The organism is Campylobacter upsaliensis (assembly GCF_900637395.1).
Taxonomy (GTDB): Bacteria; Campylobacterota; Campylobacteria; order Campylobacterales; family Campylobacteraceae; genus Campylobacter_D; species Campylobacter_D upsaliensis.
The window spans coordinates 1382808-1498150 of record NZ_LR134372.1; the positions used below are offsets into that span (position 1 = coordinate 1382808).

A 115343-nucleotide genomic window follows, 5' to 3' on the forward strand; every position below is an offset into this window, starting at 1 on the left:
AATAAAACTTTAAATAAAATGCTGTTAATGTAACTCAATTTTTAAATTTTTCTAAATTAAAAGAGTATTTTACTCTTTTTTAATGATTTTTTGTTAAAATTTCCTATCAAACTTTAAAGGAGACACGATGTTTGAATTAAGAAAATTACCTTACGATACTAATGCTTTTGGCGATTTTTTAAGTGCTGAGACCTTTAGTTATCATCACGGCAAACACCACCAAACTTATGTTAATAATCTTAACAATCTTATCCAAAATACCGAATTTGCGGGAAAAGATTTAGTAAGCATTATTAAAAGCTCGAGTGGCGGAGTGTTTAACAACGCAGCTCAGGTGTATAATCACGATTTTTATTTTGACTGCATTACTCCAAGTCAAAGCACCTGTGAATGCCCAAATTTAAAAGCGGCTTTAGAAAAAAATTTTGGCTCATTAGAAAGCTTTAAAGACGAATTTATTAAAGGTGCGACAGGGGTTTTTGGCTCGGGTTGGTTTTGGCTTGTTTTAGATAATAAAACGCAAAAACTTGAATTTGTAGGCACTTCAAACGCTGCTACGCCGATTTGTGAGGATAAAATTCCTCTTTTAGTTGTCGATGTATGGGAGCATGCTTATTATGTCGATCATAGAAATGCTAGACCTGCATATTTGGAGAAATTTTACGCTCATATTAACTGGGCTTTTGTCGCAAAAGCTTATGAGTGGGCTTTGAAAGAGGGTATGAGCTCAGTTAGCTTTTACGCAAATGAACTTCACCCTGTGAAATAATTAGCCCTTATTTCTTTCCTTGAGCTTAGTGATAAGATCATTTAAGCTCAAGTTTTTATCGCTTAATAACACGCTAAGATGATAAAGTAAATCAGCCCCCTCGCAAATCAGCTCCTCTCTATCTCCAGCTACCGCCGCCAAAGCTGTTTCAACTCCCTCTTCGCCGACCTTTTGTGCGATTCTTTTCGTGCCACTTTGAAATAAGCTTGCCGTGTAAGAACTACTTTCATCAGCCATTTTTCTAGCATTTATCAAACGCTCAAGCCTTGAAAGAAAGACATAATCGCCCCCCTTAGAAACGCTCTCAAAACAAGATATAGTGCCATTATGACAGGTTACGCCTACGGGATTGACTAAGATTAAAAGGCTATCTTTATCGCAATCAAGCCCTAAATCTACGATATTTAAGAAATTTCCACTCTCCTCACCCTTAAGCCAAAGCCTTTTTTTAGTGCGTGAGTAAAATACGACCTTACCACACTCAAGGCTCTTTTTTAACGCCTCCTCGTTCATAAAGCCAAGCATTAAAACTTCACAGCTTTTAGCATCCTGTATGATGACAGGAACTAAGCCTCCTACTTTTTGCCAATCTAGCTCTTTAATCAAATTTTCAAATTGTTTCACCCTTTTTCCTTATAGCACTTTTTCAACCACTTCTTTTAATAAAGTCAAATTTTCAAAATCGACAACATACCAATCTTTAGCCTTTTCAAAAGGCTTATCCTTTTCATCTAAAATCCCTTTAAGTGTGTCATAACACTTAATGAAAAGCCTTTCATCGCACAACAAAAACAAAGGCTCTTTTTTCGCTCCCAAATGCACATAAATGCAGTAGTCTCCAAACATTTTCTTCGCACTAAAAACAAAATTTAAATTCGCATTTTCAAGGCATTCTAGCACGAAGTTTTTAAATTCCTCACTTGTCGCCATTATAGTCTTACACTCACGCCATTTTCCTTCAAAAAAAGTTTTAATTCTTTAATGTCAATAAGCCTTTGATGAAACACAGAAGCCGCCAAAGCTCCGTCAATACCAAGCCTAAAAGCCTCTAAAAAGTGCCTCATCTCCCCAGCACCCCCACTAGCGATCAAAGGCACGCAGCAAAGCTTCCTAACAGCACGAAGCTGCTCTAAGTCATAGCCCTTTTTAACGCCGTCTTGATTCATCATATTTAGCACCACCTCCCCAGCACCTAAATCTTGCACCTGTTTCACCCACTCAAGCGTATTTTTACCGCTATGCTTGCTCTTATTCTCATCGCCTGTGTATTGAAACACTTTCAAATTCCCACTCTCATCTTTAAAGCTATCCACACCCACGACAACGCACTGCGTCCCAAAGTCCTTTGCTAAACGCGTGATAAGAGTAGGGTCGTTTAAGGCGGGGGAATTGATAGAAATTTTATCCGCCCCATTAGCCAAAAGTTCCGTCGCATCCGCCTCGCTCTTAATGCCTCCTGCCACGCAAAAAGGGATATTAATGCACTTTGCCACCTCACGCACCCATTTACGGCTCACCCTTTCCCCTCTCGCACTCGCACTAATATCATAAAATACAAGCTCATCAATGCCATTTTGAGAATAAAATTTCGCAAGTTCTACGATGTCGCCCATATCTTTATGGTTTTTAAACTGCACCCCCTTTACAACCCTGCCGTCTTTAACATCTAAACAAGCAATAATGCGTTTTGTTAGCATCTATCCCTCCAAAATATGCTTTTCTTTAAGGTATTTTGCCATTTCCTCATCGCTTTTAATCTTATCAAAACTTGATTGAATTTTGATATTATTACCAACCTTAATTTGCTTATTAATATCCCCGATAAATTCTTTAAAGTCCTCATTTTTATCCACAAGCATATCGATAGTTTGCATATCTAAAGCTTTTTCTTTTGCACTTAAGACAATTTTAGAATTTGAAAATTCGCTGCCATCAAGCTGTATTACACCTATACCAAAGCTTTGATTAAGCCGCCTAAGCTCACTTAAAACCTCGCTATCAAGCTCTTTTAAAACCACTAAATAACCCTCATTTGCCCAGCTAGAATTACTCACCGCTTGAAAATAAGATTCTTTTAAATTCGAAAAATTAATGCTAATTTTAAGCTCAAAAGAAAAGATTTTATAGCTATTAAGTTTCAAACTTTCTAAAAGTCCTAAAGTTTCATTTTGATAATCATCATAAGGAAAATACACCCCCACAATATCAGGGTAATTCCACTTATCCTTGCCACTCTCGCTTTTTTTACTTTTCTCGTGGTAAATGGTCTTGGAATTTAAGCGAAAATCAAGATTTTCATAAAGAAATTTCACAAGCACAGGATGTAAATCCCTTTCATTAAATTTAGTTTTTTCAAGCCTCACTTCTTTTTCTTCGCTTAAGTTTAAATTTATAAGCTCATTTTGTCTTGCTCTTAGCCAAAAAGTCGTTGGTTTTTGAGTGGTTTTGATAAACAAAGAATTATTTTGTTGTGTTTTCATATCCATATACACATAAGCTCCCAAAGTAGCAACAGGCGTTTTTCCTATACTAGATAATCTTTTCTCTAACCCCATCTCACAAGCTTTTTCCCAAATTTCACTCGCACTTAAGGGTTTTTTGGCTTCTTTTAAAATTTCAATTGCTAATTCTTTATAAGTTAATTTTCCAGACATTGCAATCCCTCCTTTATATTAAAAATCCCCTCCAGCAAAGCCTTACCCACGATGACACCACCGCAAAGCCCCTTTAATTTTTTTAAATCCTCAAGTCCTGCCACGCCTCCACTAGCTTGCGTGTGAATGTGAGGAAAGTTTAAAGCAATTTGCTCGTAAAGCCCCACATTCACCCCGCTTAGCGTGCCGTCCTTTGAAATATCCGTGCATAAAATGTGCTTTAAGCCCTCTTTTGCGTAAAGCTCAAGCACTTCAAAAAGCTTTTTTTCACTAGTATCTTGCCAAGCGTTTAAAGCGAGGTAAAAATCCTCTCTCACAGGCTTTACATCAAGAGCTAGGCAGAGTTTATCCGCTCCAAACTCACGCAAAATTTCCACACAAAAAGGTGGATTTGTAAGCGCTAAAGAGCCAATAACCACGCGTTTAACTCCACTTTCTAGCAAATTTTTCACTTCAGCTTTAGTGCGTATGCCTCCGCCCACTTGTAAATTTGCATTAAGATTTAAAGCAAGGCTTTGAATTAGCTCAAACTGCCTTTTATTAGGCTCTTTCGCCCCACTCAAATCGACTAAATGAAGCCATTTTGCCCCCGCTCTCTCATACTCTTTTAACTTCTTTAAAGGCTTAAAATCGTAGCTTTGCTTACTTTCATACTCCCCCTTGACAAGCCTTACAACCTCCCCATCAATCAAATCAATCGCTGGTATCAGCTCACTTTTCATCAATTCTCCTACAATAAAATAAAATTTTTTAGCAAAAGCTCTCCTGCCTCACCACTTCGCTCAGGGTGAAACTGCACACCGTAAAAATTCCCCTTTTTCACAGCCGCACTAAAAGGCTTAGAATACTCACAAGTAGCGATAGTATAGTCATTTAACCCCACACAATAACTATGCACAAAGTAAAAATAAGCCCCATTTAAGCCCTTAAAAAGTGAGTCCTCACTCTTAATCTCATTCCACCCCATATGCGGCAAAGAAAAGCCCTCTTTTTCCTCAAATTTCAAGGTTTTAAAGGGCATAATACCAAGCGTTTTTTGCTCTAATTCTTCACTAAAATCCCCTAAAATTTGCATCCCTAAACAAATTCCAAAAAGAGGCTTTTGCGTGCTTTTAATAAAATCACAAAGCCCAAATTTTTCTAAATTTCTCATCGCTGCTGCTGCTGTGCCAACACCGGGTAAAAAGAGCTTATCCGCTTTTTCAAGCTCTTTTAAATCCCTTGAAATCTCTGCTTTAAAGCCTAGTCTCTCAAGGCTAAATTTCAAACTTGCCAAATTCGCACAAGCTGTATCAATGATGTAAAGTTTCATAATGTGCCTTTGTTGTTTTCATACTCATATCTTAACGCATCAATGCTAATTAACTTTTCATCTTTCAAAATGTAAAAATAACTCCAGCCATTGTGATTTGCTTTATTAAGATATTTAGCTGCCATTTTATGTATGCTTAAAATTTCTTTATTATCACTAACTTTATTATTATGCACTAAATAGCAAATGAAATTTTGATTTTTATCATAAAAACGCTCATTTTCCTTTAAAAACCCCGCGTTTAAGAGCCTTTCTAAACTTACTTTTGGAGGCTTAATTTCAAGTTCATTTCTGGTAAGTTCATTATCTTCTACGCAAACTTGCTCAATTCTCGCCTTAGCAATTTTGACATAATTTTCATCTTGTTCTATTCCTATAAAATGGCGACCTAGTCTTTTTGCAACTGCTCCTGTTGTGCCTGTGCCAAAAAAGGGGTCTAAGACTAAAGCGCCGTTTTTTGTGCTAGAGAGTATGACTTTTTCAAGCAAAGCTTCTGGCTTTTGTGTGGAATGAGCCTTTTTGCCATTTTTATCTTTTAATCTCTCATTTCCTATGCAAATTCCTATATTCCAAATAGATTTTTCTTGCTTATTATGATTTAAAAATTTCATTGTTTTATAATTAAAAGTGAATTTTGCATTTTTATTTTTAGAACACCAAATTAAAGTCTCGTGTGCATTACAAAACCTTGTACCTTTGAAATTTGGCACAGGGTTGGATTTTGCCCAAATCACATCATTTAAAATCCAAAAACCCAAATCCTGCATTATATAACCTAATCTAAAAATATTTTGAAAAGAGCCTATGACCCAAATGCTTCCCACATCTTTTAAAATTCTTTTACACTCGCTAAGCCAAGTTTTGCAAAATTCATCATATGCTTGCAAGGATTCAAATTTATCCCACGCATCATTAACGCCTTTAAAAATTTCGCCATTTGTCCTTAAAAGTTCGCCGTCTGTTTGCATAAAATAAGGGGGATCAGCAAAGATTAAATCAACGCTTTTATTGGGGATAGTTTTTAAAATTTTCAAACAATCCCCCTGCAAAATCACATCTTTTCGCACCATCATAAATCCTTTAAATTTTTACCTGTAGGAAAAAATTCTTTTCTAAGTTCTATAAATTCATCTTTATTTGAAAGTAAATTTTTTATTAATTTTGGATAAGTTTTTTTAATCTTTAAAAGAGCATTTTTAATTTCTTTGCTAGTATCAAAATCTGGAACGCTTAAAATATTCCCACTTCTTTCTTCTTTATTTTTTCTAAGGTGCGAAATAAACTCATCATAAATATCTACTCTTTTAAAAAAAATTTCAAATAATTCTTTTCCATAAAAGATAAAAATATCAACCTTATCGTCAGTATTATTACTAATTTGCTCTTGATAAAATTTTTTATTTTTTTTCAAACTATCATCACTAAACCACATACAAGCCCTAATTTGATAACTTGGGAATTTAAGCTTTAAGGTTTTTATTTTTTTGATCAAATTGCTATATTGTCCTCGTTTTTTCGTACTATCGTGGTCATCTCTAATCTTTTGCTCGATAAGATAAATTACCCCATTATTTTTAAAAATCTGATCGGCGTTTAATCTATTTCTCTCCTCGTCAAACCCTATGTTTTTATCTAGCAATTCATAGTTCATCTCGCTAATATATTCCGTTAAAATTTCCTCAATAAAATCTCCAAATTTAATTTCACAACTTTGAGTAATATTTTGTATCAATTTTGTCTTAGCATTTGTAATTCTAAATAAACCTATATAACGCTTAGGATTTTTAAGCACTGTAAGTAATATTTCATAATTTAAATCTTCGCCAAAAATTCTATCATCAAGCCTATCTTTAAATTCCTCATAAGTCATAACACCCCCTTAGAACTCGCCAAATTCTCGCTTTCTATCTTAATGGCTTGTTTAAGGGCTTTTGCAAAGGCTTTAAAAAGGGCTTCACATTTATGATGGTCATTTTTACCTTTCACTTTTAAATGCAAACTTACCCCCAAAGCATAACTTAAAGAATAGAAAAAATGTTCTATCATCTCCGTGCTAAGTGTGCCAAGCTTTTTCTTTTTAAATTTCGCTTTAAATTTAAGAAAAGGGCGATTGGAAAAATCTAGAGCACAACTTGCCAAACTCTCGTCCATAGGCAAAACAAAGCCGTATCTTGCTATACCAATTTTATCTCCCAAAGCCCTTTTTAACGCCTCTCCTAAAGCTAGAGCAATATCTTCTACACTATGATGCTCATCAACTTCTAAATCCCCCCTACAACTAAGCTCAAGCCCTATGCCACTATGTACGGCAATTTGTTCTATCATATGGTCTAAAAAAGCCACTCCACTTTTTACGCTAACCTCACCGCCATTTAAAGCCACCTTGACGCTAATATCCGTTTCCTTAGTCTTTCTTTTCACACTAGCGTGGCGAAAGGAATTTAAAATTTGCTCCGTTATCTCCTCCCAAGAAAGCTCTCCATATCTAAGCCCAGTAAGTCCCAAATTTAAAGCTAAGTCCATATCACTTTGCCTATCGCCTATGACAAAACTTTGCTCCTTATCATACAAATGATATTTAATGTAGTCTTCTAAAAGGGCAGTTTTAGGCTTTCTACACGCACAATTTTCCTTTTCAAAATGCGGACAGATGAAAATATCCTTAAATTCAATGCCACAACCTTGCAAAATTTCAAGCATCTTAAAATGTGCCTTTTCAAAGTCTTCTTTGGGAAAGCTTGTCGTGCCAAGTCCGTCTTGATTGCTTATCATTACAAAACTAAAGCCGAATTTTTGAAGTCTTAAAAGTGCTGGGATAGCTCCTTTTTCAAAAGCTAGTTTTTCGAGGCTATCGACTTGAAAATCTTCTTTTGGCTCTTTTATCAAAGTGCCGTCTCTATCGATAAAAAGAATTTTTTCACTCATTTTCTAGGGTCCTTAAACGCAAACTTACGGCATTTTTATGTGCCATTAAACACTCAGCTTCCGCCATAAGCTCCACGCTTTTAGCCAAATTTTTAAAGCCATCAACGCTTAATTCTTGCACACTCATCGTCTTCATAAAGTCCATTAAACTTAGGCTTGAGTGCGTTTTTGTCAGTCCATAAGTAGGCAAGACATGATTAGTCCCACTTGCATAATCACCCATAGACTCAGGCGAATACGCTCCTAAAAATACAGAACCTGCGTGCTTGACACCGCTTAAAAGCTCTCTTGGATTTTGCGTTTGTATGATTAAATGCTCTGGTGCGTAAGCATTTGAAATTTCAAGAGCCTCATTTAAATCTTTAGTGATGAAAATTTTAGAATTACTTAAGCTTTTAGAGGCAATTTCTTTTCTAGGCAAATTTTCAAGCTGAATTTCAAGCTCTTTTTGCACTTTTTTAGCAAAGTCCTCGCTTAAACACACTAAAATGACTTGAGAATCCGCTCCGTGTTCAGCTTGTGAGAGCAAATCACTCGCTACGAAATCAGCTCTAGCATTTTCATCAGCAATCACCAAAACTTCGCTAGGTCCTGCTTGCATATCTATACTAGCACCCATTATATCGCTACTAACCTGCCTTTTAGCTTCCGTTACAAAGGCATTTCCAGGACCAAAAATTTTATCCACTTTTACAACGCTTTTTGTCCCATAAGCAAGGGCGGCTATGGCTCCAGCTCCTCCCATTTGATAAATTTCATCGACCTTACAAAGTTTCGCACAAAATAGCACAACATCATTGATTTTAGCGGGACTTGCTAGGACTATTTTTTCGCATTTTGCTATTTTAGCAGGGATAGCAAGCATTAAGGCTGTGGAAAAAAGCGGAGCCGAACCCGCAGGGATATACAAACCCACCTTTTCAATAGGACGCGTCAAAAGCTCACAGCAAACGCCCTTGCTAGTTTCCACCCTTAACACTTCTTTAAGCTGGGCTTGATGAAATTGTGTGATATTTTCATAAGCTTTTTGAATCGCCTTTTTTAAATTTTCATCGACTCTTTCACACGCTTCATTGAGCTCTTTTTGTGAAATTTGAATACTTGAAATTTCAGCTTTATCAAATTTTAAGGCTTGCTCATACAGAGCTTCATCGCCTCTTTTTTTCACATCATCAATAATTCCTTTAACCACATCACCAAGCTCTTCTTTAACGCTCATCACAGGGCGTTTGAGGGCTTCAAATTTTTCTTTTTCATTTAAATTTTTATAGTTTAATACTTGCATTTTTCACCTCAGCATTTTTTCAATAGGCAAGACCAAAATCGAACTCGCCCCTTCATCTTTTAAAGCCTCCATAGTCTCCCAAAACAAATTTTCTTTACTTACCATATGTAAGGCGACATTTTTTTCATCGTGTGAAAGGGGGATTATGGTCGGTTTTTCCATACCAGGAAGTAAATTTTGTATAACGCTAAGTTTTTCTTTTGGGGCGTGAAGCATAATATACTTACTTTCTCTTGCCTGCATAACACCCTCTATACGCAATAAAATTTTATCCACTAAACTTTGACAATCTTTATTTAAGGAGGCGGATTTTTGTATCAAGCAGGCTTTTGACTCATAAATGATTTGAACCTCTTTTAAATCGTTAGCTTGCAAAGTCGCTCCACTTGAAACCAAATCGCAAATCGCATCAGCCAAATTTGCCCTTGGAGCAACTTCAACAGAGCCTGTTAGCATACAATTTTTGTAATTTACGCCCTGTTCTTGCATAAAGCGTTTTAAAAGCTGCGGATAAGAAGTAGCTATCCTAAGCCCTTCAAAGTCCTTGATATCTTTAAATTCCTTATTTTGAGGTAGGGCTAAAGAAAGGCGACAATAACCAAAATCAAGCTTTTTAAGTAACTTAAATTCAACGCTTTCTTTTTGTGCTTCACGCTCAAGGGCGTGTTCTTCCAAAACATTTTCACCTATAATGCCTAAATCTACAACCCCATCAAAAACAAGTCCCGGTATATCATCATCACGCACCCTTAAAACATCTAGGGCTAAATTTGTCGAACAGGCTATTAAACTTTGCTCGTGAATATGCATTTTAACGCCACATTTTGCAAGAAGCTCTAAAGACTCCTTAGATAATCTGCCTGATTTTTGTATCGCGATACGAAGACGCTCTTGCATAATTCTTCCTTAAAATAAAATATGATTAAATTTTAACAAAAATAATTGAATTTTAGCAAGATTAAAAAGGTATTAAATAAAATGGAGAGATAATTTAGTGGAAAATTCCACTAAATTTTTAGGCTACAAATTCGATAAAAGCCATTTCGGCGGCATCACCACGGCGAATTCTTGTTTTAATAATTCTAGTATAGCCACCTTTTCTTTCTTTAAATTGCGGGGCAATTTCATTAACAAGCTTATTTGTAGCGTATTTATTTTGCAAAGAAGCAAAAACAGCTCTATGTGCGTTAAAATCGCCCTCTCTAGCTCTAGTGATTAATCTCTCAACATAAGATCTTAATTCTTTAGCCTTAGGTAAAGTTGTTTCAATTTTCCCGCTATTTACAAGAGCTATAGTTAAATTCTTTAACAAAGCCCCACGATGCGATGAAGTTCTGCCAAGTTTTCTATATCCGTGTTTATGTCTCATTATTTATCCTTCGTTTTGTGCTTTAAGTTCTTCAATTTTTTTCTTAAGCAAATCTTTATTATCACTCAATTTAGAAGTGCCGACTGCAAAACCTATGCTTTCCATAACGCTTTTAATCTCATCTAAAGATTTCTTACCTAAATTTTTAAGTCCAGCTAATTCATTGACGCTCATAAGGGCTAACTCACCAATATAAACAACTCCAGCTTTTTCAAGGCAATTATAACTTCTAGCACTTAAATTTAAATCGGTAATGTTTTGAAGAAGCTTAGTATTTTCAAGCTCATTATGACTTGCTTGTGTTTTAATCATACTTCTAACATTTGTGATTTTATCAAAAACGCTTAATTGTTTATACATCGCCTCTAAAGCATTTTGAAAAGCCTCGTTTGGAGTGATTTGTCCGTCTGTTGTGATAGTTAAAACCACTTTTTCATAATCTGGATTATCCTCAAATAAAACCTTTTCTATGTCATAGGTCGCTTCTCTTATTGGAGTAAAAAAGGCATCAAGAGCTATGAATTTATTATCATCTAAAAGCTCTTTAATCTCCTCACTTGGCACATAGCCTATACCCTTTTCGATGATGAGTGTGAATTTAAGCTCGGCATCTTCATTAATGGTCGCCAAATAGGCATCTTCATTAACAACGCTAACTTGATCATTATCCAAATCTCTGCCGTGAATTTCTTTAGGTCCCTTAAAGTAAAACTCGACAATTTCTTTATTGCTATCGCTTTTAAGTTTGAAGCGAAGTTTTTTAAGATTGATGATAAAAAGCGCCACATCTTCAAGCATACCACGCATACTATCAAATTCGTGCGCAACACCCTCAATATAAATAGCCGTAGGTGCATAGCCCACAGTGCTAGTATAAAGCAAACGGCGAAGTGGGTGTGCTAAAGTAATGCCATAGCCTATTTCAAAAGGCCAAGCACTAATTTTAGCACTTGTTTCACTTAAACTTTCTATGGTAAATTCAGTCGGTGTATAAGCAGATGTTGTTATATGTCTCATATCTGCTCCTTCTTACTTAGAGTAAAGCTCGACAATAAATCTTTCCTCGACAGGAATGACCACTTCTTCTCTTTCTGGCTTTCTTGTAAAAATTCCATATCTTTTATCTTTTTCTACATCGACCCAAGCCACGATACCCGTTTGAGCTGTTAAGTCAATCGCTCTTGAAATTTGAGGATTATTTTTACTTTTTTCCGCCACTTCTATTTTAGCACCCGCTTCAACTCTAAAGCTCGGGATATCCACTCTTCTGCCATTAACCAAAATATGTCCGTGCGTTACAAGCTGTCTTGCAAAACGGCGTGTGGTTGCAAAGCCCATTCTATAAACGACATTATCAAGTCTTTGTTCTAAAAGCTGGATAAGTAAAACCCCTGTGTTTCCATCTTTTCTCGCTGCTTCAGCAAATAATCTTCTAAATTGCTTTTCGCTTACACCATACATAAATTTAGCTTTTTGTTTCTCTCTTAATTGAAGTCCGTATTCACTTATTTTACCTCTTCTTGCTCCGTGCTGACCTGGTGCATAAGGACGCTTATCAAGCGCACTCTTACCTGCCAATCTTCTTTCGCCCTTTAATGCAAGGCTTACTCCAAAGCGTCTTTCTAATTTTTCTACTGGTCCTCTATATCTTGCCATATTATTCTCCTTTATTTTTAGACGCGGCGGCGTTTAGGTGGTCTGCAGCCATTATGAGCTAATGGGGTTATGTCTTTTAAGAAAAGCACCTTAATACCCTCCATAGCACCGACACTTTTTACAGCAGTTTCTCTACCGCTTCCTGGTCCTTGCACCTTAATGCCAACTTCTTTAATGCCGTGTTCTTTTGCTTTAGTTAAGGCACTTTCTACGGCTTGCTGTGCGGCGTAAGGAGTGGATTTTTTAGAGCCTTTAAAGCCTAGTCCTCCCGCACTCGCCCAAGCGATAGCATTTCCCATTTCATCAGTAACTGTAACCATAGTGTTATTAAAAGTCGCACTGATATAGACAATACCTTTGGCGATATTTTTCTTAACAATTTTTTTCTTTACAATTTTTCTTTTTGCCATTTTCTATCCTTATGATTTCGCACCGACTGTTTTTCTTTTGCCTTTGCGTGTTCGAGCATTAGTTTTTGTCTTTTGCCCACGCACAGGAAGACCTTTTCTATGTCTTAAACCTCTAAAACTTCCCAAATCCATCAAAGCTTTAATGTCCATAGCTACTTGCTTTCTTAAATCACCCTCAACCATATAGTTTTCTTGGATTTCTTTACGAATCGCTGCCGCCTCATCTTCACTTAGCTCATGCACTCTTTTATCATAAGAAATTCCTGTTTTATCCAGAATTTTTCTTGAAGTAAAAAGCCCTATACCATAAATGTAGGTCAAGCCATACTCAACTCTCTTTTTCTTTGGTAAATCAACACCTGCAATACGAGCCATATTTATCCTTGTCTTTGTTTATGTTTTGGATTCTCGCAAATAATGCGAACAACGCCCTTGCGGCGCACCACTTTGCACTTATCGCACATTTTCTTAACGGAAGGTCTAACTTTCATCGTTAAGCTCCTTTAATAAATTCGCATTTTCATTTCTTGTAAGCGAGGCTTTAAGCCAACTATTTTCAAAACAAATGCCAAATTTTGAAAATACTTTTTTGCAAAGTAACTCACAAAAACGCATATTCTATTTAAATAGAACTTTAACTTTGCTTATTTTTCATAAAATTTTATAAAAAGTGAAGTTTAAGACTATTTTAACTGCTTTTTTGTAAAATCCCTTTTTTGCATTAGTTTAAGGATTATAGTGAATTTGATGGATTTGCCTTATTTTTTGGTGGGAATTATTTCAGGTATAGCTTCTGGGCTTTTTGGTATAGGAGGAGGTATGATTATCGTTCCAACTATGCTATTTTTAGGCATTAGCTCACATCAGGCTGTGGCAATTTCTGTGGTGCAGATGATTTTTGCCGCAATTTTTGGCTCTTATATCAATCACAAAAAGAAAAATTTAAATTTTAAAGACGGCATTTACATAGGACTAGGGGGACTTTTGGGGGCGAGTTTTAGTGGGGTTTTAGTAAGTCATCTTAGTGATATTGCCCTAACGGCTATATTTTTGTGTGTAAGTTTTGCCTTTTTTCTAAAATATGCTTTTGGAGTGAAAAACACGACAAATCACACGCAAAGAAGCAAATTTGCCAAAAATGCTATTTTATTTGGTGCTGGTGTTTTTACTGGGATTTTTGCTATCTCTTTAGGCATAGGTGGCGGACTTTTGATCGCTCCTATTTTGGCATATTTTTTAGGCTATGATAATAAAAAAGTCGTGCCTATTTCTTTATTTTTTGTTATATTTGCTTCTTTGGCAGGACTTTTTTCTTTTATAAATGCTGATATTATCACTTACGAGCTTGCACAAAAAGGCGTTATTGTAGGTGTAGCTTCTATGATAGGTGTTTTTGTGGGGATTAAGATTATGGAGAAAATGCGTCTTTCTTCACATTTTAAAATTTTGCTTGTTGTTTATGCTCTTTCTATCGCTATGACGACTTATTCTTTACTTAATAAATTAGGTTTAATTTCATCAATTTACTAAAGGATAGCAATGAAACGCGTTTTTAAACTTTTATTAGCCTTAAGAGATAAAGAAATTTTAAATTATTCAGCTTCCCTTAGCTTTTATTCTATCTTATCTTTAATCCCTATTTTATTCGTTTGTTTTTCTGTTTTTACACAAATTCCAAGTTTTGAAGCACATTACGAAAGGGCTAAGAATGTGATTTTTACCTTTCTTATCCCCGCACAACAAGACTTAGTCGCTAGCTATTTAGATACTTTTTTAAAAAATAGCGTCAATTTAGGCATAATGGGACTTATCGCTATGGCTTTCACTTCTCTTGCCTTTTTTTCGGGCTATGATTTTGTGATTAACCGTATCACGCAAAATGAGCCAAAAGGACTTTGGACCAGCATTAGCTCCTACTGGACCCTACTAACCCTCGTGCCGCTTGGCTTAGGACTTAGTTTTTATGTTTCTTCTTTTATTCAAAAAACTTTGGACAATTATCACATCGGCTTTAATTTTTTTGAAATTTTACCCTTTGTTATTATTTGGGCTTTATTTTTCATCTCCTATTCAAGCTCTTTACATCAAGTAAGCCTTAAAAATCTTGCTCTAACTTCTTTTTGTGCGGGGGCTATTTGGTATGCAGGTAAGAATTTATTTGTATATTATGTGGTGTATAATAAAACTTACGCAAGCGTTTATGGCTCTTTTTCAACTATACTTTTCTTTTTTATTTGGATTTATATTTCTTGGGTGATTTATCTTTATGGACTTAAAATTTGCTTTTTTTTAAATGAAAATGAAAGGGATAAGATTAAGCAAAATGCAAAAAAACGCCAAAATTCTAAAATAAATTCCAAACAAACTAAGTAAAAGATAAGAGCAAAAAGCCCAAAAAGGCAAAATAAAATTTATAGAGTGAAATTTAAAGGCAAAAAATTCCAGTAAAAAACCATCAAATAAAAACCCTGCCCCAATGAAGTGTAGAAACAAAACCAAAGGATAAAAAAGCACAAAAATAAGGCTTAAAAAAATAGCTAGAAATTGCTGATAAGAAATGAGAGGAAAAAAATAAAGCACAGGGATAATCATAGCCAAAAAGGTCCAAAGATTAATCAAAACAAGATTTGTCAAAACCCCAAAAAATTTCGCAAAATGATGTAAATATAAAAAGATATAAAACACACCTAAAATAGAAAAGAAAAATCCTACGCTAAAAAGTAAATTTGGATATAAACTAAGGCAAATTAACACGCATAAAAAAAGATTAAAAAAGCTTAGAATTTTAATATTTTTTGCGAGTAAATAAAAGCCAAAAAGTGCCATTACCAAAGAGCGTGTGAAGCTTGGCACAAAGCCTATTAAATACGCATAAAAAAAGAGCAAAATAAAAATCAAAATGCTTAAATCAAATCTTAAATTACGGTAAGGAAAATAACGCTTTTGAAAAAAACTATAAATAGGTGCAAAAAGAAAGAAAATCAAGCTAAACAAAAGCCCGATATGATACCCACTAATGGCGATTAAATGCGCTATGCCGTAGTGATTAACATCATTTCTTAATTCTTTTGAAACACTTTTAGCAAAAAACAAAGCCCCATAAAATTCCTTCATTTTTTCACTTTCGTGCTGCTTTAAAAAATAAGTGATGATAGCATTTTCTTCACTTTTTTCTAGGAATTTAATATCATAACTTGGAGCGTAAAAACTCTTCGCAAGATAGTCTTTAAAATCTACTTTTTCATTGATAATTCTTAAACTCAAAAGCTCATTTTTACTTAAATTTAAATCTTTGTAAGTTGTCGTATAAAAACTAAATTCTTTTGTTTTAAGTTTTAAGACAAAATATTTTTTACCATTTTTTCTTAATTTTTCTTGGATATTCTCAAGTCTTGCTTCTTTAATGAAAAAGTGTTTTTGCTCTTTAAAGTTTAAAAATTTTTGATATTCTAAGCCTAAGTTAAAAAGGAAAATCATTACACAAGCTAAGATTAAAAAAAGAAATTCTTTTACAGGCTTTAAAAAAGAATTTCTTAAAAGCATTATTTTTTAGAAAAGCGTGAAAGATAAAACCAAATAAGTGCCACTAAAAACACTAAAAATAGAGGCGCGGCATAAGAATACCGCCCAAATTCTTCAAAAACTTTCTCTACCAAATACCCAAAACTAAAAGCCACATAGCCCAAAATCAAAGCCCAAAGCAAACTTGCTAAAGTGTTAATGATGAGAAATTTCTTAAAATCATAGTTCGCAAGTCCTGCGGCTATGGGGATAAAGGTTTTTAAGCCGTAAATAAATTTTTGAATAATGAGTAAAGTTCCACCATACTGCCTCATCTTAAGCATAGCAAGGGCAAGTTTTCGGCGATGTTTTTTAAAATAAGGCATTAAATCTTTCTTACCATATTTTCCCAGCACATAAAGCAAACTCGAGCCTAAAGCATTTGCCACAAAAGCAATTACAATGCACCAGTGAAGCTCCATTTTCCCTAGTGAGCTTAACACTCCAGCCGCTAAAATTCCAACCATTCCTCCACCCAAAGAATATACAAATAAAATCACATAACCATAACGCAAAAGCGTGTCAATCATATCTTGCATAAGCGTCCTATTTAGCGTATTCTACCGCTCTTAATTCGCGTATAACATTGACTTTAATTTCACCTGGATATTGCATTTTTTCCTGAATTTCAGCAGCAATTTCTTTGGCTAAAAGTATTGCTTCATCGTCATTGACAAGCTTCGCATTGGCAATCACTCTAATTTCTCGCCCCGCATTAATCGCATAAGCGTTTTTAATCCCCTCTTTACTTTTAGCAATTTCTTCAAGCTCATTAACCCTCTTTAAAAAGGCTTCTAAAACCTCGCGTCTAGCACCCGGTCTCGCCGCACTTAGTGTATCAGCCGCACATACAGCCGCACATTCTATACTTAAAGCATCTTCGTGTCCGTGATGGGCGTAAATGGCGTTAATCACGGCAGGGTGTTCTTTATAACGCTTACAAAGCTCCGCCCCTAAATCCACATGAGAGCCTTCAAAATCGTGTGTTAAAGCCTTTCCTATGTCGTGTAAAATCCCCGCCCTTCTTGCCAAATTCTCATCACCTCCACACTCCGCAGCGATAATTCCTGCTAAATGTGCCACTTCTAAAGAGTGCGCAAGAGCATTTTGTCCGTAACTTGCGCGGTATTTAAGTTTGCCGATTAATTTTGCTATTTCAGGGTGCATTTTGCCAAGTCCCAAATCCATAATAATAGTTTGTCCCTCTTCTAAAATATTATTTTCAAATTCCTTACAGACCTTCTCATAAATCTCCTCAATACGCGCAGGCTGTATGCGTCCATCTTCAACCAAAAGCTCAATAACCTTAGTCGCAATGGCACGGCGATAAAGATTAAAACAGCTCACAATGATAGCTCCGGGCGTATCATCGATGATAATATCCACGCCTAAAACCATCTCAAGTGTTTTGACATTACGCCCCTCTTTACCTATAATCCTGCCTTTTAACTCATCATTTTTAATATTGATGACATTAATAAGCCTCTCTGCTGCAAATTCTCCTGCAAAACGCGAAGTTGCCTGTGCGATGATGTAATTTGCCTTTCTTTTCGCCTCACTCTTAGCTTCTTCTTCATATTTACGCACGATGTGAGCGATTTCAGCACGAGAATTCTCCTCGACCTTTTGTAAAAGCAAATTTTTCGCCTCATTTTGCGTTAAACCCGCCGAATGTTCAAGCACCCTTAAAGCCTCATCAAGCTTATCTTGATAAAGTTTTTTAAGCTTTAAGCTATCATCGTGTAAATCTTGAATTATCCTTTTGCTTTTAGAAATTTCTTCCTCTTCAAGACGCATTTGCTCCTCATAACGCGAAAGTTTTTGCTCTTTTTTGTGGAGTTCATCAAGCTTATGATTGAAATCTTTTTGATTTTTATGTGCCTTATCTTCGTAGCGTTTTTTTGCCTCAAGTTCAGCATTTAAGACGGAATTTTTAGCGTCTTTTAAAACAAGCTCGGCTTCGTATTCTATGGCTTTTGCCTTAGCTTTTGCTTGTTCGACAAAAATTTCGTGCTTGGCATCGTTGATTTTCTTAGCGACTAAATACCCAACTCCCACACCGATTAAAGCGGCGATAAATGCGATTAATGCTATCATTTTTCAAATCTCTCTTAAAATATTTTCTATTAGGGCTTAGATAAAATTTCGCGCTAATATCGTGTTTTTGCGTGAGTTTTTTTCCGCTTAAAGCGGTGATACTTTGCACGAAAACAACTAAGGGTTTATGCTTTAAATTTGCAAAAAATCTATCATAAAAACCCTCGCCGTGTCCTATTCTTTTCATATTTTTATCAACCCCTATCACAGGCACAAAAGCCAAATCAAGCGAAGTTTGACAAAAAGAATTATTAGGCTCTAAAACCCCAAACCTTTTTTTTGAAAAAGGTAGCCTCAATTTTACAATTTTTAAACTTTTATCTTGCATAAATGGAACAAAAAGTTTGCAATTTTGACTTAAAATTCTACGAAAACGCACTAAATTTGGCTCATATTGCAAGGGTAAAAAAATAAGCACATTTTTCGCCCTATAAAACTTGATGATGTTAAGACTTTCTTTAAAAATAGCATAATCTTTTTTGTAATGCGATCGCGTATTTTGCCTCAATCTTCTTTTTTGAACTTGCCTAAAAAGTTCTTTTTGCATCCCTCTCCTTTATTTACTCTTACTTAGTTATAATTCTAGCATTTTATGGCAAAAGGGAAAGCTAAATTTAATGCAAAAGATATTTTTAACATTTGTTTTATTATTGTTTTTTACAGCGTGTAGTAGCGAAGAAAAAGAAATGAAAGATTTCAACTCCACAACGGAAGCAAGTTTTACGCAAGGAGAAAGTTATAATTTTGATTTAAATTTAAACGATAACACCTCCTTATTTATCCAAGTCAAAGAAGGAAAAATAAAATTTGACGCACAAAATAAAGCCACTCTTTTCGTCTTTTTCACAACTTGGTGTAAGCCTTGTATTGCTCAAGCACCGCATTTAAATAAGCTTAAAGAAAAATACCAAGACCAACTTCAAATCATAGGCATTTTGCTTGAGGACAAAAATCCTGAAGATTTAGCTATTTTCAGCGCACAAAATCATTTAAACTATCAAATTGCTAGTGGCGAAGGAAATTACCTTTTTGCTAAGGCTTTAGGGGGGATTAATGGGATTCCTACGATGTTTTTATTTGCTAAAAATGGAGAATTATTAAAACATTATTTAGGCGTTGTGCCTGTGGAAATGCTTGAAATTGATATTTTAGAGGCAATATAATGCTAAATTTTTTCAAAAAAAGCCTAGCAAAAACTTTAGAAAATATCACTAAAACAAAGGCGAATCACAAAATTTCTAAAGATTTATTAGAAGAAATTTTACTTGAGGCTGATGTGGCTTATGAGATCGTTGAAGAAATTATTTATTATTTACCACCCACAGATGAAGTTAAAAAGGCGGATTTAAAACGCGTTATGGGAGCATATTTTCTTTATGAAAAACCCGAATTTGATATGCAAAAACCTTTTGTAGAGCTTATTTTGGGAGTTAATGGAGCGGGTAAAACCACAAGCATAGCTAAACTTGCAAATTTATATAAAAAACAAGGTCAAAAGGTCATTTTAGGGGCTTGCGATACCTTCCGTGCGGGAGCTATTGAACAACTTCGTTTATGGGCTGAGAAAATAGGCGTTCAAATCGTTCTTTCAAATCAAGGACACGACCCATCAGCCGTAGCTTTTGATACCATTTCAAAGGCTAAAGCAAGGGACTTTGATAGGGTGATTTTAGACACAGCAGGTAGATTACAAAATCAAAAAAATCTAGCCAACGAACTCGAAAAAATCGTAAGAATTTGTGAAAAAGCTATGATAAACGCTCCTCATAGAAAAATTCTCGTGCTTGATGGCACACAAGGTAATGCGGGGATTTTACAAGCTAAAGCCTTTAATGAGCTTATTAGGCTTGATGGAGTGATTATCACTAAGCTTGATGGCACAGCAAAGGGAGGGGCGCTTTTTAGCATAGCTAGAGAGCTTGAATTGCCTATTTTTTATGTGGGTGTGGGAGAAAAAATGGACGATTTATATGAATTTGACGCAAATGCTTATTTAGACACGCTTTTAGAGCCTATGTTTGAAGCTTAAAAATCCATAAAATAAAAATTTAAAATTATTTTTGTATAATGCAAAGTTTGATTGTGTGAATATTTTAAATAAGGAGCATTTATTTATGAAGAGTGTAAAATTAAAGGTTGCGTTGATCGCAAATTTAATTGCGGTAGCGTGTTTAGTTATTTTAGGTGTAATTACATTTATGTTTGTAAAAGAAGCCTTATTTGAAGAAGTTTTAAAGGCTGAAACAAACTATGTAAAAACAGCTAAAAATTCTATGGAAACTTTTAAAACTAGAAATTCTTCTGCTCTTGAAAATTTAGCTAAAAGCATTTTAAAACGCCCCATAGAGCAATTAGACAACCAAGAAGCTTTAATGCGTTACATTGGAAAAGATTTAAAAGACTTTAGAGATGCTGGGGGATTTTTAGCCGTTTATATCGCTCAACCAAACGGAGAGCTTGTTGTAAGTGATCCCGATTCTGATGCGAAAAAATTAGATTTTGGAATTTATGGAAAGGCTGATAATTACGATGCTAGAACGAGAGAATATTTTATAGAGGCAGTCAAAGCAAATAAAGCCTACACTACCGCATCTTACATTGATGTAACCACAAATTTGCCTTGCTTTACATATTCTATTCCGCTTTATAAAGACGATAAATTTTTAGGTGTTTTAGCCTTTGATGTGCTTGTAACCGATTTGCAAACCGAATTTGAAAATTTACCGGGTAGAACTTTCGTGCTTGATAATGAAGATAAAGTTTTTGTTTCCACCGATAAAACTCTTTTAGACCCAAATTATGACATTAAATTTTTTGCAGATATTGCGAAAAATAAAGCAGATTTTGAACCTTTTGAATATGTAACGAGGAATGGTCAGGAAAGATTTGGCATTTGTGTAAAAGTTTCCGATTTTTACACCGCTTGTGTTGGAGAATCCATAGATCAAATAAAAGCTCCAGTGTATAAAATAGCATTTATACAAATTGTAATTGTGATTTTTACAAGTATTGCCAGTGTGCTTTTCTTATATTTTATCGTATCAAAATATCTTTCTCCACTTATAACCATCCAATCCGGTCTCAACTCCTTCTTTGATTTCATCAATCATAAAACACAAGACATCTCTACCATTAGCATTAAAACAAGCGATGAATTCGGTCAAATGGCAGCTGCTATTAACGAAAACATCAAAGCCACCAAAGAAGGCTTAGACCAAGATAAACAAGCTGTAAAAGAAAGTGTTACCACAGTAGGCATAGTCGAAAACGGAGATTTAACAGCAAGAATCACAGCTAATCCTAGAAACCCACAACTCATAGAACTTAAAAGCGTTCTTAATAATCTCCTTGATGTCTTACAAACTAAAGTGGGTAAAGATATGAATAAAATTCATTCTATCTTTGAAGAATTTAAAAGCCTAGACTTTAGACACAAAATAGAAAATGCAAGCGGTAGTGTAGAAGTAACCACTAATGCCTTAGGCGAAGAAATCATCAAAATGCTTAAACAAAGCTCTGATTTTGCAAATTCTTTAGCCAATGAAAGCTCCAAACTTCAAAACGCTGTGCAAAACCTTACTACAAGTTCAAATTCTCAAGCTGCTTCTTTAGAAGAAACTGCTGCTGCTTTAGAAGAGATAACCTCCTCTATGCAAAATGTTTCTCAAAAAACAAGTGATGTTATCACTCAAAGTGAAGAGATTAAAAATGTTACAGGCATTATAGGTGATATAGCTGACCAAATCAATCTTCTAGCCCTTAATGCTGCCATAGAAGCAGCAAGAGCAGGAGAACACGGAAGAGGCTTTGCCGTCGTGGCTGATGAAGTAAGAAAACTAGCTGAAAGAACACAAAAGTCTTTAAGTGAGATAGAAGCAAATACTAACTTACTTGTCCAATCTATCAATGATATGGCAGAAAGCATTAAAGAACAAACTGCTGGTATCACACAGATTAATGAAAGTGTGGCTCAAATAGATCAAACCACTAAGGATAATGTAGAAATTGCTAATGAAAGTGCTATCATCTCTAACACTGTTAGTGATATAGCTAATAATATCCTTGAAGATGTGAAGAAGAAGAAGTTTTAGAAGCTTTAACTCTTATAGGGTAATCCCCATTTCAGGGATTACCCTTTCATTTTTTTGATACAATGGCGTTTTTAATTTAGACAAAAGGAACACTAATGATCACCAATCCAAACTCAGCCATACAAAGAATCAAAAATCATCTTTCTTATAAACTTGGTCAAGAATTAATCAAATATAACACGGGGGGGGGGGGGGGGTATAATATCCTTACTCTTTAAACTCTACCATATCAAAAAAACTCATCATAAACTCACTCAATTTAGAAAAACACTTGAGCTTGCAAGAGCAGATCTAGCCTATCCTCCCCTTAGACAATGTTTTGATTTTAATGAAGCTTTATGGGTAAAAACACATTTAAGCTATCGTTTAGGAAAAATTCTATTAAGCAAGGCATCCTATTTTAATCTTTATGGCAAAATCAAACAAGCTAAAAAAGAATTTAAAGCCTTAAAAGAAAGTAGGGTTTATAGGCTCAAAGATAAACTGAAATTTAAAAATGAAGAAGATTTTGATTTTTTTATTAAAAACTATGCTTTGATAGAAAATTTACTTACACATTATGAGGCTTTAAATGAAGTCATTGTGTTAAATAAGGCTTTTGTATTAGAGCATTTTGATGAAGTTTCTTTATGGTTAAATTCTAAAAAATTTAAAGAAAAATATGAAGATATTAATCACCCTTATCCTCCTTTATTAAACCCTGACAAGCTTAATGATGAAAATTATATTTTAAATTATGAGAAAATTCCTGCTGAAAAAGCTTGGGAGATGAACTTGCCTTTGCCTAGGAGGTATGAGTTTGTGTTGATGTTTAATTCTTGTAGTGGAAGTGAAGCTATGCATCATTTTTTTCGTTTGTGTGGATTAAAAGTTGGTGTTTGGGGAATAAGTGGTAAAAGCACCTTTATTGTAAATTACAATAATTCTTTATCTAAAGAGAAAAACTTAGTAACATTATGTCCAAATTCAGATAAATACTATGAGAAAAATTGTTATCTCATTGATGGAGAGTATAAAATTTTATTTGCTTTAAGAGATCCTATCTCCCGCATTAAAACTTGTTTAAATCATATTCACAATCGCCTTACAAATGAAAATATTAATATGAATATGAGGCAAATTACGGCTTTTGATACAAATTTTCAGTTCCCTCAAATAATTTATAATTTTCAAAAAACTTGTCAGGATTATAAACCTGATATAAATGCACTATATTCACTTATAGAGGGAGAATATATGAAAAAATTTATATTTAATTTAGATGCTAGGTTAAAAATATTAAAGCAGAATAAACAAATTGCATTAAATTTTGATACAGATTTATCATATCAAAACGCATTTGAAACTTATCATATACTTTCAAAAAGACTTAATTTTACACCTTGTAATGAAAAATATCGTTTTATTTTTGAGAAAAAAGTTAATTTTTATGCAGGTCTTAATCATTTGCCGGTAAAAATATTGTTTGACACATTTGATGTGTGGATTAGCATCCCATATTTTCATAGCGAACTGGAAAATTATATCAACATTACTCCATACATATTTAATTCAAATTTTATTTTAGATAATGTTTTTGTTTTAATGGAAAAAGATAAAGAACATTATTTTCTAAAAAATAAAAACTTAAAAAATATAAAATTATTTATTGCACGATACATCCAAGAGTTAAAAAAATATATTGATGGCGTTAAAAAAGATTTAATTTGCGAAAAAGATATTTTAAATTTTTTAAAACACAACAATGTTTTATCGTTAAAATTAAATAAAATCATTGAAAAAGATCTTCAAGAAATCAAAACTCATCGTCCCGACATCGTAGCTTCGTGGAAGTATTATAAGGAGTTCGAAAAAATTTGCGAAAATTTATAATAGCTTTTAAGCTTTATAAAATTTAATTTTTGTCAAAATGATGCTAAATTTTTCAAAAAAAAGGATTCATATGGCTATCGTTTCGACCCTCTTTGCCGTGGTGGTTGTGGCGTATTATATCCTCAAAAAGTATAATCCCATTTTCACCTTTTTATTTTCAGGTATGATTATTTTAATATTTGCATTTTATTATTTTGGCACACCTATACCAAAAGCTCCTTCTAGAGAAAGTGCAAGTTTTTTAGATGTTATTCTCGATAGCTTTGCCTTTATCACAGCGACTTTTAAGACTCAACTTGCTGGAGTGGGGCTTATTATTATGAGTGTGGCGGGTTTTGCAGCCTATATGAAGCACATTAATGCTTCTGCAAAACTTGCTTTTTTGGCTAATAAGCCGCTTGGCAAGATTAAAAACAAATATTTAATCCTAAGTGGCACTTTCATCGTAGGTATGGCTCTTAAAATCGTCATCTCAAGCTATGCTGGACTTTTACTTTTGCTTTTAGCTTGTATTTATCCTGTATTAATCGCACTTAAGATTCGTCCTATTACTGCCGTTTGTGTGCTATCCTTAATCGCTCTTGATTATGGTCCAAAAGATGGAAATTCCATTAATATGGCAGATATGGTCGGTCAAAAAGACAATGTCGTAGGACTTTTCTTAAATTATCAACTTTGGGTCGTTTTAGCTTATGTAGCTGTGATTGCTGTTTTAATTCCTTTTTATTTTGCTTGGGTGGATAAAAGAGATAGAGCTAAAGGTGTGCTTTGCGATGAGGTCGAAGCTCCTGAAATCATCGATCCAAAATGCCCTACCCTCTACATACTCTTTCCTTGGTTGCCTGTGGTATTTTTGTTTTCGGCATATTTTTTAGGGATCAAGCTTGATGTGGTAACGGCGAATTTTGTAAGCATTGCTTTGGTTTTCATTGTGGAATTTGCAAGACATAGGGACGCTAGAAAACTTGGTGAAGATATGGTTGTCATCTTAAAGGCTATGGCAGAAATTTTTGTCAGTGTGGTGAGCATTATCATTGCAGCAGGCGTTTTTGCGGAGGGTATTAAGGCACTTGGTGGAGTAGGAATTTTAGCTGATGCAATGAGCGCTCTAGGTCAAGAGGGTGAATTTGCTAGTCTTGCTGTGCTAGTGAGTATTGCGGTATTAAGTTTCTTGGTTTATGGCTTTGCTATGATTATGGGAAGTGGAATTGCTGCTTTTAATGCTTTTGGAAGATTGGCACCTGATATTGCTACAAGGCTTGGAGTGGCACCTATTACTTTAGTTTTACCGATTGAAATTGCCTCTTGTTTAGGGCGTGCTGCTTCGCCTATTGCTGGGGGGATTATCGCTTTAGCTGGTTTTGCTAAGGTTTCGCCTATGGATATTATTAAACGCACTGCACCACTTTTATTGATTGCTATGTTTGTTAATATCCTCGTATCATTTTACTTGGCTAAGGTTGAACCACAAATTCAGCCTCAAGAAATGACAAAAATAGAAAAGCAGCTTACTTCTATCAAATTATGATAGGTTGCTAATTCTACGGAAGCTTGATTCAAGCTTCCGTATTTTATAGCCATATTTATTATTTCAAGGAGTTTTAATGGAACAAAAACGATTTTCTTTTCTTAATTTTGTTGAAAAGCTGGGCAATGCTCTTCCGCATCCAGCTATGATTTTTATTTATTTAACCATTATATTGATGGTAAGTTCAGCTTTAGCGTCTTATTTTAATTTAAGCGTAAGTTTTGGGGATAGAAATATACAAATTGTGAATTTGCTAAGTATGGAATCCTTTGTAAAATTCACTAATACTTTCGTGGAAAATTACGCTAAATTTCCGCCCCTTGGTGTTGTCCTTGTAGCGATGATAGGCATTAGTATAGCTGAGCATTCTGGTTATCTTAAGAGTATTTTAAAGGCTTTAGTTCTAAGTGCGCCTAAGGCTTTAGTGAGCTTTTTTGTCGTTTTGGCTGGGATTTTATCAAATTTAGCTTCGGACATAGGCTATGTGGTGCTAACCCCGCTTGCAGCTATGCTTTTTTATTCCATAGGACGCCATCCTTTAGCTGGTTTAGCAGCAGCTTTTGCTGGGGTTTCTGGTGGGTATAGCGCTAATTTACTCATTTCGACTGCGGACCCTTTATTAGCAGGTATTACGCAAAGTGCCGCACAAATCATAAATCCAAATTATGTCGTGGGACCTGAAGTAAATTATTATTTTATGTTTGTTTCCACCTTTTTAATTGCTATTGTTGGAGCGTTGATTACTGACAAGATTATTGAGCCACGGCTTGGCACATATCAAGAAGATTCGCAAGTTGAGGCTGTTGAAGATATGAATGCGAGAGAAAAAAGAGCTATGATTCTCGCTTCTTTGGGCGCCTTACTTTATGTAGCGGTAGTTTTGGTAATGATTTTACCTCAAGATAGCCTTTTTAGAAATGCGGAAACAGGTTCTTTTATAAAATCACCTTTCATTGTTGGAATTATATTTTTTGTCTTTTTCCTTCTTGCTATACCGGGTGTAATTTATGGTTTTTTAAGTGGAAGTTTTAAGACAAGCACTGATGTGGTTAATGCTATGAGTGAGGGAATGAAAACTATGGCGATGTACTTAGTTATCATTTTTTTCGCCGCACAATTTATCTCTCTTTTCGCACAGAGCAATATTGGTCAATATACTGCCATTAAAGGGGCTATTTTTCTTAAAAATTTGGATTTAAATTCAGGTTTATTAATACTTTTATTCATAGCTATTTGTGCTTTTATTAATCTTTTTGTTGCTTCTGCTTCAGCACAATGGGCTTTAATCTCGCCTGTTTTCGTGCCTATGTTTATGTTACTTGGCTATGCTCCTGAGCTTGTTCAAGCGGCTTATCGTATTGGCGATTCTACGACAAATATTATTACGCCTTTACTTAGTTATATGCCTATTATTCTTAGCTTTGCTATGAAATATCAAAAAAATGTTGGTATGGGAACGATGATAAGCCTTATGTTACCTTATTCTGTGGCGTTTTTCGTGTCGTGGTCGGCTTTACTTTATGCGTGGGTTTTCATCTTTAATTTACCTTTAGGTCCTGGGGTGGAAAACTTTATCTCGCAATGAAAGATTTAAAATGAGAGCTTATGATGAAAATCATTATAAATCATACATTTTTGTGTATGATTTATATTTATAAGTTCTCATATTTGACAAGCTTTAATTAGTCTATTGTTTGTATTATTTTATTAACATCGGTTATGAAAATCTATCTTTGTCAAACAGACACAACGGCTGGTTTTTTAAGTAAAGATAAAGCTTTATTAAACAAGCTTAAAAATCGCTCATTAAACACACCTTGTCTTATTACTACGGCTGATTTTTCCACACTTTTAAGCTTTACAAGAGTGCCAAAACGCTTTAAAAATTTAGTAAGAAAAGCACAAAAAACGACCTTTATTTACCCCAATCAAAAAGCTTTAAGAATTGTAAAAAATGGCAAACACGCAAAATTTTTACAAAAACACGATTGGCTTTATTCAAGCTCGGCAAATAAACACAAAAAGCCTTTTAAGCTTAGTTACGCCCTTTTTTTAGCTAAAAAACACAAAATTAAAATAATAGATAAAAATTTACACGAAGCAAGTGCTTCTCAAATTTTTAAACTTTCTCGCTCTAAAATGCGTAAAATGCGTTAAAATTTATCAAAAAATGCGTAAAATGACAAAAAGTGTAAGAGCCAATCAGGCTCAAGACTTTAAAAAAATCAATCAAAAAGAGCAATTTGTCCTTAAAGTTTCTATGTATTGTGCTTTGATTTTAGCTATTTTTGGTATAGGTTTTGGAATTTTTGTCAAGTCTATGGCAGTGATTTTTGATGGCTTTGTAGCCCTTATAAGCGTGGCTCTTGGTGCTTTGAGTGTGCTAACTTCGCGTTATATTTATAAAGAAGATGATGAAATTTTTCAATACGGCTATGGGCGTTTTGAACCTATGGTTAATCTTTTTAAGTCCCTTATTTTAGTGCTTGTATGCACTTATGCTCTTTTTGATGCTCTACATAGTTTATTAAATGGAGGCTACAAAGTGGCTTTTGGTGGAGCAGCTGTTTATAGTGCTTGTGCTTTTATTTTTTGTGCTGTGCTTTTTATTTATACGCGTTTTTATACGCAGAAATTAGGCTCTGATTTGATTCAAGTAGATAATGCTGAGTGGAGAATTGACTGCGTTTTATATTTGGGTGCTTTGGTGGCTTTTGGGACGATTTGGTTTTGTTCTTTTTGGGAATTTGCGTGGCAAAAAGAATTTGCTTTTTATATAGACCCCGCACTTTTGACTTTACTTTCTTTAGTGCTTATTTTCACACCTCTTCGCATAGCGATAGCAAATTTTAAAGACTTGATAATGCTTGCACCTTTGGAGCTTGATGAGAAGATTACAAAAATTATGGAGAATTTAAGCGAGGAATTTGGCTTTAGCGATTATGATACGCATGTGACTAAATCGGGTAGATTTTATATGGTAGAAGTCAATATCTTAATGCAAAAAAATTTCCAAGTCAAAAGTCTTAATGAATTTGACCTTATAAGAGAACGCATAGAAAAAGCCCTTGAAATTCCAAGTTATAAAATCTGGCTTTCCGTAAGCTTTACCGCAGATAAAAAGTGGCTTTAGCTGTTAGGATTAGGCAGAGTAGCGACACTTACAGGCTGAGGGGCGACTTGAGCATTGATTTGACTTAAAAGTTCTAAGGTTTCGGCAAATTCCACACTTTGCTCTGGAGTTTGGCTAAGAAATTTTTGCATTAAGTCCTTTTTCATAATGGCTTCATCAAGCTCTTTATCGCTACCTTTTTGATAGGCTCCTATGCGAAGTAACACTTCATTTTCTTTCAAAAGTGAGCTAAGGCGTTTAAATTTCCTTGCATTATTTTTATGTGTATCACTGATAATATCGCTCATCACCCTTGAAGCTGAATTTTGGATATTAATAGGCGGATAAATCCCAAAGTCCGTTAGCTCTCTACTTAGCACGATATGCCCATCAAGAATTGACCTGCTTTGATCGGCTATAGGATCACTCATATCATCTCCATCGACTAGCACGGTAAAAAATGCCGTGATTGTGCCCTTACCCTCTTCTTTTCCCGTTCTTTCCATAAGTTGAGGCAAAAGACTTAACACACTTGGCGGATAGCCCTTAGTCGTAGGCGGCTCTCCTAAAGCCAAGCCTATCTCTCTTTGTGCCATAGCAAAACGCGTAACGCTATCCATAATAAAAAGCACATCTTTGCCCTGCTCTTTAAAATACTCCGCCACACTCATCGCACAAAAAGCACCATATTTACGCATTAAAGCACTATCATCACTTGTAGCCACGATGATGACGGTATTATCTAGCTTTCCACCAAGATTTTTTTGGATAAATTCAGGGATTTCACGCCCTCTTTCACCGATGAGTGCTATGACCTTGATGGGGGCTTTTGAATTTTTGACTATCATACCCATTAAGGTTGATTTACCCACGCCACTTCCAGCAAAAATTCCAAGCTTTTGCCCCACACCGCAAGTTAAAAGCCCATCAATAGTCTTAACCCCTGTGGGAAAAATTTCTTCAATCAAACCTCTTTTCATCGCATCAATGGGCGAACGCATTATAGGCATAAATTGCGTAATTTCAATCGCCCCTTTACCATCTTTTGGCTTCATAAAAGGATCAACCACACGCCCTAAAAGTGCATCGCTTACGCCTATTTGCATCCCTGCATCGCTTAAAAAAGCTCTATCGCCTATCTTAAAGCCCTCGATGAAAGAAAAGGGGCTAAGATAGCTAAATTGTGCTTTGACCTCCACGACCATAGCTAGAGTTTGCAAATTTTCATTTTCATTTGAAATGAGTCTTACTATATCACCAACACTCGTTTTAAGTCCTTGAATTTCTATATTTGTGGCGGAAATTTTTGTGATTTCTCCAAAAACGGAAGCTAAATTTTCATCTTTTAACTTTTTCCTAAGTTTTTCTAAGCTCACCTTTTATCCTTGACTTTAAATTTAGAAAAATTCCTCGATTTTTGTTCGCATTAAATTGGCATTATCAATGCGGTTTATCATATCCCTAAAAGCGGAAGCATCCTTGTATCCTTTAGAATATTCGTGTAGATGTTTGCGAAAAATGCTCACTCCCATAGCCTTATAATGCTTTATCATCTCATCAAAATGCGTTAAAATAATTCGCTTTTTAAGTGCTTTATCCACGCTTTTCCCCTCTTTAATTTCGTAAAAAATCCAAGGATTGCCCACACTCGCTCTACCTATCATCAAGCCTTCGCAAGCAGTGATTTTAAGCACTTCTTTAGCATTTTGAGCGTTAATGTCGCCATTAGCAATGACGGGGATTTTCACGCTTTTTTTTGCCTTAGCTATGGAATTATAGTCCGCACTTCCGCTATAAAGTTGCTTTCTCGTTCGTCCGTGTATGCTGATAAAATCGACCCCAAGCTCTTCGCAAATTTTTGCCATTTTTTCAGGGTATTTTTCATTAAAGCCTAATCTAAATTTCACGCTTGTAAATTGCTTTTTATTATGCGTTTTAATCACTCCAACAAGTCTTTTAAAAAGGTCTAAATTTTCAAGCAAAGCACTGCCTGCACATTGTTTAACGACCTTATTGACAGGGCAACCGCAGTTAAAATCAATGCCGTCTATAAAATCGAGTTCATTTAAGATTAAGACCGCTTTTTTGAGAATTTCTTCATCTCCTCCAGCAATTTGCACGATATAAGGCGTTTCGAAAGGCGTTTTTTCAAGCATTTTAAGGCTTTTTTGACTTTCATAAACTAAGGCATTTGAGCTTATCATTTCACTTATAGTAACATCAGCACCAAATTGCTTAACAACACTACGAAAAGGCGGATCTGTAAAACCTGCCATAGGTGCTAAAAATAAGGGATTTACTTTAAAATCAATCATATGATAAGACGATTTAAATCAAATTTAATATTTTTTTCTCTTAAGGCAAGAACGGCTTTAAAATCGCTCAATTCTTCCTTATTTCTAATTTGATTTTCCAATTCTTCAAACATAGAAAACTCGGCTAATAAATATAAATAAGCTCTTAAAGCTTCGCTTTTGGTATTTTTAATTTTTAAGAAAATATTAATAATAGCGTCCGGATTAAAGCATTTAACACACATTTTTGCAGCAGATAAATACTCAGCCTCATTTAAATTTGCCATTTCGATTAAGACTTCAAATTCAGCTAAAGAAAGTTCTAAATTGCCATCCTTAAAACGCTTGATAAGGCTTAAAATTTGCTCATTTGTTTTGCTTATTTTAAGATTTTTAATTTGCTCATAAGTGCCTTTTTGAAGCACCATTTCAAAAGCTAATTTTTCAAACTCTGTGCTAATTTCATTTAAATTTTTAAGTTTAGAATAGGCATAATCTAAGTCATTTTTAAGACGATTTTTTTCGTTTTGTAAAATGAGAGGGTTATTTTTGTCGAGTTTAAATTTGTTAAGATTTTGTGTTTCGCCTTTTTTGAGAGCTTCAAGCAAATCCAAAAGGTCGTTAATGGCGTGAAAATCGGCATTTTTTGTGCCATTTTTTAAGCTTTTACAAAGCTCACTTACTCGCTTAAATTCTTTGGTGTAAAAAGAAATTTTGCTTTCTTTTTCTAAAAGCAAATCTTTAGCAAAGTCCTCAAATTTCGCCGCATCTTTAAAGAAATGTTTGAATTTTAAATATCTTAAAAAAGCATAAAAGCTCATATGTGTTAAGGCTAAGACAAAATAAAAAACTAAGGGTAAAATAAGCCAAAGCATAATGGGTAAATTTAAAGCAAAAGTTCCCAAAACAAGCTCATAATAGCCCAAATTAAGATAAAACATAAAAGCTACAATTAAAGCGATATAAATCAAACTTGCTAAAATAAAGAGTCGAATTTTCATTGCATATTTCCTTTTTCTACGATTTCCCTACAAACAATACAATATCTCGCGTGAGGTTTTACTTTAAGCCGCTCTATATCGATAAGCTCATCGCAAGATTCACAAATACCATAATTTTTATGCTGAATTTTTTTAAGTGATTCCTCTATCTCTTTTAATTCTTGTTTTAAATTCGCACTAATGGCAAAGTCGATTTGGGAATTAATCTCTATGGTTGAAAAATCGACACTATCACTTGGCGCTGAATTATGCAAAGCCTCGATTTCTTTTGAATTGCTTTGGATATTTTCTAAGATGATTTTTTTACGCTCTTGTAAGAAATTTTCAAAAAATTTTAAATCGCTTGTTTTCATTAAAACTCCTATTTGTGATATGGGTGATTATGATTAATACAAAAAGCCCTATAAAGTTGCTCTAACAACAAAATTTTTACAAAATGATGTGCTAAGGTTAGACGACTAAGGGCGAGATTAAAGTCAAATTGATTAAGCATTTGCGCTCTAAAACCATAAGCGCCACCTATAAAAAAACTCATTTCACTTTTATTTTCTAGCAATTTTGCAAATTCAAGGCTATTAAGTTCTGTCCCCCTTTCATCTAAAAGCACACAAAAGCCTCTTTTTTTGGGTAAAAACGCCTCTTCATAGCTTTTTTGTGCGTTTTGCGTTCCTTGAATTTGGGCTTTGGCTATTTTTTTATCAAAAAGATTATGCTCTTTTAAGATGGCGTATTTGGAGATAAGTTTTGTATATTTTTCACTCAAAAATGCCAAATCCTCGCTTTTTTGCAAGTAGAAAATATTAAGTTGCAAATTATTTTCCGTTAAAAAATTTCAAAGCATCGCTAATGAATTGTTTTTGAGATGCTCTTTCGATAATATTGTCAATTAGTCCATGTTCTAATAAAAATTCCGCCCTTTGAAAGCCCTCAGGTAAGTCTGCTCCTATGGTCTGCTTAATCACTCTTGCACCTGCAAAGCCCACAAGTGCGCCGGGTTCAGCGATGATTAAATCTCCAAGCCAAGCAAAAGAAGCTGAAACTCCACCAAAGGTTGGGTCTGTTAAAATGCTAATGTAGGGCAATTTTTCTTTACTAAGAAGTTTTAAAGCGGCACTTGTTTTACTCATTTGCATTAAAGAGTAGGTGCTTTCTTGCATTCTAGCGCCCCCACTTGCACTAACGATAACTAAAGAGCTTTTTGTGCTAATAGCTCTTTGCACGGCACGGACGATTTTTTCGCCCTCCACAGAACCAAAACTTCCTCCCATAAAGGCAAAATCAAAAACAACAAGCTGAGTCTTTAAGCCATTGATTGTGCATTCTCCGCTTATAACGGAGCTTTTACGCCCTGTTTTACTCTCTCCCTCGCTTAAACGCTTTTTGTAAGATTTGCTATCGACAAATTTTAAAGGATCGATTGCTTCCAAATTTTTATCAAATTCCATAAAGCTTCCCGCGTCGCTTAAAAGCTCTATGCGTTTGCTCGCAGAAATTCTCATATGATAAGAGCATTTAGGGCAAACATCAAAACAGCTTTCTATCTCTTTATAATACATCAAAGCGTGGCAAGAAGGGCATTTTACCCAGTGATTGGGTGCTTCGTGGGGGCTTGATTGTTTTTTTCTAATTTTGGAAAATATATCGGTAAAATTCATTTTTAACCTTTAAAATCTTGTTCCGAGATTAAACTCAAAAGAGCTGGTTTCATCGCCGGGCTTATCATTAAGCGCCTTGGCGAAGACAACTTGTAAAGGACCTATAGGTGTAATCCACTCTATGCCAAAACCCGTGCTCATTCTTTGCATATCGTCAATTTGCGTTTTACCTATGGCACCATAATCGAAAAATACGCTTCCGCGTAATTTAATCCTATCAATGAGTGGAAAACTAAGCTCAAAAGAATTTGCAAAAGCTATCGTTCCACCTATCTCATCGCCCCACTGGTTTCTAGGGCTTACCGTGCGGTTTTCAAAACCACGCAAAGAACGTATACCGCCCAAATAAACACGCTGATTAATCGGCAAATAGCCTTGATCCCACACCTTATAAAAACTCGCCTTGTAGCGATAAATCAAATCATAGCCTATAAAATCTTCCAAACCTTGATAAAAATTAAAATTCGATTTAGAATATAAAAATTGCTGATCCCCACCAATGCCAGCAAATTCAAGGCTTGAAGAAGCTATAATCCCAGATCTTGGCAGATAATAATCATCTGTATTGTTAAAACTTATCGCGGGTGTAATGGAGCTTTTAATCGTCTCACCTAAATCATAACCCGTTCTTATAAGCGTTGGGCTTAGATGATAAATATCACTTTGCTCTAAATTATAAGTTAAGCTTGCATTAAAATAACGCCAAAATTGCCTACCAAGCGTGATATCAAAGCCGTAATTTTGCTCTGAGTATTCGTTCCACTCATAATCATTTGAATAAAGTGAACCGCCGAGACTATATTCGCTATCGGCTATTCTTGGATTAGTTATATTAATTCTGCCTGAAAGCGTTTCATCACTTTTATCTATGCTAACTGAACTTTTAATGCCTGAACCAAAAATATTACTATCCGAAAGAGAAGCGTTAAGGAGCATTCCATCGCTTGAGCTATATCCTATACCTCCTGAAATTGCTCCTGTGGCAGCCTCTTTCACTTCGACAACTAAATCTATATGTGTTTCATCAACTCTTTCTTCTTTTATATCCACACTTTCAAAATAAGAGGTTCTTCTTAATGCGTTGATTGATTCTTGAAGATCAGTTCTATGATAAAGATTGCCCTCTGTGAGAAAAAGCTCTCTACGCACGACTCTATCGACCGTGCGTGAATTTCCAGAAATGATGACATTTCTTATATAAACTTTTTCATTTGGCACGACTTGAAACACAATGCTTACCTCGTGCGTTTGATTATTTTTTTGGATATCGGGAAAAACTTGAGCAAAAGCATATCCTAAATCCGCACTTTTTGTTTCTATAGTTTTAAGGTCTTTTCTTACATCCTCTATATTAACTATATCTTTAACCTGTGATTCAAGCTCTTCTAAAATTTCTTGATTTTCTTCATCACTAAAAAGAGGATTTTTGATTTGTATATCGATGATTTTATAAGGCTCACCCTCTTTGATAAAATAAGTCAAATCCGCCTTATAAGTGTCGGTATATGTTTTAAGAAAAGGTGAAGAAACTTGCACATCTAAATAGCCTTCTTTCATATATTCATCGCTAATTCTAGCACTATCGTTAGCAAGTTCAAAAATTTTGAGTTTGCCATCGTTTCTACCCCACATCCAGCCCATAAATTCACGCTCTTTATTAGTAACCGCAGGTTCAATATCGCCATAAGATAGCTCTTTGCTTCCGCTAAGATGAACTTTATCTATGATGATATTTTCACCACGATTGACAATAAATTCTAGCTCTAGACTTTCTGTATTTTCAAGTTTTTTTTGCTTGACTTCAACCACAGTATCAAAATAACTTTTTGCTTCATAATAGCCCTTAATTCTCTCTTTTGCCTCTTTTAAAGAAGTCTCATCAAGCAAAGTTCCTCTTTTAAGCCCTAAAAGACTTTCTAAATGTTTTCTATCATTTGAAGCTATACCCGTGATGGTGATTTTAGCGACACTTGGTTTTTCCTTAAATTTGAAAGTTAAAATTCCATTATTTTCTTCAACGACAATGTTTTGAAAATAATTTTGTTTATAAAGATTTAAAATAGCTGTGTTAATTTTCGCTTCGTTAAACTCTTCGCCTTTTTTAAGTCCTGTAAGACTTAATGCCGTTTCATTAGAGAGATGATATAAGCCGCTAAATTGAATATCTTTTATATTTGCTGCGCTCAAAAAGGGTGCTAAGGCACAAATACTGATGAGTTTTTTCATATTACTTTACCTATTTTGTGATTAAAAATTGTGTATAATAGCAAAGAAAATTTAACAATCTTTAAAGTAGCTAGGGGAAGTAGATGAAAGTGGGAATTATAGGGCTTGGGCTAATGGGAGGTTCTTTAGGACTTTGCCTAAAAGAAAATAAGCTTATTAGTAGTGTTTATGGGTTAGATTTAGACGCTCAAAATGCTAAAGATGCTTTAAAGCTTGGGCTGATTCACGAATTAATTGGTTTTGATAAGCTTTCAAATTGCGATATTATCTTCATCGCTACGCCTGTTAATGCCATTATAGAAATTTTACAAAATTTAAAAGAATTGCCAAAAACAACGACCATTATAGAACTTGGTAGCACAAAAAGAAAGATAGTGGAGAGCTTACCCACTACTTTAATCAAGCAAACTATTTTCGCACATCCTATGGCAGGGACGGAAAATAGCGGACCAAAAGCCGCTTTTAAGGAGCTTTATAAGGACGCTGTTTGTGTGCTTTGCGATAGTGAAGTGGCTGATGATTTACACCAAAAAAGAGCGGTGGAAATTTTCTCTCATCTTGGTATGCGTATTGTATTTATGGATAGCATTTCACACGATCATCACACGGCGATTATTTCTCATTTACCTCACGCCATTAGTTTTTCTTTGGCAAATTATGTTATGCGTGAAGAAGATAGAAGAAATATCGCTTATCTTGGCGGTCCTTCTTTTAAGGGAATGTGTCGTATCGCTAAATCTTCGCCCTTAATGTGGGGGGGAATTTTTACGCAAAATAAAGAAAATATCCTAGCATCCATAGAACATTTTCAAGAAGAACTAGAAAATTGCAAAAAAATGCTGGAAAATTGTGATGAAAATAAGCTTAAAAAATGGATGGAAAAAGCAAATCATTTAAGAGAAATTTTATAATTTACTTTATATTAATTTAAAAATACTATAAATTCCCTATATTACTTTAGATATTTAGGAAAAATGATGGCGAGGAAAAAAACAAGGAATTTATTGTGGCTTTTGATTATTATTTTATTATTTTTGGGTAGTTTTTTTATTTTAAATTTAAGCATCTTTGAGAAAAATGCTCCGCAAATTCTTGTTGAAGATACACTTTATACCAATCTTAAATCCCCACTTTTAGTCAAAGTCAAAGATGAAGAAAATGCGGTAAAATCCATCAAAATCGTTCTTAAAAAAGATGATAATGACCCAGGAGTGATCTTAGCAGATGGTAAAATCAAGCAGGATAAAGAAGTCTCTTTACAAATCAATCTTCCCAAACAAGCCTATAAAGACAAAACAAATTCTTATTTTTTAGAAATTTGGGCGAAGGATACAAGTTTTTGGAATTTTAATGGAAATGAAGCTTATAAAAAAGTTGTAGTTATGATTGACAATGAGGCTCCTAAATTAAATATCATTAGCAATTCTTATAATATAGAGCAAGGAGGAGCAGCAAGTGTCGTTTTTAAGGCTGAGGATGCGAATTTAAAAGAACTTTTTATAGAAACAAATAAGGGTCGAATTTTTAAGGTTACACCTTATCTTAAGAAAGATTATTACGCCGCTTTAATCGCTTGGGACGCAAAAGATGAGGAATTTAGAGCCTATGTTATCGCAAAAGATGCGGCAGGAAATATTGCAAAAGAACGCATAAGATATTATCTTTTAAATCGAAAATACCGCGTTTCTAATATTAACTTAAGCGATAAATTCTTAGACGGAAAAATAGAAAGTTTAGTCTCCATATACGCTCCTAAAAACAATACCTTTACGCGTTTTGAAAAATTTAAATTTGTAAATGAAACCTTAAGACTCTCAAATGAAGAGCTTATTCATAAAATCACTTCTGCCGTTCCTGAAGAAAGCTTTGGAGAATTTAATATTAATTTATTTTTACCTTTAAAAAATGCCGCTAAGGTTGCCGATTTTGCTGACCATAGATATTATTCTTATAATGGGCAGTTTGTGAGCGATTCTTATCATATGGGGCTTGATTTAGCTAGCACGAGCGAAGCACCTATTATTAGCAATAATACTGGAAAGGTTGTGTTCGCTGAAGAAAATGGAATTTATGGGCTTAATCTCATACTTTATCACGGCTTTGGAATTTATAGCCTTTATGGACATTGCTCCTCATCTAATGTCGAGCTTAATGAAAATGTAGCGAAAGATAGCATTATTGCTAAAACAGGCGTAAGCGGCTTGGCTTTGGGAGATCATTTGCATTTTGGAATTTTAGTGCAAGGAGTTGAGACAAGACCTGAGCAATGGCAAGATAAAAAATGGCTAGAAAATAATATCTATAAGGTGTTTAATGACGCTAAAAAAGTGATAATGGGGACAAGATGAAACAATTAACCTTAGCAAAAGCCGTAAGTGGCACGGGCATAGGACTTCATAAGGGTGAGCCTATTGAGATTATTTTAGAGCCTTTGGAGGCAAATTCTGGCATAGTATTTTTTAGAAGCGACCTTAACATAAGTTACGAGGCAAAACCGCACAATGTTATTAATACAAAATTAGCAACAGTAATAGGCGATGAAAGAGCTTATATATCGACTATTGAGCATTTGATGAGTGCGATTAATGCTTATGGAATAGATAATGTCCGCATCGTTTTAAATTCTAACGAAGCACCCGTAATGGACGGCTCTAGCATTAGCTTTTGTATGATGCTTGATGAAGCGGGAGTAAGAGAGCTTGAAGCGTCTAAAAAAATTATGGTAATTAAAAAGGTTATTGAGGTGCGAGATGGAGATAAATTTGTGCGTCTTAGCCCTACAAAAGAGCCTAAAATAAACTATACCATTAAATTTGACAATGCCTTAATCGGCAAACAAAGCTATTGTTTTGAATTTAGCAAGAAAAATTATATAGAAAATATCGCCAGGGCTAGAACTTTTGGTTTTTTAAAAGATGTGCAAGCCTTAAGAGCTATGAATTTAGGACTTGGAGGCAGCCTTGAAAATACCATAGTTGTTGATGATAACCGCATTTTAAATCCTGAAGGTTTGCGTTTTAAAGATGAATTTGTAAGACATAAAATCTTAGATGCCATTGGAGATTTGACCTTACTTGGATACCGAATTTATGGGGATTATACCTCTTATGCTGGGAGTCATCATTTAAATCATTTACTTACAAAAGAGCTTTTAAAAGATAAGGAGAGTTATGAAGTCATTACCCTTGAAAACTCTTGCGAAAAAGCTTATGAAAAGGTTTTTGCATAAAAACGCTTTTATTAAATGCCATTTCTAAGCCTGTAATGCTTGGAATTTATGATGATGATAGACTTATAAGAGAATATCAAAGTGAGCTTAAAGCAAGTGAATTTATCCCAGAAATTTTGCAAAATTTGCTTAAAGAATTTGAATTTGAAAGGCTTGTTTATGCAAATGGTCCGGGCTCTTATATGGGGATAAAAATTTCTTATATAAGCCTTAAAACCTTAAGCATAGTGAAAGAAATTCCCCTTTTTGCTTTAAGTGCATTTGAGCTAAACCATTTCAAACCCATAAGGGCAAATAAGCATTTTTGTTTTGTTTATGAAAGAGGCGAAATTGTTTTAAAACAGGCGGTGGAGGGAGAATTTTTTTTACCCTCTAGCTTAAAAGAAGTAAATTTGAAAAAAGATAATCTTCCTTTTTATTTTTTAGATGTGATTTAGGATATTTTTTGAAGATTTTAGTTCCTGCTACGAGTGCAAATTTGGGTCCCGGTTTTGACTGCTTAGGCTTAAGTCTTAAATTTTTCAATGAAGTTGTAATTGAAAAAGCAAAAATTACTAGCATTAGCATTAATGGCGAGGGTAGTGAAAATGTCTTTTTGAAGAAAAACAATGCCTTTGTGCGAATCTTTAATGAAATTTATGGAAATCTAAGTGGTAAAAAAGAAAATTTTCGTTTCATTTTTCAAAATAATATCCCCCTTTCAAGAGGTCTTGGAAGCTCTTCAGCTGTGATTGTAGGAGCGATTGGGGCAGCTTATGCGATAAGTGGATTTAAGGTAGAAAAAGAACGCATTTTAAACGAGGCTTTAAAATATGAAAATCACCCCGATAACATCGCCCCCGCCACACTGGGAGGCTTTGTTTGCTCTATGGTTGAAAATAGTAAGGTTTTTAGCATTAAAAAAGAGCTTGATGAAGCCTTAAGAGCAGTCATAATCATACCAAATATAGCGATGAATACGGAGCAAAGTAGAGAAGCGTTAAGTCTTAATATAAGCTTAAAAGATTGCGTTTTTAATCTTTCTCACTCATCTTTTTTAACGGCTTGTTTTTTGGAGAAAAAATATGAATTATTACGCCTAGCAAGTCAGGATAAACTCCACGAATTTAAGCGTATGAAAACCCTGCCAGAACTTTTTGAAGTGCAAAAATTCGCTCTTGAAAATAAGGCTTTAATGAGCACACTTTCAGGCTCAGGCTCAAGCTTTTTCTCTCTTGCTTTTAAGGAGGAAGCAAAACATTTAGCCACCAAAATAGCACAAAAATTTCCTACCTTTCGTGTAGAGTGCGTAGAGTTTGATAACGAAGGCTTTAAAATTTGCTAAATAACACAAAAAAAAGTATAATTACGCCCAAACACACGCCAATTAGAATGTGTGTGTTATGCAAAAATCGTTTTAAACAAAATACCTTATACCGCTTTAGAGTTGAAAATAATGAACTTCGTGCTGATTTAAAATGCGGTCGTAGCGTATATTTGTGTGAGGCGTGTCTCTTAAAGGACAATCATAAATGGCAAAAAGCACTTTCTAGGGCTTGTAAAAATATAATAAAAACATCACAGCAGGATTTAAAGGAGAGAATTTTTAATGGCAAAGGTTAGAATACACGAAATCGCAAAAGAGCTAGGCTATGATAGCAAAGACATTATTCAAAAAGCTAACGAGCTAGGACTTGACATTAAAACCGCTTCAAATGCCGTAGAGCCAGAGATAGCGGCTGGAATTTATGAATATATTCAAACCAAAACTATCCCTGCTATTTTCAAAAAAGAAGAGAAAAAAACAGGTAAAAATTTAAAAAAAGAAGAGAAACCAAAGGCAGTCAAAGCCAAAAAAGAGACAAAAAAAGAAGAACCTAAAGAAGAAATTCAAGAGAAAGTTGAGCCTTTAAAAGAAGAACTTAAAAAAGAAAAAAATGAGCCTCAAAGTTTGGCTGGTGCAACTTTAGCTAAGAGGCGTGGTCTTGTCATCGTTAAAAAGAAAAAGGACGAGCAAGAATTTAAAAAAGAAGAACAAAAGCCTAGCACATCAGAGCGTCCTAGCTTGTCGATGATTTTTTCCAATGCTGATGAAAATTTAAAGAAAAAGAAAAAAGAAAAAAAAGCCCTTGTTGCTACAAAAAAAGAAAGTGTTGAAAAAATGGACTTTTTAGAAAGTCAAGATTTTGGTGATATTTCTTTAGATGATGAAGATGAGGTCGTTTTGCCCGATTTTAGCGTAAAAGAAAAAGAGGTCGTGCAAAATACTCCTAAAAAACCGCCAAATTTTTTGCGTCAAAATAATTCTATTAATTTTGGCGAAGTTGGCATACAAAGAAGAAGTCGCAAAAAGCCGCCAAAAAGAGTGGAGAAAAAGGAAAGTGAAGTTATTACTAACTTAGAAATTCCTAAGGAAATTCGTGTTTATGAATTTGCCGATAAGCTTGGTAAAAACACAAGCGAAATTATCTCTAAGCTTTTTATGCTTGGTATGATGACGACTAAAAATGACTTTTTAGACGAGACAGCGATCGAAATTCTAGCGGAAGAATTTGGGATTGAAATTAAGATTATCGATGAGGTGAGCGAGTTTGATTATGTGAAAGACTATGATATGGGAGATGAAGAGAGTTTGGAGCCTAGAGCACCTGTAATTACCATTATGGGACATGTCGATCACGGGAAAACTTCACTTTTAGATTATATAAGAAATTCGCGTGTGGTAAGTGGCGAGGCAGGGGGCATTACTCAGCATGTGGGTGCTTATATGGTGGAAAAAAATGGGCGTAAAATCACCTTTATCGATACTCCCGGACACGAAGCTTTTACCGCTATGCGTGCAAGAGGAGCGAGCATTACGGACATTGTCATCATAGTCGTAGCGGCTGATGATGGGGTCAAGCCACAAACCAAAGAAGCGATTAATCACGCTAAAGCGGCTAATGTGCCTATTATCATAGCAATTAATAAAATGGATAAAGAAAATGCAAATCCCGATATGGTCAAAACCCAACTTGCCGAAATGGAAATTATGCCCGTGGAGTGGGGTGGAAGCTATGAATTTGTGCCTGTATCAGCTAAGGCTGGCACGGGGATAGAAGATTTACTTGAGATTGTGCTTTTACAAGCAGATCTTTTGGAGCTTAAGGCAAATTCTAAAACCTTAGCTAAGGCTAGCGTGATAGAAAGCTCCGTGCAAAAGGGTCGTGGGGCTGTGGCGACTATTATCGTGCAAAATGGAACGCTAAAGGTTGGAAGCACTATAGTTGCTGGTGTAGCTTATGGTAAAATAAGGGCTATGAGTGATGATACTGGCAGGGCTTTAAAGGAAATTAAGCCCGGAGAATGCGGAGTCATTGTAGGACTTAGTGAGGTAGCTGATGCGGGTGAAATTTTAATCGCCGTTAAAAGTGATAAAGAGGCGAGAGAATACGCCGCAAAGCGTTATGAATACAATAGACAAAAAGAATTAAGTAAATCCACTAAAGTGAGTATTGACGAGCTAGGAGCTAAGATTAAAGAGGGGAATTTAAAGGCTTTAAGTGTGATTTTAAAAGCCGATGTGCAAGGCTCATTAGAGGCTTTAAGGGCGAGTTTGGAAAAGCTTAGAAATGATGAAATTAAGGTCAATATTATCCATAGCGGTGTGGGCGGTATCACGCAAAGTGATATAGAGTTAGCTAGTGCGAGTGAAGATTCTATCGTGCTTGGCTTTAATATACGCCCAACAGGTGAGATTAAAGAAAGAGCTAAAGATAAGGGCGTGGAGATTAAAACTTACAATGTTATTTATAATTTGCTTGATGATGTCAAAGCCTTGCTTGGTGGTATGATGAGTCCTATAATTTCTGAAGAGCAGTTGGGACAAGCTGAAGTTAGACAAGTTATTTCTGTGCCAAAAATAGGGCAAATCGCTGGCTGTATGGTGAGTGAAGGTGTTATCAATAGGGGTGCTAAAATTCGCTTGATTCGCGATGGGGTGGTCGTATATGAGGGTAATGTCAGCTCACTTAAACGCTTTAAAGATGATGTTAAAGAAGTCGCTAAGGGTTATGAATGTGGCGTTGGGATAGAAGGCTGTGATGATATGCGTGTGGGCGATTATATAGAAAGCTATAAAGAAGTTGAGCAAAGAGTGAGTTTATGAGTGAGATTAAAAAACTTCGCACCGAAAGTATCTTAAAAGAGCTTATTCCTGAAGCTTTAGCGCATTTAGATGATGAAAATTTGAAAAATCTTTGTGTGGTTGATGTGGAGTGTCGCAAGGGGCGTTATGATGCCTTTGTTTATTTAGATAAGATGTTTTTAAATACTCACGAGCAAGAAAGAATTTTAAATGCTCTTAAAAAAGCTTCAAGGGCTTTGCAAAATTATTGTATGAGTGAGCAAGGCTGGTATAGATGTCCTAATTTTCACTTTAAATTTGACGATAGATTAGAGTATCAAAATCATATGGACGCACTTTTTGAAAAGATAAAAAGGAAAAATGATGAATCTTAAGGCTTTATGTAAAGAAGCTGGAGTTGAGCTTTATGATAGTGAGCTAGTGAGTGAAAATGGCAAAAAAATTTACCGCATTTACATTATGAAAGAGGGTGGAGTGAGCTTGGAAGATTGTGCTAAACTAAGTGAAATTCTTTCCCCAATTTTTGATGTGGAGCCGCCTGTTAGTGGGGAGTATTTTTTAGAAGTGTCTTCTGCGGGACTTGAGAGAAAATTAAGCGCTTTGGAGCATTTTGAAAAAAGTGTGGGCGAAATGCTTAAAATCACTACAAGCGAAAAAGAGAAAATTCAAGGAAAACTTTTAAAAGTCGAGGGAGAAAATATCTTTTTGCAAGATGAAAAAGCTGAAATTTGCATTGAATTTAGTCAAGTTAAAAAAGCAAAAACCTTTATAGAGTGGTGATTATCTCTTCATCGCAAAATAAAGTCCATTTGCAAGCACAACACAAATAAGCATTACTAAAGCTAAAATGACAGGAGTGTTTGCACCCACCGCACTCACAATAAAAGAAATTACCCCCGCTAAAGCAAATTGACTAGTGCCAAGCACCGCAGAAGCTGTTCCGCTGTGGTCTTTAAAGCGTGCCATTGCTAAAGTTGTGGTATTAGGAGCGATAAAACCAAGCAAGGCTATACTTGTAAAAATGCTAAGTTCAAAAAGCCAAAAATTTGGCTTAATCAAAGAATTTACAAATAAAATGAGCGTAGAAATAAGCATAATGATAAGCGCGTAAAAGAGGATTTTTTCGCTATCGATCTTTCTAACCATTTTGGCATTAATATTTGCAAAAATAACAAAGCCCAAAGCATTAAGTCCAAAAAGCAAACCAAAATCCCTTTCACTCAAACCAAAAAAATTAATAAACACAAAGCTAGACCCCGTAATATAAGCAAACATAGCTGCTAAAACTAAAGAAGCACAAGAAACATAAAGGATAAAAGGCTTGTCTTTAAGAACAAAGCGATAACTTTTTAGTGTTTCTTTATGAGAAAATTTTTGCCTTTTAAGATGAGGGGCGGACTCTTTGAGTGCAAAAAAAATGAGTAAAAAAAGTAAAATTCCAAGCCCAAAAAGTGTCGCAAAAATGCTATGCCAAGAAAAATATTCTATCAAAAAGCCCCCAAATGAAGGAGAAAGCATAGGTGCAAGCGCACTAAAAACCATCATTAGAGCAAAAATACTCGCCGCCTCTTTGAGTTCAAATAAATCATTAACAATAGCCCTAGCAATGACGACCCCAGCACACCCACCCAAAGCCTCAAAAAAACGCAAAATGATAAAAACATAAATATTATCAATAATCACGCAAAAAAGGCTAGAAAGCATAAAAAGAAAAATGCCCACAAGTGCAGGAATTTTACGCCCAAAAACATCACTTAAAGGTCCATAAATAAGCTGTCCTAAAGCAAAAGCTACAAAAAAACTTGCTAAAGAAAGTTGAGTTAAAAACTCACTTGTTTCAAAGCTTTGTTTTACTTGTGAAAGAGCGGGGAGATACATATCGGTAGAAAGTGGAGCTATGCTCGACATTAAAGCTAAAATGAAAATAAGTCTAAATTTGGCAAAACCCTTAATTTTGGTGTGTTTTTGCATTAAAATATCCTACTGAAAAATTCGCCAAATTTAGCATAAATTTGCCTGTTTCTTTCCTCAATGTCCTTAAAATCCCAGTTCTTTTTAGAGCTTTTGGAAAGGGCTTTTACTTCGGCACAAAATGAAGTAGCGTAATACTCTTTTTTCTTAGCAAAAAATTCATTTGAAGCGCTAATGTTAAGCTTTTTTTCTATAAGAATTTTATTGCCTATTTGTTCAACCAAGCCTTTAACCTCATCTTCTTCAAGCTTGTAGTAATTATCCTGCCATTTTTTAGGGAGTATATGCTCTATCTCTAAAAGATTAAAACTGAAATTTTTATTTGCACTATTCCACCAAAAAATTTGCTTCTCATCATAAATTAAGGCATAAAAAGCAAGGATATAACGCATATTTTTAGGGATAGTTTTTTGGGAAAAATCGATGAAATTTTCCAAACTCGGCATTTTTAAAATGGGTAAATTTAAAGATTTTTCAAAAATTTTCTCTCTTTTTTTGTTTTTTAAATTGATATTAGCCTTCATAAAGCCCCAAAAAAGCCCAGATCCACCGCCCTTACCCCAAAATAAACCAAGCGCACAGTAAGATGCAATTTGTGGCAAAATGGTATCTAAAAGCTCTTTTAAGCTCTCTTTATTTTTATGTGCTTCGTAAAAACACATCGAAACGACCATACGCCATAATTTATTAGGAAATAGATTTAAAATCGCAAAATATTTTTTACCCTGCTCGTCTAAAAAATCATAAGGATTCGCCCAAAAATCGCCCAGTTTTTTGATAAATTCAAAGCTTTCTTTTTGCGTGAGTAAGTCCTCATTTGCTGCAAAATTGACATTTTTCTTTTTAGAATTTAATTTATCTTTTTTAGTCCAAAAATCAAGCACAGTAGGGATAACCGTGTCTAATTCCTCGTGTAAAGCTCTAATAATATGCTCATATTGCTCAAATAAAAAGCCTACATCTTCTTTTTTAAGATAATTTGAATCTTGAAGTAAGCTTTCTAAATTCTGCCACTCTTTCGCAAAAATGGGCTTTTCATCTTCTTTTTTATTTGCGTAAATAATGCCTTTTAAAATATCTGCCGTGCTAAGCGAAATGCCTCTATTATTAAGAGTATTAAAAATCCTTAAAGCCTTGTCCCTTTCGCTGCATTCTATGGGTAAAATTACGCAATCATCAAGCAAACATTCACAAAAGCCAAGCCACTCCACAGGCTCATTAAGTGCCAAATCATCAATTTTTCTTTTAAAATAAAGATATTTTTTTTCGTCTATTTTTATTTCGTCTTTAAAAAGATTTTCTAATTTTTCATTATCCTTATCTGTGGCAACCTCGCTTTTTAAATGCGTTTTTTCGTAAAAAATTTCTCCGGTTCTACGATGCGTATCCCATAAGCAATCCGCTAAACTATCCTTTAATTTATCGACATTTTCTTTCTTTTGTCCTTTTGCCTTTTCATAAATCGCACGGATAAGCAGTAAAAGCGTAGTAGTGCGTTGCTGTCCGTCTATGATATTTTGCACCTTATTTTCTGCGTAAATGACCATAGAGCCTAAAAAATACTCATCATCGTCTATTTTATTTTTATAAAAATGATAAATATCGTCCCAAAGCTGCCCACACTCATCTTCTCCCCAAACATAATTTCTTTGATACATAGGAATAAGAAAGTGATTTTTAGAAAGATAATCCGCGATAGTATTTGCCTCTGCTCTTAATTCTGCCATTTAGTCTCCTGTAATCCGCATTATAAATTTTAGCAAAATATGATAAATTTCGTTTGAAAAATTAAATTTACTTAATTTTAATACAAATTAGCTAAAGTTTAAAAAATGAAAGTTAAGGTTTAAAAATGATGCCTTTTAGCGATGAAGAATTAATAAATCCTGTAAAAAAAAGCTTAGAAAAATCTTTGCCCATTTTGGAGCGTGATGGAGGGGGACTTGAATTTTTAGGTGTAAAAAATGGCGTAGTTTATGTGCATTTAATCGGTGCTTGTAAGGGCTGTGCCTCAAGTGGCATTACGCTTAAATATTCTCTTGAAAGACAGCTTAAAATGGACATTCACCCTGAAATTAGCATTATAAATCTAGAAGGTGGGGAGCAAGAATTTGCAAAATTATAGAAAGATTGCATTAAAATATTTAAAAATAGGCGATTTTAATAACGCCCTTATTTATCTTTCCTTAGCTTATAAAGAAAAAAAAGATGAGCATTTGTTAAATCTTATTAGCCTCTGCGAATTTGGACTTGAAAAAGAGCAAGAAGCTAAGGCTTTGCTTGAATTTTATCTCAAACACGCAAAAAGCAAAAAAATGCAAAAAGATTTTGAAAGCGTTCTAACTTTAGTGATGTTTAAAGCAAACATTAAAGATGAATTTGAAGATGGACACGCTTTAAATTATAGAGATTTTTTAGAAAGCGTGAAAAAAATAGGCTTTAAGAAAAGTTTTGAAAATATTATTTTTAATGCTAAATTAATCATTGATGATAAGAAAGATTTTTTAAATTTTTTAGAAGAGTTATGCAAAAATGGCTATGAGGAAGCGGCTTTGAATTATATCGAAGATATTTTTCCGCATTTTTGGGATCACGAAAATTTTATAAAACTCAAAAAACAATTTAAAGGGTTTAAGGGTGAAAATAAAGCTAAATGAAACTTTTATCACGGATAATTCAAGCGAGTGTGAGAAAGATTGCTTTTTTTTAAGCTGCTTTCAAAATGCCAAATTTAAAGATGAAGCCGTAAAAAAAGGTGCCAAAATCATCGATGTGGAAGAGACTAAGAAGCTTTTAGGTATCGATGAAACAATTAAAATCATCGGCATCACAGGCACTAATGGCAAAACGACAACCGCGGCGGCGATTTATTCTATCTTGCTTGATTTAGGCTTTAAATGTGGGCTTTGTGGGACAAGAGGAGCTTTTATTAATGATGAAAAAATCGATGAAAAGTCCTTAACCACTTCGCCGATTTTAAAAACTTTAGAATATTTACAAAAAGCGACCTTAAAAGGGTGTGAATTTTTTGTGATGGAAGTAAGCTCCCACGCTTTGGTGCAAAACCGCATTGAGGGCTTAGAATTTGCAGCAAAAATCTTTACTAATTTAACGCAAGATCATTTAGACTTTCACGGCTCTTTTGAAAATTATAAAGAGGCAAAAGAGAGTTTTTTCACAAATGAAAGCTTGAAATTTATCAACAAAGACGCCTTTCATATCAATTTCAATGTCAAAAATGCCTACACTTATGGCATAGAAAATCCAGCTTTTTATCAAGTTAAAGCTTATGCTTTAGAAAATGAAATTGACGCTTTAGTTTTAGCTAAAAATCAAAGCTTTCACATACACTCATCTCTTTTGGGACTTTTTAATCTTTACAATCTTTTAGCTGCTAGTGCTTGTGTTAATGAGCTTGTAAAGCCAAATTTGGCAGATTTAGAAAGGGCTATTAGTGGTTTTGGTGGAGTTTGTGGAAGGGTGGAGAAGATTGTAGAGGGAGTGATAGTCGATTTTGCCCATACTCCAGATGGGATAGAAAAGGTGCTTGATAGTTTGAAAAATAAAAATCTCATTGTCGTTTTTGGAGCAGGAGGCGATAGAGATAAGAGCAAAAGGGCTTTAATGGGAAAAATGGTCGCTCATTATGCAAAAAATGCTATCATTACAAGTGATAATCCCAGAAGCGAGGATGCTAGAAGCATTATGCAAGAAATTTTGCAAGGCTTTGAGGATAAAAACACCCCTTTGATGATAGAAAATAGGGAACTTGCCATTTGTAAGGCTTTAGAATTAAAAAAAGAAGACGATTTAGTCATCATACTTGGCAAAGGCGATGAGACTTATCAGGAAATTAAGGGCGTAAAATATCCTTTTAGCGACAAAGAAGTCGTGTTAAATTTTTATAAAAATCAAGGAAAATAAATGTTTGAAAATTTAGACTTTTCTAAAATGGGTGAGCTTTTAAACAAGGTGCAAGAAAAGGCTAAGGCTATGGAGCTTGAGCTAGACAAAAAAGAGTTTAGTGCTAAAAGCGGTGCGGGACTTGTGAAAGTAAGTGCAAATGGCAAGGGAGAGATTATTGATGTTAGTATTGATGATTCTTTGCTTGAGGATAAAGAATCTTTGCAAATTTTACTCATAGCGGCAATTAATGATGTTTTGGCTATGGTCGCACAAAATAAAAATAGCATAGCAAGTGATATGCTTGGAGGTTTAGGAGGGCTTAAGATATGAGAATTTTATTGACTTTTTTTGTTTTATTTTCTTTTATGTGGGCGATTGAAAGACCGAGATTTGAGGACTTTGCCGCAGGGTATGAGAGAAATAAGGCAAGTATGTTAAATTATGAAGGTATGCAAGCCTTTGTTTTAAGCGAAAATTTATTAGCCGTTTTAAAAACGCCTAACGCAAAGCTAAATCAATATGTCAAATATGATCCTTTTTTAAATTTATATCTTGTAAGAACGCCCTTTTCTCTTATCCCAACGCCTATGGCAGATGAAGAAAAGCTTACTAGAAACGACTGGGTGGGTATTTGGGATCCAAATAAGCCTTATATAGGACACATTAAGTATTTAGCACAAAATATTGACGAAAAAGACCAGCTTGACTTTCAAAGTAAGGTAGGACTTTTAGGTGAGCCTTGTTGCAATATGCTAGGCATAGCTCTAAATAACGGCTCTTTCATAGGTAATCGCTATCTTAAGCATTTTATGAAATATAATGATGTGTATTGGGGTGATATAGGAGTCGATTTTGTCGTAAGAGAAAATAAAATTTATGTAGGAAATGTCCGTAAAAATGCACAATTTTTAGTCAATGATGAGCTTATTAGCATTGATGGAGCTAATGTGCGTGATGTAAGAAAGGTCAATGAGAGAATACTTTTTGCCGATAGAGGAAGCACGATTTATTTTGGTGTTAAAAGAGATAATCAGGATTTAAATATCTCTAGCATAGTGTTTGAAAAGGACATTAGCCATTTTAATTTGCCAAGCAATAAGCCAAAACCTGCTCCAACAAGTTTTAGAAGTAATCTTGGCTTAAGTGTCAATTCTGCTCTTATCGTAACTAAAGTCGATACCAACTCAAAAGCAAGTAGGGCTGGCTTTATGGTAGGAGATAAAATTTTACGCGTTAATAATGAAATGATTAAAAATTTCAAGCAACTTCAAGACATTTTAGCTAAGGGTAATGATTTTAACATACTCCTAGAAAGACTAGAGAAAAAACTTCCTTTGCATCGTTTTGATAATAATCTTGACTTATCCCAAAAAAGTGATGGAAAATTTCAATTTTTCATAAGGCTTGTGAAGTGAATTTGAGGGAGGAATTTCACAAGCACTTAATGCGAAATCTACCTCAAATTCCAAGTTTCCACCCATTTTTTAACGAAGCCTTAGCAGTGATGTTAAAAGCTGGGGGGAAGTATTTTCGCGCTCAACTTCTTTTAAATGTGGTTTATTTTTACAAAAAAGAGCGTTTTAAAGAAGCGCTGGATGCGGCTTTAGCTTTAGAATTTATCCATACTTATTCGCTTATACACGATGATTTGCCCGCTATGGATAATGCCGATTTTAGACGCTCTACACCCACCCTACATAAAAGCTACGATGAAACAACGGCGATTTTAGTTGGCGATGCTTTAAATACGGAAGCATTTTTGCTTTTAAGTCGCTTAAATTTGTCCGCCACAATCTCTCTTAAACTCGTAGAAACTCTTGCTTTTAATGCGGGGCTTAATGGTATGATTATAGGACAGGCGATTGATTGTTATTTTGAAGATCAAAAGCTCAACTTAAAAGAATTAGAATTTTTACACACACACAAAACCGCCAAACTCATCGCGGCAAGTTTAAAAATGGGCTGTCAAATTTGCGAACTTGACGAAACAATAACTAAGCAACTTTACGAACTGGGCTTAAAACTTGGCTTAATTTTTCAAATCAATGATGATATTATCGATGCGACTTTGAGCGAAAAAGAAAGCGGAAAACCGACAAATGCCGATACACATAAAAATTCTTTTGTGAATTTATTAGGACTTAAAGAGGCTAAGGAGTGCAAAGATAAACTTTTAAAAGAGTGTCAATTTGAGGGTTTAAATGCTAATTTTATCGCAAGTTTAAAAGACTTAATTAAAGAATATTTATAAAGGAAAACAATGTTAAAAAAGCAGGCGAATACTTTAAGATTTTTAAGTGCAGATATGATACAAAAGGCAAATTCAGGGCATCCGGGTGCGCCTTTGGGCTTAGCGGATATTATGGTCGTTTTAAGCAGACATTTAAATCATAATCCTAAAAATCCACAATGGCTAAATCGCGACCGCCTCGTGTTTTCAGGTGGGCACGCCTCAGCTTTGCTTTATAGTTTTTTGCATTTAAGCGGCTATGATGTAAGTTTGGAGGATTTAAAACATTTCCGCCAACTTCACTCCAAAACGCCCGGACACCCAGAAATCACAACACCAGGTGTAGAAATAGCCACAGGACCTTTAGGACAAGGCGTGGCAAATGCCGTAGGCTTTGCTATGGCAGCGAAAAAAGCACAAAATTTACTAGGTAAAGATTTGATTAATCACCAAATTTATTGTTTGTGTGGCGACGGGGATTTGCAAGAGGGTATTAGCTATGAAGCCTGTTCTTTAGCGGGACTACATAGGCTTGATAATTTAATTTTAATTTATGATAGTAATGAAATTTCCATTGAGGGTGATGTTAAAATCGCCTTTAACGAAGATATTATGAAGCGTTTTGAGGCACAAGGCTTTGAAGTAGAGCAAATTAATGGGCACGATTTTGAGGAGATTGATGCGGCGTTTTGCAGGGCGAAAAAAAGCTCTAAACCTTATCTCATCATCGCCAAAACAACCATAGCAAAAGGTGCTTTAGAACTTGAGGGAAGTCATCATAGCCACGGCGCACCTTTGGGCGAGGATTTAATCAAAAGGGCAAAAGCAAAGCTCGGCTTTGATGAAAATGCTAATTTTATCATTGATGAAGATGTGAAAATTCGCTTTTTAAGTGCGGTAGAGCTTGGTGATTTGAGCGAGGCAAAATGGAATAAAACTTTAGAAAATTCAGGCAAAAAAGAGCTTCTCAATAAGCTTTTAAATCCTGATTTTTCTAAAATAGAATTCCCAAATTTTAAAGGTAAAGACCTAGCCACAAGAGATAGTAATGGCGAAATTTTAAATGTTTTAGCTAAAAATTTGGAAGGTTTTTTAGGAGGGAGTGCAGACCTTGCGCCGTCTAATAAAACAGAACTTAAAGCAATGGGCGATTTTGTAGAGGGTAAAAATATCCATTTTGGGATAAGAGAACACGCTATGGCGGCTATTAATAACGCCTTTGCGAGATATGGACTTTTCCTACCTTTTTCGGCGACTTTTTTCATTTTTAGCGAGTATTTAAAGCCAGCAGCAAGGATAGCGGCTTTGATGAAACTTAAACATTTTTTTATTTTTACCCACGATAGTATAGGTGTGGGCGAAGATGGTCCTACGCACCAACCCATAGAGCAATTAAGCACTTTTAGAGCTATGCCAAATTTCTTAAGCTTTAGACCAGCTGATGGGGTAGAAAATGCTAAAGCGTGGCAGGTGGCTTTAAAAAATGAGTGTCCAAGTGCCTTTATCCTTTCAAGGCAGAAATTAAAAGCCTTAGATGGGGCTATTTTTGGTGATGTGGAAAATGGGGCTTATTTATTAAAAGAGCATCAAAATCCTACATACACGCTTCTAGCAAGTGGTAGCGAGGTAAGTCTTTGTTTAGATGTGGCTTTGGAGCTTGAAAAAGAGGGAATTTTGTGTAATGTCATCTCTATGCCTTGTTATGAGCTTTTTGAAAGGCAGGATAAAGCCTATAAAAAGAGACTTTTAAAGGGCAAGGTTATCGGCGTTGAAGCAGCGAATTCTAAAGAGCTTTATCAGTTTTGTGATGTGCTTTATATCATAGAAAGTTTTGGCGAAAGTGGTAAGGATAAGGCTGTATTTGAACATTTTGGCTTTAGTGTGCCAAAGCTTTGTGCCTTCGTGCGTCAAATTTAACGATGAAAACGCTATTTCAAATTCAAAATCAAACGCTTTTTGTTTTAGGAATTTGGGATAAAAATAGCATTGCAGATTTTAAAATTACTGATTTTATTAAAAATTTTCAAACGCAGTGTATTTTAGACTTTCATCATTTAGAATTTATTGATATGGCTGGAGTGAGATTTTTCCTAGCTTTAGAATATGAATTGCAAAAAAGAAGCATTGTGAGTCAAAGAGTGCATTTAAGCGAGAAATTTAACGCCTTATTTGAGCTTTGTGAGAAGAATTATCAAAGAATTTTAAAAGAGCCAAAAAAGCATTTTGATGCAGCGGAATTATTCGTCAATCTAGGCGTTTTAAGTCTTAATCTGCTTGGGATTTTAAAACAATTTATTTGTTTTGTTGGCGAATTTTTTACCGCGTTTTTTCAGTGTTTTAAAAAGCCTAAAACCTTTCGTTTTGTCGCTTTTTTGTATCATATAGAAAATTCAGCTCTTAAAGCCCTACCCATAGTGATTTTGACGGCTTTATTAGTGGGCGTTGTTTTAGCTTATCAAGCAGCGTTTCAATTGGCACAATTTGGTGCAAATATTTTCATAGTCGATTTAGTAGGAATTTCAGCCACAAGAGAGCTAGCACCTCTAATAGCGGCTATTGTGATAGCGGGACGCAGTGCGAGTTCATACACCGCACAAATTGGGGTGATGAAGATTACCGATGAAATTGCCGCGATGAATACTATGGGTTTTTCAACCTTTCATTTCATCATTATCCCACGCGTTTTAGCTTTAGTCGTGGCTATGCCCTTAATCGTTGCGGTGAGTGATTTTGTCAGTATTTTTGGAGGTATGATGGTCGCTCATCTTAATTTGGATATTAATTTTATCGAATTTTTACGCCGTTTTAAGGAGGCTGTGGATCTTAAGCATGTTATTATAGGCTTGATAAAAGCACCTATTTTTGGTTTTTTAATAGGACTAATAGCTTGTTTTAGGGGTCTTGAAGTCAAACACACAACGCAAAGTATAGGAATTTACACAACTAAAAGCGTGGTTAATGCGATTTTTTGGGTGATAGCCTTTGATGCTTTGTTTTCTGTCATTTTAACGCAAATGGGCATATGATGGTTATTTGTGCGAAAAATATCATTACAAAATTCGGCTCTAAATGTATCCATAATGGCGTCAGTTTTGAGGTGAAAGAAAACGAAATTTTTGGCATTTTAGGAGGAAGTGGCAGTGGTAAGTCTGTGCTTTTAAAACAAATGCTTTTATTAGAGCATTTTGATAGTGGAGAGTATGAAATTTTAGGCTTTAAACTTAAAAACATCAGCGAAGAAAACGCACAAATTTTACGCTCAAAATGGGGCGTGGTATTTCAATTTGCGGCTTTGTTTAGCTTTTTTTCTGTTTTTGAAAATATCGCCATACCTCTTAAAGAATATACAAATTTAAACGATGAAGCTATTAAAGAACTTGTGATGATGAAGCTTAAAATGGTCGGCTTAAATGAAAATGTTTTAAAGCAGTATCCAAGTGAGTTAAGTGGAGGTATGCAAAAAAGAGTAGCGATAGCTAGGGCGTTAGCACTTGATAGCCGTTTGCTTTTTTTGGACGAGCCGACTTCTGGACTTGATCCTTATAGTTCGCGTGAATTTGATGATTTGGTTTTAAAACTTAAGCAAAGTCTTGATTTAAATATCATTTTAGTTACGCACGATAAAGAAAGTATGAAAAATATTTTAGATCGTTTTATCATCTTAGAAGATAAAAAGGTCGCTTTTTGTGGCACTTTTAGCGAATTAAAAGTGCAAAATGAAAGACTTTTTAAAAGATTTATGGAGTAAAAGTGGAAAATAAGGCAAGTTATTTTTGGGTTGGAATTTTTATTTTTGGAGTGTTTTTTGCAAGCCTCATTTTTATGCTATGGCTTGGAGGGTATTCAGAAGAAGAAAGTTTTGAATACTATGAAATTCACACGCAAGAATCAGTCGCTGGACTTGGACTTAAAGCCCCCGTAAGACTTCTTGGCGTGGAAGTTGGAAGTGTGGAAAATATCAGCATTTATACGAAACAAAACTTAGGAGTTAATATCCTCATCAAGGTCAAAAAAGAAACGCCTATTAAAGAGGACACTTTTGCGACTTTACAGCTTCAAGGTATTACCGGGCTTAAATTTATACAGCTTCAAGGAGGAAGTGTGAATTCCAAAAAGCTAACTAGCGATGGTGGCTACCCTGTGATAGCCTTTAGGGAAAGCTTTTTAGCGACCATTGACAGACAGGGAGAGAGGATTTTTTCTCTCATTAAAACAGCGGACGATAAAAGCAAAAAGCTTTTAAGCGATGAAAATTTACAAAACATTGCAATGTTGCTGAAAAATTTAGCCCAGCTTAGTGAAAATTTAAATGCAAATTCTAAGGCTTTAAGTAAAAATTTAAACGAAGCTAGTAAAAATGTCGCTTTGATGGCTAAAGAAGTAGAGCTGAGTGCGAAAAATTTACGCCAAACTTTACAAAATGTCGATGAAAGTAGCAGGGCTTTCACGCTTTTAATGCAAAAAGGCACTAGGAAAATAGATAGCTACGATGAGCTTCGCGATGCCCTTTTGGAGGACTTAGAGCTTCTTAAAATTTGGCTTTTAGAGAGTAATAAAGCCATTAAGAATTTGCAAAGAAGTCCGTCTGATTTAATCTTTAAAGAAACTCAACCCAAACTAGGACCAGGAGAGAGATGATGCGAATTTTTACATTTTTTTTGCTATTTTTTTTAAGCGGGTGTGCTAAAATTTCTGTGGATAAAGAGCAAAGTTTGATTTTAAAGAGCTATGGCTACGAAAAAAGTCTCACACACTCGCAAAAAACGCTTCAAATTTTAAAGCCTAAAGTTCCACTATATCTAAATTCCAAAGAAATTATTTATGTAAAAAAGGGCTTAAGTGGGACTTATGCTTATCATTTTTGGGCGGATTTACCGAGTAATTTTTACCGCTTTGTGCTTTTGGATAAATTGGAAAAAAGTGGTATTTTTAATGCCGTTGTAGAAAAAGCAAATTTAACGCCTGTCGATTTAGCTCTAAAAAGTCGCTTAGAATCTTTTGAGCAAATCATCACAAGTGAGGGAAATTTCGCAAAAATAAGCCTTAGCGTAACGCTTTTTGACATCAAAGAACAAAAAATTCTTGAAAATGAATTTTTTGAAGTGCTTGTCGTGCTTGAAGATTTGCAAATGAATACTTTAGTTGTAGGTTTTGAGAGAGGTTTAAACGAACTCTGCGATAAGATTATTGCGTGGCTTACGAAATTTAGCTAAAAGAGGAACACTTTTTGCTTACCTAAACTTAGCAATATTTGAAAGGAAGCAAATGAAAAGTGAATTAGACATTTTAAAACAGCATTTAGGCGAAGTCGATGGGGTGAGCGAATTTAAGGCTAAACAGCTTTGCTCACAAATTAGCGATGCAAACGATTTTATAGGCGCTTTGCAAGTTTTAGATCTAAGTCTTAAGAAAATTCAAAATAATATCACTCAAAGACTTCAAAAGGATACAGACGAAGTGCAAAAACGCACTTTAGACGCAGCTTCATCGCAGCTTGTGAATAGCTGCTCTTTTATGGGGACGGCACTTTTTGATAATATTTTTAATGTGTATGTGGGACAAAAGCTTTTTGAATTTGAAATTTCAAACCCTCTTTTAGTGCTTGATAAGGGCGGATATGAGGGAGTTTTAGCTTACATCGAAGATAAGAGAGAGGAAATTAAAGTAAATTTAAGTGAGCTTAGTGGGGCGATTTTAATGGGAGCTAATCTTAATACCACTTCAATGTTTGACACCGCTCAAGACTTTAAAAAACTCTTCAAGTAATCCCCATTTCAGGGATTACCCTTTCATTTTTTTTGATACAATGGCGTTTTTAATTTAGACAAAAGGAACACTAATGATCACCAATCCAAACTCAGCCATACAAAGAATCAAAAATCATCTTTCTTATAAACTTGGTCAAGAATTAATCAAATATAACACGGGGGGGGGGGGGGGGTATAATATCCTTACTCTTTAAACTCTACCATATCAAAAAAACTCATCATAAACTCACTCAATTTAGAAAAACACTTGAGCTTGCAAGAGCAGATCTAGCCTATCCTCCCCTTAGACAATGTTTTGATTTTAATGAAGCTTTATGGGTAAAAACACATTTAAGCTATCGTTTAGGAAAAATTCTATTAAGCAAGGCATCCTATTTTAATCTTTATGGCAAAATCAAACAAGCTAAAAAAGAATTTAAAGCCTTAAAAGAAAGTAGGGTTTATAGGCTCAAAGATAAACTGAAATTTAAAAATGAAGAAGATTTTGATTTTTTTATTAAAAACTATGCTTTGATAGAAAATTTACTTACACATTATGAGGCTTTAAATGAAGTCATTGTGTTAAATAAGGCTTTTGTATTAGAGCATTTTGATGAAGTTTCTTTATGGTTAAATTCTAAAAAATTTAAAGAAAAATATGAAGATATTAATCACCCTTATCCTCCTTTATTAAACCCTGACAAGCTTAATGATGAAAATTATATTTTAAATTATGAGAAAATTCCTGCTGAAAAAGCTTGGGAGATGAACTTGCCTTTGCCTAATAAAATAAAAATGATCTTAAATTGGAAAATAGGTGCTGGCTCTGGAATGCTAGAAAAATTATTTTCTAAAACTTTTTCCAATCCCATCAACAATATTTGGGATAGAACAATATGGAGCTCAAAGGGAACTTACATTAATTATTATCAAAAAGTTGTTTCTAATTTTACACAAGTTATGACAATATGTTCTCAAATGAAATGTGAAAATTTAATAAAATTATCATATTTAATCGATAATAATATCCCTATCGTTAGTATCATTAGAGATCCTTTTGAAATTTTAACAACATGGGCTAATCATAAAGGTAGAAGTATGTTGTGGAGTCGAAAAATTTATCTCAATGAAAAGCTTGAAAATATTTATAATGATGTATGCTTTGAAGGAGCGAAGTTAGATAATGGAAAATGGATTTATGATGATGCTTTAAAACCATCTTTAAATTTGGCTTATCGATATTTAGAATTTGATTTAGTAAATTACTCTCACTTATTACCTTTTTATGAAAGAAAATTTAATATGCACTATTATCAAATGGATTTTTTCAAATGTCAAAATTTATCTGAAAACTCAAAAAAATTTGCCAAAATTTTCTCTCTACCATACTCTCAAAAAGAAGCCCATCATTTATCTAAAATGCCAACCCACTCCACAAAACAAAGTTTTGTTTCTTGGTTTTTTCCCGTTCTAATTGATTGTATGGATTTTGATATTTACTTAAGTCCTGTTGTTTCCTTGGTATTTAATGAAGATTATAAATATAATAAAAATATGTGCGATATAACATCTTTATTTCATAACGACATAATGGCAAAATATTTAATAAAAATTTTTATTTCTAACGATAAAAAAGAGTCTCTAAAAACAAATCAAAATTTACTAAATCATATTGCAAATTTTCTTACAAAATTTTTTAATATTTTAGAAAAAACTTTACAAAAACATCAAAATAGTTTTATCCAACCGAAAGAATGGTTTAATTTTATTACAAATGATGAAAAATTAAGCGAAGATTTTAAAAATTTATTAATTAAAGAACTTATTTTTATCAAGCACGATACAAGCGTTATTGATTATTGGCAGTATTGCAAGGAATTTTTAAGGTATTTTGATTTAAGTAAAAATTAATTATTTTTATATTTGCTTTTAATTTATACCTCTTTGATATAACCTTTTTGCAAGTTATTTTAAAGGAATCAAATGGAACAAATCAAGCAATTTTTCATCAATATAGAACGAACGGACATTGATGAAAATATGGATAATCTCGTAAGCGATGATGTGATTGATAGTATTGACATTATGGCTTTAGTAGCAGAGATTGAAAAGCACTATGGCAAGGCTTTAAGAGCGGAATTTATCAACGCAGAAAATTTTGAAAATTTCGCAAGTATCAAAAAAATGTTAGAAAGTGCTTTTTAAACCCCCTCCCAAAGCGGCAGGGGGCTTTTAAGCCTTTAAATTTTTATACATTTTTCGACAGAGCTTTAAATTTAAATCTTTAAGATAAGTCAAATTCTCTCTTTGTGCTTTCACATCATCAAGCTCTACGCAGCTTATCTCCTCATATTCGCCAAGTTCTTGGATAATCTCACCTTTGGGATTAATAATTTTCGTCCTTCCAGCAAACTCGATATAGCTATCTTTTACCTTATAAAACTCCCTCCCACAGCGATTTGCCGCCACGACAAAGCACCCGCTCTCCAAAGCCCTTGCCCTACTTGCCAAGTCCTATACATAAGATCTTGTTACGCCAAATGCAGCAGGGTAAATAAGAATTTGTGCGCCTTGTAAAGCTAAAAAGCACCCTCACTAAACATAACAAATTCCAAGCCCAACTTTGACCTTAAATTCTTCAAATTTCAGCTCAAAAACGAGATATTTTTTGCCCTTATTAAACCTTTTTCTCATTATCATAAAGATAAATTTTGCGATATTTACCAAGCACACCCTTTTTAGAAAGTATGTAGGCTGTATCGTAAAGCTTATTTTACTTTTTTCTATGCTATTTGCGATGATGTAAGCATTATAAATTTTGCTTAATTTTATTAGAGGGGCTAAAGTTGAGCTTTTGTTATTATTTAAATCAAGTCCTAGCTCTAAATCTTTATCTTCCACACAATAGCCACTATCCTAGCACCTTATTCTAAAGCCTTTTTAGTCCAAAATACTGCTTTTTCCATATTAGCCTCACGCTCAAAAGATGCTGGAGAGAATTGAACGCTAGCAAGTTTCACCTTGCTCATAACAACTCCTTTAATCTAATCTTAATAGATTGTAATTTGAATTACTTTAAATTATTCTTAACAAATTTTGATTTAAATTTTTTTAGTTAAAATGCGTATAAAATTACAATTTCTGTTACAAAGTGAAACAATGGCAAAAAATAAACCCATTTTTGAATGTGAAGCCTGTGGGAATCAGCAAAGTAAATGGCTAGGTAAATGCCCTGAGTGCGGGGCTTGGGATAGTTTTATCGAATTAAAAACCGAGCAAGTAGCCATGTTAAAAGAACTTTCTAAAAAAATAAATACTCCAAGTGAGGCAGTGTGCATCGAAGATGTTGAGCTTGAAAATTTCACACGCATAAGCACCGAAGATGTAGAGCTTGACCTTGTTTTAGGAGGAGGTATAGTTGAAGGCTCTCTCATCTTAATAGGCGGAAGTCCGGGCGTAGGCAAATCGACTCTTTTACTCAAAATCGCCTCAAATTTAGCACAAAAAGGCAAAAAAGTCCTTTATGTCAGCGGAGAAGAAAGTAAAACACAAATCAAACTAAGAGCCGATAGACTTGAAGCAAATAGCCCCAATTTATTTCTTTTAACCGAGCTTTGTTTTGAAAATATCGCAGAGGAGTTATATAAACAAGATTATGAATTTCTCATCATCGACTCCATACAAACGCTTTATAGCTCCAAAATAGCCTCCGCCGCAGGTTCTATCACGCAGGTTAGAGAGCTAACTTTTGAATTAATGAAAGTAAGCAAAATGAAAAATATCAGCACTTTCATCATAGGACACATCACAAAAGACGGCGCCATAGCAGGTCCTAGGGTTTTGGAGCATATGGTCGATGTGGTGCTTTATTTTGAGGGCGATGCGACTAAGGAAATTAGGCTTTTAAGGGGCTTTAAAAATCGCTTTGGAAATACAAGCGAGGTGGGGATTTTTGAAATGGGTCCTAAAGGCTTGATTTCGGCTAAAGATTTGGCTAGTCGCTTTTTCTCTCGCACAAAAGCAAGTGCGGGAAGTGCGCTTAGTGTCGTAATGGAGGGCTCACGCGCCCTTGTGCTTGAAATTCAAGCCCTTGTTTGTGAAAGCTCCTATCCTAAAAGAAGTGCCACAGGCTACGAAAAAAACCGCCTTGATATGCTACTAGCCCTTTTAGAACGCAAACTTGAAATCCCTCTAGGGCATTATGATGTATTCATCAATGTCAGCGGAGGAGTGAAAATCAGCGAAACGGCGGCAGATTTAGCAGTCGTAGCGGCTATCATTTCAAGCTTTAAAAACCGCCCCTTGAGTAAAGATAGCGTTTTCATCGGTGAGCTTAGTTTAAACGGCGAGATTAGGGAGGTTTTTAGCCTCGATGTGCGTTTAAAAGAAGCGAAAATGCAAAATTTCAAAAATGCCATCATTCCAAGTAAAGCCCTAGAAAATGTAGGTCTTAAATGCTTTATAGCAAAAGAACTTTCACAAGTTTTAGAATGGATGTAACAAAATAGAAAAAAACAAATGCTAAAATTTCTCTTTTGTAAGGATAAAAAATGACTCAAATAGGAATTTATGGTGCAAATGGGCGTATGGGGCGTATGATAGAGCTTTGCTTAAGGGAGGAAACGGAGGCAAAACTTGCTATGCTTTATGATAAAGGCGGAAATTTAGACCAGCTTTTTGAAAAAAGTGAGGTGATTATCGATTTTTCTTCACCCCTTGGCACAAGTGAGCTAATCGCTTATGCTAGAACCACGCCAAAGCCTTTAGTTATAGGCACAACAGGGCTTGATGAAAAGACTATGCAAACCCTCTATAATGCAAGTGAAGTAATGCCCATTTTTTATGCGACAAATATGTCCTTAGGTGTTGCCGTGCTAAATCATTTAGCCACAAAAGCAAGTGCTATGCTTAAAGAATTTGATATAGAAATTTTAGAAATGCATCATCGTCATAAAAAAGATGCACCAAGTGGCACGGCGATGACCCTAGCCACAAGCGTAGCAAAGGCTAGAAATTTGGAACTTTCTAAGGTAAGAATTAGCGGTCGTGATGGTTTAATAGGCGAACGAAGTAAAGATGAAATCGCCGTGATGAGCCTAAGAGGTGGAGATATAGTAGGCAGACACACCATAGGCTTTTATGAAGAGGGGGAATTTTTAGAGCTTAACCACACAGCAACCTCAAGAGCGACCTTTGCTAAAGGTGCGATTAAAATCGCCAAATGGCTCCACGAAAAAGAAGCGGGGCTTTATTCTATCAATGATTTTTTAGGAATTTAAATGTGTGCAGTTGTAGGAGTGATTAATTCATCAAATGCTAGCACCTATGCGTATTACGCACTTTTTGCTATGCAGCACAGAGGGCAGGAAGCAAGTGGGATAAGCGTGAGTGATGGGGCGAAAATAAGAACCATTAAGGCTAAGGGAGAAGTGAGCCAAATTTTTAATGGAGAGAATTTGAAAAATCTAAACGGAAGCCTAGCCATAGGGCATAATCGCTACTCAACCGCTGGAAATTCAAGCCTTAATGACGCCCAGCCCATAGCCGCCACTTGTATCCTAGGCGACATAGCCCTAGCACATAATGGAAATTTGGTTAATAAAGAAGAGATTAGAAATGAGCTTATTAAAGACGGAGCCATTTTCCGCACTAATATGGACACAGAAAATGTCGTGCATTTAATCGCTAAAAGCAAAAAAGAAAGTTTAAAAGAAAGATTTATAGAAAGTTTAGCAAAATGCGTTGGGGCGTATTGCTTCGTTTTGGCTGATAGAAATAGGCTTTATGTAATGCGAGATCGCTTTGGTGTGCGTCCGCTTTCCTTAGGGCGTTTAAAAGACGGAGGATACATCGTGGCGAGTGAAACTTGTGCTTTTGATTTGATAGAGGCTGAATTTATCCGCGATGTTAAACCCGGCGAAATGCTCATTTTTACGCAAGGAGAGGAGGAATTTGAAAGCTTGCAGCTTTTCAAAGAAGAGCCTAAAATTTGTGCTTTTGAATATATTTATTTTGCAAGACCTGATAGCATTATCGAGGGTAAAAGCGTGTATGAAGTGCGTAAGAAAATGGGCGAGAATTTAGCGAAAAAATTCACCCACAAAGCCGATTTTGTAGTCCCCGTGCCAGATAGTGGAGTAAGTGCTGCCATAGGCTTTGCACAATTTTTAAAACTTCCGCTTGAAATGGCTATTGTGAGAAATCACTATGTAGGACGCACCTTTATAGAGCCGACTCAAGAATTGCGTAATCTTAAGGTTAAATTAAAACTCAACCCTATGCGCCCTGTTTTAGAGGGCAAAGAGATAGTCGTCATCGATGATAGTCTCGTGCGTGGAACGACTTCTAAAAAAATCATCTCCCTTTTACGCGCAGCAGGAGCGAAAAAAATTCACCTTGCCATAGCCTGCCCTGAGATTAAATTCCCAGACCTTTACGGCATAGACACGCCGACTTTTGAAGAATTAATTAGTGCTAATAAAAGCAGCGAAGAGGTAAGGGAGTATTGCGGTGCGGACACTTTGAGTTTTTTAAGCATAGAAGAACTTATCGAAAGCATAGGCACTGAAAGGGCTTACTCTCTCATTAGCTTTGACGGAGATTATTTTATTAAGGAGTGAAATATAGAGAGAGATAAAATTAATTAAAAGCCTATTTTTACACATTTTACAAAAAAAAAAAAAACGATTTTTCGAATTTATCTTTACTTTTACTTGCTTTTTTGTTTATAATTACGGATATTTTTTATCTTACTTATGAAAGGTTTAATATGCAGCAATTTAGTCAAACTCTCACACACGGGGGGGGGGGGGGTAACCCTTTAAATAAACTACCGCAAAAAATCCCCCTGTCCTTTACCTGTTTTCTCGCTTTAGCTTGTATTACACCCTCATTACAAGCAAACACCAAAAGTCCCGCTAATCAGGCTAATCAACTTGTGATTCCGAGCAACTCTAATCATATGGTAAAAATACTGCAGAAAACTAGTGCTGGAATAGCTATAGCTCAAAGTTCAGGTAATTTAAGTAATGGTCTAACTTGGGCGGCTGATGCCCACGGTAATAATTTTGAGTATTTGAGCTTAGCTTTTGCCTATAAAAACAATCTTCACTTTAATGATATTTATTTTAGATTTAAACCGGATAGTCGCATTACAGGAGACCTCACTATAGATACGGATTCTAAAGAAGGTAATGATAAGGTTTGGACGAGAATTCATTATGTTTACGATAGAAGACCGGATAAAAATGATAATAATAGAAATTTGACTATTGAGAATTTAAATATACAAAATGATACCAAGTTGGAATTTAAACCAAAAGGAAATAACACAGTAACCACCATAAACCACTCAGCCAAACAACTTAATTTAAAGATTGAGAATGGTAGTAGCATAACCGTTACTAATATCAATCAAGATTCAGGTACAACAGAAATATCAGGCAATAGCATAAAGATAGAAAATTTTAAGCTAAATGCAGGTAGCGTAAATAATAATGGCGGAACCATCACTACCCTAACCAACACAGGTGGCACTATTGACAACAAATCAGGCACCATCGCTACCCTTACCAATAATAAAGGCGGCAGTGTAACTATGGGTCAAGGCACCATCACCACCCTCACTAGCAATCAAGGCGGTAACATCACCAACGCAGGAACTATCACTTCCCTAACCTACAAAGCAGCCCCTACTACAAAAGCTATCCAAACAAAGGCTAGCACAGATAGTATTACTAACACAGGCACGATTACCACCTTTACAAATGATGGAGGTCATATCACTAATAGTGGAAATGGAAACATTACTAATCTTACTAATAGTAATGGTAATGTTAATAATCAGTCAGGCACGATTACCACCCTTAATAACACAGGAGGCAATGTTAATAATAGTGCTAATATTCAAACCCTACAAAGCACTAATGGTAACATAAACAATATGAAAGGCACCATCTCTACTCTTACTAATAATAATGGTGGCTCCCTAAACAATTACCAAGGCACTATTGAAAATCTTAAAATTACTTCAGGTGATTTTGAACTAAATAATATGCAACAAGGTAGAATTGCTAATATAGAAATAGGTGGAAATGGTAATATTAATATTAATGATAATATGAATATAGGCTATCATAATGGAATTTCTACCTTTAGAATAGCAAGTGGTGCTACTCCTACTCTAAATTTTGGTGAAGTAAGAACAGCCACCACAGCACAAGAAACCTATGCAACTGTTAAGCTTGTAGATACAAATAATGCTAATACCACTCAAGCTAAAGTAGCCATAGATAAACTTACCATAGCCTTAGTGAGTGAGGATACACAAATTGGTAAAAGTGTTTCTTTAGCTAATTCAGTATCAGGTGCTGCTAATACTGGAGTTGGAAATGTTTATGTTAAAAGTGCAGACTTTTCACAAGATCTTAAACAAAGTGGCTTTTATGGGAAATTTAATGCACAAACTCAAACTATAGACACCCGTTTTAATGCTAATCTTGGTGCGGCAGGTTTATTCTCTCAAGCCTTTATCAATCAATTAGGGCGTCGTTCTTTATTATTTGATTCTTTCTTAAATGAAGCAAGTCGTGCTTCTTTAAGATATAAAAGAACCCAACCTGATACAAATTTTGATATCTTTGTGCGTCCTTATTATTCTAAGATTAAAACAGACTTAGCAGATATACCAGAAAAAGCAGATGGAACAAGCTCTGGTATCTTAGCAGGAGGACATACATATTTTGATAATAGCTTATTAATGCTTTATGGAGCAGTAGAGAAAAATAAGACTCATTTAGCTGATGATGTCTTTAATTTTGATAGTGATACTTTCTTACTTGGTTCAAAATATAGCATAGAACTAGCTCAAAGTCATATAGGACAACTTTTTGGTGGAGTGGATATAAGAGGCTCTTATACTAAAGCAGATCTTGAAAGAGAACCAGTAAGTGGTTTTAAATCTCAAGGAGATGCAAAAAACTATGCTTATGATGCTAGAGTATTTTTAGCTTCTATTATTTATTATAACTTACAAGATCATAGCCAATATCTCACTCCTCAAATAGGCATAGGTCATACAGGAGCTAAGTTAAAAGGCTTTGATATGAAAGGGAATAAATTAGCCTATAAAGAAAGCTTAGATGATATGACTTATGGTATCACTTATGCAACAGCAAGTTTGAATTGGTTTAAAAGAAAAGATAATGTTGCTATTCAGCTTGATGGAGGTGTAAGGGTCAATCTTAATAATGAAATAGATACCCAAACTAAAATCAATAATCAAAACTTTACCAATCATTTTGAAACATCAAAATACTATTCACAATTAGGGGGAGCTTTTATGTGGATAAATCCTTATGGAGTAGATGTAAGTTTAGGCTATAAATTCCTCTTTGGAGAAAGTGCAACATCACACACTGCTAGTTTAAGACTGCATAAGACTTTTTAAGACTTTTTAAAGGATATAAGCTAAGGCTTGTGTCCTTTTATCTTTTTTAGTGCATATTCTTATTTTATTATTGATTTAAATTTTTAATTTTCACACTAAAACAAAATGACATTTTTGAGCTTTCTATATAAATATTAAGATTTTTATTTTATGCCAACTTTATTATGCTAGAATTTAAGAATTTCTTACAAGGAGTGAAAATGAAGCTTACAAATCCCCTTGATATGCACCTACACTTAAGAGACACGCCTATGCTCGAGTGCGTTACCCCCTACTCGGCAAGGGATTTTAGAGCAGCTGTGATTATGCCGAATTTAATCCCTGCACTTTGCGACTTAAATGCTTTAAAAGTCTATAAAAGTCGCATTATAAAAGCAAGTGAAAATGAGCTTTTCACGCCTTTAATGACCCTTTTTTTTCAGCATTATGATGAGAAATTTTTAGAAGAAGCAAGGAGCGAAATTTTTGGCATTAAGCTTTATCCTGCTGGGATTACGACAAATTCAAATGGAGGTGTTTCAAGTTTTGACTTAGAAGCTTTAAAGCCTACACTTTTGGCAATGAGTGCTTTAGAAATCCCTCTTTTAATCCACGGAGAAACAAATGATTTTGTAATGGATAGGGAGGCGAATTTTGCCAAAATTTATGAGAAACTTGCCCTTAATTTCCCTAAACTTAAAATCGTAATGGAGCATATCACCACAAAAACCCTTTGCAAACTTTTAAAAGACTATGAAAATTTATACGCGACTATAACCTTACATCATCTTATTTTAAGCCTTGATGATGTTATCGGCGGTAAAATGCAACCTCATCTTTTTTGCAAACCCATAGCAAAAACCTACGAAGATAGAGAAGCCTTATGTGAGCTAGCTTTTAGTGGGTATGAAAAAGCGATGTTTGGAAGTGATTCTGCCCCTCACCCACAAAGTGAAAAAGAGTGCTGCGGCTGTGCGGCTGGAGTGTTTTCTTCCCCTGTGGCTTTAAGCGTTTTGGCGGAGCTTTTTGAAAAAAATTCAAATGAGGAAAATTTGCAAAAATTCCTTTCAAATAATGCTTGTAAAATTCATAAACTAAGCTTTGAAAAAGATAAAATCATCGAGCTTAAAAAAGAAGAGTGGCAGGTAGCAGAAGAATATGATAAAATCGTGCCTTTTATGGCTAAAAAGTGCTTAAAATTTAAGTCTTTTATCCTACAATAATCAGTTTTATTTTAGCCACAATTTTTTCCCTCACATCTCCTAAAATAAGGCTTTCAAGCTCATTTTTCTTTGCATTGATGCCGTTCATATGTAAATGCCACAAAGCATTTTCAATCGCCTCTTCACGCGTTCTTTTTACCACGCGTCTTTCCTCAAAAATCACCTTATGAAAGTCGATGTCATTTTCTAGCAAAAAGCTCTCAAAATCCTCTTTATAAAAGCCCTTAAATTCGGTATTGAAATGCTTAAAAATAGGATCTAAAAAATCACTCTTTCTCAAATCTGCCCAAGCAAGATAAATTTTCTTTTGTGCTAAATTTAAAAAATGTTTATAATCGTTTTGCAAGGCTGGAGACATACTTAAAAAGGCGATGTCAAAGCGTAAATTAGCATTTTCTCTCATAAAATCTTCAAAACTTAAATTCACACTTTTAATATTACTAAGTCCTAATTTTGACGCGTCTTCTTGCAAAATTTCAAGCATAGCCTTAGAATTATCAAGAGCTAGAATTTCTTTTGCTAAAAATGCTAAATGCAAGGTCCAAACGCCCGTCCCACAGCCTATATCAATGACGCTTTTATCTTTAAAATCAAGCCCTAATTTTTGAAATTCCTCAAAGCTTTGCTTTTGAATTTCATTTAAAGTAGGACTAAATCTCGCATAAGTTTTTGCTTTTTTATCCCATAAATTCATATTAAAGTCCCATTTTGAAAGGGTTTAAGATATTATTTGGGTCAAAAGCTTTTTTAATATTTCGCATTAAATCAAGCTCGGCTTCACTAAAAGCTAAATTCATAAAAGGTGCTTTTGAAATGCCTATACCATGCTCTCCACTTAGCGTTCCACCAAGCCCAACGGCAAGTTTAAAAATCTCCTCCACAGCCTCATAGCCTTTTTTTACCTGCTCTTTGTCATTTTTATCTTTAACCATTACATTTGTATGCACATTACCATCGCCTGTATGTCCAAAGCAAGGGATTTTAAAGCCATATTTTTGCGAAATTTGCCCTATCCCTTCTAAAAGTTCTGGGAGCTTTGAGCGTGGGACCGTAATATCCTCATTAAGCTTTAAAGTGCCATAAATGGCTATACTTTGAGAGCAATTTCTCCTAGCAAACCATATATCAGCCGCCTCGCTTTCATTTTGTGCGATTTTAAATTCCATCGCCCCAGCTTCTAAAAAATGCTCTCTCAAGCATTTTAAATCCTCCTCCACACTCTCCTTAACATTACCATCCACATCGCAAATTAAAATCGCCCCAGCCTCGACATTTAAGCCTTTATGAAATTTCTCCTCCACAGCCCTGATACTTAGATTGTCTAAAAATTCCATACTTACAGGATTAACCCCTCCTGCAAGGCTTTTATAAACAGCGTTCATCGCTTCTTTAACGCTTGCAAAGGTCGCAAAGGCAGTTTTTTTAAGCTTTGGCATAGGGATAAGCTTTAAAGTCAGCTCACTTAAAACAGCTAAAGAACCCTCACTAGCGATTAAAATCCCTGCTAAATTATACCCCGCCACATCTTTAATGGTGCGTTTTCCAGCTCTAATAATATCGCCATTTGCAAGCACAGCCCGCAAAGCCATCACATAATCTTTTGTAATACCATACTTAGCTGCTCTCATACCACCAGCATTTTCACTTACATTACCTCCAAGACTTGAATATTCCATACTTGCAGGATCTGGCGGGTAGAAAAGCTTATGTTTGGCTACCTCTTTTTGCAAGGCTATATTAATCACGCCCGGTTGCACCACAGCGACTAAATTTTCTAAATCAATTTCTAAAATTTGATTCATATGCTTTTCAAAGCTTAAAATAAGTCCTCCATTAACAGCTAAAGCCCCACCCGTAAAGCCAGAGCCTGAACCTCTTGGGATAATGATGATTTGTTTTTCATTGCAGTATTTTAAAATTTCACTAATATCCTCTTCATTTCTAGGAAAAAGCACACCATCGGGCAAATAATGCTTCCTAGTCGCATCGTAACTATAAGCTCTTTGATGAATAGAGTCAAAATGGGCATTTTCTTCGCCTAAAAGTTTTTTAAAATATTCTTTAAATTCACTTTTCATCATTTTCTTTCGCTTTTTTTAAGTCGATTAAGGTTTCATAGTAGCGGTAAAAATTCCCCATTTGCACTGGATTAAAATCAAAAAAATCACGCTCATATCCACCCACTCTTGAGTAAAATGGCTGCTGCAAACTCTTAGGCTTAATGTTTAATGCTTCTTCATATAAAGTCATTAAACTTTGACAATCCACAATTTTAAATTTATCCCTCAAAGCAAGAATTAAAATTCCCACAGCATTTTCTGAGCAAAATTTTCTAAGATCAGAACGCTTAGGAGCAAGTCCTCCTGTGCGTATGAGTTGTGCGCCTAAAATATCAATGTGTGTGAAGTAAATTTGAGGGAATTTCTGCGTTAGTAAATCGTAACTTTGCTTATCGGGAGCGATCACCACGCCTCTATCATATAAGAAATTTAAAATCACCTCATCACCAGCTTGTGGTAGGACATTTGGCAGTGGTAGGGCATCTTGAGCTAGGGAGTCAAAAACGCTAAATTCAAGTTTAGCTATGCCATTTTTCTTTTCCACTACTTCAGCTCTTGCAATGATACTTTGAGACTCTTTAAAGCGATACATCACAACTCCACTAGAATAAGGGACTAAATTTTCATTATCTTTCACATAGCCATAAATGTCCTCGACCTTTAAAAGTGTCGTAGAAATGGGCTTTAAATTAAACTCAGCCATTAAACTTAAACTTGAAATCATCAACAATAAAATCCATCGTAACACGCTAACTCCTTAAGTAAAAATATGATTATAATAGCTTTTTGTTAAAGAATTGTAAGAAAAATAAAGTAAAATTGAGATTTTAATCAAGCAAAAGGCATTTTATGAAAAGATTTATTTTAGCACTAGGCTTACTCGCTAGCTCCCTTTTTGCCTCATCTAGTGTCGAAGAGAGATTATGGGATAATGGCGATACGCTTTTACAATTTTTACAAAGAAATTCCATCCCTATGGCTTTATATTACAATCTTGACAGAGAAGACCAAGAATTAGCCTCCGAAATCGCCTCAAGAGCAAAATATCAAATTTTAAAAGACACAAACGGACAAATCGAGCAAGTGCTAATCCCCATTAGTGATGAGCTTCAAATTCACATCTATAAAAGCAAAGATGAATACAAGCTCACCTTCACGCCTGTGGATTACACAAAAGAAGAAAGGGTTTTACGCATAGAAGTTAAAACCTCCGCCTATCAAGATGTTTATGAAGAGAGTCAAAGCTCAACCTTAGCAAGGGCTATGGTAAGGGCTTTTAAAAGCAGTGTGAATTTCCGCTCTATACAAAAAGGAGATAAAATCACGCTTTATTACTCTCAAAAAAGACGCGAGGGTAAGCTTTGGGGGGATATTACCATTTATATGGCTGTCGTTGAGATTAACAAAAATGCACAAGAAATTTTCCTCTTTAACGATACTTATTATGGACGCGATGGCAAGGAGTTAGAGTCCTTTTTGCTTGCTAAACCTGTGGTTTATAAAAGAATTTCTTCTTATTTTACCACTGCACGCTTTCACCCTGTGCTAAAACGCTACCGTGCACACCTTGGTGTTGATTATGCTGCACCCACAGGCACACCTGTAAAAAGCTCTGGAAATGGCACAGTTACTTTCATCGGCACACAAGGAGGCTATGGTAAAGTGATTAAAATCAAACATGCCTCAGGCTACACGACCCTTTACGCACATCTTAGTCGCTTTGCTAAAATCAAAACAGGACAAAAAGTCAAGCAAGGAGAGCTTATAGGCTATGTCGGCTCAACAGGTATGAGCACTGGACCGCACCTTCACTTTGGCGTGTATCTCAATAATAAAGCTATCAACCCTCTTTCAGTCGTCAAAATAGCAAAATCCGAACTTAGCGCTCAAGCTAAAGCTGAACTCAAGCAAAAGATTAACGCTTACGAAGAGGCTTTACAAAAAATTCAAACAAACCCTCCTAAAGAAGAAGAATTTGGTAATTATATTGAATTTTAGATAGTAAATAGACTCTACTAAAGTGGGGTCTATCTTAAATTGCAACATTTTCGCACTTTCTCTGCCACCATCGCCACCTTTTCTTTAAATTCCTACTTTAGCGATTTTTATATTGCCATACCTTGTAAAAAACACTTTGTTATTATAAAACAATTTAAGGGCTTTAAGCTCTATTTTTACCCTTTCCTAAACGCCCCATTTTTCTAAATCATAGCTTTTTTCTATGAGATGAAAATTTAAGCCATTTTCACCGCACTGCCTTACACTGACTAGCTCAAAAATATAATCAAGCTCCTTATTTGCATACGCCTCACTAGCTATTTCTTTAAATTCGTTTAGGGATTTTGCTAACATTTCTTCTCTATGCTCCTCCTCACTTATCTCCTCCCACGAAACGCCATAACCTACTAAAAACTCAGCATAATAAATTCTTAAATTCTCCAAAACCTCACTTAAATCATTAAAAAATTTAATTTCTTGCAAAAGCTCATCAATTCTATTTTTGCCCGTATATTTTAAAATCACACCATACATTAAAGAATTCCTTGATAGCTTTTTGTGTGATTTTTTGCTCTTTAAGCTTAAAATGATTTAAAGGATTGAAAAATAAGCTTTCTCTAGGATTTTCTTTTAAATTTCTTACAACAAACAAACAATAATTTTCCTTAAATTTATCCACCATTTCATATTCTTTTTGCGTGAGTAAAAACTGCTCCTTATTTTCACTAAGTCCCTTAACCTCCACGCAAATAGGCTTACCCTGTAAAGAAAATCCTAACACATTAAAAGCCTCTATAAAGCTAGAAAAGCCTAAAGCTTTATAAGCTAAATCATCAAATTTAGATAAAAATAAAGCACAAATAATCAATTTTTTTTGTTTTTAATGTAAATTTTAGGCATAGTTTTCTTTCATCAAGTTTTCACAAAATAGACTTTTTAAACGCCCGCCGCCTATGCCGCTACAAAAATCTATAAAAGTCATCTCTCGTCCTTTAAACGAGAAAATTTTTCATAATCTTGCGGTATGCCTATATCGATAAAATAGTCCTCAAAAAGCTCCGCCCTCGCCTTTAAGGCTTTGAAATTTGTGCTTAAAAACTCTTCAAAAGAAAAATGACCTAAAAACGAAAATCCCTCAAAAATATCTTTGCTAAGCAAATAAATTCCCCCATTTATCAAGCCCTCTTTACAAAAGCTTTTTTCTTTAAATTCAGCTATTTCTCCACTTTCATCTACTTTTACAGCACCATATCTTTCAAAATCGACCATTTTTTTTAAAGCAAGGCAGATTTTTGCTCCCTTTAAACGCAAATTTTTTAAAGAAATTTCAAAAATACTATCTCCATTTAGCACGAAAACTTCTCTCCCCTCGCAAAGCTCTAAAGCCTGTTTTATAGCTCCTCCCGTGCCTAGTGGCTCTTGCTCGATACTATATTTTATCTTTATACCTAAAAACTCGTTTTTAAAATGCTCTTGTATCACTTCATATTTGTAAGAAACAGCTAAAACCACGCTTTTAACGCCTTGTTTTTTCAAAAATTCAAAGATAAATTCCAAAAAAGGCTTCCCCCCCACAGGAGCCATAGGCTTAGGCACATCTTTTACCACAGCTCTAAGTCTCGTGCCAAGCCCCCCACAAAGTATGATAGCCTCCACTAAAAGCCTTTGCCAAAAAGCTCTTCCTCGACTATGGCACACAAAATATGCCCAATCACAATATGAGTTTCTTGTATGCGTGGGGTGCAAGAGCTTGGCACTTTGATACAATAATCACACAGCCTAGCCATCTCTCCGCCACTTTCTCCAGCTAGTCCCACGCTTAAAATTCCCTTTTCTTTGCATACTTTCAAAGCTTCTAAGATATTTTTAGAATTTCCACTTGTCGAAATTCCTATAAAAACATCTCCGCTTACCCCTTGTGCCTCAAGCTGTCTTGAAAAAAGCTTTTCATAACCATAATCATTGCCTATGGCAGTTATTATACTAGTATCCGTTGTCAGTGCTATACTGGCAATGCCCGGGCGGTCAAAATAAAAACGGCTCACAAATTCCCCAGCGATGTGCTGAGCGTCCGCTGCACTTCCGCCATTTCCTGCGATGAGAGTTTTTTTACCATTTTTATAGGCTTTGATGATTTCAAGAGCGATTTTTTCTATAAGATTGATTAAGGTTTCATCTTTTAAAATTTGCTCCTTGACTTTCAAACTTTCTTCAAAATGATTTTTAATATACGCCTTCATACTCTCCACGATTTTGCTCCTTCTTTGATAAATGAAAAATTTGCTACATAGCCGCCTTGCTTGTTTAAAAGCTCGCAAAGGCGGTATTTTGCGGTTGGCTCACAGAGGAAAAACATAAAGCCTCCAGCCCCAGCACCGCTTGTTTTCCCACTATAAGCACCATTACTCACAGCTAGATGATAAATCCTCTCAAGCTCATCATTACTCACTATCTCGCTTATAGTCTTTTTACTTCTCCAACTTCGCTCTAAAATTTCGCCAAGCCTCTTAAAATCCGCCCTAAACAACGCCTCCTTCATATCAATGGCATCTTGCTTAATACTATGCATCGCCTCAAGGCTTTTTTGATCGCCTAGCTTACCCTTTTTATGCTCCTCTATGTCCTTAGCTTCTCTTGTGATGTTGGTAAAATAAAGCACCACTCTACTTTCTAACTCACTCACAATGTAATTTCTAATACGCAAGGGATTTACAATCACGCGTTTATCGGCGTAAAATTCCATAAAATTAAAGCCCCCAAAAGTCGCAGCATATTGATCTTGTGCGCCACCGACTATACCTAAATCCTCTCTTTCTATCTCGTAGGCTAATTTTGCGATTTCATACTCGCCTAAGGGCAGATTAAGCCACTCAGCATAAGCCTTTAACATACCAACAACTAAGGTCGAACTCCCACCCAAACCACTTCCGCTTGGCACATCACTATAAGTGTGCAAAGAAAAGCTTAAAGGCTTTTTAGCATAATCTTTCACAATGCGGTTATAAACAGCTTTGAAAATATCAAGTTTGCCGTCATTTTCGAGGCTTAAAGTGCTTTCATACTCACAATACCCACCCGTATCTGGGGAGTCAAAGATGATTTTATTCTCCTCTCTTTCTATGAGAGTGCAATGCACAAATAAAGAAATAGTCGCATTTAAAACATAACCGGTATAGGTATCGCAGTATAGATTAATATCCGTCCCCCCACCAGCAAGTCCTAGGCGAAGGGGAGTTTGTGAGCGTATGGTCGCCATTGTTTTCCTTTTTTAGTTAAATTCTAACAAAAAAAGTCTAACACCAATCCAAAAAGATATTTTTAACCCCTCTTTTTTCAAGCTCTTTTTCTATGACTTTTAATTTTTCTACGCCATCTTTAAACATATATTCGTGTGTTTCACAGACGATATAATCGATCTTTTCGTAAAGCTTCTTTTCTATCAAAGTAAGCAAAATCTCAAATTCTGCCCCCTCCACATCAAGTTTTAAAAGATAAATTCTCTCCTCTTTTTGCTCTAAAAACTCGCATAAATTCACAAGCTCTACTTCATAAGATGAGCTAGTTTCATCATCTTGCACACTTGATACTATGCGGTTTCCTTGAGATAAAATGCGGTTTTGAAAGGTTAAGAATTTGGTCTTGCCACTCTTATTTGACACAGCTTTTTGATGAATTTTAATGAGTGGATTAGTTTCAAATTTGCGTTTTAAGAAGAAATTTAAATAAAGATTTGGCTCAAAGCACTCTACACGCCCACCGCAATGAAGAATTATATCGCTAATCAGCCCAGCATGCGCCCCACAATCTATGCAATACGGGGGGGGGGGGGGGGGTAGCCCCAGCATTTACGGCTAACATTTGATAAAAAATATCATAATATTTTGGTGGCACTTTAGCATTATGTAGCATTAAATTAAGCTTACCAAGTCCCTTTTCATCGCAAAATGCCCCGCTTAAAAGTTCTAAATTTTTCTTAATGCCCTGTAAAAGATTAAAATCATTTTGTGCTTTTAAAGAGGCGATTTGCTCTTCTAAATTCTCCACCACAGCCCTATTTTGTTGATGATTGATGAGTTGATTTTCTAAGGCTTTTAGACTTGTTTGTAAATTTTTAATCATTTCCAAATTCATATTCTCTCCTCACACATTAGCAAAGGCATTAACCTTCATCATAGAAAAGGCTCTTAAAAGCTCCTCAATGCCCTCTTCCAAACTCACATCAGCACTCCAGCCTGTGGCTTCAAGCTTGGCATTACTTACCAAATAATCCCTCTTATCAGGGTCTTCTCCTATACTAGCACTATGGATATAAAAATCTGGAACGAATTTTTTAATCGTTTCGGCAAGCTGTCTTTTTGTCAAATTCGCAGAGCTAAGTCCCATATTATAAGCTTCACCCTTCATTTTGTCATAATTCTCAATCCCGTGGATAAAGCCCTTAGCCACATCACGCACATGGATATAATTACGCCTAAAATGCTCCTCAAAAAGCACGATAAATTTATCCTTGTAAGCTCTGTATGTAAAGTCATTGACAAGCAAATCAAGTCTCATTCTAGCACTCACGCCAAAAACAGTCGCAAGGCGGAAGGTTACGCAATTACCTTTTTCAAGCAAGTAAAGCTCGGCTTCGACCTTGTCTTTGCCATATTCGCTTATAGGATTTAGCGGGGAATTTTCATCACACATCGCATCTTTAGCACCTATGCCATAGCCGCTATTTGTGTTAGGATAAAGAAAAATTTGATCCTTACTTGCAAAATCGCTCGCCATCTTAATCGCTTCATAATTAATCATCCTAGCCAAATTAGCATTTTTCTTGCATAAAGGCGCACCCACAAAAGCCGCTAAAGGTATGATAATATCAGCCTTAGCTACCTCTTGTTTGATGAGAGTAGCGTCCATTGCATCGCCATTGATAAAACGGAAATTTTTATAACTTGCTAATGGAAGAAGAGAAATTTGATTAAAGAAAAGATTATCAATCACACAAAGCTCATAGCCCTTTTGCAACAAAATCGGCGTTAAAACCGAGCCTATATATCCTGCTCCACCTGTAATTAAAACTTTTTTTGGCATTTTATTCCTTTCATATCGCCTTAGCGATTGAGAGGAATTCTGCCTTTTTTAATTTCAGCTCTCCAGTGATCAAGCAAATCTTTTAACATCTGCCGCACGGGGATTTCCGCTCTCCAATCGATAAAGCGTTTAATTTTAGTATTGTCAAACATTTGATAGTCTGCATCAATAGGACGCAATCTATCGCTATCTTCTAATATGCGTATTGCACCCCCCCCCCCCCCCTCGAAGTTTGAGAATTCAAGTAAAATTTCAATAATTTCTGGGAGTTTAAAAGCTTCTTCACCTGCGATATTAAAGCATTCTCCGCAAGGAACATTACCTTTAGCACTTTCAAGTGAGAGGAGATAATATGCCCTTACCGCATCGCGGGCATCTTGAAAAGTGCGTGTGCTGTCTAAATTCCCTACCTTAATGACAGGCTCTTGAAGTCCGGCTTCAATAAGGGCAATTTGCTTTGCGACCGTGCTTTCAAAAAATACATCACTACGCCTTGGACCGCTATGCGTTCCCATACGCGTAACAAAAGTGCGTATCCCATAAGCCTCGCCGTAAAAGCGTCCCAAATAATCCGTGCCAATTTTAGAAATACTATAAGGGCTAGCGCCGTGGAAAGGGGTGTTTTCATCAAGCTTTATGCCCTTTTGTGTGCGTCCATAAACCTCACTCGAGCTACAAATATGCACCACAGGATCATAGCCGTCCTTTTGCTTTAAAAGGCGGATATTTTCTAAGATATTTGCCGTGCCTATGATATTTGTTTGTAAAGTTTCTAGTGGAATTTCAAAAGAAGTTTTAGGAAAGGACTGCGCCGCTAAGTGAAAAATCACATCAGGGCGGTGCGTCTCAAAAAGCTTTTGTAAGCTTGAATAATCATTTAAATCCGCATAAAAAATGCTAATCCTATCTCCACGATTAATACGCTCACTAAGATGATAAATATTATCCATACTTTCTTGCCAACGCATTAAGGCGATGATTTCATAATCTGTATTTTCCAGTAAGAAATCAGCCATTTGAGAACCGACTTGCCCCGTAAAACCTGTAATTAAAGCTTTCATTTTTTTCCTTTACAAAGAGAGGTATTGTATCCCTTTAGCACTTAAAATAACTTTACCTTTAAAATGATTTTTAAGCTCTTTTTCAAAAACAATACTCTCATAGCAAGGCATACACATCAAAACGCATTCTATGCCTTGTAAATTTTGTGGCTCATTGCTTTTGATGATAATATTAGAATTTTGCAAATAAGTCCCCACACGCCGCTCGTCTTTATCAATGGCACATTTGATTTTACGACAACTTGTCTCACTAAGATAAGTGATTAAAGAATTTGCATGCCCTCCTGCCCCATAAAGTGCCACATTTTCAAAAGGCTTTAAAAGCTCCTCTAATTTTGCAATTTCTAAATTTAAAGCTCTAGTTAAGTTTTCATCATAAAGTAAGATAGGAAGTTGCTTAGGCATTTTGCCCGTTTTTTTAAAAAATAGCCCTATCCATTGCTTTTCATAATACTCCACACTCTCCACAAGCTCACAATCTAGCAAAGCAAGGGCATTACAAAGCGTGGCTTTATCTAAATAATTACAATGCTCATGCCTGATTTCATAAAATCTCTTACTTTCAAAAATTTCCTCCGCATTAGGCGTTTCAATGTAAATTATCGCCCCATTATCTAAAAGCCTCACAACGCTTTCTAAAAATTCGCGTGGAGTATCTATATGCTCGATTAAATGTCTAAAAATGATAAAATCTATTTTATGATTTAAATTTTCTTTTACTTTCCTACCGTCAAATAAGGCTCTAATGTGCCTTACATTTTTCTCACTAGCAAGTAATTTTTGTGGAGTATGAGATGGGTCAATGGTATAAAAAAACTCAAAATCCCCCGCCAAAGCCTTAACCAAATCACACGCCCCAGGAGCTATCTCAAGCCCTACTCCTGCGGTATAAGACTTGATTTTCTTACTTAAATGCAAGATGTGAGAGGACATAGTGCTTGAAATCGCCACGGGAGTGATGTAGGATTCATTAAAATAAGCCTCATGCATTTTTTGCCTATCAAAAAGAGCGTTAAAGATATAGGAGCAAGTAAGACACTGCTTAAGCTCTATCCTTAAATCGCCTTTACAATAGGAGTTACCCCCCCCCCCCCGTGTATAATGCTCATACATTATTTGAACTCCTTCTTCAAGATTAATTTTTGCTTCCCAGCCTAAAGCATTGATTTTAGAATTATCAAGCAGCCTATCCATAGTGCTATCAGGCTTAGAGGTGTTAAAGGTAAGCTCACCCTTAAATCCAACAATTTGCTTTACTTTTAAAGCCACATCTTTAATACTATAATCCACCCCAGTGCCTACATTAATGTGTGTATTTATAGGCTTTTCTCCGCTTTTATAAAGATCCTTAAAATCCACCTTTTGCATCGCAAAAATACTCGCCTGTGCTAAATCCTTAGCGTGTAAAAATTCCCTCCTTACCTTGCCACTTCCCCAAATTTCCACGCTTTTTTCACTCACGCCAAATTTAGCCAAATACTCCTTAGCCTCGCTCATCGTGCTTAATTTTAAGCTATCTCTTAGCAAAATATCCTCCAAAACGCCTTTTTCATCATTTTCGCTTAATAATTTTGCAAGATGAAATTTTCTAAGTAGAGCAGGTAAGACGCGTGATTTTGTGAGATTAAAACTGGCATTTGTGCCATAGAGATTATTTAAAGCTAGAGTTAAAAAATTCGTCCCATACTGGATATTATAAGCCTCACACATCACAGCACCCGCTATTTTAGCCACCGCGAAAGAATACGCCCCATACTCCAAATTCCCCTCTAGCATATCCTCTTCTTTTAGGGGATTTTTCGCAAATTCAGGATACATATAGCCAGAACCAAAGCAAATAAGCTTTTTCACGCCGTTTTTATAAGAATAATGAATAATATTATTTTGCATCATCAAATTTTCATAGATAAAATCAGCCCTTTGCGCGACATTAGCTGCCCCACACGGCAAAACCGCTGCGAAAAAGACAAATTCAGGCTTTTCTTTAGCAAAAAATTCTTCCACTGCCTTTTGATTTGTCAAGTCAAGCTGGGCTCTTGTTTTTGTGATGATATTACTAAAGCCTTGTTCTTTTAGCTCCTCTACTATGGCACTTCCTGCCGTTCCCCTATGTCCTGCAACATAGATTAAACTATCTTTTTGCATTTTAACCCCTTAGCACTTTTAAATCACGCTCGGACAAAATAGGATTTTCCCCCTGCCATTTAATGCCTATTCTCTCATCGTTCCACGCATAAGTAAATTGATCCTGTGCATCGACATATTCGCCCTCATAAGCCCATTTATAATAATAAAGTGCCTCCTTATCGCCCAAAACATAATGTGCATTACCAAAAAATGGTGGGATTAAAATCAGTTTTTTTTGTTTCGAAGAGATATTAAAACTTTCATATTTTAAATAAGTAGGACTTTCTTTACGGCAATCGACCACAACCTGCTGAATCTCCCCACTCACGCAAGTTACAAGTTTCCACGATTTATGGTCTCCGTGTATGCCCCTTAAAACATTAGGCTTTGAAATAGTGAATTTATCCAGCACGAAATTTAAGCCCTTTGGCAGTAAATTGACAAATGCTTTATCCTCAAAAACAGACCAAATTTCGCCTCTAAAATCCTCAAAATAATTCGGCGTAATGATATAAACGCCACTTAAAATCTTACTTTCCTCTATCACAAAATCCATAGCCATCTTAAGCCACCTTTCCAAGATAGCTTAAGGCTACATTTTGTTTATGAAGGGTTACCCCCCCCCCCCCCGTGTGATACCACTGATACATTTTTCTAACTCCTTCTTCAAGATTAATTTTTGCTTTCCAACCTAAAGAGTGAATTTTAGAATTATCAAGCAGCCTATCCATAGTGCTATCAGGCTTAGAAGTGTTAAAAACCACTTCACCCTCAAAGCCTACAATATCCCTTATCAAAAAGGCTAATTCCTTAATACTTAAAACCTCTCCAGAGCCTACATTAAGATGTGAATTTTCGCTCTTAATTTGCTTAAAATTAATATTTTGCATAATATAAACCGCAGCATCTGCTAAATCCTCACTATGGATAAATTCTCTCCTTACCTTGCCACTTCCCCAAATTTCCACGCTTCTTTCACTCACGCCAAATTTAGCTAAATACTCCTTAGCCTCGCTCATTGTGCTTAATTTTAAGCTATCTCTTAGCAAAATATCCTCCAAAACGCCTTTTTCATCGTTTTGACTTAATAATTTTGCAAGATGAAATTTTCTAAGTAGAGCAGGTAAAACCTTAGCCGTTTTAAAGTTAAAATCTTTCGTTTGTCCATATAAATTTGCCAAAGCTAAACTTAAAAACTCCGTTTTAAATTCATCATTATAAGCCTCACAAAGCTTAACTCCAGTAATTTTAGCTAAGGCATAAGGAGTGGCTATGCTGTCTAATTTATCACTTAAAAGCGTATCTTCTTTGATAGGATTTGTCGCATTTTTAGGATACATCCAAGCAGAACCAAAAAAGAGTAATTTTTTAACCCCATTTTTAAAGCTAGCATTTAAGATATTATTTTGTATCATTAAATTTTCATATAAAACAGAAGCAGGTTCAAATTGACCAAGATGGGCAAGTTTCGCCGCTGCCAAGAAGACAAATTCGGGCTTTTCTCTAGCAAAAAATTCTGCCACGGCTTTTTGATTTGTCAGGTCAAGTTCGGCGTGGGTTTTTGTGATGATATTGTTAAAGCCTTGTTTTAAAAGCCCTTCGAGTATGGCACTTCCAGCTGTGCCTCTATGTCCTGCGACATAAATTAAGCTATCTTTAAGCACAGCTCACCTCCCAAGCTTTGCTTAAAGTGGGATAAAACGGGAGACTTACCCCCCCCCCCCCCCGTGTGATACCACTGATACATTTTTCTAACTCCTTCTTTTAATGAAATTTCAACTTTAAAGCCTAAATTTTCAAGCTTTTTGCCTGAAGTGTGTTTTTGCATAGCACCATTTGGACGCGCTGTGTTAAAAAATAAAGTCCCCTTAAAGCCAACCACCTCTTTAACCAAATTTGCCAAGTCTTTAATGCTGATATTTTCACCTGGGGCTACATTGATATGCGTATTTTGAATTTCTTTTTCATCTTTTTGATAAAGGTCTTTAAAATCGACATTTTTTAAGATAAAAAGCACCGCCTTTGCCAAATCCTCACTATGGATAAATTCTCTAGTCGGTGTGCCATCACCCCAAATTTCCACACTTTCCTCACTCACGCCAAATTTTGCTAAATATGTCTTAGCCTCATCTAAATTTTTGACATTAAGATCTTTTAAAAGCTCCTCAAAATGCCCTTCATTTAGCAATTTTGCAAGGTGCATTTTTCTTAAAAGTGCTGGCATAACATGGGCTTTTTCTAGGTCGAATTTATCATTACTTCCATATAAATTTGTAGGGCTTAGAGCGATGAAATTTGTGCCATATTGTAAATTATAGCTTTCACAAAGCATACAACCTGCGATTTTAGCGATGGCGTAAGGTTTATTGGTATATTCCAAATCCCCCCTTAACATCTCATTTTCACTTGTAGGTAAGGAAGCATTTTTAGGATAAATGGTCGTTGAAGCGATGAAAATCAGTTTTTTAACGCCGTTTTTATAAGCAGCGTGAATCACATTAGCCTCTATCATCAAATTTTCATAGATAAAATCCGCCCTATAAGTGCTATTTGCCGCTATACCTCCTGCCTTAGCCGCTGCTAAAATTACAAATTCTGGCTTTTCTTTTGCAAAAAATTCCTCCACTGCTTCTTGATTTGTCAAGTCAAGCTCGGCGTGAGTTTTGTAAATAAGCTGAGTAAAGCCTTGTTTCTCTAACTCTTGCAAAATAGCACTTCCCACAAGCCCCCTATGTCCTGCTAGATAAATTTTCGCGTTTTTATCCATTGTTTTCCTTTACAAATCTTAACGGAATTTCAGGATTAGGCAAGAAAGTAGGACTATCAAACCCCATCAAATTCCCCTCATCACGGTAACCGAAGCTTAAATATGGCTTAGCTAAATCTTTTCTAAAATAGCTCACCTCTAAAGTCGTGCTGAAAAACAGCCCTTTAGAATAAAAAATTTTACCGTGATTATTTAAATGTGTATGTATAGGCACAAAATGCTCATTAAGACGGGATAAAAGCTTACTCCTTAAGGCAAAGCCGTCCCTTTCCTCAGGATTCATTCCGTGAAATTCAAAAATCACTTGAGAAAAATACTCGCTAAGCAAGGATATATCGATATTTTCTAACATTTCCCACTCGCAATTTTCTATATCACATTGCAAAATATTATTTTTTGTTTTATCAAAATCATTTTTCCTTAAAGCTTCATTTAAAGTAATGGTATTTTCATCATTTGTCGCACCTACAAATAACTTATTAAAGATGATATTAGGATGATTATAGGGGCATTTTTCAATACTTCCGTCATACTCAACTACCTTAAAACCTAAATTCGCCATTTCCAAATCCCAAGGAGAAAATTCACTCACGCCAAGAGAGAGGGCTACCCCCCCCCCCCCCCCCCCCCCGCACTTAGTGCATTAAACATCACATAACCGCCGTCATTAAATCCACCCACACGCACTAAATTTTCAAAAGGTAAAGCCAAAGGACGAAGTAAGCTTAAATACTTCTTAATATTTTCATAAACCTGCTCGTTATCATTAAGCCTTACATAATTTCTATCCCTATCTTGTAGGCATTGAAGGAGGATTTGCTTATCCTTTTCATCGATTTTAGAATAAATGATGATATTTGACATTAAAAGATTGTAATTTAACTCGCTCATTTTTTTCAAGTGCATTTTTAATTCTTGCATTTTCTTTCCTTAACTTCCACTTGCTTGCATATCACGCTCTGATAAAATAGGCTTTTCTATACCCCATTTTACACCGATTCTCTCATCGTTCCACGCATAAGTAAATTGATTCTCCGCATCGACATATTCGCCCTCATAAGCACATTTATAATAATACACAGCCTCCTTGCTTCTTACCAAGTGTGCGTTACCAAAGCCCTTGGGGGCTAGGATTAAAAGCTGATTTTGTGGGTTTATCACAAAGCTTTCATATTTTAAATAGGTCGGGCTATCCTCACGGCAATCAACCACCACTTGTAAGATTTCCCCATACAAACAAGTAGCTAATTTATAGGTCTTCGTATCGCCGTGAATTCCTCGAATCACATCTTTTTTAGAAGTGATAAATTTATCGTGTTTAAATGGCACAGGTGCTAAATGGGCTAACTGCTCCTGCGTGAAAGCCGTCCAGATCTCACCGCGTAAATCTTTAAATTTATTAGGTTTTATGATGAAAACTCCTTTTAAAATCTTTGACTCTTGCATATCAAATGAAAATGGCATTTTTGTAACCTCCATATTTAACTTACAAAAAAACTCACAATTTTACCCACTTTATATGAATAATGCCTTTTAATTTTCAAAATTTCTGCATTATTTTTATCCTCATCAAAATACAAAAAATGAAATTTAGCCTTATTTTCCTCAAATTTTTCCCACGCCCTTTCGCACTCTAAAACGCCTTTTTTAAGCTCTTTAAAAAGCCTTTTAAGCCCTGTAAAACTCTTATAATTTTGCAAGAAAATAAAACCAAGCTTATAAGCCTTTTCGTGCCTCACACACTCCGCCCCACTTAAAATATAACGCTCAAATTCCCCTCTCAAAGCCTCAAGTTTTTGCTTTAAATTTAAAGGATCTTTTTCCAAAAACAAGCAAGCCACTGCCCTATCCAAAAAAATAGGCATAAAATGCTCCCTAAATTCCCCCTCAAAGCCCTCAAACTCACTCATATAAAGCACGCTCAAAAGCCAACTTTTAGCCCATTGCTGTGTTTTTAACGCCTCAAAATCCTCCCCCACAGCCAAATAAAGCTCATAAAGATAAGAATGCGTTGAAAGCCCTTTTTCTTCTGGGTTCATTGTGGAATTTGCACGCAGTCTATAATGATAAAGCTTTTTCTTGCAAATGGCGATTTTCTCAGTCATTGAAAAAAGCAGCACCCCAAAGCAATTATCCTCATAAATCGCTCCATTAACAAAACGAAGTTTAATTTTTTGCAAGAATTTAAAGTCTATCATACCCTGCCAAGTCAGCCAAAACAAGGGCTTAGTTTTCGCTACTTCAAGCCATTTTTTAGCAGTGATGATGCCCTCACTCAAATCAAAAAGCTCCATTTGACTTTTAGGGGTTTTTTTAAAAGGAATTTCGCATAAAAAATCATAATCAAACCACAACACATCAGCGTCTTTAATGGCTTTTAAGCACTCACTCACAAAGCTTTTTTCAACTACATCATCGCCATCGACAAAGAGTAAATAATCTGTATTTTTAAACTCAAATTTCGCATTTTGCCACGCCCTAAAACCCTCCCCAACAAACGCACACAAAGCACCTTCATTTCTTTCAAAATCAAGCTTTAATTGACTCTGTAAAAAATCAAGTCCCAAATTCCTAGCCACTGCTTGACCGCTATTTTTCTGGCTTAAAATACAAATGCGACTATCTTTTTGTGCGAATTCTTTAGCTATATTTAAGCTTTTATCATCACTTTCATCGTCAATTAAGATGAGTTGTATATTTTCATAATCTTGATTTACAAGGCTTTCTAAACACGCTCTAAAATACTTTTCGACATTAAAAAACGGCACGATAATGGAAACATTTTTCATAAAAGACTCTTTTTAAATCTAGCAAAAAATTTCTTTAAGCTAAAAAGGGGATTTGATAGCTTTTTAGCAAATTGTTGTGGATTGGCTATGATGGTTTGAAGCTCTTTTAGCTCACTAGTGCTAAAAATCCCTATTTTTAGGCTCTCGTTTTGAAAATCCTTAGCAAAACGCACTAAAAATTCTGCTCTGTATTTTTGATCAATACGCCTTAAATTCCACCAATAACTCTTAAATTTTCTATACAAAAAAACCTCTCTTAAATGCTCTAAATTCTGGCGTTTCAAAAAGCTATCGATAAAAGCAAATTCCTCACAAATAGCATAAATTTTTTCCTTGCTTTTCGTCGAAGCATTAGGATTATCTTGTCTATAAAAATAAAGGCTTTCATTATGAAAATACCAAGTTTTAGCTACACTAAAAAGCTCAAACCAAAAGCCTGTATCTTGATACGCCGCACCGCTAGTCTCATTAAGTTTTAAATCAAATTTTTTAATCAAATCAAGACTGTAAAGTGCGCTAACATTGATGATAAAACCTTCTTTTAACACATCTTTTCTATCTTTTTCGTCCAAAATGCGTCCGTAAAAATTTTCATTTGAAATGATTTTTAGAAACTCTTGTTTATCCTGCGTAAAAGAGGTCAAATTTGCTTTTACAATATCACATTTTGTTGTTAAAGCCAAATTTAAAAGCCTTTCACACATCAAAGGGTGAGCTAAATCATCGCTTTCTACTATGCTAAAATACTCTCCTGTCGCTTTTTTCAAGCCAAGATTAAGCTGATATCCAAAGCTCTTTTTTTCACTTAAAATAAGTTTAATTCTTTCATCTTTTTTTGCAAATTCTTCTAAAATATCTAAAGTGCCATCATTAGAATACGCATCAATACAAAGAATTTCTAACTTCGCATAACTTTGAGCTAATACACTCTCGAGACATTCTTTGATGTAAGAAGCACTATTGTAGCTTGGAATTAGGATAGAAATAAGCATTCACTTCCTTAAATAAAAGCTCAATTCTAACACACTTTGTTTAATTTACGCTACAATAACGCAAAAAAGGCTTTTTTTGCAAACCATATCTTCACTTTACACAGCACGCTATGAGATTAAAAAATCGCTCTTCATAGCACATCTTAGCCCCTTTAATGAATTTAAAAATTTGCTTAACACTTTAAAAAAAGAGCATAGTAAAGCCGTGCATTTTGTGTGGGCATATCGCTTTTTAAATGAAAATCATCAAATCGCAGAGGATAAAAGCGACGATGGTGAGCCTAAAAACACTTCCGCACTGCCTTGTCTTAATGTGCTAAGGGGCAAGGAGCTTGTTAATATTAGCGTCATTGTAGTGCGGTATTTTGGTGGCGTTAAGCTTGGCACGGGAGGGCTTGTAAGAGCTTACGGTGAGGCGGTAAATTTAGTGGTAAAAGAGGCGATTTTAGAACCTTTTGAGTTAAAAGAGGAGCTTGAATTTAGTCTTAATTTTAAGAATTCTTCTAAGATGGAGCATTTTTTAAAAAAAAGCAATATCACTTTTCAAAGAGAATTTAAGGAAACCCACATCATCTTTAAGCTTAAATTAAGTCAAAAAGAGAAAGTGGAATTTGAAAGCTTTTCAAAGACTTTCAGTCCAAAAGAGCTGAAAATTTTGTAATTATTGATTTCAAACCTTTTTCTTAAATTCCCTCACTATTCTTTTACTATCAATCAACCAAAATTTTAACAATCCTCCACGCCACATATTTTTATACGCCGTTATCAACGCTTCTCCTAGCTTATAGGATAAAAATTCTTTTATTTTCAACGCCTCTTCATAATCATCATACAATTTAAGATCCAATACCTTAGTTTTATGTTCGTATTTTATTTTTTCTTGCATATTTTTTTGTTCTTCTTGATGTGCTATTTTAATCGACATTAAGATATATGGTAGCTTCATATAACCCCAAAAGCTTTTAGAATTCCTAATCATAGCCAAGCCTAATTTATAAGAGAGATGAGAACTTACCCTTTCAACAGCACCAGTAAAAAATCTCTCTTCTTTTTCTCCAAATAAACCTTGAAAATAATCAAAAAATTCTAAACTTTTTTTAAGTTCATTCCCTTTTAATGGTGTAATTTCACAATCTTTTTCCAAAGCTTTTTCAAAATTAGGCATTACATATTCTTTAGGATCAAATGCCCTAATAATATCCAAATTTAAGAAAGGCTTCACAATTCTAACACCCTCCAACATAAATAAATAATGAGGCATATAATGTGTCCCCATATTATGTGGTGCAGATGCGAACATATCTATATGCTTATTATCTAAAGCTAATTGCCAAATAGATAAGAAAAATTTCATTACATTAGCTCTACCAGCCACACAACAATCATTTACTCCCTCTCCACCCAAACTTACCGATAAATCCATAGGAAGCATTTTTTCAAAATGCGAAAAATCGCAAAATTTTTCCAAAATACCATCTGGACGAACATTAAGTATAAAATCATATTTAAAATTGTGTTTAACTTCATATTCTTCAAGCATTTGCAAAAGTCTATATTTACCATACCACATCTTTTGCAAATTAGAGGATCCATTTAATCCAAATTTATGACAAAATTCCTCTTCATTTTCCACAGAAAAAGCGACCAAATTATTTATTAGTCTAATTTTATTTGTATTTAAGCGCTTAAAACGCTGTTGTGTTAAAATTTGAAAAGTATTGGGGAAATTTTTACACAATTCATTCCAAGTGCGAAGTTTTTCTGGGCAATAGTCAAAAAAATGCGGAATATGAGAGAACATTCTATACGCCCAATGAGGAGACCCACCAAGTCCCATCCAATCATACTCTCTATCCCAAGTAAAAAAGAAAACATCCGCTTCAAAACCAAAATCGGCAACAATTTTATTGATTCTATCTAACCAATTTTTACCTCTTAAAGCACCAGAAATAGTTAAGGCAAATCTTTTGCCACTTTTAAGATGTTTATTGCCAAAAATATTATTTTTAAAATGATGTGAAAAAATATTCATATAAGTTAAAGCGGCAAAAGAGTCTTCAAAATGATTATGTATAGTTGTCAAAACAATACTTGCACCATAACTAAAAAAATTTCTATCATTAAGTGCAAAAAAATCAACAGCAGTCTTAATAAAGAAAGCCTTACTTTCAATAGAGCTTTGCGGTAAAAATTGTGGTAAATAATCCCAAGCTTTTTTACATTCTAAAGAATTATTTTGAAGTGATAATATAAAATCATAAGCTATACAAAGATGTGAAGGGATAGAGTTTACCCTCCCATCAAGAAAATCTCTTAAATCTTTCTTAAGCTCCACATAATTTAAATCGGCAAAGTATTTTTGAGGGTATTTTTCTAAAAGCTCGTAAGCCTTTTGTAATCTAGCACTTTCATAATAAAATAAAAACGCTTCTTTATGATAACCTTTTTCTAAATGCTCATCATATAAACTTTCTACCGCATTAAAATCCCAAGACTCAAAAGCACGATTGATTTTTGTTTTAATAGCCTCTAATTCCAAATTCACTTTTTACCCTTTAAAAATTCTTTCTTAATAATAGGGATATCAACAAAAATAAGGCGTAAATATCCCCCTTTATACCAAATTTTATGTGCCCTCATCAAAGCTTTACCAAGCTCAACGCTTAAAGTGTGAGCCTCATTGTAAAATTCATAATATCTTTTCTCTTTTTTCAAAAGATCTGTCTCTTTAATATGCTGCTCTTTAAGATAAGACAAAACATAAGGCATTCTTATATAACCCCATAAAGATTTCGAATTTTCTATCATAGCATATCCTAAAGTATAAGCTAAAGAATGCCTTTTATACACATCAATATTTGGCTTTATTTGAGCCATTTGCGAACATTTTGGACCACTAAAAACACTATAAAACAAATCTAAAATTAAAGATCTAAATCCAGGATAATAGGCATTGACCCCGTGTCCCTCATCATTAAAAGCTAAAAAAATTTCAAAAGCGAAACGACTAATATTTTTATACGAAGCACCGACAAAATAATTCTTAAAAAGATGAAATGGCAAAGTGGGATTTAAATTATAATTTAGCATCAGAGTTAAACAACTTTTCTTTTCCTCCAAATTCATCTGCTCTATCATCAAATCTACCTCTTCAAATTGATGATGTTCAAGAAGCAAATCTAAAAGAAAAATTTTTGTATTATAATTTTGATGCAATTCAAAAGAACGCTTTAAATAAGATAACTTCATATCAAAAGGCAAATTTAATTCTTTGGCTAAAATATAAAGAAAGAAATAAGAAAAAGCGGCTTGATGAGGGTTAATATCGTCGATATCTATAAATTTAATCATCAATTCATAAGTCTTTGAAACAGAATAATGCTCAGGCAAAGAAATAATTTTATTATTTCCTATATAGCAAGCAAGACGAGCAAAACCTGTCGTCCAAGAACAATAAATTTTTTCAGCCTTAGACATCAAATAAACATCAAAAATCATATCCTCAAAGTCTTGCAAACCATTTTCTTTTAATTCTGTTGCAATAAATATTTTTGATTTAAAGCTTGGATTATTATTAACTATATATTTTTTAACACTTTCAAGCAGAGTAAAATCATCGCTAAACAAAACTACATTATTGCCCTTTTTTAGTTCCTCCAAAGCTACAGCAATATTTATAGGATAGGGCGAAATTTTATAACGACAATGCCACCACATATTAATGTACAATTCATCATATACAGTCTCTCCACTTCTAATATGAAGCGCTACAAAATCACCCAAATCTTTAGTTTTTAAATTAACTTCTTTAAAAATGGCATTTACAGCATCGCTAAATTCTATCGATTTAAAACAAGAAGCGATACTCTTTCTATACTCCAAATGATCTACATCATTAAACCAAGTATCCAAATCTCCTTGAGTCATATACCAACCCCAATCCCTCTCATAAGGAGGTTTTAATAAATTTGTTATGCTTTTTTTATGATGGGTATTTAAAATGGGTGTAAGATAAGAATAAGTCAAATCTGCCCTAAAATACTTGGAAATAAATTTATCGGAAAATAACTCGTGCATATAAGGCAATGCTTTCAAAGGGCTCTTAACTTTACCATCAAGAAAATTTTCTCCATCTATATCACGCCATACAAATCCAAATTCTAAATCGAATTTTTTAGCCACATACATCGCGTTTAAAATCGCTCGCATTCTTTCGCCAAAGCCATCATCTCTACCGCCCAAAATTAAAGGTTTATTAGTCATTTTTTCTCACTTTTTTTTGATATAATTTTACAATTTGATAAGGCAAAACAAAAACGCAAAAAATATTATATTTTTTACTAGATCTTATCAACAAGCTACCAAGCTGATAAGAAAAAAAGTTTTGTATCCTTAAGGCTTCTTCATAGTCATCATAATATTCCATAGATAAATTATTTGAACTATAATTTGCCATCTTTTTTTCTTCTTTATGGATTATAATAAGCATAGGGATTAAAAATATAAGCTTTATCATTCCAAAAGGATTTTTTGCATTACGCATTAAGACATTGCCAAGTTTATATGAAAGGTGATTTTGTACCCTATCTACAGCTCCCACACTTATCTTTTTATATTCCTTTTGATTATAAATTCCTCTTATTGTATGATGAGATCTTAAAATGCTCCAAGGAAAAATAGCCCAATGTTCTTTTACTACCTCTTTTGGAACAAAAAATCTTTTTGCCACGACATTACATTTACTATCCTTATATAATTCATCTAAAGCAAAAGGCACACTTCCAACAAGTTCAATAAAATTTTTATCAATATTTTCACTCGCAAGATATTTCAAATACTCCGCACTTAAAGTAAAATCAACTAAAAAATTCTTATAGTTTAAATCCTGAAGAATGAAATCTACAAATTTCAACAAACCATCAATGTAAAAACTATAACCAAATTCTTTTAAAGCTGCTCCCTCAACTTCACAACAAATTGGAATAATCTTTCCAGCCTTATTTTCGTAAGATAAAACTTGACCCTCCAAACTTCTACAAAAAAATTCTATCTTAAAAGCACTTTGATAAATATTTGGCAACATAAATATTCCCTTTGTGCTACCAAACTCACTTCTGTGTAAATAAAAAGCTCCATAAAACAAATGTTTTAAATTTACCCCCATACATTCTACAACTCTGTCTAAAGTAGCTCCAGTCCCAGCAATCTCTACAAATGCAAATTTCTCATTGATATTTAATTCTTGATTCAAGTAAGCTTTTATCAAATTTATTTTCTCTTCGTCTTTTTCCTCAAAAGGTTTTCTCCAAACAAATCTTGATCCATAAATGTATTTTGTTTGTATATTTAAATTTTCTTTTTGGATAATTTTTTCGCAAATTTTTTGCAAAATAAAACCATCTCTTGCAATAAAATACAAAATTTTAACCTCATTTTGCACCGCTTGCTGTAAAACATAATAAACATAAGGTAAAAACAAAAATCCACCAAAACAAGCACCAAGTTCCTCCAAAGAACTAAGCTTATTTTGAACTCTAAAATTTCTTGCTTTAGCTAACATTTTTTGCACATTCAAAGAATTTGCATTTTGAAGGGCAAATCTTTCATAAGGCAATAAATCATTTTCATAATAATGAAAATTTATACCAAGCTTTTTTGCCTCAACACAATCAATGAGAAAATTGTCCCCAAAATGTAACCAAAACTCGGGCTTAATTTTCCTTTGTCGCATTATCACTTTAAATAAAGCGCCATTATTTTTCTTCTTTCTATATTCACTGGAGACATAAATAAAAATATCTGCAAATGCCTTAGAAAAAGGGAGTAAAAACTGACGAATTTGCTCAGCATTAAAATACATATCAGAAACTAAAATGGGATTTTTTTGCATTTCTACCATTTTTTCTAAAAGTTTAATATTTTTTTCAATAGGTATAAAATTTTCCCTTTCCACTTCAATTTCTAAATTCATTAATATTTCTTTTTGTTTGCTACTTAGAGAAAAATTTAAAGCAAGTAAGTCATAAATCTCCTCAAAACGCACATCCATAAAATCTTTTTTGCAAACATTATGATAGTAATATCCCTCAGTTTCAGTGCGAAGTTTTGCAAAATTTTCTTTTAAAACTAAAGGAAAATCTAACTCTTTAATCCTTTCTTGCATTAAAGTAAAAATAGCCCTAGGTTCAGCTACTTTCCTCATTATAAGAGTATCAAAAACATCAAAAGAATAAAGTTGATAAGCTCCATTTTTTACGCGGTAAAGATAAGAATTAGAAGCTAATTCTTTTTCAATCACACTCATAAAATTCTTTGCATAAATTTCGTAAGTAGAAGTATCAAGGTAAGCCTTTCTAGCCTCTCTTCCCATCGCATCTAGTCTGTCCTTATTTTTAAAAAGCCTTATAAATGCCTCTTTTAAAGCGTCAGCACACCCTGTTTTTACACATATACCATTTTTTTCATTTAAAATATATTTAGCACCTATATTTTGACTAAGGATTAAAACTCTAGCCATCATAGCACCCTCTAAAGCCACTAAAGAACAGCTTTCATCGCGACTTGGAACAACCACAACATCACTTTGAGTAAGAAGTTTATAAATGCTTTTTTTATCACGAAGTTCGCCGTGATAAAAAATATTTTTATAGGGTTTAATTTGCTCTAAAAGTTTGGGATAGAAATGCTCAGCCCCTTCCCATAATCTCCCAGCAAAATGCAATTCACATTGTTCTCTTATTTCCTTAGGTAAAGAAATAAAAGCATCAATTAAAACATCATAGCCCTTTCTTTCCTCAATGGTTCCCAAAGCCAAAAAACGCAATTTTCCATCTTGTTTAGAATTTTTATCTTTAATATAACAACCCTCAATCCCAAAAACATCATCAACATAATTATGCAAAACTTCAACATTTTGATTATAATTTTTAACGATGAAATCTTTAGCATACTCACTAACAACATAAATTTTTTTTGCATTTTCCAATGCCGTTTTTCTCTGAGGTATCCAAAAAAAATTTGGCAAATTTTCAGCCTCTCTTACATACCATACTATAGGTAAAAATTCTTGTATAAATTCTACAGCTTTATATACGACAACCGTATTGGCTATGACTAAATTATATTTAAAAATCCTTTTCTCAACCCACTCTTGCGAAATTTCACTTTCACTAATACATTCCGTTAGAATACCTAAAGCATCTAATTCTTCGATAAAGGGACCAAATTCATAACTCCAAACATCCACATTAAATCCGTTTTTAAGTAAAGTTTGACACATTCTTTTAAAGCTATTTAAGGCACCTGTGTATTCTAATTCTGGAGTGATAAGTAAGACTTTATTTTTATTCATTATCTTTTCTTTCTAGATATTCAAATTTATCTTTTTTGCTTGGACGCCATTTACCCACAGGAGCCCACTGACTAACCTTGCAATAGCGACAAAATGGTATAGGTTTAGCTAGAAAATATAAAAGTTCTTGATAATCTTTAACCTCATAAATACTTATACTATCAAAAGGCGAAAGCTCAAATGTATGCCCATATTTTTTATTATAATGTTCAATGTGTGCAGGAAAAGTACAAGTGTAAAGGCGTCCCTTTTTAAACTGAACGCAATGATTTGCCATAGAACAATGTGTAAAAGAATGATAATTATCGCATTTTCCTTCTGGATCAAGAGTAAATTTCCACGAGGTTTTTTCCACCTCTCCTTCATTAAAGAAAATTAAAGGAACTTCATTTGCATCACATAAAGCCTTAATTTTATCCCAATCAATCTTCAATGGATATTTTGTAGGACGAATTTGCACCCTATTTTCTCTAGCTTTTTGCCAAAAAAGTGCATCTTGTTTTTCTAGCAACAAGCCATTGCTCACTAACCAAATCTCACTTTTAGGGAAATATTTTCTCGTTACTTCAAAGAAATTTGGGCATTGAGGATTGAGCAATGGCTCTCCTCCCATTAGTCTAAATACTCCAACTTCACCTTTTGTTACTTTAGCTAACTGACTCATATCTTTTTCAAATTCTTCAAGGTCCGTATATGACTCTTCGGCAATTTGAGAAAAGTGGTTACAGCCAAAGCAATTTAAATTGCACGACTCAGCTAAATGAATTTCTAAAAGTTCCAAAAACGCCATAGGAGTGATTTTACGCAGATGAAAATCTAGAGTTGTCCTAGTTGTAGTTTTGGTTTGGTTTAGCTCGGTTTTGGTTTGGTTTAGCTCGGTTTTGGTTTGGTTTAGCTCGGTTTTGGTTTGGTTTAGCTCGGTTTTGGTTTGGTTTAGCTCGGTTTTGGTTTGGTTTAGCTCGGTTTTGGTTTGGTTTAGCTCGGTTTTGGTTTGGTTTAGCTCGGTTTTGGTTTGGTTTAGCTCGGCATCAAATCTTTGATGATGTTTTAAATTTTTAACTAAAGAAAGCCACCATTTTTTAAAATTACGCACTTGCATTGATTATCCTATATCCTAAAATATCCGCCCATTTTAAATCTTTCCCACAAGCGACAACATTAGCATTTCCCACTAAAGAAAGAAGCGGTATGTCACTCACACAATCACTATAAGCATAAGAATGACGCAAATCATATTGTTCCAAATTCAACCTGTTAGCTAATTTATAAAGTTTTCGCTCACACATAGTGTGAATGCCGTCTATATGACCTGTAAGTCTATTTTCATAAGTTTCAAGTTCCACTGCGACAATATGCTCAATCCCGTAAATTTTAGCAAATTCTTTAATATAAATCTCAAGTCCTCCAGAAACTATCACTAAAGTATGTCCAGCATCTTGATGATAAAAAAGCTTATCCATAATGCCTTGATTTAAACGCAACAAAACCTCATCATATACAAAATTTCTTGCTACATTTTGTGCTACATTTAAATTTAAATCTATAAGCCATTCATACCTTGGATAAGGCAAATTAAGTTTTGCATACTTTTCTCTTCTTGCAAGATTTTTATGATGTTCATAGTTTGGATTATGCTGACCTGCTAAAGGCAAATATCTATCTAAAGTTTGAAAATTTGTCAAAGTTTCACAAAAATCAAAAAGCGCTAAAATCTCTTTCATCATTAACCCTTAAAACAATCTTTTATAGCCTCAATCATAATTTCATTTTCTTCAAATTTGCGACTAGCTACCCTTACAAATTCTCCATTAAGTCCTATTTTATCTCTACAAGTTCGCATATAAATTCCATATTTTATCAACATCTTAGCTACAAAATCCTCGCTTAAACTTCCATCTAAAAGCTCAATTAAAGCAAAATTCGCAAGACTTGGATAGACTTTAATTTGCTCAATTTGAGCTAAAGCTAGAAAAAATGTCTGCGTTTTGTGGATATAGTCTTTTCTCAGTTCATTATACTCGGCGAAAAAACTTTCTCTCGCATAAAGTCTTAAAAAATACTCACCTATCCCAGAAGTATTCCACAAATAGCCATTTTCAAGCAAGGTGCTCACCTTATCTTCACTCATCACGCCATATCCTACTCTAATGCCAGCGATTCCAAAGTCCTTTGACATACTTTTAATGATAATAAGATTTTTAAATTCCTTACAAAGCTCTTCTAAATTAATCAAATCAAATACATCATTCTCATAAGCAAAATGGATAAAAGAAGTATCCAAAATGATATTTTCAACAAAGCTTAACTCGCTAAGTAGCTGTTTAAGTTTCATTTTATTTATAAACCCCCCCCCCGTTAGGATTATTAGGGTTGATTAAAACAATACTCTGCGGTCTATTTTCTTTGATAAAACCAACATAGTCATCAAGATCTAAAGCATAATCTTTTTCCTTATCTAATTGATAAAAAATAACCTGCGTATCCTTTTTAGCAAATTCATAATAAGATGAAAAAGTAGGAATGCAAACGACAATTTTATCATGCACAAAACGATGCATTACAGCTTGTATAATTTCTATCGCACCATTTCCTATAAAAATATTTTTCGCCTCAACATTTACCGCCTGACTAACCACCTCGGCAATCACCCTATTTTGCGAAGGGTAAAATTCTAAAAAATCCCTTAATTTATATGTTTTTATCAATTCTTCATCAAAATATCTTAAAAATAAATCTGTTGCGTAAGGATTTGACAAAAAACACGCATCAACTTTAATACGAAGTTGAGATAATTTTTGTGCCAAAGTAAAAATGCTTGGACTATGACTCCCCGCCTCATCTTTTAATCGTTTAATTGCATTAGCAACGCTAAGCTCTTTTTCATTTAATTTTATCATTTTTATTAATACCCAAATTTTAAACAGCATTATCATCATCTTTGCTGCCTTATATATTCTAGTATTTTATCCTTGAGTATTTTCATTTGCTCCCTTGTGCCTATGCTAATGCGACAATACTTTGGGATAATATGAGAATAATTACGGATAAAAATGCCTCTTTTCTCCAAAAACCCTACGAAAGAATTTACATCTTCGCTTTTCATCAAGACAAAATTGGCTACTGAATCACATACTACCCCCCCCCCCCCGCAACTTCATAGATAAAATCTACAAAATCAGCCCTAGCAAGATTTACTTCTTCCACATAATTTTCCATATAAATTACATCTTCTAAGGCTGCTAAAGCCGCTATTTGTGAAAGCATAGGGATATTTTTAGAATTACGAATTTGATTAAGGTATTGGATATTTTCATAATGTGAAATGATATAACCCACCCTAAAACTTGCCAAAGCAAAAGCCTTAGAAAAAGTGCGTGTAATGATTAAATTTTTCAACTCCTCCGTAAAAGTTGCCATTGTTTTTCCACAAAATTCATAATATGCCTCATCGATCAAGAATAAACATTGAGGATTATTTTTAATAAGCTCATAAATCTTATGAATTTCATAAACCTTTCCTGTTGGGTTATTAGGATTACAAAGATATAAAAGCTTGATTTTTTCATTGATGATAAAGGCATTTAAAGCTTTAAAATCTAAGTCAAAATTTTCATCTAAATGAAAAAAAAAGGTTTGCACTCCCACTCCATTTGCCCTAGCTCTAAAATTATCATAAGTTGGTGCGATTATACCTATATTTTCATCTTTATCTACAAAGGTATCGATGATAAATTCATGCGCAACATCAGAGCTTGGAAAAAGCTCTATAAAAGAGCTATTTTTCTGCCCAGCATATTTTGCTAAGGCATCAAGCAGGAGAGAATTTTTTGTATTAGGATACCAGTTTAAATGTCCATTTTTCAAAAATGCTTCTATCTTTTGAAAAACTAAAGGCGAAGGTGCTATACTAGCTTCATTCCAATCAAGCTTTAAAATATTATTCTCATTTTCTAATTCCCAAATTTTGTGGGGGATAGAAAGATAAGGTTTAAGTTTTTGGATATTTTTATTTGGTAACATCCACTAGCCTTTTTTGATGCCACAACGCACCCAATTTTTCATCCCATTCGCCTGGCACAAGTTGTTCTATGGCTGCTCCGTGTGTAAAGGTAAGCTCACCTACATAAATTTTATCTTTATTTTGATACAAATCCACCCTCACATAATCAAAAGGCGAAGCTAATTTTAAAGCTAAATCCCACATAGCCTCTAAGCTTTGCGGCTTAGGGGGAATCTTTGTTGGAATTTCATAGATAAAATTAAACGGTGCTATTTCCCAAGAGTTTGTCATCATCGTTCTTTGATAATTTTCAAACCTATCTGTGGTAACTTGCACATAGTTATTTTTCATATCATTTTTATCAAAAATATGAAATTTATAAGTGTCTAATAGTCCATTTTCTTCATTTTTTAGCAATTCTTCAGCAAAAATTCTAGGTTTAATCCCTCTATAATGCCATTCTCTAAAGATAAGATAATAATTTTTTTCTAAATGCTCCTTAAGTTTTCTCATCGCTTCGCTAAAACGCTTTGTGTCTTTCAAAAATTCTTTTTTATCCTCAACAATCACATAACCACCAGCATCGTGGTTTGTCTTTAAAACAAAACTATCCGGTAAAATAGAAAAATTAATATCATAAATATTGTCATAAATTCCATAAAGCTTTGGCAAATATTTGCACTCATTAGTTTTTAATAATTCCTCTTTTAAAGAATCAATATCTTTATATAAAGGCGAATCTTTTTTTAAAATATCTTTTGACCCAGATAAAATATCAGCTACAAAAATTCTCCCCTTGAGCTTATCCGCCAAGAAGGTATAAATTTCACTTCTATCATAAAGGATACGGTGAATCAATTTTTCATTAAAAGTTTTAGGATTTTTAAAATCTGGCGTATAATTAAATGCTTCCTCGTGTCTTTTGATAAAATATTCCTCATCACTAATAGCTTCTAATTTAAAATCTGTTCTTTTTGGAGCATTTTTATAGGCTTTAAATTCCTCATAAATCTTCTTTATTTTAAAAGGAAAAAGAATAGGATTTTTAAGCAAGGCTTGACCTAAACGATAACTTAAATGTTTCTTTGTTTCTAAAGCCTCACCAAAATCCGTATAATCTTCCAAAGGAGGTAAAATAAATTTCTCATCAATAGCACTTAAACTTTCATAAATTTTACGCTCTAAACGAAAATTTGTAACTTGCTTATAAATTCTAAAAGGCAAATTTAAAGCCTTAACAAAACTTTTTGTTTTTAAAAGCTCAAGACCCAAACGATAGCTTAATTGCTTTTGCACCCTTAACACCGCTCCACTGCGTTTCGCGGTGTTTTTAAGAGGACAAATATGTGTATAATAATACGCATCGCTATCCTCCACAATTTCTTTTATAATACAAAGTTGTGTAGGTGTATAAAGACTTTCTTTTAGTTCGCCATTATAAATAATCTTCATAAAGTCTTCTCTAAAACGCTTTAAAAAGTCCTTCTTATATTTATCATCAATTCTTTCAAGAGTAAAAATATAATTTCCATAACGATGATATGCACAAATAGGTGCAACCAAACTCTCAAAACTTGGATATTTTTGTAAAAAATTTCTAATATAATCATACTCTAGACAAGCCATATAAACTTTCTCTTTAGAATGCACTGATGAATTAGGATTATCCCTTCTTAGCATATAAAAGGCTTCATTTAAAAAATAAATACTCTTAGCAAAACAAAAAAGCTGAAAGAAAAGTCCATTATCCTGATAAGATGCTCCAGGTGTTTCGTTTAAAACGATTTGGTTTATTCGGAATAAACCCAATCGGCATATGCCGATTGGGTTTATTCCGTTCGTCCAAAAAAGTCTCAAATCCTCAAGAGCATTCAGGCGTGTATTATAAAACTCATCAAAACGACTTACTTTTTCATAATCAAGGCGTGTATCAGTGAAAATAAAAAAGTCCGATTTAACGATATCACAATCATTTTGCTTAGCAGTCTCATAAAGCCTTTTATACATATCTTCCTTGATATAATCATCACTCTCCACTATCCCCACATACTCGCCACTTGCCGCCGCAATACCCAAATTCATTTGATAGCCATAGCTTTTTTTATCACTGATGATGAGTTTTATACGCTCGTCTTTAGCTTGATACTTCTTTATAAGCTCTAGTGTGCCGTCCGTAGAATTCGCATCGACACAAATGATTTCAAGCTCTTTTAAACTTTGCTTCATCACGCTTTTAATGCACTCATCATAATAATTGATAGAATTTAAAGAGGGGATAATCACAGAAACTTTTACACTCATTTTAATCCTTATAATTCACTTTCACAAAATTTCAAAGCAGACTTTACCACATCCTGCATATCATAGTAACGATATTCCCCAAGCCTCCCGCAAAAATGCACATTTTTCTCCGCCTTTGCTAGAGCTAAATAGCTCTCATACAAAGCGGTATTTTTCGCATCATTAATAGGATAATAAGGCTCTATGTCCTTGCTCCAGTTTAGGGGATATTCTTTACTAATCACCGTTTTTTCTTGAGTTCCAAATTCAAAATGCTTATGTTCAATGATTCTTGTATAAGGCGTCTTGAAATCTGTATAATTCACAACCGCCACGCCCTGATAATTTTGCATATCTAAAATTTCATGTTCAAATTTCAAGCTTCTATACTCCAAAGCTCCAAGTTTATAAGCAAAATAAGAATCAATCGTCCCTGTAAAAATAATCGTCTTTGCCTTTTGAGTAAATTCCTCTCTACGCTCTATAAAATCAGTATTTAGTAAGACTTCGCACCCACTCAAAAGCTTTTCAAAAATCCTCGTATAACCCCCCTTGGGAATGCCTTGATAAGGGTCGTTAAAATAATTATTATCATACACAAAACGCACAGGAATGCGTCTAATGATAGATTTTGGTAAATCTTTACACGCCTTACCCCACTGCTTTTGCGTGTAACCTTTAATGAATTTTTCATACACATCAACGCCCACTAAGGAGATGGCTTGCTCTTCCAAATTCTTAGGCTCACCCTTAATGCTTGCTTTTTGCTTTTCTATAATCTCTCTTGCTTCGCTTGGAGTGCTAATGCCCCATAATTTCGAAAAAGTGTTCATATTAAAAGGGAGATTATAAATTTCGCCCTTATAGTTCGCTATAGGAGAATTGATAAAATGATTAAATTCGCAAAATTGCTGCATATAATCCCAAATGCGTTTTTCATCAGTGCGGAAAATGTGTGCACCGTAATAATGCACATTAATCCCCGCCATTTCTTTCGTGTAACAATTCCCACCTATATGCTCTCTTCGCTCTAACACGAGACATTTTTTACCTCTCTTACTTGCCTCATAAGCAAAAATACTTCCAAAAAGTCCCGCTCCAACTATCAAATAATCATACATTAAATCACTCATTATAAATCTGTCGCAAATAAATCTGCTGTAAATATTTTCTTTCCATCAAGATTTTGAATTTTAGAATCTAAACGATTCGCTATAATTAAATCACAAGACTTAACAAAATTTTTAAAATCCTTTTCTAAACTAACCTTTTCCCAAATGCTTTCATTAAGTAAAGGCTCATAAATACTTATTTGCATTTTTTCTTCATCTACCAAATCTTTAACAATGTCTATCATGATAGAATTTCTAAAATTATCAGAATCCTTTTTTGCTATCAAGCGGTAAATTCCTATTTTTTGAGGCTTATTTTTCTTAATCCAATCAACAATGAACTTTCTTCTTGTAATGTTAGATTTTGGAATGGATTTAAGAATATCATTTGGCACACTTTCAAAATTTGATATAAGTTGTTTTGTATCTTTTGGCAAACAATAACCACCATAACCGAAACTTGGATTATTATAATAATTCCCAATTCTATGATCTGCACTCACTCCCTTTATGATATTTTTAGCATTAAAACCTTTAGATAAAGCATAAGAATGTAATTCATTAAAAAAACCAATTCGCATAGCCAAATAAGCATTTGAAAAGAGCTTCACACTTTCTGCTTCATCTAAACTCATATAAAATGTCGCACTATCTTTAATGTCGATACAATCACAAAATAGATCCATTACACTTTTTGCTATATCTTTCGACCCCCCAACGATAATTCTACTAGGATTTAAACTATCATAAAGAGCTTTTCCTTCGCGTAAAAATTCAGGACAAAAGACTATATTTGTTAGATTTAATTTATTCTTAATTGCTTGAGTATAGCCTACTGGCACAGTGCTTCTTACAATAAGAATCGCCTTTGGATTAACTTTATTAACATCAGCAATAACATTATCTAGATTTGTCGTATTAAAACCACCCAAACTCTCATCATAATCTGTATTAACAGCAACAATAACAAAATCTGCCTCACAATAAGCATCAGTTGGATCCGTAGTGGCTGCGATTACATTAGGATTTTCACTTAAAAATTTTTCAATTAAATCATCCCTAAAAGGAGATATCCCCTTATTAATAGCTTCGACCTTATCGACATTAACATCACATAAAATAACATTGTGCTTCTTAGAAAAAAGAACCGCGTTAGAAAGCCCCACATAACCAATTCCAACAACAACCACATTCATCAAATAATCCTACCATTTTTATAAAGTAGGATTATACAAAGTTTTTATTAATAGAAATCAAAAAAACAAAATTCCTGTTTTCGTTTAGCTTGAAACAAGGTAATTTAAGTTTTATTTTTCTAGTAAAATTCTACTCAATCCCCATGCGTTGGTAAATGCTCAGGCTCGATTTCGTTATTTTTGATAAATTCCTCTTTAGCTCTTTTGCAGTTTTCATCACGCATTTTGCGGTATTCATTACGGATAAGAATTTCCTTTTCACTTAAACCCCTATCCTCCAAAAAAGAAATGTGAAAATAGGTATCATCGCTCTTAGAATAGGCTTTATAAAAATCCACATAGTCAAAATAGTCCTTGCCATTGTCAAATTCCACCACCTCTTCTATATAAATGGTCGGTCCAAAGCCTTTATGATTTTGCGTTGAGTGTCCAAAACCTGCGCTGTATTGAATTCTAAATTTAGCCATTATTTTCTCCTAAAAATTCTTCATAAGTCCCGCGAAAATCACGCAACTTTCCTCCGTCTAAATGCCAAATGCGATTCGCAAAAGCACTCACTAACTCCCTATCGTGCGTAATGCAAAGCACCACCCCCTTAAAACGATACAAAGCCTCGCCAAGAGCAATAATGCTTTCTAAATCAAGATGATTATCAGGCTCGTCCAAAAGCAAGAAATTCCCCCGCTCTAGCATAAGGCGAGAGAGCATTAATCTGTGCTTCTCGCCCCCGCTTAAACTTCCCGCACTTTTTTCCTGCTCCGTGCCACTAAAGAGCATTCTACCTAAACACTTGCGAATTTCATCAAGGTCTTTAAATTTTTCACTCATCAGCCATTCGTAAAGTTTCAAATTTTCACAAATGATATTACTCGTATCCTGCGGAAAATAGCCAAGCTCTATGGTCGCACCCAAATGCACTAAGCCACTATCAGCCTTTAACGCTCCAGCGATGATTTTAGCCAAAGTGCTTTTACCCACGCCGTTTGCACCGATAAGGGCGATTTTATCCCCCTTTTCGATTTTAAGCTCTAAATTTGAAAACAAAGCCTTATCATAAGCCTTGCTAATGCCCTTAAATTCTAGCACCTCGTTCCCTATTTCACGCATAGGACGAAAGACTATGCTAGGGTCGCGTCTGCTTGAGATTTTAATCTCTTCAAGTTCCAATTTTTCCAAAGCCTTCGCCCTACTTGTGGCTTGTTTTGCCTTAGAAGCGTTTGCAGAAAATCGGCGTATGAAATTTTCTAGCTCCTCACGCTCTTTTAAAGTCTTATCACGCTTGAGTTCAGCTTGTTTTGCCAAAAGCGTAGAAGCCATATACCACTCATCATAATTACCCGCAAAATCGCGAATTTGTTTAAAATCCACATCTAAAATTCGCGTGCAAATTTTGTTTAAAAAATGCCTATCGTGGCTGATGACTACAAGCGTTCCCTCGTGTCTTAAAAGCTCATTTTCAAGCCAAGAAATCGCCTCTAAGTCAAGGTTATTTGTCGGTTCGTCCAAAAAAAGCACATCAGCACCTAAAAACAGCACCTGTGCCAATAAAACCTTAAATTTATCCGCACTTTGCAAACTACTCATAAGTGCGTTAAAATCCTTGATTTTTAAAGAGCTTAAAATCTTCTCACACCTCGTTTCGCAGTCATAATTGGGGTCTTCTTCGGCTGTTATCATCTCAAGTTCCCCTAAACGCTCATTGATAGCGTCCGTAAATTCCTCGCTTAAATAAAGCTTTTCTTTTTCTTTCAAAGCCTCGTAAAGCCTTTTATTTGCACACATTACCGCATCTTTTATCGTGTAATTTTCAAAGGCGAATTGGTCCTGCCCTAAAACCGCCACTCTTAAGCCCTCATCAAAGCAAACCTCCCCACTACTTGCTTCAAGCTCTTTTGAGAGGATTTTTAAAAAGGTCGATTTACCCGCCCCGTTTGCTCCGATAAGTCCATATCTCTGCCCTCTCGTAAGTTTTAAATTCACATTTTCAAATAAAAGCTGATTTGCAAAACGCATAGTAAGATTTTTAACTTCAACCATAATTTTCCTTAGAATTTTTGAAGTATTTTAGAAAATTTCAATTAATAAAATTTAGCTAAAATGACAAAATTATGAAATTTGCATTTGAGGCTTTTTATGACTTTTATAGATTTTTGTAGTGGTATAGGTGGTGGGCGTTTAAAAAGTCTATTTTGTGAAAACTTGATGAAAGAAAACTATGCCTAAAATTCACATTAAAAACAGAGATAAGCTTATAATTTGCGGTTTGTTTTTATCTAAATTTGATGATTTGGCTTATAAATCTTTAGGCTTTTCTAGCTTTATAGAGGCTTTTAATATTTTGGGACTTTCTTTGCAGGGAAAGCCTAGCAATATCAAAAATTACAGAGATGAGTTTGACCCCTATTTTGATAATGCTAGAAAAGGTTGGTATCAAAGAAAGCTTAGAACTTATACAAAAGAAATTTTTGAGCAGTATAAAGATATGGGATTTGAATCTTTTAAAAATCTAGTGTCTAGCTTTTTGATTGAAAATTATGAAGAAAAATTGCAAGTGAATGAATTTTTAGACTCTAAAATAGAAATAGGCTTTATCAAAAGAGTAGCGACAGGTAAAGCCGCAGAGCAGTATTTTAGAGCTAATTTTATGCAATATTTTAAAGATTTTTCTTTGTTTGATAGTAGGGATTTTGGCTGTGGATTTGATTTTAAAATGCAAAATGAAAAAGATTTTTACTGCGTTGAAGTGAAAGGGTTAAGTGAGATAAGTGGGAATTTTATGCTAACAGAAAAGGAGTATAATGTTGCACAAAGTTTGCAGGATAAATATTGCCTTTATATTGTAAGCAACCTTAAAGAAAAACCTAGAGAAAATGTATTTTTTAATCCCATAAAATGCTTTAATTTTGCCAAGCAAAGTAGGCAAATCACGCAAATAAGCTATCAAGGAAGTTTTAATGTATAAAATACAAATAGAATATTTAGGCTGTATGCACGAATATATGATGCCAAAACTTATAAAATCTTTTAGTTTTAAATCTAAGCAAGAAGCCTTAGAAAATTATAGAATCTTACTTGCTACTTACCTTGTGGGCTATGGAGTTTTGTGGGATAATATAAGTGAAAAAGAACACGAAAAAAGACTTTTAGCAAAAAGTTTAGAAGAGCTAAGAGATATAGAATCTAAAGCCCTTTTTAATAAAGAGCTAGATTATAAAATAAGCCTTATGGAGCGTGTATAATATATCTAGCAAAAAAGTTCTTTAATATGTTTTTAAAAAAATTCTAATTTTAAACGATATTCTGGGGGCAGTTTGCAAGTGAATGGTTTCTGGTTATTTTGAGATTAGAGAACAAAATAGAATGGGTGCTAAAGCCTATCAATGAAGTGATAAATTTTTATGGTGGTGAAGTTATGTTTTCTCCGCAAGGAAGCCTTAAGATTGGCAAGGTTACTATGCAAAGAAAAGGTGGCGATGGTGGTAAAGAAAGTGCGAAAATGTTGCAGTTTAAGATTGACCCTTGTAAATTGCTTCATATCTAACCCCTCATCATAGCCCCTAACATCACCTTAGCCTTGCAGTCCGCACAGCAATATAGGCTTTTAAGCTTGGCTTCATCATTTGCGAATTTATCTCTCATTAATGAGGCGATTTTCTCCACCGCTTTTTTAGTAGCAAATTCCTTCCCACACTCCACACAAGCAAAAAGCTTATCTTTAGCCAAAGTGCGAAAGTCAAAATAACTCTTTTCAAGCCTTAGCCCACTACGCTCAAGCTTTAAAGTATCCTTTTCCGCACAGCTTGCCTCGCAGTATCCGCAAGTCGTGCAAAGGCTAGGGTTAAATTTCAGTGCGTTTTCCTTGCTATCTGCTATTAGCGCACCGACATTACAAGCACCCACACAGGCAAGGCAAAGCGTGCAAGTATCGACATTTAATCTTAAATCCCCATAGCGAAGCCATTCTCCACTCTCCACCACGCCTAAATCCTCATCAGCGATTAAATGCCTTAAACGCACGGCAAAATTTTCCCTATTTGTTTGGGTATGATTATGAAAAGAAAAGTTTAAACCCTCGATAAATTCAAGCTTTGTCAAAGCATTTTCAAGCTCTTTTTCATCACTTGCGACAAAAATGGCTTTTTTACCAAATTTGCGTTCAAAAACCGCATTTAAAAGCCTTATCGCCTCAGCACTTCCACGCGAAACAAAATCCGTATAAAAAACAAGATTAGCCCCACTTGATTGAAGTAAGCTTAAAAAATGCAAATTGGAAAGCCATTTTTCTCCCTCTATCATAAAGGGCAAAACACCCTCTCCAAGCCTTAAATTTAAATGCTCTAAAGGCATTTTTTTAGGAATAATGCAAATTTTACTCCCCTCTACAAAATCAAGCATTTTAAAAAAACTATCCCTATTCATCGGCGCGTAATCAAGCGACCCGCTAGGACACACACTCACGCAACCTCCACAGCCAAGGCAGTCAATTTGAGAAAATTGTAAAATCCTCTCTTCATCGTCCTTTAAAATGGCTGTTGTAGGGCAAATTTCCGCACACTTAGCACAATGCTCACTGCGTCTTTTGTGATATTGACAAACGCTAGAATTATAAGTGATGAAAGTTTTAAAGCTATAATGAGGCGTTTTATCTTGTAAAAAGGTCAAAAGTTCCTTTTCATCTTTAAAATTTGCTAAATCATAGCAGCCACTTTGCCTTTTAAAATCCTGCCTCTCTTTTTCATACAGCAAAATGTCAAAGTCAAGCTCCACTTCCTCGCCCCCATTTTTAAGCACCGCACACAGCTCCCCCACACTCCCAAACACGCTTAAAACCTCACTTTCATCAAGGCTTATGACCTTAAATCCCGCTTCTTTTAAAACGCTCTCCCTCGCTTTATCTTCATCTGCGATGATTAAAATACGATTTGTTATTTCTTTAGTATTTTCAAAGTCAAGTCCGTTTTCATAGGCACTTAGCCTCATCTCATAAAGCTTTAAAACAAGCTTACTTTTTTCTAAAATGCTATCTTGCGAATTTCTCAAGTAAAAATTAATTTCAGGGGCGTAAATTTCAGCCTTTTGAGACTTATCATTTGTGATTAAAACCTCCTCATTTAAAGGCTTTTCTAAAAGGGTGATTTTATCATCAAAAGGCTGGGTAAGTTCGTTTTTAATATAAGTAAAATTAAGCATATTCTTTCCTTTTTAAAATTATATGTTAAAATAGGCTAATATTTTCTTAAGGCTTAAGATGAACGATTTTCAAAAATTCCCACAAATTCAAACCCTGCTTGATGATGAGCGTTTAAGGACTTTTCCCCACACCATTAAGGCATATTTTACCAAAAAAGTCGTGAGTGAGTGTAAGAAAAATAAGGAATTTTTAGATAAAAATGCCCTTATTTTGAGAATTTTAGATAGGCTTAAGGAGTATGAAAATAAAGACTTTAACCCTCTCATTAACGCCACAGGCGTGGTAATCCACACAAATTTAGGTAGGAGTATTTTTAATGAAAAGCTTTTTAAAAGCTGTCAAAAAAACCTTTGTTCTTATACAAATTTGGAATTTAATCTTAAAAGCGGAAAAAGAGGCTCACGCTATGACGCCGTGCTTGAAAAGCTTCAAATTCTTTTTGAGTGCGAAGATGCCTTAATCGTCAATAATAACGCCGCCGCTGTTTTCTTAGTGCTAAATTCCTTAGCTTTTGGTAAAGAAGTGTTAAGCTCTAGGGGGGAACTTGTCGAAATCGGGGGCAATTTTAGAATCCCTGAAGTTATCAAAGCAGCAGGTGTAAGCTTAAAAGAGCTAGGCACGAGTAATAAAACTCATCTTAAAGACTACGAAAATGCCATCACAAAAGAAACAAAGCTCATTTTAAAAACGCATAAATCAAATTTCACGCTTAAGGGCTTTTGTGAGGAGGTTAGCATTAAGGATTTAGGAATTTTAGCAAAGAAAAAAAGACTCATTAGCTATTACGACTTAGGCTCTGGGTGGTGTGAAAAGCTTCCTAAAAGCTTAATTTGTGATGAACCCGAAATTAAAAAGCTTGTAAAACAATGCGACCTTTTAAGCTTTAGCGCAGATAAGCTTTTTGGCTCGGCACAAGCTGGCATTATACTTGGTAAAAAAAGGCTCATCGCAAAACTAAGGCAAAATCAACTTTTAAGAATGCTTCGCATTGATAAACTTAGCCTTATTTTTTTAAATGAAAGCTTAAAGGCGTATTTACAAAAAGATTATGATAAAATCCCTACTTTAAGGCTTTTAAATGATGATTTAACGCATATTAAGGCGAAAGCTTTAAGGGTGCAAAAAGAGCTTAAATTTAAAAGCGAACTAAAACAAAGCAAAAGCCTAGTAGGTGGTGGCTCACTGCCTGATAAAACGCTTGAAAGTTTTGTTCTAAGCTTTAACGGAAACGCCCTTAAAATGCAAGAAAATTTAAGAAAACAAGGCATTATCGCAAGGATAGAGGATAAAAATCTAGTGCTTGATTTTAGAAGCATACAAGAAAACGAGCTAGAAAGGCTAATAAAGCTCATCAATAAAATGGAGAATTTATGCTAATCATCGGCACAGCAGGACACATCGACCACGGCAAAACCTCACTTATCAAAGCACTTAACGGCTTTGAGGGCGATACACTCAAAGAAGAGCAAGAAAGGCAAATCACGCTAAGTCTTAGCTTCTCAAGCTTAGAAACGGAGGGTAAAAAACTCTCTTTCATCGACACGCCCGGGCATAAAGACTTACTTAAAACGATGATAAGCGGGGCATTTGCCTTTAATGTTTGCTTGTTTGTTGTGGATATAAATGAGGGCTTAAAGGCACAAAGCTTGGAACATCTTAGCGTTTTGGAGCTTTTAGGGGTTAAAGACCTCATTTTGGTGTTAAATAAGTGCGATTTATGCGAGGATATAGACGCTAAAACAAAAGAAATCACCGCCCAACTTTCTCTTAAGCCACTCAAAATTTTTCACACTTCTGTGCGTTCAAATTTAGGCATAGAAAGCCTTAAAAACTATCTTTTTTCCCTCCAAGAAAAAGAAAGTAAAGAAGCCATTTTTCGCTTTTATATCGATAGGGTTTTTTCTTTAAAAGGTGTAGGCACCATAGTTACAGGCTCTTTAAATGAAGGTGAAATTGCTTTAAAAGAAAAAATCATCTGCCTTGACACACAAAAAGAACTCATTGTCAAAAATATCCAAAACCACGACTCAAATTTAAACGCAATCAAAGCACCCGCCAGAGTTGCACTCAGTTTAAACTGCGATTATAAAAACTTACAAAAAGGCTTTTTGCTTAGTAAAAAAGGTTTTTTCAAGCCCTTTTTACAAATCGAAGCTTATGTGAAAGCTCCAAATTTAGCTAATCAAAATTATGTCTTTTGTGTCGGCACAAAACAGCTTGAAGTAAAAATTCATATCTTAAAAGAGTTAAAAGTAGGAGAGTTTTATGCGGAAATTCGCTTTAAAAAGCCTATGTATTTATGCTTTGATGAGAGATTTATTTTGCTTGAAAATGGGCGTGTAAAAGGCGGTGGAGTCGTGCTAAATCCCGTAAATGAACCACTTAGCAAAGTGCAAAAATTAAAGCTTTTAGACCTGCTTTTAAATAAGGATTTTTTAAGAGCCTTCGATCTGCTTAAAAACGCCCATAAAAAAGGTTTTGGACTGCTTTCTAGCTATCAAAGGTTTAAATTAAGCCACACTCAAGCTTTAAATGTCGCTAACAATCTTCAAAACGCATTTATTGATGAGAAAAATTATAATATCTATGATACAAGCTCTATCAATTTGCTTCAAAACTTAATCCACAAAATTCTAGCAAAAAACCCCTACGCTATGCTTTCAGCACACTCTTTAGCTCTAAGAAATGCGTGGGCGAGTGAGGGAATTTGTGCTTTTGCTTTAGAAAATATGTCTATTTTGGAATTTAAAAATGGGATATTTTTCAAAAAAGGCGTGGAATTTGAAAAGCTACAAGAAAAAAATTCAAACGCCTTATATGAGAAAATCAAAGCCCAAGCCCTGCAAGTAGAAGCACCCTATAATCTTTATGAGAGCTTAGAGCTTGATAGAAAAAGCGGCGATCTTATGCTTAAAAAACTCACAAAAGAAGGCTTAGTCGTGCGTTTAGCACATAATCTTTTTATCGATAAAGCCACGCTTTTAAACTTTAAAGAAGAGCTTTTAAATTTACTTAAAAATACAAGCTTAGATGTGCAAACGATGAAAAATAAATTTAATTTTTCAAGAAAATACGCCATAGCCTATTTAGAATATCTTGACCTTGATGAAAAAGTGGTTAAAAAAGACGAAAAACGCTTTTTAAAATCAACTATTTAAATTTCAAATTTATAATGTCAAAAACGAAAGGATACAAATGAAAAAAATTATATTATTAGCAAGTGCTTGTTTAAGCCTTTTTGCCGCGAGTGATAAAGAAATTTTAGACTTTTACTCTAGCAGTGTTAAAGCACAATTTCCAGACGCAAAACTTAGCATAGTCAAAAGAGAGAAAGTTGCCGATACGGGCTTTGAAAGCGTAGTGTTAAGCATAGAGGTGCAAGGCGCAAAGCAAGAGGAGGTGCTTTTCACAAAGGATAATTTAATCGTCCCTGACATTATTGATTTAAAGGCAAAAATTTCTTACCGCCAAGAATTTGAAATTAAAAAATTCGAAGAAGCGCGTGAGAATTTTGCCAAAAATGCCAAAAAAGAAGTGCAAAAAGAAAAAATGATTATCTCTTTAGGGGATAAAACTAAGCCTAGCATTTATGTTTTCTCAGACCCAGAATGCCCTTATTGTATCGAGCAGCTTAAAAGTATAGAAGAAGAGCTTAAAACCAAGCAAATCAACCTTATCCTAACCCCAGTCGCACACGGAAAAAGTGCTTTTGAAAAATCCGCTTTGATTTATAAAGAAAGCAAAAATGCCAAAACAGACGCCGAAAAACTTGCCATTTTAAGAAAGTATTTTGACCCAGAGCTTAAAAGCTACCCTAAAATAAGCGAAGCCGAAACTAAAGCCATTTTTGAACTTTATAGAAAATATCGCTCCTTAGGACTTGTCGCTACACCGACCATCATAGAATGAAAAATTTTCTTATCCTTTTCATCGCCCTCTTTTTAAGTGCTTGCACGAATAAAACTTTCGTGCAAAGTGCCATTGAAACTAACAACGAGGGCGTTTTCATCAAGGCTAAGAAAAATGAAAGCTTTAAAATCATCTTTCATAACGCCTCCTCCACACAAAGCGAACTTGCTTTTAAACTCTCACAAAGCCTTCAAAATTTAGGTTTGAAAGAGGTAAAAGAAAATCCAACCTATGAAATTTTACTCAACTACATCGACTTTAAAAAACACTCCTACGCCCAAAGAGTCAGCACTTCAGCCGATTTTTTCTTTAATCTTGACCCCCTTGAAAGCAAAGGAGAATGGCTAGTGGAGAATTTTTACACCCTGCAAGTTAATATCCAAATTCAAAGCCAAAATGCCACGCAACAAACAAGCCTTTTAGCAAGGACGGCGTATCTAAGCGATAAAATTCGCTCCCAGCTTTCCTTAGAAGACAAGATTATTGGGCAAATCGTAAGCTTTTTTTATTTTGACTAGGCACACCCGCCACCCAAAATTCGCTTTTTATTAAATTTTTGAAAAAAGCTATAAACTTTTTTTTAAACTAAACGATATAGTGGATAACAAGCTCAAGGATTAGAGCTTGAATTCATTTAAAAGGATTTAAAATGGGATTTCGTATTAACACAAATGTTGCGGCACTTAACGCTAAAGCTAACTCCGACCTTAATAGCAAGAGCCTAGATGCTTCTTTGGCGAGACTAAGTTCTGGTCTTAGAATTAACTCAGCAGCAGATGATGCTTCAGGGATGGCGATAGCGGATTCTTTGCGTTCTCAAGCAGCCACTTTAGGGCAAGCTATTAATAATGGTAACGATGCGCTTGGCATTTTGCAAACAGCTGATAAGGCTATGGACGAGCAGCTTAAAATCTTAGATACTATCAAAACTAAGGCAACTCAAGCAGCTCAAGATGGTCAAAGTCTTAAAACAAGAACTATGCTTCAAGCAGACATCAATAGGCTTATGGAAGAGCTTGACAACATCGCTAATACAACTTCCTTTAACGGAAAGCAGCTTTTAAGTGGTGGTTTCATCAATCAAGAGTTTCAAATAGGCTCTAGCTCAAACCAAACCATCAAAGCAACTATCGGTGCGACTCAAAGCTCTAAAATCGGTCTTACGAGATTTGAAACGGGTGCGCAAGTCATCACAAGCAGCACGGCTCAAATGACCATTAAAAATTATAATGGTATTGACGATTTCAAATTTCAAGCGGTTAAAATCTCTACTTCCGTTGGAACTGGACTTGGTGCTTTAGCTGAAGAGATTAACAGAGTAGCTGATAGAACAGGTGTTCGTGCTAGTTTCAATGTCCAAACAGTAGGTGCAAGAACTGTTATGAAAGGCACAACAAATGAAAAATTCGCTATTAATGGCGTAACTATCGGCAAAGTGGCATACGAAAATGGGGACAAAAACGGCTCTTTAATCGCCGCTATCAATGCCGTTAAAGATACCACAGGCGTTCAAGCAGCTTTAGATGAAGAAGGTAAGCTAGTGCTTACTTCAGCTGATGGTCGTGGGATTAAAATCAGTGGCTATATAGGACCTGGTGCTGGCATAGCTATGAATATGATGGAAAACTATGGTCGTTTATCCTTAGTGAAAAATGATGGTAGAGATATAGCCATAGAGGGAACTGGCTTTGGCTTTGACAATGATAAACTGGTTTCTCAATCTTCTGTATCTTTAAGAGAGACTAAGGGTCAAATTTCTAAAGAATTAGCCGAAGCTATGGGCTTTAACTCTGTAGATAGGTTAGGAAGTGTCCAAGTAGGCGTTAGCGCTCTTTCAGTGCTTGCAGGAACAGGTATGAGTACTATTACTACACTTGTACATAGCAATGGTAGTGGTTTTTCTAAGTGGGTAACTACTAAAATCTCCAATGTGGGTCAAATGATAGATATAGGACCTGGACTTGGAACACTCTCTACTATGGGAGCAAGACTTTCAGCTTTGGGTATGTCAGGTTTAGCTTCTTTACAATTCTCTGCTGTTTATACAGTAGCTTTCAATGCTCTTTCGACAGTGAAAGGAGATTTACAAATAGGCTCTGCTCAAGCGGGTGGTCTTAGTGCTATTTTATCTCAAATCGGTGTTGTAAGAGAGACAAATAGAACTGATAATATCGGTCAAGTGCAAACTGCAGGTGTAACAACCCTCAAAGGTGCTATGGCGGTAATGGATGTAGCTGAAACTGCTATCATCAATCTAGACCAAATCCGTGCGGACATCGGTTCTGTGCAAAATCAAATCTCAGCGACCATTAATAACATTACCGTAACTCAGGTCAATGTTAAAGCTGCTGAATCAAATATCCGCGATGTGGATTTTGCAAGTGAAAGTGCAAACTACTCTAAAGCAAATATCCTAGCTCAAAGTGGAGCTTACGCGATGGCTCAAGCAAATGCTAGCCAGCAAAATGTTTTAAGACTACTTCAGTAGCTTAAAGCTTTCAATAATCCCAAGCGAGGCTTTCACGCTCTTAGCGTGGGCTTCGCTTTTTTTATTCTCCAAAAAATGCTATAATCTACAAAATTTACATACCAAAGGAGTTAAAATGCCTCTACTAGATAGTTTCAAGGTCGACCATACTAAAATGCCTGCCCCTGCCGTGCGTCTTGCTAAGATGATGAAAACGCCAAAGGGTGATGATATTTGTGTTTTTGATTTGCGTTTTTGCATACCTAATAAGGACTTAATGAGTGAAAAAGGCACGCACACTTTAGAGCATTTATTTGCCGGCTTTATGAGGGACCATTTAAATTCAAATTCGGTAGAAATTATCGACATTTCACCTATGGGCTGTCGCACGGGCTTTTATATGAGCTTAATAGGAACGCCCGATGAAATCACTGTGGCAAAAGCGTGGGAAGAAAGTATGAAAGATGTTTTAAATGTGCAAGATGAAAGCAAAATCCCAGAGCTTAATATCTATCAATGCGGAACTTGCAAAATGCACTCTTTAGATGAAGCCAAGCAAATCGCTCAAAAAGTTTTAAATTCGAGCATAGGCGTGATGAGTAACGAAGAATTAAAACTTGAAAATGTTTAAAATTTAGCCCTTGTTTAAGGGTTAAGTTTATTTTAATGTATTTTTAATACAATACAAAAAATTTTTATTCTAATGGAGAAACAATGAAACTGATGTGCGAGATGCGTAGTATCTAGTGCGTCCTTTGGCTTGACATTATGTTCCAAAGGCACGAAAGTGGATAAGGGGATATAATGTAAGAAAGCTAAAATTGTTTTTCAAATACAAACTTTAATCTTACTAAATTTAATCCACTTAGTCTTCTTATCCTTAAGTATAGGTAGCAAAATATAAAATTTTGCCAAAGAGCAAAAGCTCAAAAAAGCTTAAATTTCAAAGTTTAAGCCACACAAAAGGAGAATTAACAATGAAAAACGCAATCATTTCTTACCCAAGAATAGGTGCAAATAGGGAATTAAAATTTGCTATTGAGAAGTATTTTAAAAAGCAAAGCACGCAAGAGGAGCTTTTAGCCTGTGCTAAGGACTTAAGGGCTAGGCACTGGAGAGAGATTAAGGAAGCTGGGATTGACTTTATCCCTAGTAATGACTTTTCTTTTTATGATACCGTGCTAGATACTGCGGTGCTTTTTAATATTGTCGCTAGTCGTTATAGAGCTTTAAATTTAGAGCCACTAGAGCAGTATTTTGCCCAAAGTAGAGGCTATCAAGGCGAAAAGGGCGATACTACGGCTTTGGC

At 34.8% G+C, this 115343-nt stretch carries 120 protein-coding genes and 4 pseudogenes (1 of these 124 only partly in view); 55 read left to right on the forward strand and 69 right to left on the reverse strand.

The genetic code is table 11. The features are described from left to right. Nucleotides 1-127: 127 nt before the first annotated feature. Nucleotides 128-769, forward strand: coding sequence for a superoxide dismutase [Fe] (sodB, locus tag EL158_RS06930; RefSeq protein ID WP_027304705.1), 642 nt, complete (start codon nt 128-130; stop codon nt 767-769). On the opposite strand, the gene hisIE is transcribed toward sodB, so the two are convergent. From hisIE to EL158_RS08865, 18 genes are all read right to left on the reverse strand, one after another. Then, nucleotides 770-1393, reverse strand: a complete 624-nt coding sequence (hisIE, locus tag EL158_RS06935; RefSeq protein WP_027304706.1) for a bifunctional phosphoribosyl-AMP cyclohydrolase/phosphoribosyl-ATP diphosphatase HisIE — start codon at nt 1391-1393, stop codon at nt 770-772. It abuts the gene before it with no gap. A gap of 9 nt (nt 1394-1402) precedes the next feature. Then, entirely contained in the window at nt 1403-1699 is a 297-nt protein-coding gene (locus EL158_RS06940) for a hypothetical protein (RefSeq protein ID WP_027304707.1), read from the reverse strand. After that, a complete protein-coding gene (gene hisF / locus EL158_RS06945) occupies nt 1699-2466 on the reverse strand; it encodes an imidazole glycerol phosphate synthase subunit HisF (RefSeq protein ID WP_027304708.1) in 768 nt (255 codons plus the stop codon). Before hisF ends, EL158_RS06940 begins: the two co-directional genes overlap by 1 nt. Next, nucleotides 2467-3423 carry an HTH domain-containing protein gene (locus EL158_RS06950; RefSeq protein WP_027304709.1) on the reverse strand — a complete coding sequence of 319 codons (957 nt, stop codon included), beginning with the start codon at nt 3421-3423 and terminating at the stop codon, nt 2467-2469. Beyond that, nucleotides 3408-4145 (reverse strand): 1-(5-phosphoribosyl)-5-[(5-phosphoribosylamino)methylideneamino]imidazole-4-carboxamide isomerase, encoded by a 738-nt coding sequence (gene hisA, locus EL158_RS06955; protein WP_027304710.1) that lies wholly within the window; start codon nt 4143-4145, stop codon nt 3408-3410. The genes EL158_RS06950 and hisA overlap by 16 nt, the downstream gene beginning before the upstream one ends. Nucleotides 4146-4153: 8 nt before the next feature. Then, the gene (hisH, locus tag EL158_RS06960; protein WP_027304711.1) at nt 4154-4735 is read right to left on the reverse strand and encodes an imidazole glycerol phosphate synthase subunit HisH; all 582 of its coding nucleotides are present in this window, start codon (nt 4733-4735) and stop codon (nt 4154-4156) included. Beyond that, the gene (locus EL158_RS06965; protein ID WP_034956174.1) at nt 4732-5808 is read right to left on the reverse strand and encodes a DNA-methyltransferase; all 1077 of its coding nucleotides are present in this window, start codon (nt 5806-5808) and stop codon (nt 4732-4734) included. The genes hisH and EL158_RS06965 overlap by 4 nt, the downstream gene beginning before the upstream one ends. Then, the gene (locus EL158_RS06970; protein WP_027304713.1) at nt 5805-6605 is read right to left on the reverse strand and encodes an HpyAIV family type II restriction enzyme; all 801 of its coding nucleotides are present in this window, start codon (nt 6603-6605) and stop codon (nt 5805-5807) included. The genes EL158_RS06965 and EL158_RS06970 overlap by 4 nt, the downstream gene beginning before the upstream one ends. Next, complete coding sequence (gene hisB / locus EL158_RS06975; RefSeq protein ID WP_027304714.1) at nt 6602-7660, reverse strand: bifunctional histidinol-phosphatase/imidazoleglycerol-phosphate dehydratase HisB; 1059 nt, start codon at nt 7658-7660, stop codon at nt 6602-6604. Before hisB ends, EL158_RS06970 begins: the two co-directional genes overlap by 4 nt. Then, nucleotides 7653-8945, reverse strand: a complete 1293-nt coding sequence (hisD, locus tag EL158_RS06980) for a histidinol dehydrogenase (protein WP_027304715.1) — start codon at nt 8943-8945, stop codon at nt 7653-7655. The genes hisB and hisD overlap by 8 nt, the downstream gene beginning before the upstream one ends. 3 nt (nt 8946-8948) lie before the next feature. Further along, nucleotides 8949-9842, reverse strand: coding sequence for an ATP phosphoribosyltransferase (gene hisG, locus EL158_RS06985; RefSeq protein WP_027304716.1), 894 nt, complete (start codon nt 9840-9842; stop codon nt 8949-8951). 118 nt (nt 9843-9960) lie between these two features. After that, nucleotides 9961-10314 carry a 50S ribosomal protein L17 gene (rplQ, locus tag EL158_RS06990; RefSeq protein ID WP_004275299.1) on the reverse strand — a complete coding sequence of 118 codons (354 nt, stop codon included), beginning with the start codon at nt 10312-10314 and terminating at the stop codon, nt 9961-9963. Nucleotides 10315-10317: 3 nt separating this feature from the next. Next, nucleotides 10318-11331, reverse strand: a complete 1014-nt coding sequence (locus EL158_RS06995) for a DNA-directed RNA polymerase subunit alpha (protein ID WP_027304717.1) — start codon at nt 11329-11331, stop codon at nt 10318-10320. 12 nt (nt 11332-11343) lie between these two features. After that, the gene (gene rpsD, locus EL158_RS07000) at nt 11344-11970 is read right to left on the reverse strand and encodes a 30S ribosomal protein S4 (protein WP_027304718.1); all 627 of its coding nucleotides are present in this window, start codon (nt 11968-11970) and stop codon (nt 11344-11346) included. Nucleotides 11971-11987: 17 nt separating this feature from the next. Further along, nucleotides 11988-12380 (reverse strand): 30S ribosomal protein S11, encoded by a 393-nt coding sequence (gene rpsK / locus EL158_RS07005; protein ID WP_004277824.1) that lies wholly within the window; start codon nt 12378-12380, stop codon nt 11988-11990. Between the two features lie 9 nt (nt 12381-12389). Continuing rightward, nucleotides 12390-12755, reverse strand: coding sequence for a 30S ribosomal protein S13 (gene rpsM / locus EL158_RS07010; protein ID WP_002824953.1), 366 nt, complete (start codon nt 12753-12755; stop codon nt 12390-12392). A gap of 2 nt (nt 12756-12757) precedes the next feature. Continuing rightward, the gene (gene rpmJ, locus EL158_RS07015) at nt 12758-12871 is read right to left on the reverse strand and encodes a 50S ribosomal protein L36 (RefSeq protein ID WP_002781429.1); all 114 of its coding nucleotides are present in this window, start codon (nt 12869-12871) and stop codon (nt 12758-12760) included. Beyond that, nucleotides 12861-12995 (reverse strand): hypothetical protein, encoded by a 135-nt coding sequence (locus EL158_RS08865; RefSeq protein WP_004275303.1) that lies wholly within the window; start codon nt 12993-12995, stop codon nt 12861-12863. The genes rpmJ and EL158_RS08865 overlap by 11 nt, the downstream gene beginning before the upstream one ends. 123 nt (nt 12996-13118) lie before the next feature. Between EL158_RS08865 and EL158_RS07020 the strand changes: the two genes are divergently transcribed. Then, nucleotides 13119-13910 (forward strand): sulfite exporter TauE/SafE family protein, encoded by a 792-nt coding sequence (locus EL158_RS07020; RefSeq protein ID WP_027304719.1) that lies wholly within the window; start codon nt 13119-13121, stop codon nt 13908-13910. A 9-nt stretch (nt 13911-13919) separates the two neighbouring features. Continuing rightward, nucleotides 13920-14753: a YihY/virulence factor BrkB family protein gene (locus EL158_RS07025; protein ID WP_027304720.1), complete on the forward strand. Its 834-nt coding sequence runs from the start codon at nt 13920-13922 to the stop codon at nt 14751-14753. Here EL158_RS07025 and EL158_RS07030 read toward each other — a convergent pair. From EL158_RS07030 to EL158_RS07045, 4 genes are read right to left on the reverse strand one after another with little or no spacing between them, the layout of a single operon-like run. Then, nucleotides 14670-15923: a ComEC/Rec2 family competence protein gene (locus EL158_RS07030; protein ID WP_027304721.1), complete on the reverse strand. Its 1254-nt coding sequence runs from the start codon at nt 15921-15923 to the stop codon at nt 14670-14672. The two genes, EL158_RS07025 and EL158_RS07030, sit on opposite strands and share 84 nt — an antisense overlap. Continuing rightward, nucleotides 15923-16480 carry a DedA family protein gene (locus EL158_RS07035; protein ID WP_027304722.1) on the reverse strand — a complete coding sequence of 186 codons (558 nt, stop codon included), beginning with the start codon at nt 16478-16480 and terminating at the stop codon, nt 15923-15925. The genes EL158_RS07030 and EL158_RS07035 overlap by 1 nt, the downstream gene beginning before the upstream one ends. Before the next feature lie 7 nt (nt 16481-16487). After that, on the reverse strand, nt 16488-18038 hold the full coding sequence (gene rny / locus EL158_RS07040; protein WP_027304723.1) for a ribonuclease Y: 1551 nt from the start codon (nt 18036-18038) through the stop codon (nt 16488-16490). Next, complete coding sequence (locus tag EL158_RS07045) at nt 17974-18585, reverse strand: 5-formyltetrahydrofolate cyclo-ligase (protein WP_027304724.1); 612 nt, start codon at nt 18583-18585, stop codon at nt 17974-17976. Before EL158_RS07045 ends, rny begins: the two co-directional genes overlap by 65 nt. 70 nt (nt 18586-18655) lie before the next feature. Between EL158_RS07045 and EL158_RS07050 the strand changes: the two genes are divergently transcribed. The 10 genes and pseudogenes from EL158_RS07050 to EL158_RS07090 all read left to right on the forward strand — a co-directional run bounded on the left by EL158_RS07050 (nt 18656) and on the right by EL158_RS07090 (nt 28662). Beyond that, nucleotides 18656-19201: a TlpA family protein disulfide reductase gene (locus EL158_RS07050; RefSeq protein WP_027304725.1), complete on the forward strand. Its 546-nt coding sequence runs from the start codon at nt 18656-18658 to the stop codon at nt 19199-19201. After that, nucleotides 19201-20067 carry a signal recognition particle-docking protein FtsY gene (ftsY, locus tag EL158_RS07055; protein ID WP_027304726.1) on the forward strand — a complete coding sequence of 289 codons (867 nt, stop codon included), beginning with the start codon at nt 19201-19203 and terminating at the stop codon, nt 20065-20067. The genes EL158_RS07050 and ftsY overlap by 1 nt, the downstream gene beginning before the upstream one ends. An 85-nt stretch (nt 20068-20152) precedes the next feature. Next, nucleotides 20153-22129 carry a methyl-accepting chemotaxis protein gene (locus tag EL158_RS07060; RefSeq protein ID WP_126361566.1) on the forward strand — a complete coding sequence of 659 codons (1977 nt, stop codon included), beginning with the start codon at nt 20153-20155 and terminating at the stop codon, nt 22127-22129. Nucleotides 22130-22224: 95 nt separating this feature from the next. Beyond that, entirely contained in the window at nt 22225-22347 is a 123-nt protein-coding gene (locus EL158_RS07065; protein ID WP_232008202.1) for a sugar transferase, read from the forward strand. Nucleotides 22348-22357: 10 nt separating this feature from the next. Beyond that, nucleotides 22358-22513 (forward strand): annotated as a pseudogene (locus EL158_RS09005) (DUF8374 domain-containing protein); the annotation flags it as partial. Nucleotides 22514-22663: 150 nt separating this feature from the next. Further along, complete coding sequence (locus EL158_RS07070; protein WP_126361569.1) at nt 22664-24001, forward strand: DUF2972 domain-containing protein; 1338 nt, start codon at nt 22664-22666, stop codon at nt 23999-24001. Between the two features lie 70 nt (nt 24002-24071). Then, on the forward strand, nt 24072-25529 hold the full coding sequence (gene dcuC / locus EL158_RS07075) for a C4-dicarboxylate transporter DcuC (protein ID WP_027304668.1): 1458 nt from the start codon (nt 24072-24074) through the stop codon (nt 25527-25529). A gap of 76 nt (nt 25530-25605) precedes the next feature. Next, the gene (locus EL158_RS07080; protein ID WP_027304669.1) at nt 25606-27114 is read left to right on the forward strand and encodes an AbgT family transporter; all 1509 of its coding nucleotides are present in this window, start codon (nt 25606-25608) and stop codon (nt 27112-27114) included. 134 nt (nt 27115-27248) lie between these two features. Next, nucleotides 27249-27686: a Sua5 YciO YrdC YwlC family protein gene (locus tag EL158_RS07085; protein ID WP_027304670.1), complete on the forward strand. Its 438-nt coding sequence runs from the start codon at nt 27249-27251 to the stop codon at nt 27684-27686. 22 nt (nt 27687-27708) lie between these two features. After that, complete coding sequence (locus EL158_RS07090; protein ID WP_027304671.1) at nt 27709-28662, forward strand: cation diffusion facilitator family transporter; 954 nt, start codon at nt 27709-27711, stop codon at nt 28660-28662. Here the strand turns inward: EL158_RS07090 and fliI are convergent. The 7 genes from fliI to bamA are packed head-to-tail and all read right to left on the reverse strand — an operon-like array spanning nt 28659 to nt 35817. After that, entirely contained in the window at nt 28659-30017 is a 1359-nt protein-coding gene (fliI, locus tag EL158_RS07095) for a flagellar protein export ATPase FliI (RefSeq protein WP_027304672.1), read from the reverse strand. The genes EL158_RS07090 and fliI overlap by 4 nt on opposite strands. 21 nt (nt 30018-30038) lie before the next feature. Further along, nucleotides 30039-30956 (reverse strand): tRNA dihydrouridine synthase, encoded by a 918-nt coding sequence (locus EL158_RS07100; protein WP_027304673.1) that lies wholly within the window; start codon nt 30954-30956, stop codon nt 30039-30041. Continuing rightward, complete coding sequence (locus tag EL158_RS07105; RefSeq protein WP_027304674.1) at nt 30953-31936, reverse strand: hypothetical protein; 984 nt, start codon at nt 31934-31936, stop codon at nt 30953-30955. The genes EL158_RS07100 and EL158_RS07105 overlap by 4 nt, the downstream gene beginning before the upstream one ends. Next, nucleotides 31933-32289, reverse strand: a complete 357-nt coding sequence (gene dksA, locus EL158_RS07110; RefSeq protein WP_027304675.1) for an RNA polymerase-binding protein DksA — start codon at nt 32287-32289, stop codon at nt 31933-31935. Before dksA ends, EL158_RS07105 begins: the two co-directional genes overlap by 4 nt. Nucleotides 32290-32297: 8 nt before the next feature. Further along, complete coding sequence (locus EL158_RS07115) at nt 32298-32747, reverse strand: 23S rRNA (pseudouridine(1915)-N(3))-methyltransferase RlmH (protein WP_027304676.1); 450 nt, start codon at nt 32745-32747, stop codon at nt 32298-32300. A 1-nt stretch (nt 32748) separates the two neighbouring features. Beyond that, complete coding sequence (accD, locus tag EL158_RS07120) at nt 32749-33591, reverse strand: acetyl-CoA carboxylase, carboxyltransferase subunit beta (protein WP_027304677.1); 843 nt, start codon at nt 33589-33591, stop codon at nt 32749-32751. A 9-nt stretch (nt 33592-33600) separates the two neighbouring features. After that, entirely contained in the window at nt 33601-35817 is a 2217-nt protein-coding gene (bamA, locus tag EL158_RS07125; RefSeq protein ID WP_027304678.1) for an outer membrane protein assembly factor BamA, read from the reverse strand. Nucleotides 35818-35900: 83 nt separating this feature from the next. Here bamA and EL158_RS07130 point away from each other — a divergent pair, with 83 nt between their 5' ends. The 9 genes from EL158_RS07130 to rimP all read left to right on the forward strand — a co-directional run bounded on the left by EL158_RS07130 (nt 35901) and on the right by rimP (nt 43931). After that, nucleotides 35901-36728 carry a prephenate dehydrogenase gene (locus tag EL158_RS07130; RefSeq protein WP_027304679.1) on the forward strand — a complete coding sequence of 276 codons (828 nt, stop codon included), beginning with the start codon at nt 35901-35903 and terminating at the stop codon, nt 36726-36728. Nucleotides 36729-36794: 66 nt separating this feature from the next. Then, the gene (pgp6, locus tag EL158_RS07135) at nt 36795-38165 is read left to right on the forward strand and encodes a peptidoglycan metallopeptidase Pgp6 (protein ID WP_027304680.1); all 1371 of its coding nucleotides are present in this window, start codon (nt 36795-36797) and stop codon (nt 38163-38165) included. Further along, nucleotides 38162-39046, forward strand: coding sequence for a UDP-3-O-acyl-N-acetylglucosamine deacetylase (gene lpxC / locus EL158_RS07140; protein WP_004275932.1), 885 nt, complete (start codon nt 38162-38164; stop codon nt 39044-39046). The genes pgp6 and lpxC overlap by 4 nt, the downstream gene beginning before the upstream one ends. Before the next feature lie 35 nt (nt 39047-39081). After that, nucleotides 39082-39483, forward strand: coding sequence for a glycoprotease (locus tag EL158_RS07145; RefSeq protein ID WP_027304681.1), 402 nt, complete (start codon nt 39082-39084; stop codon nt 39481-39483). Between the two features lie 8 nt (nt 39484-39491). Next, on the forward strand, nt 39492-40370 hold the full coding sequence (gene thrB, locus EL158_RS07150) for a homoserine kinase (RefSeq protein ID WP_027304682.1): 879 nt from the start codon (nt 39492-39494) through the stop codon (nt 40368-40370). Between the two features lie 47 nt (nt 40371-40417). Beyond that, nucleotides 40418-40648 (forward strand): DUF448 domain-containing protein, encoded by a 231-nt coding sequence (locus EL158_RS07155; protein ID WP_167541489.1) that lies wholly within the window; start codon nt 40418-40420, stop codon nt 40646-40648. Continuing rightward, the gene (gene infB / locus EL158_RS07160) at nt 40635-43172 is read left to right on the forward strand and encodes a translation initiation factor IF-2 (RefSeq protein ID WP_027304684.1); all 2538 of its coding nucleotides are present in this window, start codon (nt 40635-40637) and stop codon (nt 43170-43172) included. The genes EL158_RS07155 and infB overlap by 14 nt, the downstream gene beginning before the upstream one ends. After that, nucleotides 43169-43525: a 30S ribosome-binding factor RbfA gene (gene rbfA, locus EL158_RS07165; RefSeq protein ID WP_027304685.1), complete on the forward strand. Its 357-nt coding sequence runs from the start codon at nt 43169-43171 to the stop codon at nt 43523-43525. Before infB ends, rbfA begins: the two co-directional genes overlap by 4 nt. After that, a complete protein-coding gene (gene rimP, locus EL158_RS07170) occupies nt 43515-43931 on the forward strand; it encodes a ribosome maturation factor RimP (protein WP_027304686.1) in 417 nt (138 codons plus the stop codon). Before rbfA ends, rimP begins: the two co-directional genes overlap by 11 nt. Here rimP and EL158_RS07175 read toward each other — a convergent pair whose 3' ends face one another. Together EL158_RS07175 and EL158_RS07180 are read right to left on the reverse strand one after the other, a co-directional pair. Next, the gene (locus EL158_RS07175) at nt 43932-45122 is read right to left on the reverse strand and encodes a multidrug effflux MFS transporter (protein WP_027304687.1); all 1191 of its coding nucleotides are present in this window, start codon (nt 45120-45122) and stop codon (nt 43932-43934) included. It abuts the gene before it with no gap. Continuing rightward, nucleotides 45122-46849, reverse strand: a complete 1728-nt coding sequence (locus EL158_RS07180; RefSeq protein WP_027304688.1) for a DUF262 domain-containing protein — start codon at nt 46847-46849, stop codon at nt 45122-45124. Before EL158_RS07180 ends, EL158_RS07175 begins: the two co-directional genes overlap by 1 nt. Before the next feature lie 125 nt (nt 46850-46974). Here EL158_RS07180 and EL158_RS07185 point away from each other — a divergent pair, with 125 nt between their 5' ends. From EL158_RS07185 to EL158_RS07255, 16 genes and pseudogenes are all read left to right on the forward strand, one after another. After that, complete coding sequence (locus EL158_RS07185) at nt 46975-47247, forward strand: NifU family protein (protein ID WP_004277855.1); 273 nt, start codon at nt 46975-46977, stop codon at nt 47245-47247. Next, on the forward strand, nt 47234-47779 hold the full coding sequence (locus EL158_RS07190; protein WP_027304689.1) for a hypothetical protein: 546 nt from the start codon (nt 47234-47236) through the stop codon (nt 47777-47779). The genes EL158_RS07185 and EL158_RS07190 overlap by 14 nt, the downstream gene beginning before the upstream one ends. Next, nucleotides 47760-49046: a UDP-N-acetylmuramoyl-L-alanyl-D-glutamate--2,6-diaminopimelate ligase gene (locus EL158_RS07195; protein ID WP_027304690.1), complete on the forward strand. Its 1287-nt coding sequence runs from the start codon at nt 47760-47762 to the stop codon at nt 49044-49046. The genes EL158_RS07190 and EL158_RS07195 overlap by 20 nt, the downstream gene beginning before the upstream one ends. After that, nucleotides 49047-49358 carry a YbaB/EbfC family nucleoid-associated protein gene (locus EL158_RS07200; RefSeq protein ID WP_004277858.1) on the forward strand — a complete coding sequence of 104 codons (312 nt, stop codon included), beginning with the start codon at nt 49047-49049 and terminating at the stop codon, nt 49356-49358. After that, a complete protein-coding gene (locus EL158_RS07205; protein WP_004277859.1) occupies nt 49355-50443 on the forward strand; it encodes a PDZ domain-containing protein in 1089 nt (362 codons plus the stop codon). Before EL158_RS07200 ends, EL158_RS07205 begins: the two co-directional genes overlap by 4 nt. Continuing rightward, entirely contained in the window at nt 50440-51279 is an 840-nt protein-coding gene (locus tag EL158_RS07210) for a polyprenyl synthetase family protein (RefSeq protein WP_027304691.1), read from the forward strand. Before EL158_RS07205 ends, EL158_RS07210 begins: the two co-directional genes overlap by 4 nt. A gap of 9 nt (nt 51280-51288) precedes the next feature. Then, nucleotides 51289-53175, forward strand: coding sequence for a transketolase (gene tkt / locus EL158_RS07215; RefSeq protein ID WP_027304692.1), 1887 nt, complete (start codon nt 51289-51291; stop codon nt 53173-53175). A 2-nt stretch (nt 53176-53177) separates the two neighbouring features. Continuing rightward, nucleotides 53178-54284: an ABC transporter permease gene (locus EL158_RS07220; RefSeq protein WP_027304693.1), complete on the forward strand. Its 1107-nt coding sequence runs from the start codon at nt 53178-53180 to the stop codon at nt 54282-54284. Continuing rightward, a complete protein-coding gene (locus tag EL158_RS07225; protein ID WP_027304694.1) occupies nt 54284-55006 on the forward strand; it encodes an ABC transporter ATP-binding protein in 723 nt (240 codons plus the stop codon). The genes EL158_RS07220 and EL158_RS07225 overlap by 1 nt, the downstream gene beginning before the upstream one ends. A gap of 2 nt (nt 55007-55008) precedes the next feature. Next, a complete protein-coding gene (locus EL158_RS07230) occupies nt 55009-55896 on the forward strand; it encodes an MlaD family protein (RefSeq protein ID WP_027304695.1) in 888 nt (295 codons plus the stop codon). After that, nucleotides 55893-56471, forward strand: coding sequence for an ABC-type transport auxiliary lipoprotein family protein (locus tag EL158_RS07235; protein ID WP_027304696.1), 579 nt, complete (start codon nt 55893-55895; stop codon nt 56469-56471). The genes EL158_RS07230 and EL158_RS07235 overlap by 4 nt, the downstream gene beginning before the upstream one ends. Nucleotides 56472-56523: 52 nt before the next feature. Beyond that, the gene (locus EL158_RS07240) at nt 56524-57024 is read left to right on the forward strand and encodes a flagellar FLiS export co-chaperone (RefSeq protein WP_027304697.1); all 501 of its coding nucleotides are present in this window, start codon (nt 56524-56526) and stop codon (nt 57022-57024) included. A 73-nt stretch (nt 57025-57097) separates the two neighbouring features. Next, a complete protein-coding gene (locus tag EL158_RS07245) occupies nt 57098-57220 on the forward strand; it encodes a sugar transferase (RefSeq protein WP_232008202.1) in 123 nt (40 codons plus the stop codon). Between the two features lie 10 nt (nt 57221-57230). Then, nucleotides 57231-57386: pseudogene (locus EL158_RS09010) on the forward strand (DUF8374 domain-containing protein); the annotation flags it as partial. A gap of 150 nt (nt 57387-57536) precedes the next feature. Beyond that, the gene (locus tag EL158_RS07250) at nt 57537-58916 is read left to right on the forward strand and encodes a DUF2972 domain-containing protein (protein ID WP_126361582.1); all 1380 of its coding nucleotides are present in this window, start codon (nt 57537-57539) and stop codon (nt 58914-58916) included. Nucleotides 58917-58988: 72 nt separating this feature from the next. Beyond that, complete coding sequence (locus EL158_RS07255; protein ID WP_027304810.1) at nt 58989-59210, forward strand: acyl carrier protein; 222 nt, start codon at nt 58989-58991, stop codon at nt 59208-59210. A gap of 27 nt (nt 59211-59237) precedes the next feature. Here the strand turns inward: EL158_RS07255 and EL158_RS07260 are convergent. Continuing rightward, nucleotides 59238-60034 (reverse strand): annotated as a pseudogene (locus EL158_RS07260) (carbon-nitrogen hydrolase family protein). A gap of 130 nt (nt 60035-60164) precedes the next feature. On the opposite strand from EL158_RS07260, the gene radA reads away from it, so the two are divergent. From radA to pyrC, 5 genes are all read left to right on the forward strand, one after another. After that, complete coding sequence (gene radA, locus EL158_RS07265; protein WP_027304809.1) at nt 60165-61505, forward strand: DNA repair protein RadA; 1341 nt, start codon at nt 60165-60167, stop codon at nt 61503-61505. Between the two features lie 50 nt (nt 61506-61555). After that, complete coding sequence (dapB, locus tag EL158_RS07270) at nt 61556-62284, forward strand: 4-hydroxy-tetrahydrodipicolinate reductase (protein ID WP_027304808.1); 729 nt, start codon at nt 61556-61558, stop codon at nt 62282-62284. Then, the gene (purF, locus tag EL158_RS07275) at nt 62285-63625 is read left to right on the forward strand and encodes an amidophosphoribosyltransferase (RefSeq protein ID WP_027304807.1); all 1341 of its coding nucleotides are present in this window, start codon (nt 62285-62287) and stop codon (nt 63623-63625) included. Between the two features lie 149 nt (nt 63626-63774). Further along, a complete protein-coding gene (locus EL158_RS07280; RefSeq protein WP_126361585.1) occupies nt 63775-66453 on the forward strand; it encodes a hypothetical protein in 2679 nt (892 codons plus the stop codon). A gap of 200 nt (nt 66454-66653) precedes the next feature. After that, nucleotides 66654-67655 carry a dihydroorotase gene (gene pyrC / locus EL158_RS07285; protein WP_027304589.1) on the forward strand — a complete coding sequence of 334 codons (1002 nt, stop codon included), beginning with the start codon at nt 66654-66656 and terminating at the stop codon, nt 67653-67655. Here the strand turns inward: pyrC and EL158_RS07290 are convergent. Genes EL158_RS07290 through EL158_RS07300 form a run of 3 tightly spaced genes read right to left on the reverse strand, consistent with a single transcriptional unit; the run spans nt 67642 to nt 70439 of the window. Beyond that, nucleotides 67642-68349, reverse strand: coding sequence for a class I SAM-dependent methyltransferase (locus EL158_RS07290; protein ID WP_027304590.1), 708 nt, complete (start codon nt 68347-68349; stop codon nt 67642-67644). The genes pyrC and EL158_RS07290 overlap by 14 nt on opposite strands. Before the next feature lies 1 nt (nt 68350). Further along, a complete protein-coding gene (locus EL158_RS07295) occupies nt 68351-69733 on the reverse strand; it encodes an FAD-linked oxidase C-terminal domain-containing protein (protein ID WP_027304591.1) in 1383 nt (460 codons plus the stop codon). Next, the gene (locus EL158_RS07300) at nt 69723-70439 is read right to left on the reverse strand and encodes a plasminogen-binding N-terminal domain-containing protein (RefSeq protein ID WP_034956121.1); all 717 of its coding nucleotides are present in this window, start codon (nt 70437-70439) and stop codon (nt 69723-69725) included. The genes EL158_RS07295 and EL158_RS07300 overlap by 11 nt, the downstream gene beginning before the upstream one ends. A 125-nt stretch (nt 70440-70564) precedes the next feature. Here EL158_RS07300 and pgp5 point away from each other — a divergent pair, with 125 nt between their 5' ends. Continuing rightward, a complete protein-coding gene (gene pgp5, locus EL158_RS07305) occupies nt 70565-71713 on the forward strand; it encodes a peptidoglycan metallopeptidase Pgp5 (protein ID WP_027304593.1) in 1149 nt (382 codons plus the stop codon). A gap of 186 nt (nt 71714-71899) precedes the next feature. Here pgp5 and EL158_RS07315 read toward each other — a convergent pair whose 3' ends face one another. The 19 genes and pseudogenes from EL158_RS07315 to EL158_RS07395 form a co-directional block, all read right to left on the reverse strand. After that, entirely contained in the window at nt 71900-72247 is a 348-nt protein-coding gene (locus tag EL158_RS07315; protein ID WP_027304594.1) for a hypothetical protein, read from the reverse strand. Beyond that, nucleotides 72210-72581 carry a protein NO VEIN domain-containing protein gene (locus EL158_RS07320; protein ID WP_051529146.1) on the reverse strand — a complete coding sequence of 124 codons (372 nt, stop codon included), beginning with the start codon at nt 72579-72581 and terminating at the stop codon, nt 72210-72212. The genes EL158_RS07315 and EL158_RS07320 overlap by 38 nt, the downstream gene beginning before the upstream one ends. 110 nt (nt 72582-72691) lie before the next feature. Further along, nucleotides 72692-73369, reverse strand: coding sequence for a D-glycero-D-manno-heptose 1-phosphate guanosyltransferase (gene hddC / locus EL158_RS07325; RefSeq protein WP_027304595.1), 678 nt, complete (start codon nt 73367-73369; stop codon nt 72692-72694). Continuing rightward, nucleotides 73369-73953, reverse strand: coding sequence for a D-sedoheptulose 7-phosphate isomerase (gene gmhA2 / locus EL158_RS07330; protein ID WP_263864764.1), 585 nt, complete (start codon nt 73951-73953; stop codon nt 73369-73371). Before gmhA2 ends, hddC begins: the two co-directional genes overlap by 1 nt. Beyond that, entirely contained in the window at nt 73950-74969 is a 1020-nt protein-coding gene (gene hddA / locus EL158_RS07335; protein ID WP_027304597.1) for a D-glycero-D-manno-heptose 7-phosphate kinase, read from the reverse strand. Before hddA ends, gmhA2 begins: the two co-directional genes overlap by 4 nt. Before the next feature lie 37 nt (nt 74970-75006). After that, entirely contained in the window at nt 75007-75558 is a 552-nt protein-coding gene (locus EL158_RS07340) for an FkbM family methyltransferase (RefSeq protein WP_232008203.1), read from the reverse strand. Continuing rightward, nucleotides 75491-75844: a hypothetical protein gene (locus EL158_RS08800; protein WP_232008204.1), complete on the reverse strand. Its 354-nt coding sequence runs from the start codon at nt 75842-75844 to the stop codon at nt 75491-75493. The genes EL158_RS07340 and EL158_RS08800 overlap by 68 nt, the downstream gene beginning before the upstream one ends. A 9-nt stretch (nt 75845-75853) precedes the next feature. Further along, nucleotides 75854-76792, reverse strand: coding sequence for a GDP-D-glycero-alpha-D-manno-heptose dehydrogenase (locus EL158_RS07345; protein ID WP_004277885.1), 939 nt, complete (start codon nt 76790-76792; stop codon nt 75854-75856). 20 nt (nt 76793-76812) lie between these two features. Further along, nucleotides 76813-77853: a GDP-mannose 4,6-dehydratase gene (locus tag EL158_RS07350; protein WP_126361589.1), complete on the reverse strand. Its 1041-nt coding sequence runs from the start codon at nt 77851-77853 to the stop codon at nt 76813-76815. A 9-nt stretch (nt 77854-77862) separates the two neighbouring features. Further along, nucleotides 77863-78966, reverse strand: a complete 1104-nt coding sequence (locus EL158_RS08805) for a class I SAM-dependent methyltransferase (RefSeq protein WP_331852802.1) — start codon at nt 78964-78966, stop codon at nt 77863-77865. Further along, nucleotides 78952-79998: pseudogene (locus tag EL158_RS08810) on the reverse strand (GDP-L-fucose synthase family protein); the annotation flags it as partial. The gene EL158_RS08805 and the pseudogene EL158_RS08810, both read right to left, overlap by 15 nt. Nucleotide 79999: 1 nt before the next feature. Beyond that, nucleotides 80000-80542 carry a dTDP-4-dehydrorhamnose 3,5-epimerase family protein gene (locus tag EL158_RS07360; protein WP_027304601.1) on the reverse strand — a complete coding sequence of 181 codons (543 nt, stop codon included), beginning with the start codon at nt 80540-80542 and terminating at the stop codon, nt 80000-80002. A 1-nt stretch (nt 80543) separates the two neighbouring features. Continuing rightward, nucleotides 80544-81644 (reverse strand): NAD-dependent epimerase/dehydratase family protein, encoded by a 1101-nt coding sequence (locus EL158_RS07365; protein ID WP_126361595.1) that lies wholly within the window; start codon nt 81642-81644, stop codon nt 80544-80546. Next, nucleotides 81626-82747 (reverse strand): GDP-L-fucose synthase family protein, encoded by a 1122-nt coding sequence (locus tag EL158_RS07370; protein ID WP_027304603.1) that lies wholly within the window; start codon nt 82745-82747, stop codon nt 81626-81628. The genes EL158_RS07365 and EL158_RS07370 overlap by 19 nt, the downstream gene beginning before the upstream one ends. Continuing rightward, entirely contained in the window at nt 82740-83339 is a 600-nt protein-coding gene (locus tag EL158_RS08815) for a hypothetical protein (RefSeq protein WP_232008205.1), read from the reverse strand. The genes EL158_RS07370 and EL158_RS08815 overlap by 8 nt, the downstream gene beginning before the upstream one ends. 14 nt (nt 83340-83353) lie before the next feature. Beyond that, nucleotides 83354-83668 carry a hypothetical protein gene (locus EL158_RS08820; RefSeq protein WP_126361598.1) on the reverse strand — a complete coding sequence of 105 codons (315 nt, stop codon included), beginning with the start codon at nt 83666-83668 and terminating at the stop codon, nt 83354-83356. A gap of 9 nt (nt 83669-83677) precedes the next feature. Continuing rightward, on the reverse strand, nt 83678-84211 hold the full coding sequence (locus EL158_RS07385; protein WP_027304604.1) for a dTDP-4-dehydrorhamnose 3,5-epimerase family protein: 534 nt from the start codon (nt 84209-84211) through the stop codon (nt 83678-83680). A 17-nt stretch (nt 84212-84228) separates the two neighbouring features. Then, entirely contained in the window at nt 84229-85536 is a 1308-nt protein-coding gene (locus EL158_RS07390) for a glycosyltransferase family 2 protein (RefSeq protein WP_027304605.1), read from the reverse strand. After that, nucleotides 85533-86528 (reverse strand): glycosyltransferase family 2 protein, encoded by a 996-nt coding sequence (locus EL158_RS07395; protein ID WP_027304606.1) that lies wholly within the window; start codon nt 86526-86528, stop codon nt 85533-85535. The genes EL158_RS07390 and EL158_RS07395 overlap by 4 nt, the downstream gene beginning before the upstream one ends. Before the next feature lie 76 nt (nt 86529-86604). On the opposite strand from EL158_RS07395, the gene EL158_RS07400 reads away from it, so the two are divergent. After that, nucleotides 86605-87189, forward strand: coding sequence for an IMPACT family protein (locus EL158_RS07400; protein WP_027304607.1), 585 nt, complete (start codon nt 86605-86607; stop codon nt 87187-87189). A gap of 9 nt (nt 87190-87198) precedes the next feature. Here the strand turns inward: EL158_RS07400 and EL158_RS07405 are convergent, their stop codons facing one another. From EL158_RS07405 to EL158_RS07460, 14 genes are all read right to left on the reverse strand, one after another. Beyond that, a complete protein-coding gene (locus EL158_RS07405; RefSeq protein ID WP_027304608.1) occupies nt 87199-89073 on the reverse strand; it encodes a DUF8374 domain-containing protein in 1875 nt (624 codons plus the stop codon). Further along, a complete protein-coding gene (locus EL158_RS07410) occupies nt 89070-90791 on the reverse strand; it encodes a DUF8374 domain-containing protein (RefSeq protein WP_027304609.1) in 1722 nt (573 codons plus the stop codon). The genes EL158_RS07405 and EL158_RS07410 overlap by 4 nt, the downstream gene beginning before the upstream one ends. Next, nucleotides 90784-93879 carry a glycosyltransferase gene (locus EL158_RS07415; protein WP_027304610.1) on the reverse strand — a complete coding sequence of 1032 codons (3096 nt, stop codon included), beginning with the start codon at nt 93877-93879 and terminating at the stop codon, nt 90784-90786. Before EL158_RS07415 ends, EL158_RS07410 begins: the two co-directional genes overlap by 8 nt. After that, nucleotides 93872-94978, reverse strand: a complete 1107-nt coding sequence (locus EL158_RS07420; RefSeq protein ID WP_225532246.1) for a radical SAM family protein — start codon at nt 94976-94978, stop codon at nt 93872-93874. The genes EL158_RS07415 and EL158_RS07420 overlap by 8 nt, the downstream gene beginning before the upstream one ends. Next, nucleotides 94965-95603: an HAD-IB family hydrolase gene (locus EL158_RS07425; RefSeq protein ID WP_027304612.1), complete on the reverse strand. Its 639-nt coding sequence runs from the start codon at nt 95601-95603 to the stop codon at nt 94965-94967. The genes EL158_RS07420 and EL158_RS07425 overlap by 14 nt, the downstream gene beginning before the upstream one ends. Beyond that, nucleotides 95603-96211, reverse strand: a complete 609-nt coding sequence (locus EL158_RS08875; RefSeq protein ID WP_263864765.1) for an aminotransferase class I/II-fold pyridoxal phosphate-dependent enzyme — start codon at nt 96209-96211, stop codon at nt 95603-95605. Before EL158_RS08875 ends, EL158_RS07425 begins: the two co-directional genes overlap by 1 nt. Before the next feature lies 1 nt (nt 96212). Further along, on the reverse strand, nt 96213-96776 hold the full coding sequence (locus tag EL158_RS08880; RefSeq protein ID WP_269470921.1) for an aminotransferase class I/II-fold pyridoxal phosphate-dependent enzyme: 564 nt from the start codon (nt 96774-96776) through the stop codon (nt 96213-96215). Between the two features lie 35 nt (nt 96777-96811). Continuing rightward, the gene (locus tag EL158_RS08825) at nt 96812-96982 is read right to left on the reverse strand and encodes a hypothetical protein (protein WP_225532247.1); all 171 of its coding nucleotides are present in this window, start codon (nt 96980-96982) and stop codon (nt 96812-96814) included. Between the two features lie 29 nt (nt 96983-97011). Then, nucleotides 97012-97899 carry a pyridoxal phosphate-dependent aminotransferase gene (locus EL158_RS07435; protein WP_232008206.1) on the reverse strand — a complete coding sequence of 296 codons (888 nt, stop codon included), beginning with the start codon at nt 97897-97899 and terminating at the stop codon, nt 97012-97014. Next, nucleotides 97886-100180, reverse strand: a complete 2295-nt coding sequence (locus tag EL158_RS07440; protein WP_027304614.1) for an ATP-grasp fold amidoligase family protein — start codon at nt 100178-100180, stop codon at nt 97886-97888. Before EL158_RS07440 ends, EL158_RS07435 begins: the two co-directional genes overlap by 14 nt. Before the next feature lie 8 nt (nt 100181-100188). Next, a complete protein-coding gene (gene glf, locus EL158_RS07445; protein ID WP_027304615.1) occupies nt 100189-101280 on the reverse strand; it encodes a UDP-galactopyranose mutase in 1092 nt (363 codons plus the stop codon). An 11-nt stretch (nt 101281-101291) separates the two neighbouring features. Further along, nucleotides 101292-102467, reverse strand: coding sequence for a nucleotide sugar dehydrogenase (locus EL158_RS07450; RefSeq protein ID WP_027304616.1), 1176 nt, complete (start codon nt 102465-102467; stop codon nt 101292-101294). Between the two features lie 134 nt (nt 102468-102601). Then, nucleotides 102602-102937, reverse strand: coding sequence for a hypothetical protein (locus tag EL158_RS07455; protein ID WP_115633216.1), 336 nt, complete (start codon nt 102935-102937; stop codon nt 102602-102604). Further along, nucleotides 102927-104504: an ABC-F family ATP-binding cassette domain-containing protein gene (locus EL158_RS07460; RefSeq protein WP_027304618.1), complete on the reverse strand. Its 1578-nt coding sequence runs from the start codon at nt 104502-104504 to the stop codon at nt 102927-102929. Before EL158_RS07460 ends, EL158_RS07455 begins: the two co-directional genes overlap by 11 nt. A gap of 178 nt (nt 104505-104682) precedes the next feature. Here EL158_RS07460 and EL158_RS07465 point away from each other — a divergent pair, with 178 nt between their 5' ends. The 3 genes from EL158_RS07465 (at nt 104683) to EL158_RS07475 (ending at nt 106008) form a co-directional block, all read left to right on the forward strand. Beyond that, nucleotides 104683-105429, forward strand: coding sequence for a protein NO VEIN domain-containing protein (locus EL158_RS07465; RefSeq protein WP_027304619.1), 747 nt, complete (start codon nt 104683-104685; stop codon nt 105427-105429). Continuing rightward, a complete protein-coding gene (locus EL158_RS07470; protein ID WP_027304620.1) occupies nt 105422-105706 on the forward strand; it encodes a hypothetical protein in 285 nt (94 codons plus the stop codon). Before EL158_RS07465 ends, EL158_RS07470 begins: the two co-directional genes overlap by 8 nt. 125 nt (nt 105707-105831) lie before the next feature. Further along, nucleotides 105832-106008 carry a PDDEXK family nuclease gene (locus EL158_RS07475; protein WP_232008207.1) on the forward strand — a complete coding sequence of 59 codons (177 nt, stop codon included), beginning with the start codon at nt 105832-105834 and terminating at the stop codon, nt 106006-106008. On the opposite strand, the gene EL158_RS07480 is transcribed toward EL158_RS07475, so the two are convergent. Then, on the reverse strand, nt 106005-107657 hold the full coding sequence (locus EL158_RS07480) for a 4Fe-4S dicluster domain-containing protein (RefSeq protein WP_027304621.1): 1653 nt from the start codon (nt 107655-107657) through the stop codon (nt 106005-106007). The two genes, EL158_RS07475 and EL158_RS07480, sit on opposite strands and share 4 nt — an antisense overlap. 58 nt (nt 107658-107715) lie before the next feature. On the opposite strand from EL158_RS07480, the gene selA reads away from it, so the two are divergent. From selA to metE, 7 genes are all read left to right on the forward strand, one after another. Then, on the forward strand, nt 107716-109035 hold the full coding sequence (selA, locus tag EL158_RS07485) for an L-seryl-tRNA(Sec) selenium transferase (RefSeq protein ID WP_027304622.1): 1320 nt from the start codon (nt 107716-107718) through the stop codon (nt 109033-109035). Then, complete coding sequence (gene selB / locus EL158_RS07490; RefSeq protein ID WP_027304623.1) at nt 109029-110816, forward strand: selenocysteine-specific translation elongation factor; 1788 nt, start codon at nt 109029-109031, stop codon at nt 110814-110816. Before selA ends, selB begins: the two co-directional genes overlap by 7 nt. Nucleotides 110817-110853: 37 nt before the next feature. Continuing rightward, the gene (locus EL158_RS07495; protein WP_027304624.1) at nt 110854-111567 is read left to right on the forward strand and encodes a bifunctional thiol oxidoreductase; all 714 of its coding nucleotides are present in this window, start codon (nt 110854-110856) and stop codon (nt 111565-111567) included. Then, entirely contained in the window at nt 111564-112085 is a 522-nt protein-coding gene (locus EL158_RS07500; RefSeq protein ID WP_027304625.1) for a cupredoxin domain-containing protein, read from the forward strand. The genes EL158_RS07495 and EL158_RS07500 overlap by 4 nt, the downstream gene beginning before the upstream one ends. A 131-nt stretch (nt 112086-112216) precedes the next feature. Continuing rightward, nucleotides 112217-114055, forward strand: coding sequence for a flagellin (locus tag EL158_RS07505; protein WP_126361601.1), 1839 nt, complete (start codon nt 112217-112219; stop codon nt 114053-114055). Between the two features lie 115 nt (nt 114056-114170). Continuing rightward, a complete protein-coding gene (luxS, locus tag EL158_RS07510) occupies nt 114171-114665 on the forward strand; it encodes an S-ribosylhomocysteine lyase (RefSeq protein WP_027304500.1) in 495 nt (164 codons plus the stop codon). Between the two features lie 346 nt (nt 114666-115011). Then, a protein-coding gene (gene metE / locus EL158_RS07515; protein WP_027304501.1) for a 5-methyltetrahydropteroyltriglutamate--homocysteine S-methyltransferase crosses the window boundary here: on the forward strand, nt 115012-115343 show its beginning. The gene runs 1933 nt beyond the window's last position; only the first 332 of its 2265 coding nucleotides appear in the window; its start codon is at nt 115012-115014; its stop codon lies off the right edge, out of view.

Coding starts and splice junctions, on each gene's coding strand:
- rplQ (WP_004275299.1), bottom strand. CDS start 10,314: ATGAGACATAAACACGGATATAGAAAACTTGGCAGAACTTCATCGCAT.
- infB (WP_027304684.1), top strand. CDS start 40,635: ATGGCAAAGGTTAGAATACACGAAATCGCAAAAGAGCTAGGCTATGAT.
- EL158_RS07035 (WP_027304722.1), bottom strand. CDS start 16,480: ATGCAAGATATGATTGACACGCTTTTGCGTTATGGTTATGTGATTTTA.
- EL158_RS07440 (WP_027304614.1), bottom strand. CDS start 100,180: ATGAGTGTAAAAGTTTCTGTGATTATCCCCTCTTTAAATTCTATCAAT.
- rpmJ (WP_002781429.1), bottom strand. CDS start 12,871: ATGAAAGTTAGACCTTCCGTTAAGAAAATGTGCGATAAGTGCAAAGTG.
- rimP (WP_027304686.1), top strand. CDS start 43,515: ATGAATCTTAAGGCTTTATGTAAAGAAGCTGGAGTTGAGCTTTATGAT.
- EL158_RS07350 (WP_126361589.1), bottom strand. CDS start 77,853: ATGAAAGCTTTAATTACAGGTTTTACGGGGCAAGTCGGTTCTCAAATG.
- EL158_RS07505 (WP_126361601.1), top strand. CDS start 112,217: ATGGGATTTCGTATTAACACAAATGTTGCGGCACTTAACGCTAAAGCT.
- EL158_RS08805 (WP_331852802.1), bottom strand. CDS start 78,966: ATGTATGAGCATTATACACGGGGGGGGGGGGGTAACTCCTATTGTAAA.
- EL158_RS07225 (WP_027304694.1), top strand. CDS start 54,284: ATGGTTATTTGTGCGAAAAATATCATTACAAAATTCGGCTCTAAATGT.
- EL158_RS07235 (WP_027304696.1), top strand. CDS start 55,893: ATGATGCGAATTTTTACATTTTTTTTGCTATTTTTTTTAAGCGGGTGT.
- EL158_RS07385 (WP_027304604.1), bottom strand. CDS start 84,211: ATGCCATTTTCATTTGATATGCAAGAGTCAAAGATTTTAAAAGGAGTT.
- EL158_RS07030 (WP_027304721.1), bottom strand. CDS start 15,923: ATGCTTTTAAGAAATTCTTTTTTAAAGCCTGTAAAAGAATTTCTTTTT.
- EL158_RS07370 (WP_027304603.1), bottom strand. CDS start 82,747: ATGGATAAAAACGCGAAAATTTATCTAGCAGGACATAGGGGGCTTGTG.
- EL158_RS07500 (WP_027304625.1), top strand. CDS start 111,564: ATGAAAAATTTTCTTATCCTTTTCATCGCCCTCTTTTTAAGTGCTTGC.
- EL158_RS07465 (WP_027304619.1), top strand. CDS start 104,683: ATGCCTAAAATTCACATTAAAAACAGAGATAAGCTTATAATTTGCGGT.
- EL158_RS07205 (WP_004277859.1), top strand. CDS start 49,355: ATGAGAATTTTATTGACTTTTTTTGTTTTATTTTCTTTTATGTGGGCG.
- hisH (WP_027304711.1), bottom strand. CDS start 4,735: ATGAAACTTTACATCATTGATACAGCTTGTGCGAATTTGGCAAGTTTG.
- EL158_RS07045 (WP_027304724.1), bottom strand. CDS start 18,585: ATGCAAAAAGAACTTTTTAGGCAAGTTCAAAAAAGAAGATTGAGGCAA.
- EL158_RS06965 (WP_034956174.1), bottom strand. CDS start 5,808: ATGATGGTGCGAAAAGATGTGATTTTGCAGGGGGATTGTTTGAAAATT.
- EL158_RS08800 (WP_232008204.1), bottom strand. CDS start 75,844: ATGAATTTGGAAATGATTAAAAATTTACAAACAAGTCTAAAAGCCTTA.
- EL158_RS07090 (WP_027304671.1), top strand. CDS start 27,709: ATGACAAAAAGTGTAAGAGCCAATCAGGCTCAAGACTTTAAAAAAATC.
- EL158_RS07175 (WP_027304687.1), bottom strand. CDS start 45,122: ATGCAAAAACACACCAAAATTAAGGGTTTTGCCAAATTTAGACTTATT.
- luxS (WP_027304500.1), top strand. CDS start 114,171: ATGCCTCTACTAGATAGTTTCAAGGTCGACCATACTAAAATGCCTGCC.
- EL158_RS07425 (WP_027304612.1), bottom strand. CDS start 95,603: ATGATGAAAGAGATTTTAGCGCTTTTTGATTTTTGTGAAACTTTGACA.
- EL158_RS07415 (WP_027304610.1), bottom strand. CDS start 93,879: ATGAATAAAAATAAAGTCTTACTTATCACTCCAGAATTAGAATACACA.
- EL158_RS07390 (WP_027304605.1), bottom strand. CDS start 85,536: ATGAAAAATGTTTCCATTATCGTGCCGTTTTTTAATGTCGAAAAGTAT.
- hisB (WP_027304714.1), bottom strand. CDS start 7,660: ATGAGTGAAAAAATTCTTTTTATCGATAGAGACGGCACTTTGATAAAA.
- pgp5 (WP_027304593.1), top strand. CDS start 70,565: ATGAAAAGATTTATTTTAGCACTAGGCTTACTCGCTAGCTCCCTTTTT.
- EL158_RS07495 (WP_027304624.1), top strand. CDS start 110,854: ATGAAAAAAATTATATTATTAGCAAGTGCTTGTTTAAGCCTTTTTGCC.
- EL158_RS07395 (WP_027304606.1), bottom strand. CDS start 86,528: ATGCTTATTTCTATCCTAATTCCAAGCTACAATAGTGCTTCTTACATC.
- bamA (WP_027304678.1), bottom strand. CDS start 35,817: ATGAAAAAACTCATCAGTATTTGTGCCTTAGCACCCTTTTTGAGCGCA.
- EL158_RS07155 (WP_167541489.1), top strand. CDS start 40,418: ATGTGTGTGTTATGCAAAAATCGTTTTAAACAAAATACCTTATACCGC.
- hisD (WP_027304715.1), bottom strand. CDS start 8,945: ATGCAAGTATTAAACTATAAAAATTTAAATGAAAAAGAAAAATTTGAA.
- EL158_RS07080 (WP_027304669.1), top strand. CDS start 25,606: ATGGAACAAAAACGATTTTCTTTTCTTAATTTTGTTGAAAAGCTGGGC.
- EL158_RS07025 (WP_027304720.1), top strand. CDS start 13,920: ATGAAACGCGTTTTTAAACTTTTATTAGCCTTAAGAGATAAAGAAATT.
- EL158_RS08875 (WP_263864765.1), bottom strand. CDS start 96,211: ATGAAACTTAAACAGCTACTTAGCGAGTTAAGCTTTGTTGAAAATATC.
- EL158_RS07180 (WP_027304688.1), bottom strand. CDS start 46,849: ATGGCAGAATTAAGAGCAGAGGCAAATACTATCGCGGATTATCTTTCT.
- dksA (WP_027304675.1), bottom strand. CDS start 32,289: ATGAAAACAAGCGATTTAAAATTTTTTGAAAATTTCTTACAAGAGCGT.
- EL158_RS07420 (WP_225532246.1), bottom strand. CDS start 94,978: ATGCAAGTGCGTAATTTTAAAAAATGGTGGCTTTCTTTAGTTAAAAAT.
- EL158_RS08880 (WP_269470921.1), bottom strand. CDS start 96,776: ATGATAAAATTAAATGAAAAAGAGCTTAGCGTTGCTAATGCAATTAAA.
- EL158_RS07315 (WP_027304594.1), bottom strand. CDS start 72,247: ATGTATGGTGTGATTTTAAAATATACGGGCAAAAATAGAATTGATGAG.
- radA (WP_027304809.1), top strand. CDS start 60,165: ATGGCAAAAAATAAACCCATTTTTGAATGTGAAGCCTGTGGGAATCAG.
- accD (WP_027304677.1), bottom strand. CDS start 33,591: ATGAATTTTACCGATATATTTTCCAAAATTAGAAAAAAACAATCAAGC.
- EL158_RS06940 (WP_027304707.1), bottom strand. CDS start 1,699: ATGGCGACAAGTGAGGAATTTAAAAACTTCGTGCTAGAATGCCTTGAA.
- EL158_RS07255 (WP_027304810.1), top strand. CDS start 58,989: ATGGAACAAATCAAGCAATTTTTCATCAATATAGAACGAACGGACATT.
- EL158_RS07280 (WP_126361585.1), top strand. CDS start 63,775: ATGCAGCAATTTAGTCAAACTCTCACACACGGGGGGGGGGGGGGTAAC.
- EL158_RS07105 (WP_027304674.1), bottom strand. CDS start 31,936: ATGAAAATTCGACTCTTTATTTTAGCAAGTTTGATTTATATCGCTTTA.
- purF (WP_027304807.1), top strand. CDS start 62,285: ATGTGTGCAGTTGTAGGAGTGATTAATTCATCAAATGCTAGCACCTAT.
- selA (WP_027304622.1), top strand. CDS start 107,716: ATGAACGATTTTCAAAAATTCCCACAAATTCAAACCCTGCTTGATGAT.
- EL158_RS07100 (WP_027304673.1), bottom strand. CDS start 30,956: ATGATTGATTTTAAAGTAAATCCCTTATTTTTAGCACCTATGGCAGGT.
- EL158_RS07145 (WP_027304681.1), top strand. CDS start 39,082: ATGCTTGGAATTTATGATGATGATAGACTTATAAGAGAATATCAAAGT.
- rpsM (WP_002824953.1), bottom strand. CDS start 12,755: ATGGCTCGTATTGCAGGTGTTGATTTACCAAAGAAAAAGAGAGTTGAG.
- EL158_RS07290 (WP_027304590.1), bottom strand. CDS start 68,349: ATGAATTTATGGGATAAAAAAGCAAAAACTTATGCGAGATTTAGTCCT.
- EL158_RS07480 (WP_027304621.1), bottom strand. CDS start 107,657: ATGCTTAATTTTACTTATATTAAAAACGAACTTACCCAGCCTTTTGAT.
- hisA (WP_027304710.1), bottom strand. CDS start 4,145: ATGAAAAGTGAGCTGATACCAGCGATTGATTTGATTGATGGGGAGGTT.
- EL158_RS07185 (WP_004277855.1), top strand. CDS start 46,975: ATGATGCCTTTTAGCGATGAAGAATTAATAAATCCTGTAAAAAAAAGC.
- EL158_RS07050 (WP_027304725.1), top strand. CDS start 18,656: ATGCAAAAGATATTTTTAACATTTGTTTTATTATTGTTTTTTACAGCG.
- EL158_RS07130 (WP_027304679.1), top strand. CDS start 35,901: ATGAAAGTGGGAATTATAGGGCTTGGGCTAATGGGAGGTTCTTTAGGA.
- EL158_RS07340 (WP_232008203.1), bottom strand. CDS start 75,558: ATGCTGGGGCTACCCCCCCCCCCCCCCCCGTATTGCATAGATTGTGGG.
- EL158_RS07345 (WP_004277885.1), bottom strand. CDS start 76,792: ATGCCAAAAAAAGTTTTAATTACAGGTGGAGCAGGATATATAGGCTCG.
- ftsY (WP_027304726.1), top strand. CDS start 19,201: ATGCTAAATTTTTTCAAAAAAAGCCTAGCAAAAACTTTAGAAAATATC.
- hisG (WP_027304716.1), bottom strand. CDS start 9,842: ATGCAAGAGCGTCTTCGTATCGCGATACAAAAATCAGGCAGATTATCT.
- EL158_RS07360 (WP_027304601.1), bottom strand. CDS start 80,542: ATGGCTATGGATTTTGTGATAGAGGAAAGTAAGATTTTAAGTGGCGTT.
- EL158_RS07460 (WP_027304618.1), bottom strand. CDS start 104,504: ATGGTTGAAGTTAAAAATCTTACTATGCGTTTTGCAAATCAGCTTTTA.
- EL158_RS08820 (WP_126361598.1), bottom strand. CDS start 83,668: ATGCAAGAATTAAAAATGCACTTGAAAAAAATGAGCGAGTTAAATTAC.
- EL158_RS07200 (WP_004277858.1), top strand. CDS start 49,047: ATGTTTGAAAATTTAGACTTTTCTAAAATGGGTGAGCTTTTAAACAAG.
- rpsK (WP_004277824.1), bottom strand. CDS start 12,380: ATGGCAAAAAGAAAAATTGTAAAGAAAAAAATTGTTAAGAAAAATATC.
- EL158_RS08865 (WP_004275303.1), bottom strand. CDS start 12,995: ATGCGTTTTTGTGAGTTACTTTGCAAAAAAGTATTTTCAAAATTTGGC.
- hddA (WP_027304597.1), bottom strand. CDS start 74,969: ATGGCGACCATACGCTCACAAACTCCCCTTCGCCTAGGACTTGCTGGT.
- selB (WP_027304623.1), top strand. CDS start 109,029: ATGCTAATCATCGGCACAGCAGGACACATCGACCACGGCAAAACCTCA.
- EL158_RS07245 (WP_232008202.1), top strand. CDS start 57,098: ATGATCACCAATCCAAACTCAGCCATACAAAGAATCAAAAATCATCTT.
- EL158_RS06995 (WP_027304717.1), bottom strand. CDS start 11,331: ATGAGACATATAACAACATCTGCTTATACACCGACTGAATTTACCATA.
- dcuC (WP_027304668.1), top strand. CDS start 24,072: ATGGCTATCGTTTCGACCCTCTTTGCCGTGGTGGTTGTGGCGTATTAT.
- rny (WP_027304723.1), bottom strand. CDS start 18,038: ATGATAGCATTAATCGCATTTATCGCCGCTTTAATCGGTGTGGGAGTT.
- EL158_RS06970 (WP_027304713.1), bottom strand. CDS start 6,605: ATGACTTATGAGGAATTTAAAGATAGGCTTGATGATAGAATTTTTGGC.
- EL158_RS07065 (WP_232008202.1), top strand. CDS start 22,225: ATGATCACCAATCCAAACTCAGCCATACAAAGAATCAAAAATCATCTT.
- gmhA2 (WP_263864764.1), bottom strand. CDS start 73,953: ATGAAGGCGTATATTAAAAATCATTTTGAAGAAAGTTTGAAAGTCAAG.
- EL158_RS07470 (WP_027304620.1), top strand. CDS start 105,422: ATGTATAAAATACAAATAGAATATTTAGGCTGTATGCACGAATATATG.
- EL158_RS07410 (WP_027304609.1), bottom strand. CDS start 90,791: ATGACTAATAAACCTTTAATTTTGGGCGGTAGAGATGATGGCTTTGGC.
- EL158_RS06950 (WP_027304709.1), bottom strand. CDS start 3,423: ATGTCTGGAAAATTAACTTATAAAGAATTAGCAATTGAAATTTTAAAA.
- EL158_RS07300 (WP_034956121.1), bottom strand. CDS start 70,439: ATGATTTCAAGTTTAAGTTTAATGGCTGAGTTTAATTTAAAGCCCATT.
- pyrC (WP_027304589.1), top strand. CDS start 66,654: ATGAAGCTTACAAATCCCCTTGATATGCACCTACACTTAAGAGACACG.
- rpsD (WP_027304718.1), bottom strand. CDS start 11,970: ATGGCAAGATATAGAGGACCAGTAGAAAAATTAGAAAGACGCTTTGGA.
- EL158_RS07060 (WP_126361566.1), top strand. CDS start 20,153: ATGAAGAGTGTAAAATTAAAGGTTGCGTTGATCGCAAATTTAATTGCG.
- rbfA (WP_027304685.1), top strand. CDS start 43,169: ATGAGTGAGATTAAAAAACTTCGCACCGAAAGTATCTTAAAAGAGCTT.
- lpxC (WP_004275932.1), top strand. CDS start 38,162: ATGAAACAATTAACCTTAGCAAAAGCCGTAAGTGGCACGGGCATAGGA.
- sodB (WP_027304705.1), top strand. CDS start 128: ATGTTTGAATTAAGAAAATTACCTTACGATACTAATGCTTTTGGCGAT.
- glf (WP_027304615.1), bottom strand. CDS start 101,280: ATGTATGATTATTTGATAGTTGGAGCGGGACTTTTTGGAAGTATTTTT.
- hisF (WP_027304708.1), bottom strand. CDS start 2,466: ATGCTAACAAAACGCATTATTGCTTGTTTAGATGTTAAAGACGGCAGG.
- EL158_RS07295 (WP_027304591.1), bottom strand. CDS start 69,733: ATGAAAAGTGAATTTAAAGAATATTTTAAAAAACTTTTAGGCGAAGAA.
- EL158_RS07450 (WP_027304616.1), bottom strand. CDS start 102,467: ATGAATGTGGTTGTTGTTGGAATTGGTTATGTGGGGCTTTCTAACGCG.
- EL158_RS08825 (WP_225532247.1), bottom strand. CDS start 96,982: ATGAAAAGCGAAGATGTAAATTCTTTCGTAGGGTTTTTGGAGAAAAGA.
- pgp6 (WP_027304680.1), top strand. CDS start 36,795: ATGGCGAGGAAAAAAACAAGGAATTTATTGTGGCTTTTGATTATTATT.
- EL158_RS07240 (WP_027304697.1), top strand. CDS start 56,524: ATGAAAAGTGAATTAGACATTTTAAAACAGCATTTAGGCGAAGTCGAT.
- EL158_RS07435 (WP_232008206.1), bottom strand. CDS start 97,899: ATGTTACCAAATAAAAATATCCAAAAACTTAAACCTTATCTTTCTATC.
- dapB (WP_027304808.1), top strand. CDS start 61,556: ATGACTCAAATAGGAATTTATGGTGCAAATGGGCGTATGGGGCGTATG.
- EL158_RS07085 (WP_027304670.1), top strand. CDS start 27,249: ATGAAAATCTATCTTTGTCAAACAGACACAACGGCTGGTTTTTTAAGT.
- tkt (WP_027304692.1), top strand. CDS start 51,289: ATGTTAAAAAAGCAGGCGAATACTTTAAGATTTTTAAGTGCAGATATG.
- EL158_RS07220 (WP_027304693.1), top strand. CDS start 53,178: ATGAAAACGCTATTTCAAATTCAAAATCAAACGCTTTTTGTTTTAGGA.